Below are 105,999 nucleotides of genomic sequence, written 5' to 3'. Positions count from 1 at the left end.
CCGGGGGACTGAGGGGGCTGAGGGGGGCTTTGGTGGGGGGCGGGGGTTGGGGGTGTGAGGGGTCCGCACGCCCCCAACCCCCGCCCCCCACCGCGGCGTTCCGGCACAGACCGGGACACGTCCGCGAAACAATTCTGCAATCCCTTGCGCAAGGTCTTGCAGGGGTTCGGCCTGGCACCTACCGTCGCTGCAATCCCCACCTCTTCCGCCAGGAGGCCCCCGCATGCCTGCCAGAGCTGTCAGTGCTGCAAGAACCACCAGAGCCACAACCCTGTTCGCCGCCACCGCACTTGTCGCCGCGTCCTTCACCGTTCAGGCCCCCCGGGCGGTCGCTGCCACTCCCGGCGTCAAGGACGTCACGGCCGTGTTGTTCGAGTGGCGCTTCGACTCCGTCGCGCGGGCCTGCACCGACAGCCTGGGGCCCGCCGGGTACGGGTACGTCCAGGTGTCGCCTCCGCAGGAGCACATCCAGGGCGACCAGTGGTGGACCTCGTACCAGCCCGTCAGCTACAAGATCGCCGGGCGGCTCGGTGACCGGACGGCCTTCAAGGCGATGGTCGACACCTGTCACGCCGCCGGCGTGAAGGTGGTCGTCGACTCCGTCATCAACCACATGGCCGCCGCCGACGGCACCGGGACGGGCGGCTCTTCGTACACGAAGTACGGCTACCCCGGCCTCTACTCCGGCGCCGACATGGACGACTGTCGGGCGACGATCTCGAACTACCAGGACCGGGGCAACGTCCAGAACTGCGAACTGGTGCAGCTCGCCGACCTCGACACCGGCGAGGACTACGTGCGCGGCCGGATCGCCGGCTACCTCAACGACCTGCTCTCCCTCGGCGTCGACGGATTCCGGATCGACGCGGCCAAGCACATGCCGGCCGCCGACCTCGCCAACATCAAGTCACGGCTGAGCAACCCCTCCGCCTACTGGAAGCAGGAGGCGATCTTCGGTGCGGGCGAGGCCGTGTCGCCGTCCGAGTACCTGGGCAACGGGGACGTGCAGGAGTTCCGCTACGCCCGCGATCTGAAGCGGGTCTTCCAGGGCGAGAGCCTCGCCCACCTGAAGAACTTCGGCGAGGCGTGGGGATACATGCCCTCCGGCCAGTCCGCCGTCTTCGTCGACAACCACGACACCGAGCGCGGTGGTGACACCCTCAGCTACAAGGACGGTTCCGCCTACACCCTCGCCAACGTCTTCATGCTGGCCTGGCCGTACGGATCGCCGGACGTGCACTCCGGCTACGAGTGGAGCCAGAAGGACGCCGGTCCGCCCAACGGCGGCTCGGTGAACGCCTGTTACGTCGACGGCTGGAAGTGCCAGCACGCGTGGCGGGAGATCTCCTCCATGGTGGGCTTCCGCAACGCCGCGCGCGGCCAGTCCGTCACCGACTGGTGGGACAACGGCGGTGACCAGATCGCGTTCGGGCGCGGCGCCAAGGCGTACGCGGCGCTCAACCACGAGGGCTCGGCGCTGACCCGGACCTTCCAGACGTCCCTGCCGGCGGGTGGCTACTGCGACGTCCAGAGCGGGCGTACGGTCACGGTCGACTCGGCCGGCCGGTTCACGGCCACGCTCGGCGCCGGCAGCGCGGTGGCCCTGCACGTGAACGCCCGTACCTGCGCGGGCGGCAGCACCCCGCCGCCCGCCTCGGACGCCGGGGCCTCGTTCGGCGTGAACGCCTCCACGGTCCTCGGCCAGAACATCCACGTGACGGGCGACCGGGCCGAGCTCGGGAACTGGAACGCCTCCGTCGCCCCGAAGTTGGACCCGGCGGCCTACCCGGTGTGGAAGCTCGACGTCTCGCTCCCGCCCGGCACGTCCTTCTCGTACAAGTACGTGCGCAAGGACGCCTCCGGGAACGTCACCTGGGAGAGCGGCGCCAACCGCTCCGCCACCGTTCCCGCGAGCGGTCGGGTCACGTTGACCGACACCTGGCGCAACTGACCTCCGCCCCCCTGAACCAGGGCCGCCCGGCACCTCACTCCCCGCCACCGCCGGGCGGTCCTCGTCCCACGCAGACACGTGACCGAGGAGTCCTTGCCTTGATACGCCCCGCCGCGGGAGTGATCGCCGCCAGCCTGGCCGTGACGCTCCTGCCCGCCCTCCCGGCGTCGGCCGCCTCCCGGCCGCCGGCCCCGCCCTCGGACGCCGCGCTGGCGGCCGAACCGGCCCGCCACGACCTGACCCGGGAGCAGTTCTACTTCGTCCTCCCGGACCGGTTCGCGAACGGCGATCCGCGCAACGACCGGGGCGGGCTGACCGGCTCCCGGTTGGAAACCGGCCTGGACCCGACGGACAAGGGCTTCTACCAGGGCGGTGACCTCAAGGGGCTGACGGACCGGCTCGACTACATCAAGGGGCTCGGCACGACGGCCATCTGGATGGCGCCGATCTTCAAGAGCCAGCCGGTGCAGGGCGCGGGCGCCGACGTCTCGGCCGGCTACCACGGCTACTGGATCACCGACTTCACGCAGGTGGACCCGCACTTCGGGACCAACGCCGACCTGGAGCGGCTGATCGACAAGGCGCACCGGAAGGGGATGAAGGTCTTCTTCGACGTCATCACCAACCACACCGCCGATGTCATCGACCACCGCGAGGCCTCCCGCGGCTACCTCTCCAAGGGCGCGTTCCCGTACCTGACCAAGGACGGGGTTCCCTTCGACGACTCCGACCACGCCGACGGGAAGCGGAAGTTCCCGGCGACGGACGCCGATTCCTTCCCCCTCACCCCCGTCGTGCCCGCGGCGAAGAAGAACGTCAAGGTCCCGTCCTGGCTCAACGACCCGTCGATGTACCACAACCGGGGCGACTCCACCTTCGCCGGCGAGTCCTCCGAGCAGGGTGACTTCTCCGGCCTCGACGACCTGTGGACCGAGCGTCCCGAGGTGGTCGACGGGATGGAGAAGATCTACGAGAAGTGGGTCCGGGACTTCGACATCGACGGTTTCCGGATCGACACGGTCAAGCACGTCAACACCGGGTTCTGGACGCAGTGGGCCACGGCCCTGGACGCGTACGCGGCCAAGCGGGGCCGCGAGGACTTCTTCATGTTCGGCGAGGTGTACTCCGCCGACACCGCCGTCACCTCCCCGTACGTGACCCGGGGCCGGCTCGACGCCACCCTCGACTTCCCGCTCCAGGACGCGATCCGCGCGTACGCCTCCCAGGGCGCGGGTGCCTCGCGGCTGGGCTCGGTGCTGGCCGACGACCACCGGTACACCACCGACAAGGCGAACGCCTACGAGCAGGTCACCTTCCTCGGCAACCACGACATGGGCCGCTTCGGGACCTTCCTGAAGCAGGACCGGCCGCAGGCGGGGGAGCGGGAGCTGCTGGACCGCTACCGGCTGGCCAACGAGTTGATGTTCCTCTCACGGGGCAATCCGGTGATCTACTCGGGTGACGAGCAGGGCTTCACGGGCGCCGGCGGTGACAAGGACGCCCGGCAGCCCCTCTTCGCCTCGCGGACCGCCGACTACCTGGACGACGACCAGCTCGGCACGGCGCGCACCCACGCGAGCGACGCCTACGATCCGCAGCACCCGCTCTACCGGCAGATCAGTGCTCTCGCGAAGCTGACCCGGGACCACCCGGCGCTGCGGGACGGCGTCCAGAGCGCGCGCCTGGACACCGACTCCGTCCACGCGGTCGCCCGGACCGACGCCCGTACCCGTACCGAGTACCTGGTGGCGTCGAACAACGCGACCGGGCCCCGCACCGTGGAGCTCGACGCGCCGGCCGGCGCCGGCTACCGCACCCTGTACGGCGGCACCTCCCCGTACGCCGGAACCATCCGCGCCTCCGCCGCCGGCAAGCTCACCGTCACCGTCCCCGCGCTGGGCTCGGTGGTCCTGCGGGCCACCGCCCCCCTCGCCCCGCCCGCGACCCGGCCGTCCCTGACCTTGAAGGCCCCGGCCGCCGGCGCCACCGGTACCGTCGAGCTGTCCGCCGAGGTCACCGGGGGCTCCCTGAACCGGGTCGTGTTCGCGGCCCAGGCCGGCGCCGGGAAGTGGCAGGTCCTCGGCTCGGCCGACCACGCCCCGTACCGGGTCACCCAGCACGTCACGGCCGCGCTCGGCACCCCGCTGCGCTACAAGGCGGTCGTCGTGGACTCCGCCGGTCGTACGGCGAGCGCCCTCGCCGGGTCCGTCGCCGGCCAGGCCCCGCCCGCCCCGGCCCCGGGCGCGACGCAGCGCGAGTACGCGGTGGTGCACTACAACCGGCCCGACGGCGACTACGCGGACCGGCGGCTGTACGCCTGGGGCGACATCGCCGAGGGCGAGGCCAGGCCCTGGCCCGAGGGGCACGCGTTCAGCGGCCGTGACGCGTACGGGGCCTTCGCCTACGTCCGGCTGAAGCCCGGGGCCTCCTCGGTGAACTACCTGGTCATCGACAAGGACGGCAACAAGGACGTCGCCGCGGACAGAACCGTCGACGTGACGAGGACCGGCGAGATCTGGCTCGAACAGGGCAAGGAGGCGGCCCGCACCGAACGCCCCGCCCAACCGCCGCAGGACACCACCAAAGCCGTCCTGCACCACCAGCGCCCCGACGGCGCGTACGACGGCTGGGGCCTGCACGTCTGGGCCGGCGCCGCGAACCCCACCGACTGGTCGAAGCCCCTCCGGCCCACCCGCATCGACTCGTTCGGCGCGGTCTACGAGGTTCCGCTCGCCGAAGGCGCCCAGAGCCTCAGCTACATCCTCCACAAGGGCGACGAGAAGGACCTGCCCACCGACCAGTCGCTGGACCTGAAGGCCACCGGCCACGAGGTGTGGATGCTCGGCGGCAAGGAGCGCTACCTCCTCCCGCAGCCCGCCGGTTCGGCCGCCGCCCTGGACCTCACCAAGGCCGAGGCCGTCTGGATCGACCGCGACACCGTCGCCTGGAAGGCCCCCGAGGCCGCCGCCTCCCTCCAGCTCCTCGCCTCCCGCGAGGGCCGCATCACCGTCGACGACGGAGCCCTGAAGGAGGAGGGCGCCGCCTGGCTGCGCCTGAACCGTTCCGAACTCACCGCCGCCCAGAAGAAGAAGTTCCCGCACCTGGCCTCGTACGCCGCCTTCACCGTCGACGCCCGCGACCGCGACCGGGTCCGCGAGGCCCTGCGCGGCCAGCTCGTCGCGAGCGCCCGCGCCGCGAACGGCGCCGTCCTCGCGGCCACCGGCGTGCAACTCGCCGGCGTCCTCGACGACCTGTACGCCACCACGGCCGCGCTCGGCCCCGTCTTCAAGGACGGCCGCCCCACCCTCTCCGTCTGGGCGCCCACCGCCCGGAAGGTCTCCCTCGAACTCGACGGCCGTACCGTCGCCATGCGACGCGACGACGCCACCGGCGTCTGGTCCGTGCGCGGCGAGCGGAGCTGGACCGGCAAGCCGTACCGCTACGACGTCACCGTGTGGGCGCCGAGCACCCGCCGGATGGTCCGCAACCTGGTCACCGACCCGTACTCCACCGCCCTGACCACCGACTCCGCCCGCAGTCTGGCCGTGGACCTGGCCGACCCGAAGCTCGCCCCGGCGGGCTGGCGGAACCTCAAGAAGCCCGCACCGGTCCCCTTCACCTCCGCGCAGATCCAGGAACTCCACGTCCGGGACTTCTCCGTCGCGGACCGCACCACCACCCACCCCGGCCAGTACCTGGCCTTCACCGACACCGGCTCGGCCGGCATGCGGCACCTGCGCGACCTCGCCGCCGCCGGCACCTCCTACGTCCACCTGCTGCCGGCCTTCGACATCGGCACCATCCCGGAGAAGCCCGCCGACCGCACCGAACCCGCCTGCGACCTGAAGGCGTACGCCCCCGACAGCGACCAGCAGCAGGCCTGCGTGAGCGCCGCCGCCGCGAAGGACGCCTACAACTGGGGCTACGACCCGCAGCACTACACCGTGCCGGAGGGCTCCTACGCGAGCGACCCGAACGGCACCGCCCGCACGGTCGAGTTCCGCAGGATGGTCCAGTCGCTGAACGGCGCCGGACTGCGCACGGTCATGGACGTGGTCTACAACCACACCGTGGCCGCCGGGCAGTCCGACAAGTCGGTCCTCGACCGGATCGTGCCCGGCTACTACCAGCGCCTGCTGCCCGACGGCGCCGTGGCCACCTCCACCTGCTGCGCCAACACCGCCCCCGAGAACACCATGATGGGCCGGCTCGTCGTCGACTCGATCGTCACCTGGGCCAAGGAGTACAAGGTCGACGGCTTCCGCTTCGACCTCATGGGCCACCACCCGAAGGACAACATCCTGGCCGTGCGCAAGGCCCTCGACGGGCTGACCCTCGCCAAGGACGGGGTCGACGGCAAGCGGATCGTCCTCTACGGCGAGGGCTGGAACTTCGGCGAGGTCGCCGACGACGCCCGGTTCGTGCAGGCCACGCAGAAGAACATGGCCGGCACCGGCATCGCCACCTTCTCCGACCGCTCGCGCGACGCGGTCCGCGGCGGCGGCCCCTTCGACGAGGACCCCGGGGTCCAGGGCTTCGCCTCCGGACTGTTCACCGCGCCCAACTCCTCGCCCGCGAACGGCACTCCCGAGCAGCAGCGGGCCCGGCTGCTGCACGCCCAGGACCTGATCAAGGTCGGGCTGACCGGCAACCTCGCCTCGTACGCCTTCACCGACACCACCGGCCGTCGGATCAAGGGCTCCGAGCTGGACTACAACGGCGCCCCGGCCGGGTACGCCGCCGCTCCCGGCGACGCCCTGGCCTACGCCGACGCGCACGACAACGAGTCCCTGTACGACGCCCTGACCTTCAAGCTCCCGAAGGGCACCCCGGAGGCGGACAAGGCCCGCATGCAGGTCCTCGCCATGGCCACCGCGACCCTCTCGCAGGGCCCCGCCCTCTCCCAGGCGGGCACGGACCTGCTGCGTTCGAAGTCGCTGGACCGCAACTCCTTCGACAGCGGCGACTGGTTCAACGCCATCCACTGGGACTGCCGTGACGGCAACGGCTTCGGCCGAGGCCTTCCGCCGGCCGCCGACAACCAGCCCAAGTGGCCCTACGCGAAGCCCCTCCTGACCGGCCCGGCCCCCGGCTGCCCCGAGATCACCGGGACCTCCGCCGCCCACCGCGACCTGCTCAGGATCCGTACGACGGAACCGGCCTTCGCCCTCACCACGGCCGACGCCGTCCAGCGGACCATAGGCTTCCCGCTCTCCGGGACCGAGGAGACCCCCGGAGTGATCACCATGACCGCCGGCGACCTGGTGGTGGTCTTCAACGCCACCCCGGGCGTCCGGTCCCAGCGGGTGGCCGACCTCGCCGGCCGCGGCTACGCGCTGCACCCGATCCAGGCCGCGGGTTCCGACGCGACCGTGAAGGGGTCGACGTACGACACGGGGACGGGGCAGTTCACCGTCCCGGCCCGCACGGTCGCGGTCTTCAAGCGCGGCTGACCGCTCCTTCCCCTTCCCCTGCGACGCGGCGGTGCCGGACCCGGTCCGGCACCGCCGCCGCACGTGGTGCGGGTGTCAGGCATCAGACGTCAGGCGTCCTACACCGGGCGCCGGGCGTCGCACACCGGGCGCCCGGTATCGGGTGCCGGACGTCAGACCCAGATGCGGACGGCTTCCATCCGCAGCGCCTGCCCGGTGGTCCCGGCGTACACCGGGTTCCCCGCCACCGTGTTCAGCCAGCCGTGGTTCGCGACGTGCGCCTGCGCCCCCACACCGCCGGAGCCGACCTGCACGCCGAGGGCCTCCATCCGGCGTGCCTGCCCGGTGGTGCCCACCGTCACGGCCGCGCCCTCCCCGGCACAGGCCCAGCCCTGCCAGCCGACGTCGGCGAGGTGCGCGTTGGCGCAGACCCCGCCGACCCCGCGCGTGGCGATCACCACGGCCTCCATGCGGCGGCCCTGCCCGGTCGTCCCGGCCACCTGGCCGTCGCACACCGCCGCCTGCCAGCCCACGTCCTGCACGTGCGCGGCGTAACAGACCGTGCGGGCGTTCGGCGCCAACGACCGCTGCCTGGCCGTCGCGGCCTCCACCTCCGCGATCACCGCGGCGGGCGCCTGTACGGCGCCGCTCGCGACCGCCCTGCCGCTCGCCGGGGCCGGCGCCGACGGCCGGCCCTGGGCCTGCGCCACGCCCGTGGCACCCAGTACTCCCGCCAACGCCATGCCCAACACGGCGCCCGCGACCCTGCTCATGGAACTCTTCACGGCTTTCCCCTCCTGGTACCGACTGGTCGGGTCCATCGGTACCGGGGCGCCGTCGGGGACGGCAACCGGTTGCGGGCGCCACGGCCGAGAGAGGGCGCGACTTGGCGCGCGCCGGGGACTTGCGTCGGCCGCCCGCCCCGTGCGTCGAGGCGCCGGACCGGCGTCGGACCGACGGGTCAGACGTCGAGGCGCCGCTCCATCAGGATCACCCCGTACACCCGGCCGTCCTTGCCCTGCTTCGAGGGGCACTCGCCGACCACCCGGTAGCCCGCGCCCTGGTAGTACGCGAGCAGCCGCGGGTTGGTGGACACGCAGTCCAGCCGGGCCCGCTCCCGACCGGTCCGGGCGATCCGGTACTCGGCGTGTTCGAGTATCCGCATGCCGGCTCCGGCGGGCGCGGCGCTCCGCTCGATCATCAGCCGGTGGATGTAGCCGGCCACCGGAGGCTGGACTCCCCACGCCTCCTCGTCGGACCACCACAACTCGTAGGCGCCCACGACCCGTCCGTCGGCGTCCTCGGCGATCCACACCTCGCCCTCGCGGATCCTGGCCCGGAAGTGCTCGGCGTCCTTGTCACCCGGTTTCCACTGGTCGATCCCGTTGGCGCGCATCCACCGGGCGGCCTGGTCGTGCAGCTTCACCAGCGTGCCGGCGTCCTTCTCCACGGCCTGCCGGAACAACATTCCGTCGTCAATGATCACTCGGGCATTATTCCGCCACCGGGCCGCCGCGTCATGATCGGTGTGGTCATGATCAGCGTGAGCGCGGAACCGTGGTCGGCACGATCGCCGCCAGCCGCCCGACCAACACCCCGAACGGCCCGTCGGCCGGCTCGTCGGCCAGGATGCGCACCAGGATCCCCGCCATCTCCTCGTCGTACGCGGCGCTCACGGCGGCCAGCGCCGCGAAGTCGTGCACCAACTGGAGTTCCAGCTCGTTGCGGGGGATCTTCCGCCCGTCGAGCCAGATCAACGCCGTGGACTCGGCGAGCGACACCCACGTGCGGACCACGAGCTCCATCCGCGCGGGCGGCTTCTCGATCCGCAGGTGCGTGATGATCTGCTCGTACGCGGCCTGCCTGACCTCGTCGATCATCGCGTTGGCCCGGCTGCTCCCGGCCGCCGGCCCGCCCCGCATCAGGGCCGAGAACCCGGGCCCGTGGTCGTCGACGAACGCGAAGAACCGGCCCATGACCCGCAACAGCCGTGCCCCGAGCGGACCCTCCTGCGGCTCGACGAACCGTTGCGCGAGTTCATCCGCGGCCCGCCGCAACGCGGCCTCGTACAGGCTGAGCTTGCCCGGAAAGTAGTGGTAGACGAGCGGCCTCGATATCCCGGCCGCCGCCGCGATCTCGTCGATCGACACATCGTCGGGCGACCGGTGGCTGAACAGCTCCAGAGCCACCCCGATCAGCTGCTGCCGCCGCTCCTCGACACCCATCCTGCGTCGCACCCCGGTTGTCATGCGGACACCATACTTCGCCCGCCACATCCCCTGACCAGAGCACCTTCCCCCGCGTCCGCCCGCTTCGCCGGACCGCGCGCACCCGCTCCGCCGGCCCCCGTCGGGTCGCCCCGCCGGATTCCTCCGCGAGGCGCCGAACAGCTCGTTTCTCGTCAATCACATATGCGCCAACTGCTCTGTCTTGTAAGGCAGTTGAGCGTCGGCGTACATTCGCGATCGCGATGTGCGGCTGAGCGCGTCGCCTGGAGTCAGGGGAGGCTCCGTTGTCATCGGGGGATGGGAAAAATGCCTTCACGAAGAATCCCGCGGCTTCGCCATGCCATGGCGGCCGCACTCGGTGCGGTGGTCATGGCGGGTTTCCTGCCCGGGCACGTGCCGATGGCCGCGGCCCTGGCCGCCGCCGCGAGTCCCACGCCGACCGAGGGGCAGAATGCGCTCCGTGTGGCGGGGGACGGGTGAGCCGGTTGAGGTTGTCGGTCAGAGGACCGAGTTCACCACCACGTACGCAAATCCGGACGGGAAATCGTTCCGGTTGGACCAGTCCGTGGTCCCCGTCCGGGTCAAGGGGGAGGCCGGCGCCTGGGTCGAGCCGGACGCCACCCTGCGATTGCGCGCCGACGGCACGGTGGGCCCGAAGGCGGCCGCCGCCGGCGTGACCTTCTCGGGCGGCGGGGAGCGGGACAGCCTCGTCACCATCGACCGCGGGGGCCGATCGCTGTCCTTCGGCTGAAGAAGTGGGCCACCCGCTCCTACACCCTGGGCGGCACCAAGGTCGCGGTCCGCACCAACGAGTCGGGCACCTCGCGACTCTCCTTCACCGCCGGCGACCGCAACGGCACGATGAGCCTCTCGGTGGCCGACGACGACAACCAGACGCTGTCCAAGCGGTACACGACCCCCTTCGGCGCCGCCCGCGGCACCAACCCGACGACGTGGCCGGACGACAAGCGCTTCCTGGACAAGCCGGTCGACGCCAACACCGGCCTCACCCACATCGGCGTCCGCGAGTACGACCCCCTGACGGGACGCTTCCTTAGAGTCGACCCGGTCCTCGTGACGGACTCGGCCCAGTCCCTGGGCGGGTACGGCTACGCCAACAACAACCCCGTCACCACCTCCGACCCCTCGGGCGCCTGCTCCGACATCGACTGCCCCACCCGCGGCCCGAACGGCCACAACGACACCCCGCTTCCCGCGGACTCCCCGGCCCAGCAGCACAACACCGGCGCGCAGAGCGGGAGTAATGGCGGCGGCGGTGGCGGTGGCGGCGGTGGCCGGGGCTCCGGCAAGCGGGGAACCGCGACCGGCATGGGCAACGGATGCCCCCAGGGGATGTCCCGCTTCTGCGGCCCGCTCTATGGTGGCCCTCCGATTGTGCCGGCTCCGCACTTCCGTACGCACTTCCGCTGTCGCAGCTGGAGCCCGAATGCCCGAAGGGCATGATGACGACTCGCTGCCTGACCGACGTTTCGCCGGGGAAGATCCTCCTGGATCCCTTCAACGATGGGAACGATGAAAACGGAGCCAATGATCTGGCCTTCGGCTATGCGTCCCTCACGAGCGGATGTGCTGCACGATCCGCACAGTATGTGCGCTTCGAGCACTCCCCTGGAGGCAATCAACCCATGACGGTGGGGGACGTGCTGTTCTATCCGGGCAATCGGCATGATTTCACGACTCAACTCAACCGTGAATGGAACAAGAGGGAGGAAATCAAGAAGGATTGGGGTCAGGGGAAGGCGGCAGAATTTGGCCCTGATTTGGAGAAGCATGAGGCGATTCATTCACATCAGTGGGCTTCCTTCAGCAGTGCCTCCTTCTTCGTGACGGCCTATGCGGTGGAATCCGGTAGGTCGGTGGTTCGTGTCGGTGGTCCGTGGCCTGCGCATGCGAACAAGTATGAGCTTTGAAGCCAACCTTTGGTGGGGTGGATACCTGAAGTTCCACAATCTGCGGGCCGATCCCGTCGGCGGAACTCGATGAGAATCTCACTCCTTGAAGGGGGTTTCGGAATGGCGCCGATTCGACGGGGTCTGTTTGGGTTGACGGTCGCGTCGACAGCGGCTTGTCTCGTGCTCGTGGGCTGCTCGCCGGCGCCCAAGCCGATCGTGGGGGTGGAAAGGACGGCCGGCGGGTCAGCGAAGGTGCTCATCGTCCCGTGCCCTGGATATGTCCCGGATCTGGTTGACGTCGCCGCCGCGGAGGGGATGCCGCGGTGGTCGATATCGAACGTGGCGGGGAAGGGTGCGAGCGAGATCGAGTTCTTCAAGGTTCCCGAAGGGTGGAGGATCTCGACCGATGCGGTGTTCGACCTGAAGACCACCGGCGCGAGCTACATCGTGGGCGTCATGGGGGGTGTCGGGGCGCGTGCGGTGAATGCCCGGTTGGCATTCGACCTCGACCGGCTGGAGGCGCTTGAGGAGGGAGAAGTCCTCGTGCGCGGCGGCAAGACGGTCAAGCGGGAGGACTTCCTGAAGCCCGACGCGGACCGCTGCGAACCGTAGGAGCGCACCTGGGCCCCGGAGGTGAAAACCCGCCTCCGGGGCCCTCGGCATGTTCGACCTACAGCTGCCTACACGTGCCTACAGACGTCTACAGGTCCAGGACCAGGCGGTCCGAGGCCGCGCGGGAGACGCACAGGAGCATCGAGTCCTCGCGTTCGCCGTCCGTGAGGAGCTCGTCGCGGTGGTCGATCTCACCGGTCAGCACGCGGTGTTGGCAGGTTCCGCAGAAGCCCTGCTCGCAGGAGTACGGGGTGTTCGGCAGTTCCCGTCGGACCGCCGCCAGGGTGGTCTCGTTCGCGGCGACCTCGACGGTGCGGCCCGAGCGGCTCAGCTCCACCGTGAACGGGTGCGTGGCGCCGCCCGTGGTCGCGGTCGGGGCGAAGCGCTCCAGGTGGACCGGTACGGCGGCCGGGGCCGCGGCCCGTACCGCCTCCATCAGCGGTTCGGGCCCGCAGCAGTAGACCAGCGTGCCCGGGGCGGCGGCGGTGACCGGGCCCAGGTCGGGCAGGCCGCTCTCGTCCTGCGCGAGGACCGTGACCCGGTCCCCGTACGCGGCGAGTTCCGCGAGGAACGGCATCGTGGCCCGGCTGCGGCCCCCGTACAGCAGGGTCCAGTCGGCGCCCGCCGCCTCGGCCGCCCGGAGCATCGGCAGGATCGGGGTGATGCCGATGCCGCCGGCCACGAAGACGTACGAAGGCGCCGGCGCGAGCGGGAAGCGGTTGCGGGGCGGGCGCAGTTCCAGCTCCGCGCCCTCCACGAGCTGCGCGTGGGCCTCGCGGGAGCCGCCCCGGCCGTCCTCGACGAGCCGGATCGCGATCGTGTAGCGGCCCCGGTCGGTGGGATCCCCGCACAGGGAGTACTGCCGCACCAGACCCGAGGGCAGCGTCACGTCCACGTGCGCCCCCGGGGTCCACGCGGGGAGCTCCGCGGATTCCAGGGTCAGTCGCAGGACCCCGTCCGCCGGTTCGGTACGGGCGACGATCAGAGCGCGCAGGGTCCGGCGCGGCGAGTACCCCGATATGGGGGTTTCCAGGGCGGGCAGCGGCCACAGCGGCGAGCGGCCGATGCGCCCCCGCAGGGCGCGCCGGGTCAGCAGGGCGGCGCCCGCGACGGCGGTGAGGGTCAGGGCGCGCCTCACGGCCGCACCCCGCCGTTGGCGCCCGGCGAGGACGCCAGGTAGGCCTCCGCCTGGGCGGTGGAACCTTCCTGCGAGGGGTGGTACGTCCGGGAGAGGTACGTCGGGATCGATTTCAGCATGGCTCCCGTCGAGGGGAGCACACCCTGTTGTCCGGACCGGAAGAACTGCCCCAACGACGCCTTGGCCAGAGGTAGTTGGGGGTCGTTCTCCATGAAGAAGCGCGCCCCGCGCTGCCACAGGAACGCGAGCGCCGCGAAGGCGGTGGCCCAGGTCCTGGCCCGGCGTCGGTAGCCGCCGTCGACGTGCATGAACAGGTCGAAGGCCACCGAGCGGTGCTCCACCTCCTCCGCACCGTGCCAGCGCAGCAAGTCGAGCATCATCGGGTCGGCGCCCCGCCGGTCCAATTCCTCGGCGTTGAGGACCCAGTCGCCCAGGAACGCCGTGTAGTGCTCGATGGCCGCGATCATCGCGACCCGCTCCATGAGCCACCAGTCGCGGGCCTTGCCGGGCGGCAGCGTACGGTCGCCCAGCAGCTTCTCGAAGAGCCAGTCGACCTGGGCCGTGTACGGCGTCGGGTCCAGACCCAGCCGCTTGAGGTGGGGGAGCACGTCGTCGTGCGCGGCGGCGTGCATGGCCTCCTGGCCGATGAAGCCGACGACGTCCGCGCGCAGCCGCTCGTCCGTGATGAGGGGGAGCACCTGCTTGTAGACGTGCACGAACCAGCGTTCACCGGCGGGGAGCAGGAGGTGCAGCACGTTGATGGTGTGCCCGGCGAAGGGATCGCCGGGCAGCCAGTGGAGCGGGGTCGCGTCCCAGGAGAAGGAGACGTTCCGCGCCCGGAGGTCCATGTGTTCCGACGCCACGGGGGCGGGCGCGAGCGGCGTATTAGACATGGCGTCAATGTACTGAGGGGTAGCGAGATGGAAAACCCCTCTGCGCCGACTTCCTGCCGACCTCGACTTCCCGCCCACCTCGACTTCCTGCCGACCTCGACGACCGACCCGTGCCCGCGACCCTCCGCGGCGCCGGTCCGACGACAGGACCAACCGCAGCGCCTACCGCAGCACCTACCGCAGCACCCCCGCCTTCGTCCCGTCGGTCAGCTTGCCCGACAGGTCCACCTGGGCGCCCGCCGGAGCCTTGACCGCCAGTCGATTCCCGGTCGCGGCCCCGTTCACCCCGGCGCCCTTCACCGACAGCGAGGCGAACTGGGCGCTGCCCGCAGCCACCACGTACCACTGGCCCGCTCGGGACTTCCACAGGACGCCCGCCAGCACCCTCGGCTCCCGGGGCCCGCACGCCGGCGAGCCCTCGGCCTTGGCGGCCTGCGCCGCCGGCGGCGCGCCCGGCGCCAGGAACTGGGCCTGTACCCGGTCCGCCGTGCCCTGCCAGGTTTCCGCCCGGGTGCACAGCCAGGTCGCCGTGCCCTCGCGCTCCGGCATCGGCTGCTTCGCGTACGTCCACGCGTTGACGCTGCGCACCCCGTGCGAGCGGACCGAGGGCAACAGGCAGGCGGTCCTCGACCATTCGCCGAGTTCGGCTGCCTCCGTCACGTTCCGCTCGGCGCCCGGGGCGCCGGAGGTGAGCCGGGCCGGGGTCAGCTCGCCCAGGTCGGTGACCAGCCGCGTTGCGCCGTCACCGGTCAGCGCCAGCGCGTTCCAGCTCGTGCAGTTGCCCCCCGGTGCCGGGCCCACGACGGGCGGGGTGACCCCGTCCGGGGTGAGCTTCAGTGCCGTCGGGGCCTCGCCGGGCTTGAGGAGGTCCCGCAGCGCGGCGGCGCGCACCCAGGGCGCCGTGAGGTAGCGGACGTTGCCGTCGACCCGGCTGAGGACCAGGCCGGTCGCGGTGTCCGCCGAGGCGCCGTCGGTCCGGGCGAAGTCCAAGGCGGCTCCGGTGGTCCCGGAGCGGGACTCCGCGTACCGGATCACGCGCAGCCCGTCGTACAGCAGCACCACGACGGCCTGGTCGACGGCGCCCGCGTACAGCAGCTGCGGCGGGCCCATCGGCGGGCCGGTCGGGCTGCCGGGAGTGGCCGAGACCACGACGGAGGAGCCGGGCCTGGCCCAGACGGCGAGCGCCCGGCGCAGCAGCTCCGTGTCGTCGACGCGGTCACCGCGGGCGGGCCAGCCCGAGTAGTCCGTACGGGAGGACGTACGCCAGACCGTGGCCGAGGCCCGCACCAACTGCCCCGGATCCAGCGCCTGTTCGGCGGCGGCGTTGCGCGCGTACGACGGGGCGGCGGGCCCGTCCGAGCCCCAGCCGCCGCCCGGCAGCGCGAGGAGCGCCCCGCACACCGCGAGGGCGGCTGCCCCGGCCAGGGAGGCCCGGAAGAAGCGGCGCCGCCGCAGCAGGTCGGTGGGTCGCGCCTGGAGCACGCACGGGTCGAACTCGGGGGAGGCGAACAGGCCGTCGTGCACCGGATCCCCGGACTCCGCGACCGCCGCCGCCGGGTTCGCTACCCCGGCCTCGGTCAGCACCCGCAGCACCTCCGGCTCGGGCAGCCCCTCCAGCGCCCGCAGGACGCAGGCCGCGCGACCGGGACCGTTCAGGGTCGCCAGCCACTGGTCCAGCGCCAGTTCCTCGGCCCCGCCCGAGCGGGGGAACAGCCGCAGCCCCCACACCTGCGGGAGCACCGGCGGCAGTTGTCCGCGCAGCGGCAGCGACCGGAACGTCAGGGGGATCCCCGCCTCCAGCGCGGAGCGCAGCACGCGCAGCCGGACGTACGCGTACCCGGACTCGGGGCCGCCCTCGCCCCGCTGCGCCGGCACCCCGCCGCGCACCGTGCCGGGGTCGGTGCCCCGGCGGCCGCGCGGGAGCGCCCGCTGGGTCAGGGAGTGGGCGGTGAGCACCCGCCGGTTGCGGCCGAGGGCGGGCGGCAGCACCAGGTAGGCGAGCCGCACCAGCCGCGGGTAGTGCTCGACGATGGCGGCCTCGGCCAGTTCGACGTCGGGGGTCACGGGGGGCAGGGGGCGGGTGGCGGTATCCGGCGCAGTCACGTTCAGCAGAACGAGCGAATCGTCCGATGGTCACCCGTCGCCGGGGCACCCGTTCGGGCCCGCGCGCCGGGGTGCGCGAGGCCCTGCCGGGCGCCCCCGACGAATCGTTCCCGCCGAGTGTCGGCCGAGGCGGCCCAGGCGATGAGGCGGGCCCTCGGCGTCGCGGCGGCTCAGGCGATGAGGCGGGCCCGCAACGCCTCGACGGTCTCGTCGGGGACGCCGAGGCCCTCGCGCACGTACTTCTCCATCGAGCCGTACCGCGTCCCGACCTCCCGCAGGGCCGTCTCCAGGTAGGAGGGGAACACCCCGATCAGGGCCAGCGCGATGTCCGGGTCCCCGCCGGCCGCCGTGAAGCCCTCGATCATCCGCGCGAAGGCCCGCTTCACCGCGGGATTGACCGAGAGGTACTCCTCCATCAAGGTCTCCTCGTCGGCGCCGAGCAGCGACAGGATGACGGTCGCGCCCCAGCCCGTACGGTCCTTGCCGGCCGTGCAGTGGAACAGCAGCGGGCCCGCCTGCGGGTCGGCGGCCTCGGTGAGCAGCAGCCGGTACGCCGCCTGCGCGGACGCGGAGACCACGAACGACCGGTACACCTCGGCGAAGATGGCCTGCGCCTTGCCCCCGCCGAGGTGCTCCTCGGCCACGGCCGGATCGGACAGCAGGTCCTTGAGCTGCGCGGCGGCGGGCACGCCGCCCACCCCGGCCCGCATCTTGTCCGCCAGTACGTCGCTGACCAGCAGGCGCGCCCCGGCCGGCAGCCGGTCGGGGTGGTCGGCCCGCTCGGCGTCGCTGCGGAAGTCGATGACCGTACGGATTCCCAGCGCGGCCACCGTCGGGTCGGCGTCGAGGTCGAGCCGGTCGAGCTGACCCGAGCGCAGGACGAGCCCGCGGCGTACGGTGCGGCCGCCTGAGAGCGGGGTGCCGCCGAGGTCGCGCAGGTTGGCGACGGTGGTGGACGGAGTGGCGGTCATCGTGGCGGCTCCAGCACTGTGCGGATCGGACGGGTCGGACGGATGGGACGGGTCGGGTGGGGGCGAGAGGAGGGGGCGGGGCGGGTCACCCGGTTCGCGCGAGGACGTTCCCGCGCGGCCTCGCCCCGGAGAGACGATCGGCCGCCAGCGAGAGGCCGACCCCCACGCCCAGGGCCACCAGGTGACCGACATCGGTGAACGTCCGCCCGCGCCTCAGCACCGGCGCCGCGGCGAGCGCCAACAGGCCGACCCGGGCCACGCCCCGCACCGTCCCGCGCGGCAGCGCGGAGGTCAGGACGCCGAGCACCGTGTTCAGCCCGTAGCTCGTGCCCACGTCCAGCGCCCGCCGGGTCTCGGTGTCCGCGGTGCGCCGCAGCACGGTGTGGACGAGCAGCGTGGCGCAGGCGTGCCCGAAGAGGAAGGCCGCGGCCGTCCACCACGCCCCGTACGCGTACTCCGTGTAGCCGAGCGCGGCCACCAGCAGGAGCGCGTAGGGCAGCGGCATCGGCTCCTCGACGACGAGGGCACTGCTCAGCAACGTCCCCCAGTGGCCGGCGTCGAGGTTGTCGACGTTGGTCGAGCAGCCGCGCAGCACCCGTTCCCGCTCGTACGGCGCCAGGCGTTCCATGACGTGGGCCCCGAGCTGGACCCCGCCGGTGTAGGCGACGGCGACGGAGCCGGGAGGAAGCGGCCGGGACCAGGGCAGTGGATTCACTCGAACATGATCGGACACGGCCCCGTCGAGGCCGGCACCGGGCCTCGTGGGAGCATGACCAGGACATGTCCGAAACTCGCGCGCCGATGCGCGCCACACGGGCCGCGTTGTTCGCGGCGGTGTGTGTCGCCTTGGGTGCGGTGGGGCATTCGTACATGTCGGGTATGGATGTTCCCCTTTGCGGCCTTCTTGGTGCTTTCGGGGTGATCTGCTCACTCGCGTGGCTCGCCGCCGGGCGACGGCGGGGCCCCGTGGGCATCACCGCCGGGCTCCTCGCCGCGCAGGGCATGTTGCACCTCGCTTTCTCCGGAAGCCAGGGAGCCCACCCCGCGTCGATGCCGATGCACGCGCCGAGGGTCGCCGACCCGGCCGGAACTTCCCCCGCCCATCACCACACCACCGGCATGGACATGGGCGCGGCGGGTGCGGGAGGCGGCACCACCGCACCTCACGAGATGGCCGACATGGCCGGCATGGCCGACCTCGCCGACCTGGCGGGGACGGCCGGGCACGGACACGGCGGCCTCGGGATGATCGCCGCCCACGTGCTGGCCGGGCTCTTCTGCGCCGCGTGGCTCGCGTGGGGCGAGGCCGCCGTGTTCCGGCTCGCCGGCGCCCTCGGGGCCGCCGCGCTGCTCGCCGCCCGGCCGCTGTCCCGCGCGCTCGCCCTGGTCCGCACGCGCGTGGCCCTCGTACCGGCGCCGCCCGCGCACTGTCCTCCGTACGAACGGCCGCGCTTCCTGCGCGGGGCCCTGCACGCCCACGCCGTGGTGCGCCGCGGCCCGCCGCGCCGGCGAGACACCCGAGCCACGGCCCCCGGCCGTCCTGCCCGCGCCTGACCGGCGCACCCTCCCCGGCCCCGTCGGTGAGGGGCGAGACCTGGGGGTCATCACCCATGTCTTCGCCAACACCTAGGACCGACATGTCCCTTGACGAGCTTCAGGACGCCCCCGCCCGGGGCGCCGAGGTGCCACCCCGACACACCGCCGGAGGCTGGGCCGCGTTGCGGCCGCTGCTCCTGCGGACGCACTTCTACGCCGGGCTGCTGATCGCCCCGCTGCTGTTCATCGCCGCCGCCACCGGGCTGCTCTACGCCGCCTCCTGGCAGGCCGAGAAGATCGTCTACGCCGACGAACTGAGCGTCCCCCGCGTGGGCGAGCGCGCCCTGCCGCTGAGCGCCCAGGTCCGGGCCGCCCGGGAGGCGGAGCCCGGAGGCGAGGTCACCGCCGTCTGGCCCGCACCCGACGCCGACGACACCACCCGGGTGATCATGGAGAAGAAGGGGCTCGCGGAGGGCGAGACCCTGACCGTGTTCGTCGACCCGTACACCGCCGACGTGCGCGGGCAGCTCACCACCGCCGGCGACGCGCTGCCGCTGCGGGCCTGGCTGAGCGAGTTCCACTCCAGCCTCCAGCTGGGCGAGTTCGGCCGGAACTACAGCGAGCTGGCCGCCAGCTGGCTCTGGGTGGTCGCCCTGGGCGGGCTCGCCCTGTGGATCGGTCGCCGGCGCACCCGCCCGGCACGGCTCGTCCTCCCGGACCGGACCGCCACCGGCCGTCGCCGGACCCTGTCCTGGCACGGCACGGTGGGCCTGTGGGCCGCGGCCGGCCTCGTCGTCCTCTCCGCGACCGGCCTGACCTGGTCGAAGTACGCCGGTGAGAACATCGGGCAGCTCCAGGACCGGCTGGGCGGGGCCACCCCGTCCGTCACCGCCACGCTGGACGGCGCCGGGGCCGCCGGCGGGGCGGACGAACACGCCGGGCACGTCATGACCGACGGCATGGAGATGCCCCTGCCCGCGCCGACCGCGGACGTGGGCATCGACAAGGCCGTCGCCGCGGCCAGGGCCGCCGGCGTGACCGAGGACCTGCGCGTGACCCTGCCCGCCCGGGGCAAGGGCTACGTGGTCAAGGAGACGGACAAGCAGGTGCCGGTGCACCTGGACGCCGTCGCCGTGGACCCGGCCGACGGCACGGTCATGGACGAACTGCGCTTCGCGGACCACCCCCTGCTCGCGAAGATGACCCGCTTCGGCATCGACCTGCACATGGGTCTGACCTTCGGCCTCGCCAACCAGGTCGCGCTGGCGGCGCTCGCCGTCGCGGTGATGTTCCTCGTGTTCTGGGGCTACCGCATGTGGTGGATGCGCCGACCCACCAAGGATCGCCGGCTGTCGGTCGGCCGCGCGCAGCCGCGCGGTGCCTGGCGACGGTTGCCCGCGACGACGCTGCTGCCGCTCGCCGCGGTGACGGCGCTGGTGGGCTGGTTCGTGCCGATGCTCGGGATCAGCCTGCTGGTGTTCCTGCTGCTCGACGTCGCGCTGGGATTCCTGGCGCGCCGCCGGGCGGCATTGGCGACGGGGGCGTAGCCCAGCCCGGTCCGGGCCCCGACGCCACGACGGGTCGGGGCCCCGGACCGGGACGTGCGACGACCGCGGGCCCGTACTCCCCCTCGCGCGTACGGGCCCGCGGTCGGGCGGCGGGTCTCCGCCGTGCGGCTCAGGGGGCGTACTTGTAGCCCACGCGGCGCACGGTCTGGATCGCGCCCCGGTGGGCCGTGCCCAGCTTGCGGCGCAGTCGGGCGATGTGGACGTCGACGGTGCGACCGTCGCCCACGTGCCCGTAACCCCAGACGGTGGTGACCAACTGGTCCCGGCTGTGCACCCGGTGCGGGTGCGCCACCAGGTGGGCCAGCAGCTCGAACTCCAGGTACGTGAGGTCCAGCACCGTGCCGTCGACCTCGGCGGTGCGCTGCGCCGGGTCGATCCGGACCAGCTCGTCACCGGTGGCGGCGGGCGCCGCGGTCGGGCCGGCCGAGGGCGCTCCGGCGCGGGTCGGGGCGGGGACGGAGTGCGGGGCGAAGGCGATCGGCTGCTGGTCGGCCGGTACGAGGACCAGGTAGCCGACCATCGGCGGCTGCCCCGGCAGGGTCGGCAGGGTGTGCTGGGGCGCGGGCAGCCAGGTGGCGCCCGGCGGGAGCAGGTCCACCACCCGGGCCACCTCGTCCCGGTCCACGGCCCGCAGTCGGTGGCGCGGACTGGGCGGGAAGGTCAGGGGAGCGGCGGAAGAGGCGGACGTGAGGGTACGGGGGTTCGTCATGAGTGGTCAGCTCTTTCACGCGGAGTGGTCGGCAGGAGACGTGCGTACGTCGTCGATGTCGTACCGCGCAGACCGAAGGCCTCGGGGAGGTCGTCTGTGAGAGGTCCCGGGAGGCTTTAGAGGGCCGGCGCGTTCTTCGCGCGGCAACACACCCGGTCGAAATCATGATCCTGACGGGAAGGCCAGAACGGCTCGAGGTCGCTGCGACCTGACGAGGTGTACGAGACGTACGAGTGGCTGGCCATGACCTCATTCAAGCAGATGTACGGGGCCCCGGGCAGACCCCGTCTCACTCTATGGATCGGAATCTCATATTCCGTGACGTCGGCGTGAATGAGGTGTCACCATCGCGACAAATCGTCAGCCGGTGAGGCGCTTTCGCCAGTCCGTGCCGGTCACGCGGATCGCGTCCCCGGCCGACCCGTCCCAGGCCCACCGGAGCCCCGCCGCGTCCAACGCGGCCACCACCTCCCGGCCCACCGAGACCGTCTCCTCGTCGCCCGCGTCGAAGGCCCCGTAATACAGGTGCAGATCGTGGCCGACCGCGACGCTCTCCGTGCACTGGGTGTGGAAGAACACGAACCCGCGCGCGTCCCCCTCGCGTTCCTCCCAGATCTCCCCCTGGCCGCAGTTGCGGCAACAGGTGAAGTTCTCCCGGGCGGTGATGCCGCCGGAGTCCAGGGCCGCGAAGGCGCGGGTCAGTCGGTCCGGATCCGTCTCGCCGGTCCAGGTGGCCTGCTCCGCGACCCGCTCCCGCCAGAGCCGGTACACCAGCACGCGGGCCTGCGGCCCGGACACCGGCCGGACGCCGTCCTTCACCAGGTAGTCCTCGGCGTGCTCGATCAGCTCCGGTATCCCGTCGTAGCCGCACCGCAGGACGAGCCGGATCCGTTCCTCCAACTGCTCGCGCACGGAGTCCTCCAGCGCCGGCGGCTCCGGCTCGACGGGGAGGTCCAGCCGCTCCCAGGCCGGGCCGAGCTCCCAGCCCTTCTCCTGCCGGGCCCAGCCGGTCATCACCCGACCGACCTCCTGCGGCGCTGACAGGTACGCCTGGAAGTGCCGGTCGGCGGAGCCCTCGCGGTACTCCAACTGGTAGGAGCGGGCACCGGAGTCGCCCGCCTCGTGCCACACCTGGATGAACACCTCCGGGTCGGAGGTGCGCCGCTCGACGATGAGGAAGCGGTCGCCCGGGGCGCCGATGCGTCCCAGTAGTTCGGTCAGGGTGCGTGAGGAGGGGCGGTCGTGGGTGTCGCCGCGCTCGGTCCTGATTCTGATCGGGAGCATGGGCACACCGTGCCAGAGGGCACCGACAGCGACGCCCGCCGGGCCTGGTGGCCGGCGGGCGCCGTCGTGCGTGCGGTGGTCCGACCCGGAGCCGGGCCGGGGGCGGATCGGGCCGGGTCAGGGCCTCAGAGCAGGCCGTCCTTCTCCAGCGCGGTGCAGCAGGTGTCCGTGATGAGGCGGGTCACCACGTACGGGTCCACGTTGGCGTTCGGCCGGCGGTCCTCGATGTAGCCCTTGCCGTCCTTCTCGACCTGCCACGGGATGCGCACCGAGGCGCCGCGGTCGGAGACGCCGTAGCTGAACTCGTTCCACGGGGCGGTCTCGTGCAGACCCGTCAGGCGCTCGTCGATGCCGGCGCCGTAGTTCTTGACGTGGTCGAGCGGCTTGCTGCCCTCGCCCAGGGACTCGCACGCGGAGATGATCGCGCGGTAGTCCTCGCGCATCGCCTTCGTGGAGAAGTTGGTGTGGGCGCCCGCGCCGTTCCAGTCGCCCTTGACCGGCTTCGGGTTCAGCGTCGCGGAGACGTTGAAGTCCTCGGCCGTGCGGTAGAGCAGCCAGCGCGCGATCCACAGCTGGTCGGAGACCTCCAGCGGGCCGACGGGGCCGACCTGGAACTCCCACTGGCCGGGCATGACCTCGGCGTTGATGCCGGAGATGCTCAGGCCGGCCACGAGGCAGTGGTCGAGGTGCTTCTCGACGATGTCGCGGCCGAAGATCTCGTCCGAGCCGACGCCGCAGTAGTAGCCGCCCTGGGCGGCGGGGAAGCCGTTGACCGGGAAGCCGAGCGGGCGGGCGCCGTCGAAGAAGGTGTACTCCTGCTCGATGCCGAAGATCGGCTCCTGGCCCGCGAACTTCTCGGCGATCGGACGGAGCAGTGCGCGCGTGTTCGACTCGTGGGGGGTCATGTCGATGTTCATGACCTCGCACAGGACGAGGACGTTGTCCCCGCCGCGGATCGGGTCCGGGCAGGAGAACACCGGCTGCAGCACACGGTCGGAGGCGTGTCCCTCGGCCTGGTTGGTGCTCGATCCGTCGAAGCCCCAGATCGGCAGCGCGTCGCCGTCGGCGAGGATCCGCGTCTTGGAGCGAAGCTTGGCCGTCGGCTCCGTGCCGTCGATCCAGATGTACTCAGCCTTGTAGCTCACGGGCCCCATCCTTCGGTGCGTCGCTCCGGCGCGGACTCTGCGGGTGTTGCGTTCGCGGCGCTGCGTGTGCGGTGCCGCGGTTTCGGCCGCCGGCTCGCCGGTCGCGGCGCTGCGATCGCGTGCTGCGGTGATGACCGCAGCGTGCCCCCACGCGATTTCTCTTCCGTTGCCCGTGTGTGAACCCCGTGTTACCGAGATGTGCGCCGCAGGTGGGAACGGTCGTGCGGGTCGGCGATGGCACACCCGTCCGGGTGCGGCACACTGAGCGGGTGAGCATTTCGTATGATTTGAACTCCGCCGGTGGCTCCTCCGTGGACGCCGCCGAGAGCCCCCGACCCCGGGTCGGCCTGCTGGGCACCGGCCCCTGGGCCCAACGCACGCACGCCCCCGCCCTCGCCGCGCACGCCGGCTCCGACTTCGTCGGGGTGTGGGGCAGGCGCCCCGAGGCGGCGGCCGAACTCGCCCGCGCCCACGGCGTGAAGGTGTACGAAGACCCCGACGAACTGTTCGCCGACTGTGACGTCGTGGCGTTCGCCCTGCCGCCCGACGTACAGGCTCCGCTCGCGGTCCGCGCGGCCGCCGCCGGATGCCATCTGCTGCTCGACAAGCCCGTCGCGACGACGGTGGAGGACGCCTCGGCCGTGGCCGCCGCCGCGGCGGAGCACGAGGTCGCCTCCGTCGTCTTCCTGACCCTCCGGTTCGCCCAGCCGACCGCCGGGTGGGTCGAGGAGCAGACCGGGCGCTCCGGCTGGTTCACCGCGTCCGCCCACTGGCTCGGCGCCCTCTACCCGCCCGACGGGACCCCCGGCGGTCACCCCGACTCGCCCTGGCGCAAGGCCAAGGGCGGGCTGTGGGACGTCGGCCCGCACGCCCTGTCCGTCCTGATCCCGGTGCTCGGCGACGTCACCGCAGTGTCCGCCACCCGGGGCCCCTCCGACGTGGTGCAACTGGCCCTGCGTCACGCCTCGGGCGCCGCCAGCACCGCCGTGCTCAGCCTGGGCGCGCCGCGGGCGGCCGCCGGGGTGGGGCTGGAACTGCGCGGGACCGAGGGGATCTTCGAGCTGCCCGAGTGGAGCGACGTGCCCGGCGCCTACGGTCGGGCGCTGGACGCGCTGCTCGCGGCGGCCCGCACGGGCGAGCCGGACGCGCGGGACGCGGGGTTCGGGCTCCGGCTGACGGAGATCCTGGCCGAGGCGGAGCGCCAGTTGGGCGCGTGAGGGGTGGGGCGGGGGGCTTGGTCCCGTCCATCCCCCCCCGCCCCTCTGCGGGATTCGCCTTCGCGGCGGGGCGTCGATCGCGGCCCGGGCGGCTCCTGCGCGCGCGTGCGGGCGGACTCCCGTGCGGGCGGACTCCACCGTCCACCGTCACCCTGGTCCGCGAGGCCCGCACGACCTCGTTTCAGGCGCAGAAGCTGCTGGTCGAGGCACCCCCGAGTGCCGCAGCCTGGTTTGGAAGCGGCGGACGGCCTCCCGCCCGGTCGGGTCGACGTGCTCCCCGGGGGTCACGCACCACGCGATGCCGCTCACGGCGGCCGACGCGATCACCCGGCTGCTGACGGAGGCTTGAGTCGGCCCGTCGGATCGAGCCGACCGGCCGGCTCAGGGCTTGCGGGACATGGCCTCGCGCACGGCCTCGTCGGTACGGGCGATCACGGCCGTGCCGTCCTCGGCGGTGATGATCGGGCGCTGGATCAGCTTGGGGTGCGCCGCCAGATGGGCGATCCAGCGGCCCCGCGCGGCGTCCGTCCCCTCGCGCGGCAGCTCCCGTACCCCACTCTCGCGGGCCAGCGGGTCGGAGGTGCGCGTGATGTCCCAGGGCTCCAGCCCGAGGCGGTCCAGCACCTCGCGGATCTCGGCCTCGGACGGCACGTCCTCCAGGTACCGGCGCACCGTGTAGTCGGCGCCCTCCGCGTCCAGCAGGGTCAGCGCGGCACGGCACTTGGAACAGGCGGGATTGATCCAGATCTCCATGCGCCCAAGCCTAACGAGGCGTCGTGCCGGGCCGGTCTGGCCAGGGGCTTTTGTCAGTGCCCCCCGGTAAAATCGAAGGAGCACGACAGGAAGCCAACTACCGTTTGGGAGGCTGTAGATGGCCGCTGCCGCGATCATTTCGATGCCCAAGAAGAAGCCACTGCCGGCGGGGCTGCCCCGCGAGTGGTACGAGAGCCACAACCGCCGTCTGAAGGCGATGCGGCTGGCGATATCGCTGCTCGACACCGGGACCTACGACGCTCGACGCGCCACCAACCGCAAGATCCGGACGATGGCGGTGCGGGTGGGGATCCACCGGCCGTCCAACGTGACCTGCAAGATGGTGCGCGCCTTCATCCGCGACGTCGGCTGACGTTCGACGCGGGCTCCGGGGGCCGCGGCACGGCGACGCCGCGCCCCCCGGGGCCGTCCCGGCCCGGGCGCCCGCGCCGCTCGCGGCCGGTCGGACCCTCGGCAGGCAGGCAGGCAGGCAGCAGGCAGGCCCGGCCACGGCACGCCCGGTCACGGCACGCCCGGTCACGGCACGCCCGGTCACGTCACGCCCGGTCGCGTTTCCATGGCCGGCAGGGACAGGAGCAGGACCGCCACGTCGTCGCTCGGGCCGCCCGCGGTGAAGGCCTCCAGGTCCCGCCACACCGCCCGCACCAGGCCCTCGGAGTCGTCGGCCAGCACCGGGATCCGGGAGGCCAGCGGGTAGAAGCCGCCGTCCGCGTCGCGGGCCTCGGTCACCCCGTCCGTGTGCGCGAGCAGCCGGTCGCCCGGCAGCAGCGGAACCTCGGCGACCTTCGGCAGCTCGGGCACGGTCAGGCCCAGGCCCAGCGGGGGCCCCGGCTCCACGTCCAGTTCCGCGGTCGTCGAGCCGCGGAGCAACAGCACGGGCGGATGCCCGCACGACACGATCCGTACGAGATCCAGTCCGGGCGGGAACTCCAGCAGCACCGCCGTCGCGAACAGCTCCGGGTGCCGGATCGAGGCGGCCGCCGCGTCGGCCACCAGCCGCCGGTCCAGCCGGGCCGCGACCGCCGCCAGCTCGGGATCGTCCAGGACCGCCTCCCGGAAGGCGCCGAGCAGCGCGGCCACCGTCCCGACCGCCGCCAGACCGTGCCCCTGGACGTCGGCCACCACCGCCCGGACCCCGTACGGCCCGGCCCGCACGTCGTACAGGTCGCCGCCGACCAGCGTGCCGCGCTGCGCCGCCCGGTACAGACCGGAGCAGTGCACCGGACCCACCCGGTCCGGTACCGGTGGCAGCACCGCGAGCTGGGCCGCCTCGGCGACGGTCCGGACGCTGACCAGCTGGTCGTCGCGACGGCGCCGCACGAAGGAGATCACCACGCTGAGCAGGCCGACGAAGGCCACGGTGGCCAGGTCCGTGCCCCGGGCGTTGGCCACGCCGAGCTGGGGGACGCCGAGCAGCACGAGGACCAGTACGGCGAACGCGCAGGTTCCCAGGGGGCCGTACGAGAACGCGGCCACCGCGGGCAGGGCCGCGAGGAAGTACCCCAGCTCCGCGCCGGGGGTCAGCCACTGCGCGCAGCACAGCACCACCACGGCCACGACGGGCGCAAGCCGGGCCCAGCGGGGCGGGGGCGTCCCGTGCAGCCGGCCGGAGTCCTCGAGTCCGCGTCTCACTCCTCCACCCTGATCCCGGCCGGCCGGGGGCGCACCCCGGGTGAGCGTCGGGTGGCCTCGCGCGGTCCGCCCCGCGACAGTGGTGCGGTGACCGAATCGGCGGGCGCGCGGAGCGCGGAGATCAGCACCCGGCTCAACTGGCTCAGGGCGGGGGTCCTGGGCGCCAACGACGGGATCATCTCCACGGCGGGCCTGGTGGTGGGCGTCGCCGGGGCGACGACCTCGCGCGCGGCGATCCTGACGGCGGGAGTGGCCGGGCTGCTGGCGGGGGCGCTGTCGATGGCGGCGGGGGAGTACGTGTCGGTCAGTTCGCAGCGGGACTCGGAACGCGCCGCCCTGGCCGTGGAGCGGCGGGAGCTGGCCGACGAGCCGGAGGAGGAGCTCGCGGAGCTGACGGACATGCTGGCGGCGCGCGGCCTGAGCCGGGAACTCGCCCGGGAGGCCGCCGAACAGCTGACGGCACGCGACGCCCTGCGAGCCCACGCCCAAGTGGAACTGGGGATCAACCCGGACGAGCTGGTGAACCCCTGGCACGCGGCCCTCGCGAGCCTGCTCTCCTTCACGGTGGGGGCGCTGCTCCCGCTCCTGGCGATCGTCCTGCCGCAGCCGTCGGCACGGGTGCCGGTGACGGTGGCGGCCGTGCTGGCGGCGCTGACCCTGTGCGGGCTGGCCGGCGCCCGCCTGGGCGGCGCCCCCGCCGCGCGGGCGGTGCTGCGGAACGTGGCGGGCGGCGCGGTCGCGATGGCCGTCACCTACGCCGTGGGCACCTGGATCGGCGGCACCTGACCCGATGGATCGGCGGCACCTGACCCGACCGGGACCGCCAGTCCGATCCGTCCCCGGACCACCCCGGCGCGGCCCGCCCGGTGGATCCCCGGGCGCCACGCCCCGGGTCGCCCGTGCACGGGCGCGACCTGCGGGCAGACTGGCGCCATGCGCATCGCGGTCACCGGAGCATCCGGCCTCATCGGCAAGGTCCTCGTACGGTCCCTCCAAGTGGACGGCCACGAGGTGGTGCGCTTCGTGCGCCGCCCCGCCGCCGCCCCGGACGAGGCGACCTGGGACCCGCGGCGCGGGTACGTGGACCCCGCCGGACTGGTCGGCTGCGGCGCCGTCGTCCACCTGGCCGGAGCCGGGGTCGGCGACCACCGCTGGACGGCCGCGTACAAGAGGGAGATCCGCGACAGCCGTGTCCTCGGCACCGCCGCCATCGCCCGGGCCGTCGCGGACATGGCCGAGCCGCCGCCGGTCCTCGTCAGTGGGAGCGCCGTCGGCTACTACGGGGACACCGGCGACCGCGTCGTCGACGAGGACGCCCCGGCGGGGGAGGGCTTCCTGCCCTCCGTCTGCGTCGAGTGGGAGGCGGCCGCCGCGCCGGCCGGGGACGCCGGGATCCGTACGGTCTTCGCCCGCACCGGCCTGGTCGTCGCCGCCGACGGCGGGGCGTGGGGCCGGCTGTTCCCCGTCTTCCGGGCCGGCGTCGGCGGTCGGCTCGGCAACGGCCGCCAGTACTGGTCGCACATCTCGATGCACGACGAGGTCGCCGCCCTGCGCCACCTGATCACCGCGTCCGGGCTGTCCGGTCCGGTGAACCTGACGGCCCCCGAGCCGCGGACCAACCGTGAGGTGACGGCGGCGATGGGGCGGGTGCTGCACCGTCCGACGGTGTGCGCCGTGCCGGCGCCCGTCATGCGCGTCGTCCTCGGCGAGTTCGCCGAGGACGTGCTGGGAAGTCAGCGGGTGCGTCCCACGAAGCTGTTGGAGTCCGGCTTCGTGTTCCGCCACCCGGGGATCGACGAGTCGATCAGGGCCGCGCTGGCCTAGGGGCGGCGGCCCGGTGGCCCGGTGGCCCGGCGGCTCGGGGGAGCATCGTCCGCTCACGTGCGACCGTTTGTGACCCGAATGCGACCGCTGTGCGACCGGAGTTGTGCGCAATACCGCACCGGACTCGGGTTCTGCCGGAGGCCGTTGGGGGAAGGAGGAACCCCACACAGCCGCGCCGACCTCGGGGAGGGGCACGTGCTCAGCAGCGCACACCATGCAGACGTCGTCATCGTGGGAGCCGGAGTCTCAGGACTCGCGGCGGCACACCATCTGATCGCCGCGGGAGTCACGGTCACCGTCCTGGAGGCCGCGAACGACCCCGGCGGTCGGATGGCCACCGAGTCGGTCGACGGCTTCCGGCTCGACCGGACCGGCCAGCTCCTCAACACCTCGTACACCGAACCGTCCCGCACCCCGGGCCTGGAGGCGCTCGTCCTGCGCCCCTTCGCGCCCGGGGTCCTCATCCGGGGAGCCGACGGCAAACAGCAGCGCGCCGGGGCCCTCACCCCCGCCCGCGCCCTGGCCGGCGGCTCCCTCGACCAGGCCCGGCTCAGCGCCGCGCTCGGCCGGCTCGCCGCCCTGCCCGTGGAGCGCCTGCTCGCCCGGCCCGAACGCACCGCGACGGCCGCCCTGCGCACCCGCGGCCTGCCGCCGCGCACGGTCAACGGCGTACTGCGCCCCCTGCTCGCCACCCTGCTCCGCGACCCGGAACTGACCACCTCCAGCCGGGTCGCCGACCTCGCCCTGCGCGGATTCGCCCGAGGCCGGCTCGCCGTGCCCGAGGGCGGCGCCGCGAGCCTGCCCGACCTGCTCGCCGCCGCCCTGCCGCCCGGCACCGTACGGACCGGGGTGCGGGTCCGCACGGTGGCGACGAACCTCGTCACCACCGAGGAGCACGGCGACTTCAGCTGCCGTTCCGTCGTGCTCGCCACCGGCGCCCGGGCCGCCGCCGACCTGCTGCCGGGGCTGCGGGTGCCGAACTTCCACGAGGTCACCGTCATCCACCACGGCACCGCCGTCCCGCTGCCGTGGGACGGTTCCCTGCTCCTGGACGCCGACCCGAAGTGGCCGCTCGCCCACACCACCGTGATGAGTGCGGTCGACCCGACGCGGGCTCCCGCCGGGCGGAGCCTGGTCACCACCACCGTGCACGGACCGCCGCCGCCCACCCGCACGGTCGCCTCCCGGCTCGCCCGGCTCTACGACACCTCCACCCGGGACTGGGAGCCACTCGCCGTCCACCACACCCCGGAGGCCGTCCCGGCCATGCCCCCGCCGTACGACCTGCGCCGCCCGGTACGGGTCGTGGCCGGGCTGTACGTGTGCGGCGACCACCGCGACGTCAACACCGTCCAGGGGGCCCTGCACTCCGCCCGACGCGCGAGCACGGCCGTCCTGCGCGACTTCGGCATCCCGGTGCCGGCCGCCCCGGAACGATCCGTTCCGGTGGCGGCCTGAGTCGGTCCCGCCCCGGCCGCGTACGCGTGAGGGCCCGGCCCCGTGACCGGGGCCGGGCCCTCACGCCCGCCCCCGTGACCGGGACGGGGCGCGGGCCCGCTCAGACCAGCGCGGCGACCCGGTCCCGGTAGGTCCGCACCGCCGAGGCGTCCCGGTACGGCTCCAGCCGCCGCTCGAAGTCCCGTACGTACTCCACCGCGCGCGCCGACCGCATCTCCATCGCCTGCTGCGCCGCCTCCGCGCCCAGCGCGCACGCCTGGTCCAGCTCGCCGAGCCCCAGCCGGGCCGTGGCCAGCACCACCCTGCAGAACAGCCGCGAGCGCGCGTGGCCGGGCGCCCGCAACTGGAGCGAGCGCTCCGCGTGCTGCGCCGAGGCCCGGTACTGCTGGAGATCCCGGTGGCAGTGGCCGAACTCGTCCGCCAACTGCGCCTCGTCGTAGAAGCGGGCCCAGTGCGGCACGTCGTCCCCCGGCCGGGCCGCGCCCAGCGCCCGCTCCGCCCGCACCAGCGAGGCCGTCGAGGCCCGCACCTCGCCCAACACCGCGTGCCCCCGCGCCTCCGCCGAGTGCAGCAACGCCTGCACCACCGGCGGCGGCCCGGAGCCCACGCCCTGCTGGGCGACCCGGGCGAGCTGCACCGCCTCCCGCCCGTGCCCCAGGTAGACGGCCTGCCGGCTCATCGTGACCAGCACGTACGACCCGTACGGCCGGTCGGCGGCGGCCTGCGAGAGCCGCAGCGCCTGCACGAAGTACCGCTGGGCCAGCCCGTGCGCGGCGATGTCGTACGAGGTCCAACCCGCGAGCCGGGTCAGGTCGGCGGCGGCCGCGAACAGCCTGCGCCCGGTGGTCTCCCCGTACGTGCCCCGCAGCATCGGCTCCGCCTCGTGCTCCAGGTACCGCACCAGCGCCTGCCGGGCGTGCCCGCCGCCGTAGGTGTCGTCCAGGGTCCGGAACAGTTCGCTCACCGACCGCAGCGCCGCGATGTCCCCGCCCGTCACCCGCTGGCCGGGCGCCCGGTCGATCTGCCGCTGGCGGGGCACGGCCGTCCGCCCCTGCGTCGGGACCCGCGAGCCGGCGGGCTCCGCGCCCCGCCCGACCCGTTCGTCGGCCCGGCCGATCAGCCAGTCCCGGCTGGGCACCACCAGACCGGCCGGGGTGAAGGCGATCTTGCGCAGCTCGGCGTGCGAGCCGGAGTCCTTGCGCCACAGTCCGCTCGCGATGTCCACGGCCTCCTCGGGGGTGGCCGCGAACTCCAGCCCCGCGTAGACGGGCGCGCACGCGTCGAGCCCCAGGTCCTGGGCCGACAGCCGCCGCCCGAGGCGCCGGGTGAAGACCTCCGCGATCAGCGCGGGGGTCGTCCCGCGGGGTTGCTGGCCGCGCAGCCACCGGGTCACGGACGTCTTGTCGTACCGCAGATCGAGACCGTGTTCCAGGCCGAGCTGGTCGACGCGGCGGGCGAGACCGGCGTTGGAGAACCCGGCTTCCGCGATCAGCGCCGAGAGTTGCCGGTTGGGGACGCGCTGGGCTGGTCGTTCCGTCATCGGCTCCACGGTTTCCTGACGTGAAAGACCGGAGTCCCGGCCCTGTGAACGGCGTGAATGTAGCGGCGAACTTCGCCCGCACCGCCCCCTCTGTCCCACATTCATCCGATCGTGTGCAGAACCTGCGGGGTCCTTTACGGATGGGCACGCTCCGCCCGTATGGGCGACGACCGAGGCGACCGTCGGGGCCCTGAGGAGCCGCTTTCGGCCGGCCGTACCCTTGGCTGGTGCGATGCGTGCACACAGCAGGTTCAACGAGGAGGCGCTGCGGTGACTGAGCTTCGGTTTGTCCATCTGGGCTTCGGGCCGGAATTCGTCGAGTACACCGAGGCCTGGGACGAGCAGCGCCGGGTGCACGCCGCCCGCTTCGCGGACGAGATCGAGGACACCTGCCTGCTGGTCGAGCACCGACCCGTCTACACGGCCGGTCGGCGCACCGCAGACAACGAGCGGCCGTTGGACGGCACGCCGGTCGTGGACGTGGACCGGGGCGGAAAGATCACCTGGCACGGGCCGGGCCAGCTCGTCGGCTACCCGATCATGAAGCTGCCGCGCCCCGTGGACGTGGTCGCCCACGTCCGCCGGCTGGAGGACGCGCTGATCAGGACCGCAGCCGAGTTCGGGCTGGAGACCACCCGGATCGAGGGGCGCAGCGGTGTCTGGGTGCTCGGCGACCCCGTCGAGGACCGGCCGGGCATCGGCGGACTCTCGCTGGACCTCGATCCCCGGATGCACGACGACGAGTTCGACGCCCGGCTGAACGGCCCCGAGTACGCCCCGTCCAACGCCGGCCAGCGCCGCGAGGACCGCAAGCTCGCCGCCATCGGCATCCGGGTCGCCAAGGGCGTCACCATGCACGGGTTCTCGATCAACGTGAATCCGGACAACACCTGGTTCGACCGGATCATCCCCTGCGGCATCCGGGACGCCGGTGTGACCTCGCTCTCGTACGAACTGGGCCGGGAGATCACCATCGCCCAGGTGCTGCCCGTCATCGAGCGGCACCTCAAGGACGTCCTGGAGCAGGCGGAGCTCCGACCGAGGGAGATCGAGCCCGCCGCCGGCTGAGGCCCGGGGAATGCGTCCGGCCGCCCCCAGGTTGGCGGACGTAAGAACGTATGAAATTACGGGCGTACCCTGGTGGGCGCCGAAGAATCGAAGTCACAGGGAGCCGGTCGTGTCCGCAGTCGCACCCGACGGACGCAAGATGCTGCGCCTCGAGGTCCGTAACGCCCAGACCCCCATCGAGCGCAAGCCCGAGTGGATCAAGACCCGGGCGAAGATGGGCCCCGAGTACACCAAGATGCAGGCCCTGGTGAAGGGCGAAGGACTGCACACGGTGTGCCAGGAAGCCGGCTGTCCGAACATCTACGAATGCTGGGAAGACCGCGAGGCCACCTTCCTCATCGGTGGCGACCAGTGCACCCGGCGCTGTGACTTCTGCCAGATCGACACGGGCAAGCCCGAGGCCCTCGACCGGGACGAGCCGCGTCGTGTCGGCGAGTCCGTGGTCACCATGGACCTGAACTACGCGACGATCACCGGCGTGGCCCGCGACGACCTGCCCGACGGCGGCGCCTGGCTGTACGCGGAGACCGTGCGCCAGATCCACCAGCAGACGGCGGGCCGTGAGACCGGCCACACCAAGGTCGAGCTGCTGGCCCCCGACTTCAACGCGGTGCCGGAACTCCTGGAGGAGGTCTTCGCCTCCCGCCCCGAGGTCTTCGCGCACAACGTCGAGACGGTCCCCCGGATCTTCAAGCGGATCCGCCCCGGCTTCCGCTACGAGCGCTCCCTCGACGTGATCACCAAGGCACGCGCCTACGGCCTGATCACGAAGTCGAACCTGATCCTCGGCATGGGCGAGGAGCGCGAGGAGGTCACGCAGGCCCTCAAGGACCTGCACGAGGCCGGCTGCGAGCTCATCACCATCACCCAGTACCTGCGCCCCTCGCCGCGCCACCACCCCGTCGAGCGGTGGGTCAAGCCGGCCGAGTTCGTCGAGCTGGCGAAGGAGGCCGAGGAGATCGGCTTCTCCGGTGTGATGTCCGGTCCGCTGGTGCGTTCCTCGTACCGCGCCGGGCGCCTCTACCAGCAGGCGATGGAGAAGCGCGCCACCGTCTGACGTGGGCGTGTGAAGTCCCGCACAATAACTTACTGAACAGTAACACCGCGCCGACGCGGCCCCTAGGCTCATTCCAGGATGAGTCGGGTGGGCCGCGTCAGTGTTTTCGCGCCCAACATGTTCATCGCATTTGACCGACCGGTCACGCCCTGGTAACACCAGTCAGTGACGATTGCTGCACGCACCGCACATCGCGCAGCGCGCACCACCGCTTCGCTCCACGTACCACCGCTTCACTCCCAGCCGTCGTGAGCACCGTGAGAGGGATCGACATCATGCAGGCCGCGCCCGTACGCGCCATCGCCATCCCGTCCTTCACAGACGCCTTCCGGGGCATCGAGTCGCTGCTCATGAGCGGCGCCCGCCGCAACGCCTGGAGCGCGGTCCTGGAGGACCGCCGCAGGGCCAAGGATCGGGTCGAAACCGAGCACGTACTCGAGGCCGCGGCGACCCGCCGTCCGCAGGCCACGTAAACTCGCCTTATGGCGAGGAAGTCAAACGCAGAGACTGCTGCGAACCCCGGGCGACTGAAGCAGATCGCCCTGACGTACAAGATGACGCGCAAGGCCGACCCGAAGGTCGGTCTGATCGTCGCGGGCGTGGGAATCGTCACCTTCGGTGTCTTTCTTGCGATCGGCTTCCTGATCGGCCACCCGGTCTACCTGGGCATCCTGGGTTTCCTGGTGGCGTTCCTCGCGATGGCGATCGTCTTCGGGCGACGGGCCGAGCGGGCTGCCTTCGGGCAGATGGAGGGACAGCCGGGCGCTGCCGCGGCCGTACTGGACAACGTGGGACGGGGTTGGACCACCACCCCGGCCGTCGCGATGAACCGGAACCAGGACATCGTCCACCGGGCCGTCGGCAAGGCGGGCGTCGTCCTGATCGCGGAGGGCAACCCGAACCGGGTCAAGGTCCTGCTCGCGGCCGAGAAGAAGAAGCTGGCCCGGATCATGCCCGACGTCCCGGTGCACGACTTCATCGTGGGCACCGGCGAGGGCGAGGTCCCGCTCAAGAAGGTCCGTACGACGCTGCTCAAGCTGCCGCGCGTGCTGGCCGGCCCGCAGATCACGCAGGTGAACGACAAGCTCCGGGCCATGGGTGACCTCATGAGCAACATGCCGGTCCCGAAGGGCCCCATGCCGAAGGGCACGCGCATGCCGCGCGGCGGCAAGATGCGCTGACAATGCGCTGACCTGCTTTTCGTATACGACACGGGGGTGCCCCCGGAGCCGATGGCTCCGGGGGCACCCCCGTCTCGTCGTGCTCTGGGCGCGCTGTCGTCGTGTTCTCCGCGACGCGCGCCGTTCCTCAGATGCGGACCTGGACCGCGCCGGCGAGCCGGTCGTGCAGGCCCCGGCCGTCCCGGTCCGAGATCAGGGCGGGTACGAAGAGGGCCAGCAGCAGGGTGCGCAGCGCCACCCGGCCGAGGCCCAGGCGCGAGCCGTCCAGCGCGATGACCCGGAGTCCCAGGATCCGCTTGCCGGGGGTGAAGCCCACCGTGCCCACCGTCAGGAACGTGAGGCTCAGGAAGAGCGCCAGCGTCCACGGGCTGGAAGCGTCCAGGTCACCGCCCGTGATCAGGGCGTAGGCGATCAGCTGACAACCGACCCAGTCGATGACGACGGCGCCGAGTCGACGCCCGAAACGGGCCACCGAGCCGGGCCCCGAACGGGGAAGGCCCAGGCGCTCGCCCGGATGGCCGAAGTCGACGCCCATCTCCTCGGCGGCCGCGCGGGGGCCGGAAAGCCAGGATCCGATTGCTTGCCTGTTGTCCACCCGACCACGGTACCGGTGCGCTCTCCGGCGCCCCGGACGGGACCCTGGTTAACTTGTGCGAAACAAATGGGTCATGCTTGAGAAATCCCGTCTGCTTATGGTCGGGTCAGCGTGCGGCACCGCACTGACGCACCACGAGCTATAAAGCCCGCCCCTGCCCCGGGGTCGGGAGTAGGAGGAGTTGGATGTTCCAGAACGCCGACGAAGTGAAGCAGTACATCGAGGAGAACGACGTCAAGTTCGTCGACGTCCGCTTCTGTGACCTGCCTGGTGTGATGCAGCACTTCACCATCCCGGCGCGGGCGTTCGACCCGGCGGAGGAGCTCGCCTTCGACGGATCCTCCATCCGCGGCTTCCAGGCGATCCACGAGTCCGACATGGCGCTGCGCGCCGACATCACCACCGCGCGCCTGGACCCGTTCCGCAAGGACAAGACGCTCAACATCAACTTCTTCATCCACGACCCGATCACGGGCGAGGCCTACAGCCGCGACCCGCGCAACATCGCGAAGAAGGCCGAGGCGTACCTCGCCTCCACCGGCATCGCCGACACCGCGTACTTCGGCCCCGAGGCCGAGTTCTACGTGTTCGACAGCGTGCGCTTCGCGACGACCGCGAACGAGAGCTTCTACCACATCGACTCCGAGGCCGGCGCCTGGAACACCGGCTCCGAGGAGAACAACCGCGGCTACAAGGTCCGCTACAAGGGCGGCTACTTCCCCGTCGCCCCGGTCGACCACTTCGCCGACCTGCGCGCCGAGATCTCGCTGGAACTGGACGCCCAGGGCCTCCAGGTCGAGCGCCAGCACCACGAGGTCGGCACCGGCGGCCAGGCCGAGATCAACTACAAGTTCAACACGCTGCTCGCCGCGGCCGACGACCTGATGCTCTTCAAGTACATCGTGAAGAACGTCGCCTGGCGCAACGGCAAGACCGCGACCTTCATGCCGAAGCCGATCTTCGGTGACAACGGCTCGGGCATGCACGTCCACCAGTCGCTGTGGGCGAACGGCGACCCGCTGTTCTACGACGAGGCCGGCTACGCGGGCCTCTCGGACACCGCCCGCTACTACATCGGCGGCATCCTCAAGCACGCCCCGTCGCTGCTGGCCTTCACCAACCCGACGGTGAACTCCTACCACCGCCTGGTGCCGGGCTTCGAGGCGCCGGTCAACATGGTGTACTCGCAGCGCAACCGCTCCGCCGCGATGCGCATCCCGATCACCGGCTCGAACCCGAAGGCCAAGCGCGTCGAGTTCCGCGCCCCGGACCCGTCGTCCAACCCGTACCTCGCCTTCGCGGCGCTGCTGCTCGCGGGCCTCGACGGCGTCAAGAACAAGATCGAGCCGATGGAGCCGATCGACAAGGACCTCTACGAGCTCTCCCCCGACGAGCACGCGAGCGTCCCGCAAGTCCCGACCAGCCTGGAGGACGTCCTCAAGGCCCTGGAGGAGGACCACGAGTACCTCCTCGCCGGCGGTGTCTTCACCCCGGACCTGATCGAGACCTGGATCGACTACAAGCGCACCAACGAGATCGCCCCGATCGCGCTGCGCCCGCACCCGCACGAGTTCGAGATGTACTTCGACATCTAGTCGCCCCGAGCGTCCACCGGCGGAACCCGCACGACGGGCCGCCGGACGGCCGCTCCGCGACCTTGCCACAGGCGCCCGCGCCCGTGGCCGTGCCGCCCTCCACTCCTCACGGAGCGGAGGGCGGCACTTCGTCGTTTCCGGGGCGCTTCGCCGCCCCGGACCGCTTCGCCGCTTCCGGGAAGCGGGCCCTCAGGCCGGGCGGTGCAACAGGGCCATCGCGCCCGTCAGCTCGCGCAGGCAGCGGACCGCGAGTTCGGCCGGGGAGCCGGGGCCCGCGACCGGGGCGTCGGTGGCCGACCAGAGTTCCAGGGCGATGCGGATCGCGTCCGTGGCGGCCGCCGCCAGGAGACGGACGCCGAGGGCGTCGGCGTCCGGTCCGGCGAGCCGGGCGATCACCGGGACCAGGCGTTCCTCGGAGTCCTGGTTCACGCGGTACCAGACGGCCCGCAGGGCCTCGTCGCCGGTGGCCGCCCGCAGCAGCCCGCGCGTCACCTTCAGGCCTTCCTCGACGGCCCGGGAGTCGCCGAGGGAGCGGGTGACGGCGCGCTCCAGCGCCTCGGCCAGGGGGGTGCCGGGATCCTCCTCGGCGAGCAACGCGCGCCAGGCGTCACCGCCGCCGGCGAGCAGGGGGGCAACGGCCTCCTGCTTGTTGCGGAAGTAGCGGTAGAACGTGCGCAGGGCCACGCCGGCGCGGTGGGCGATGTCCTCGGCGGTGGTGCCGTCGGGGCCGTGCTCGGCGAAGAGTTCGCAGGCGGCGCGGGCGATGTCGAGCTGGGTGGCGGCCTTGCGGCGCTCGGTTAGCGACTGGGCTCCGGGGCCGGCCTGGGGAGAGTACGGACGAGGGGATCTCACGTATGAAGCCTACCGTCCGACAGGCTCGGCCGATGCATGCATTGACACTCTGGCAAAACGTGTCACTTGGTCGTACGCTCGCCCCCATGAACCGTTACGAAGGACGTCGCGTCCTCATCACCGGCGGCGGCTCCGGCATCGGCCGGGCCACCGTCCACCGCATCCTCGCCGAGGGCGGCCGCGTACACACCGTGGACGTCGACGAAGCCGGGCTCAAGAACACGGCGGACCGGGCCGGCGCCGACGGTCGCGGGGACCGCCTCACCACCGCCGTCCTCGACATAGCCGACGAGGCGGCCGTACGGGCCGGGATCGCCGGCGCCGTCGCGAGCCTCGGCGGGCTCGACGTGCTGGTGAACGCCGCCGGCATCCTGCGCTCCTCGCACACCCACCAGACCACGCTCGACTTCTGGAACAAGGTCATCGCGGTCAACCTCACCGGCACCTTCCTGGTGATCCGCGAGTCGATCCCGGCGCTGCTGGCGGGCGACCAACCGGTCGTCGTGAACTTCAGCTCCACCTCGGCGTCCTTCGCGCACCCCTACATGTCCGCCTACGCGGCCAGCAAGGGCGGCATCCAGTCCATGACCCACGCCCTGGCCGCCGAGTACAGCAAGCAGGGCCTGCGGTTCGTCGCCGTGGCCCCCGGCTCCATCGAGTCCGGCATGACCACCGGCAACGGCCCGGGCCTGCCCGAGGACACCGACTGGAGCCTGTTCACCAAGCTCGCCCCGGCCCTCGGCCAGGGCTTCGCGGGCCCGGAGACGGTGGCCGGCGTCGTCGCGATGCTCGGGTCCGAGGACGGCGCGTTCATCACCGGCACGGAGATCCGCATCGACGGCGGCACGCACTACTGAGGCGCGCCGGCCACGACTGACCCGCGCCGCCCGCACGCGCCACCGACCGGGGTCAGCCCCTGAACCGGTCCCAGAGCCGGGGGAAGCGTTCCGCGAGCACGGCTTCGTTCTCGAAGTCGAGGGGAGCGCCCTCCGGCTCGGCCGCCTGGAGCGGGACCCCGAGGTCCGGCGCCACCGAACCGGTCAGCTGCTCGTACGCCTCGTCCGCCGCGTACCCCAGCTCCTCGCCGTCGCCGTCGATCTCCTCGTCGAAGTCGCCCAGCAGCTCCGCCAGGTGGTCGGGATCGTGCACCCCGCCCTCGAAGACCTCCCGCCCCTGGCCGATCAGCCAGCACCGGAAGTAGTCGAACGCGTCGTCGCTCGCCCCGTCGAGCAGCACCCAGGCCGCGCCCCAGAGGTCCCAGGTGTACGCGCGGTTGTACCGCGACTCGAAGTGCCGGGCGAAGTCCAGCACGGAGTCCGGGTCGAGCTGCGCCAGCCGCTCCACGAGCAGCTCGGCGTGCTCCTCGGGGTCGCCCTCGGCGGCCTCGCGGGTACGGTCGACGATCTCCCAGAACTCCGTCTCGTCCATCACCGCTCCAGCATCACGGGTCCACCCCCGTGCCGCCACCGCTCATACGGCCAAAGGCCGGTGTCCGCCCCCCATTGGCGGGGCGGACACCGGCCTTCGGCCGTAGGGTGGCGCGTCGGACTCGGCGCGACGGGGCGCCCGGGTCCTACAGGCCGTAGCGCTCGCGGGCCTCCTTGATGGCGGACGCCGGCACCTCGCCGCGGCGGGCGAGCTGGGCCAGCGCGGCCACCACGATGGACTGGGCGTCGACACCGAAGTGCCGGCGGGCGCCCTCGCGGGTGTCGGAGAGGCCGAAGCCGTCCGTGCCCAGCGAGGTGTAGTCCTGCTCCACCCACTGGCTGATCTGGTCCGGGACCTGACGCATCCAGTCGGACACGGCCAGCACCGGGCTCGTGACGCCCTCCAGCGCGCGGGTGACGTACGGGGTGCGCACCTCGCCGCGCAGCAGCGCCTCGTCGCACTCCAGCGCGTCGCGGCGCAGCTCGCCCCAGGAGGTGGCGGACCAGACGTCGGCGGCCACGTTCCAGTCGGCGGCGAGGAGCTTCTGGGCGTCCAGGGCCCAGTGGATCGCCGTGCCGGAGGCCATGAGCTGGACCTTCGGGGCGTCGGCGGCGGGGGCCGCCTCGGCGAGGTCGGCCGCGGTGTTGAAGCGGTACAGGCCCTTGAGGATGCCTTCCTCGACGCCCTCCGGGATGGCGGGCTGGACCTTCGGCTCGTTGTAGACCGTCAGGTAGTAGAAGACGTCTTCCGGCTTCTCGCCGTACATGCGGCGCAGACCGTCCTTGACGATCACCGCGATCTCGTACGCGAAGGCCGGGTCGTAGTTGAGCGACGCCGGGTTCGTGGACGCGATCAGGTGCGAGTGGCCGTCGGCGTGCTGGAGGCCCTCACCGGTCAGCGTGGTGCGACCGGCGGTGGCGCCGACGATGAAGCCCTTGCCGAGCTGGTCGGCGAGCTGCCACATCTGGTCGGCGGTGCGCTGCCAGCCGAACATCGAGTAGAAGATGTAGAACGGGATCATCGGCTCGCCGTGCGTCGCGTACGACGTGCAGGCGGCGATGAAGTCGGCCATGGCGCCGGCCTCGGTGATCCCCTCGTTGAGGATCTGGCCGTCCTTGGCTTCCTTGTAGTACATGAGCTGGTCGCGGTCGACCGGCTCGTACGTCTGGCCCAGCGGTGAGTAGATGCCGGCCGACGGGAAGAGGGACTCCATGCCGAAGGTACGGGCCTCGTCGGGGACGATCGGCACCCAGCGCTTGCCGGTCTCCTTGTCCCGCATCAGGTCCTTGACGAGCCGGACGAAGGCCATGGTGGTGGCCATCTCCTGCTTGCCGGAGCCCTTGAGGAGCGGGGCGAAGGAGCGGTCGGCCGGGGCCGGCAGGGCCACGGGCTTGACCTTGCGGGCCGGGGCCGGGCCGCCGAGGGCCGCGCGGCGCTCGTTGAGGTACCGCACCTCGGGGCTGTCCGCGCCCGGGTGGCCGTAGGGGACCTGGCCGTCGACGAAGGCGCTGTCCGGGATCGGGAGGTCGAGCTTGTCGCGCATGCTCTTGAACTCGTCGATCGTGAGCTTCTTCATCTGGTGGTTCGCGTTCTTCGACTCGAACCCGGCGCCCAGCGTGTAGCCCTTGACGGTCTGCGCGAGGATGACCGTCGGCGCGCCCTTGTGCTCCAGGGCGGCCTTGTACGCGGCGTACACCTTGCGGGGCTCGTGGCCGCCGCGGGAGGTGTGGAAGCACTCGGCGATCTTCGCGTCGGACAGCACGGCCGCGAGCTGCACGAGTTCGGCGTTGGCGCCGAAGAAGTGCTCGCGGATGTAGGCCGCGTCGCGGGTCGCGTACGTCTGGAACTGCGCGTCCGGCACCTCGCGCAGGCGGCGCACGAGGGCGCCGGTGGTGTCGAGCTGGAACAGCTCGTCCCAGGCGGAGCCCCACAGGGACTTGATGACGTTCCAGCCGGCGCCGCGGAACTGGGCCTCCAGCTCCTGGACCACGCGGAAGTTTGCGCGGACCGGACCGTCGAGACGCTGCAGGTTGCAGTTGATGACGAAGGTCAGGTTGTCGAGCTGCTCGCGGGAGGCGAGGGCCAGGGCGGCGGTCGACTCGGGCTCGTCCATCTCGCCGTCGCCCAGGAAGGCCCAGACGTGCGAGTTCGCGGTGTCCTTGATGCTGCGGTTGTGCAGGTAGCGGTTGAACCGCGCCTGGTAGATCGCGGACAGCGGGCCGAGGCCCATGGACACCGTCGGGAACTCCCACAGCCACGGCAGGCGCCGCGGGTGCGGGTAGGACGGCAGGCCGTTGCCGCCGGACTCCTGGCGGAAGTTGTCGAGCTGCTGCTCGGAGACGCGGCCGTCGAGGAAGGCGCGCGCGTAGATGCCGGGGGAGGCGTGGCCCTGGATGTAGAGCTGGTCGCCCGATCCGTCGGCCTCCTTCCCGCGGAAGAAGTGCTGGAAGCCGGTCTCGTAGAGCCAGGCCGCCGAGGCGAAGGTGGCGATGTGGCCGCCGACGCCGTACTTGGAGCCGCGGGTCACCATGGCGGCCGCGTTCCAGCGGTTCCACGCGGTGATCCTGGCTTCCATCGCCTCGTCGCCGGGGAACTCCGGCTCCGCGGCGGTGGGGATGGTGTTGACGTAGTCCGTCTCAAGGAGCTTCGGCAGCGCGAGACCGGCGGCCTCGGCGTGCTGGAGGGTACGACGGAGCAGGTACTCGGCGCGGCGCGTACCGGCGGCCTTGGCGACGGCGTCGAGGGAGGCCGCCCATTCGGCGGTCTCCTCGGTGTCGCGGTCCGGGAGCTGGTCGAGCTCGCTCGGAAGCTTTCCTACGGGGTCGGACATCGGTGTGCGCCGCCTTCCGGACAAAGGAGAGGTGGTGAAGAAAATCCCTGACGGGCAGGACAGGGTCGATGGACCCGGGTGGGGTCCGCGTTGACTGTAAAGCGCTGATCGATGATCGATCAAATAAAAGTGACAATTAAATGTCCAAGGGGCGAAAGTCGGCACCGGGTGCCATGGCTCAAGGCACCCGGTGCCGGTGGTCTCGCGTCGTGGAACCAGTACAGGTCGACGCGCCGGCGGCTCCCTGGAGAGCCGCTCGAAACCCCAGGTCGGAAGCGGTTTCAGCAGTCTTGCCGAAGGCGCGGGGGCGTTCGTCAGGCGCGCGGCGCGCAGCCCAGGACATGCCGCTTCACGAGCAGCCCGATGTCCGGATCCTGACCGCGGAACGCCGCCACGAGCGCCTCGTGTTCCTCCGCGTACGACTTCTGGACGGTACCGAGCCAGCGGATGGACAGGGCCGTGAACACCTCGATGCCCAGGCTCTCCCAGGTGTGCAGCAGCACGCTGTTCCCGGCCGCCCGCACCATCTCGCGGTGGAAGCCCACCGTGTGCCGCACCTGCGCCGTGCCGTCCTCGGTGCGGTCCGCCTCCCACAGGGCCGCCACGTGCGGCTCCAGCGCCGTGCAGTCGGCCGCCAGCCGGGGCGCGGCCAGCTCGGCGGCGATCTGCTCCAGACCGGCCCGGACCGGGTAGATCTCCTCCAGGTCGGCCGCGGAGAGGTTCCGTACGCGGACGCCCTTGTTCGGCGCGGACTCGATCAGCCGCAGCGTCTCCAGCTCGCGCAACGCCTCCCGTACGGGCGTCTGGCTGACCTCCAGCTCGACGGCGATCCGGCGCTCGACGATCCGCTCGCCGGGCTTCCAACGGCCGCTGACGATCCCCTCCACGATGTGCTCGCGGATCTGCTCGCGCAGCGAGTGCACGACGGGTGGGGTGATCATCGGCGCTTCATCTCCTGAGGGGCACGCAGGGCTCTGATGCGTAGACAATACGGCGGAGTAGCCCTGAGCGAGGTGTTCCGGGGCGGGGACCCCGGGTGAGGCTGGTTACAAGACCGTTCCGGCCGGCCCGCCCCACCCGGCGGGGACGCCGCCCGGACACGACGACGGCGCCCCCGCCCGGAGTGGTTCCGGACGGGGGCGCCGTATCGAGCGGATGCCGCGGGGGCGTGAGCCCTACAGGCCGAGCTCGACCTCGAACTCGCCGGCTTCCAGGATGGCCTTGACGGCCGAGAGGTACCGGGCCGCGTCCGCGCCGTCCACCAGGCGGTGGTCGTAGGACAGGGTCAGGTACGTCATGTCGCGGATGCCGATGTTCGTGCCCTCGGCGGTCTCGATGACCACCGGGCGCTTGACCGTGGCACCGATGCCCAGGATGGCGACCTGGTTCGGCGGCACGATGACCGTGTCGAACAGGGCGCCGCGCGAGCCGGTGTTGCTGATGGTGAAGGTCGCGCCCGACAGCTCGTCCGGCGTGATCTTGTTGCCGCGGACCTTGGCGGCCAGGTCGGCGGTCGCCTTGGAGATGCCCGCCAGGTTGAGGTCACCGGCACCCTTGATGACCGGGGTCATCAGGCCCTTCTCGGAGTCCACGGCGATGCCGATGTTCTCCGAGTCGAAGTAGGTGATGGTGCCCTCGTCCTCGTTGATCCGGGCGTTGACGACCGCGTGGGCCTTCAGCGCCTGGGCCGCGGCCTTGACGAAGAACGGCATCGGCGAGAGCTTGACGCCCTCACGGGCCAGGAACGCGCCCTTGGCCTTCTCGCGCAGCTTCATGATCTTGGTGATGTCCACCTCGACCACGGAGCTGAGCTGCGCCTGCGAGTGCAGGGCCTTCATCATGTTGTCGCCGATGACCTTGCGCATGCGGGTCATCTTGACGGTCTGGCCACGCAGCTCGGACACCGCGGCCGGAGCCTTGGCGGCCGGAGCGGCAGCGGCGGCTGCCGGCGCCGGAGCGGCGGCGGCGGCCTTGGCGGCCTCGGCGGCGGCCAGGACGTCCTGCTTGCGGATACGGCCACCGACACCGGAGCCCGAGACCGAGGACAGGTCGACGCCGGACTCCGAGGCGAGCTTGCGCACCAGCGGGGTCACGTACGCGCCCTCGTCACCGGCCGAGGCCGGGGCGGCGGGAGCGGCCGGGGCCACGGGAGCCGCGGCGGCCGGAGCCTGAGCGGCCGGAGCGGCCTGCGCCGGAGCGGCGGCCGGAGCCGCCACGGGAGCCGGAGCGGCAGCCGCGGGAGCGGCCTGGACCGGAGCCGGGGCGGCGGCCGGAGCGGCAGCCTCCACCGGAGCCGGGGCTGCGGCGGGAGCGGGAGCGGCGGCCTCGGCCGGAGCCGGGGCGGCCTCGGCCGGAGCAGCCGCGCCGGCGACACCGATGACGGCCAGGCGAGCGCCGACCTCGGCGGTCTCGTCCTCGCCGACCAGGATCTCCAGCAGGGTGCCGGCGACCGGGGCGGGGATCTCGGTGTCGACCTTGTCGGTCGAGACCTCCAGCAGCGGCTCGTCGGCCTCGACCGACTCGCCGACCTGCTTCAGCCAGCGGGTGACGGTGCCCTCGGTGACGCTCTCGCCCAGGGCGGGGAGGGTGACGTCCGTGCCGGCCGCGGCAGGCGCGGCGGCGGGTGCCTCGGCGGCCGGGGCCTCGGCGGCGGGTGCCTCGGCAGCCGGAGCCGCCTCGGCGGGGGCCTCGGCCGGAGCCTCGGCGGTGACCGTCTCGGCCTCGGCCGGGGCCGGGGCGCCCGAGCCGTCGTCGATGACGGCCAGCTCGGCGCCGACCTCGACGGTCTCGTCCTCGGCGACCTTGATGGAGGCCAGGATGCCGGACACGGGCGACGGGATCTCGGTGTCGACCTTGTCGGTCGATACCTCGAGCAACGGCTCGTCGGCCTCGACGCGCTCGCCCTCGGCCTTCAGCCAACGGGTGACAGTGCCCTCGGTGACGCTCTCACCGAGCGCCGGAAGGGTTACGGAAACCGACATGGTTTCAGTTGCTCCTAACGGTGGGGTCTCCCCCAGCTCGAGCGGAGTCGAGAGCTTGGGGAAGTACGGAAGTGGTCGTCGCGCCCGTGACGATTAGTCGTGGGAGTGAAGCGGCTTGCCGGCAAGGGCCAGGTGGGCCTCGCCGAGCGCTTCGTTCTGGGTCGGGTGCGCGTGGATGAGCTGCGCGACCTCGGCCGGCAGAGCTTCCCAGTTGTAGATCAACTGGGCTTCGCCGACCTGCTCGCCCATCCGGTCACCGACCATGTGGACGCCGACCACGGCACCGTCCTTGACCTGGACGAGCTTGATCTCGCCCGCGGTCTTGAGGATCTTGCTCTTGCCGTTGCCCGCCAGGTTGTACTTCAGGGCCACGACCTTGTCCGCCCCGTAGATCTCCTTGGCCTTGGCCTCGGTGATGCCGACGGAGGCGACCTCGGGGTGGCAGTACGTGACGCGCGGCACACCGTCGTAGTCGATCGGGACGGCCTTGAGGCCGGCCAGACGCTCGGCGACGAGGATGCCCTCGGCGAAGCCGACGTGTGCGAGCTGCAGGGTCGGGACGAGGTCACCGACGGCCGAGATGCTCGGCACGTTGGTCTGCATGTACTCGTCGACCAGGACGTAGCCGCGGTCCATCGCGACGCCCTGCTCCTCGTAACCCAGACCCTGCGAGACCGGGCCGCGGCCGATCGCGACCAGCAGCACCTCCGCCTCGAAGGTCTTGCCGTCGGCGAGGGTGACGCGGACACCGTTCTCGGTGTACTCGGCCTTCTCGAAGAAGGTGCCGAGGTTGAACTTGATGCCGCGCTTGCGGAACGCGCGCTCAAGAAGCTTGGAGCTGTTCTCGTCCTCGACCGGCACGAGGTGCTTGAGACCCTCGATGACGGTGACGTCGGTGCCGAAGGACTTCCACGCCGAGGCGAACTCGACGCCGATGACGCCGCCGCCCAGGATGATCGCGGACTCGGGCACGCGGTCCAGGACGAGCGCGTGGTCCGAGGAGATGATGCGGTTTCCGTCGATGTCCAGGCCCGGCAGCGACTTCGGCACGGAGCCGGTCGCCAGCAGGACGTGGCGGCCCTGGATGGTGCGGCCGTCGACGTCGACGGAGGTCGGCGAGGAGAGGCGGCCCTCACCCTCGATGTAGGTCACCTTGCGCGAGGCGACGAGACCCTGGAGACCCTTGTACAGGCCCGAGATGACGTCGTCCTTGTACTTGTGCACACCCGCGATGTCGATGCCCTCGAAGGAGGCCTTGACACCGAACTGGGCGGCTTCGCGCGCCTGGTCCGCGATCTCACCGGCGTGCAGCAGTGCCTTCGTGGGGATGCAGCCGTTGTGCAGGCAGGTGCCGCCGAGCTTGTTCTTCTCGATCAGCGCAACGTCGAGACCCAGCTGGGATGCGCGCAGCGCCGCGGCGTAACCGCCACTGCCACCGCCGAGGATCACTAGGTCGAAAACGGTGCTGGCGTCGTTCGCCACGTCACGTCCTCCATGCATGTGCGCCGGGCACCGGTCCTCTGTGACCGGGGCGGCGGCTGGTAATCGGCCGCTTGTTTCTTCGGCCCTGTGGTGGGGGCCCTGTCCTGCCGAGAACCCATCTTCGCATTTGTCGGGGGAACGCGGGACGCCGGGCCCCGGCTCTGGACCGTCGTTCCGCCCGAACCGGGGGTTACCACTGCGTAGAAACCTACTGATCCTCGAGGTTTCGTCCAGGGCGAACGCGCCCCGGGACCCCGACCGGGGTCCCGGGGCGCGTTCCGTCCCACCTGGCGAGACGGATCGCGGTCGCGTCAGCCCAGGTCGCCCGTGGCGGTGCGCTCGGCCAGCCGCACCAGGGTGCGCACGGCCGAGCCGGTGCCGCCCTTGGGGGTGTAGCCGTACGGGGCGCCCTCGTGGAAGGCGGGGCCCGCGATGTCGAGGTGGGCCCAGGTGATGCCCTCGCCGACGAACTCCTGGAGGAAGAGGCCGGCCACCAGGCCGCCGCCCATGCGGACACCCATGTTGGCGATGTCGGCGGTGGGGGAGTCCATGGTCTTGCGCAGGTCCGCGGGGAGCGGCATCGGCCAGGAGGCCTCGCCGACCTCCTCGGCGATCTCGTGGATCGAGGTGCGGAAGGCGTCGTCGTTGGCCATCACGGCGAAGGTCCGGTCACCCAGGGCCAGCACCATGGCGCCGGTCAGGGTGGCGACGTCGACGATCGCGTCCGGGTTCTCCTCGGAGGCCTTGGTCAGCGCGTCGCCCAGGACGAGACGGCCCTCGGCGTCGGTGTTGAGGACCTCGACGGTCTTGCCGCTGTACATGCGCAGCACGTCGCCGGGCTTGGTGGCGGAGCCGGACGGCATGTTCTCGGCGAGCGCGAGCCAGCCGGTGACGTTGACCTGGAGGCCCAGCTTGGCGGCCGCGACGACGGCGGCGAACACGGCGGCGGCGCCGGCCATGTCGCACTTCATCGTCTCGTTGTGACCGGCCGGCTTCAGGGAGATGCCGCCCGAGTCGTAGGTGATGCCCTTGCCGACGAAGGCGAGGGTCTTCGCCGCCTTGGAGTGGGTGTAGCTGAGCTTCACCAGGCGCGGCGGGTTCTCGGAGCCCTTGCCGACGCCCATGATGCCGCCGAAGCCACCCTTGACGAGGGCCTTCTCGTCCAGCACCTGGACCTTGATGCCGTTCTCCTTCGCGGCCGCGGACGCGACGGCGGCGAAGGCCTCGGGGGTGAGGTCGTTCGGCGGGGTGTTGACCAGGTCACGCGCGATGTTGACCTCGGTCGCGACGACGATGGCGCGCTCGGCCGCGGCCTTGTGCTCCTTGTCGCGCGGCTTGGCGCCGAGCAGGGCGATCTCGGCGAGGGGCTGCTTGGGGCCCTCGCCCTTGGCGGCCTTCTTCTCGCCGCCCTGGTAGACGGTGAAGGCGTACGCGCCGAGCAGCGCGCCCTCGGCGACCGCGGTGACGGCGGAGGCGTCGTCGAGGGGAAGCGCGAAGGCGGCCTTCTTCACGCCGTGCAGGGCGCGGGCGGCGGATCCGGCGGCGCGGCGCAGCGCCTCCTCGTCGTAGGACTCGTCCTGCTCCGGTACGGAGCCCAGACCGACCGCCAGCACGACCGGGACCTTGAGGCCGGTGGGCGCGGGCAGCTTGGTGATCTCGCCTTCCGCGCCCGAGGCGCCGAGCGCGTCAAGCACGGTGGCGAGCTTTCCGCCGAACGCCTTGTCCACGGCCTCGGCGCCTGCGGCGACCACGGGGCCCTTGGCGCCCTTCGCCACGCCGACCACGAGGGCGTCGGCGCGCAACGTCGCGGCGCCGGCAGTGCTGAGAGTCAGAGCAGTCACGGTGGTGAAGTCTCGCTTCCGTTTGTGTATGTGGGCGCTGCGGTCGCGTCGGGGTCGCCGGCCGCTCCGCAGCGATCGTATTCCGGCTCGACGGCCGCCGGAAACGAGCCTACGCCGACGCGCTCGTCGTACGTCACTCGAAGGTTTGGCAAGTTGTTCGATCAGGACGCCGACAGGTTCACCCATCTGTGGCCTCTGTTCCAGGTTTGCCCTTTAGACCTGACGGGGTCCGAGAGAGTGATGCCGCTCTCGCAAGGGGACGCGGGGTCCCTTTGCATGATTTCCACAGAGCCTCCCCGGCGCGGCCGAACGCCATGCGGCCCAAGTCGTCGGGAGGCCTGCGGGGGGAAGGCCGAAATGGTCAACAAGAACCGGATGAACAGGGTCGCCGCGGCGATGGCCGCCGCGACCCTGATGTCCGTGGCAGTACCCGCGGCGTCCGCCGAGGCGGCCGCCGTGACACCGCGCATCGACCTCAGGGTGCTGGTCGTCGACGACGGCGGCAGCTCGGTCGAGGCGATCACCGCCGAACTCCGCGACACCGGAGTCCCGTACACCCGTGTCGACCTGGGCAGCGGCAGCCGCCCGGTGATCAACGCCGCCTACCTGAGCGACACGGTCGACGGCCGTCCGCGCGCCAAGTTCCAGGGCGTGGTGCTGCCCAACGAGAACCCCTTCGGCGCGGGTTCGGCCGAGATGACGGCGCTCGCCGCGTACGAGACGACGTACGGGATCCGCCAGGTCGACGCCTACACCTGGTCGCACCCGGGCGTCGGACTGGAGTACACCGACAACGGCGGTTACAGCGGCACGCTCGACGGCACCCAGGCCGCCGTCACCGCCGCCGGCAAGACGGGCCCCTTCGGCTACCTCGGCGGTCAGGTCACCTTCGAGGACAACTCGCCGCTGGTACCCGAGAGCTACGGGTTCATGGGCAAGCCGCGCACCGGCTACACCAGCTACCTCGACGCGCCCGTCGGCTCCGGGCGGGCCTCGCTCGTCGGCGAGTACGCCCACGACGGGCGCAGCGAACTGGTCGTCACCTTCGGCTACAACCAGTACCAGCAGCAGTTCCGGCTGCTGGCCCGGGGCATCGTCGAATGGCTCACCCAGGGCGTCCACCTCGGCCAGGAGCGCAACTACTTCGCGGTCCACGTCGACGACGTCTTCGCCCCGGACGCCCGCTGGAGCAAGGAGCTCAACTGCACGCCCGGCGACTACGCCTGCGCGGGCGGCGAGGGCCAGGAGAGCACCATCCGGATGACCGCCGCCGACGCCCAGTACGCGGCGCAGTGGCAGACCTCCAAGAACTTCAAGCTCGACATGCTCTTCAACGCGGGCGCGGGCGAGGAGTGGAAGACCGAACACGGCGGCGTCGACGCCATGACCGCCCAACTGGTGGCGGACCGGGCCAAGTACCGCTGGATGAACCACACGTACACGCACCCGTTCCTCGGCTGTGTGCAGGACACCACCACCTCCCCCTGGACCTGCAAGAAGAACGCCCAGGGCGTGATCCAGTACATGAGCCGCGCCGAGATCTCGGCGCAGATCCGCGACAACAACAACTGGGCGGCCGCCAAGGGCATCACCACCGACCGCACCGAGCTCGTCACCGGCGAGCACTCCGGCCTCAAGACGGCCCCGCAGCAGCCCGTGGACAACCCCAACCTGGCGGGCGCGCTCGCCGACAACGGGGTCAAGTGGGCGGGCAGCGACAACTCCCGCGAGCCGGCGCAGCGCGCGGTCGGCGCCGCCCTGACCGTCCCGCGCCACCCGATGAACGTGTACTACAACACGGGCACCAACGCGGAGATGGCCGACGAGTACAACTGGATCTACACCAGTCGTGCCGACGGCGGCAGCGGCGCCTGCGAGGACAACCCGGCGACCTCCACCTGTCTGCCGGCCCCGCTCGACGTCACCACCGGCTACACGAACCACATCGTCCCGCAGGAGGCCCGGACGGCCCTGCGCCACGTGCTGGCCAACGATCCCCGGCCGCACTACGTCCACCAGTCCAACCTGGCCGAGGACCGCACCCTGTACCCGGTGCTCAACCAGGTCCTCGACACCTACCGCACGCTGTACGCGCCCAGCGCGCCCATCGTGAACCAGACCATGAAGGACACCGGCGTCGAGATGACCCGTCGCGCCGCCTGGGACAAGGCCGTCGCGAACAACCAGGTCACCGCCTACCGCATCGGCAAGGACGTCACCGTCAAGGCGCCCTCCGGAGTGGTCGCCCCGATCACCGCGCCGAACGGGACCAAGAAGCAGCTGCTGCTCGGCACCGCCGACTTCGGCACCGCGTACGCCGGCACCCGCTCGGCGTGGACGGGCCCGGAGCTGCTCCAGTCCGCGGTCACGCTGAAGCTGCTCTGACCTCCCCCCGGCCTCCGTCAGGCCGGCCGTTCCACCGCACGCGCACACGCATCACCCAGCGCCGGCGCTCCGCGAACCACGGGCGCCGGCCCCTTTTCCGTCCTGGGGGGACACACCGCATGAGCCATGGGCGTCATGTCACCATGCTCACCGAAGGCACCTATCCATACGTCCACGGGGGCGTCAGCACCTGGTGCGACCAACTGGTCCGCGGCATGCCGGAGGTCGACTTCAACGTCATAGCCCTGACCGGCTCCGGACGCGAGCCGGTCACCTGGGAACTGCCGCGCAACGTCTACCGGCACACCGCCGTACCGCTCTGGGGTCCTCCGTCGGCCCGGCGACTGCGGTCGACACTGCGCGGCAGGGCTCTTCGAGGTTTCACCGAGACGTACGAGACGTTCCTGCTCTCCCTGCTCGACCCGCGGCACGGCGGATTCTCGCGATCCCTGCGCGAACTGGCCCTGCTGGCCCGCGCCGGCAAGCTCGCGCCGGCCTTGCGCTCCGAGTCCGTACTGCGCCTGCTGATGACCGTCTGGACCCGCCCCGGCCTCGTCACCGCCGAGGCCGCGCCCACCATCCACGACGCGCTCACCGCCACCGACCTGCTGGAACACGCGCTGCGCCCGCTGTCCGTGCGGATCCCGCCCGACAGCGTCGCCCACGCCGTCAGCAGCGGCCTCGCCACCCTTCCGGCCCTCGCCGCCAAATACCTCGACCAGGTGCCCTTCCTCCTCACCGAGCACGGCATCTACCTGCGCGAGCGCTACCTGGGCTACCGCACCGCCGAACAGCGCTGGCCCGTGAAGGCGTTGATGCTCGGCTTCTACCGCGAGCTCAACACCGAGGGCTACCGGCAGGCCGACCTGATCACCCCCTGCAACCAGTACAACCGTCGCTGGGAGGAGCGCGGCGGCGCCGCCTCCGACCGCATCCGCACCGTCTACAACGGCGTCGACCCGCACGCCTTCCCCGAGGCCGGCCCCGAACCCGAGGTCCCCACCCTCAGCTGGTGCGGCCGCATCGACCCGATCAAGGACCTCGAAACCCTCATCCGCGCGTACGCGTTCATGCGCGAGGAACTCCCCGCCCTGCGGCTGCGCCTCTTCGGGCCGGTCCCGGCGGGCTGCGAGGACTACAAGCTCCGCCTGGAGAAGCTCGCCGCCGAACTCGGCGTCGGCGACGGCATCACCTACGAGGGCCGGATCGACCAGGTCGCGAAGGCCTACGCCGCCGGCAGCGTCGTGATGCTCTCCTCCATCAGCGAGGGCTTCCCCTTCAGCATCATCGAGGCCATGTCCTGCGGCCGCACCACGGTCTCCACCGACGTGGGAGGCGTACGCGAGGCCGTCGGGGACACCGGTCTCGTCGTCCCGCCCCGCGAGCCCGAGACCATGGCCCGCGCCACCCTCGCCCTGCTCCGCGACGACGAACGGCGCGCCGAACTCGGCCGGATGTCGCGCAGGCGGGTGGTCGAGAAGTTCACCCTCCACCAGTCCGTCGACGGCTTCCGGCACATCTACCGGGAACTCGCCGGCCAACCCCTGCTGCCCGTCCACCCGGGCGACGACTGGACCCAGCGGCTCGCGGACCCCTGGTACAAGGAGCTCGCCGCCGACGGGAGCCTGTGGTGAGCGGTTCCCTCTGGCTGAAGGTCCCGGGCGGCAACACGCTGCCCGCCGTCCCGCGCCCCCGGCGGACGGTCCCCCCGGCCGCCGACCCGATGGACGAACTCACCGAGCGCCTCGACGTGTTCATCGCCGCCGCCGTCCACCCGGACGAGATAGCGGCCATCCTCGAATCCGACGGGATGACCGACGAGTACATCCGGCTCACCTACGGCCGCCACGACTCCTTCGCGCTCGCCGAGGAGCTGTACACCCGGGTGCCCCGCTCCTTCCCGGAGCCCGAGGGCGCCCCCGACCCCTGGAAGGTCTCGCTCACCGCCTGCCTGCTCCGCGGTGTGATCTTCGCCCTGCCCGGCCTGGCCTACCTGCTCGGCGCACCCCTGCTGGAGGGCCCCCAGGACCGGCTGGGGCTGCCCGCCGGGACGCTGACCCTGCTCGCCGGGGCACTGATCGGGTGGGTCTGGGACCAGACCCTGTCCCACCGGGCCTACTCCTGGCTCGGCCTCGGCGACCGTGCCGCCGCCGGGCGGACCCTGCTCGCCGGGGCCCCCGCCGGGGCGCTGCTGGGCACCGCCGCCGCGCTGGCGGTGCCCGGCGGCCCGCCGTTCTCGTACGCGTTCGCCGCCGGACAGGCCCTGTACGTCGGAGCCGCCACCGTCCTGCTGGTCCTCGGCCGGGAGCGGATGCTGATCGCCGCGCTCGCGCCGATGGCCGCGGGCGCGGTGCTGTCCCTCTTCGTGGACCTGCCCGTACCCGTGCGCGTCACCCTGCTCGTGGTGTCGCTGCTGGCCGCCTGCGCCCTCGCCGTCCGGGAACTCCCGCTGGCCGAGGGCGTGCGGACCACCGTGCGCCGCGTCCGGGGCTGGTCCCGGCGCGGCCCGGGGGAGGGCCCGGTGCGCTGGCGGATGCTGCGCGGGGCCGAGGAGGAGTACCGGCCGCGCGGACCCCGGCTCGGGGACTCCGTGCCGTACGGGGTGTTCGGCCTCGGCACCGGCCTGCTCGTGCTGTACGCCGCCCTCGGCGAGGTGCTGGCCGGAGGCCCCGCCGAGGCCGTCGCCGCGCCCTCCGCGGTGGCCCTCACCCTCAGCATGGGCCCCGCCGAATGGCTGCTCCACCGGTTCCGCAGCGGCAGCCTCGCCGGGCTGCGGGCCGCCCGCTCGCCCCGGGCGTTCCGACACCGGATGCTCGGCACGCTGACCCGGTGCCTCGCCTCCTACCTGGTGGTGCTGCTCGCCCTGGGCGTCGTCGGGACCCTGCTGTGGCCCGGAGCCCCCGCGCCGACCGGCCTGCGCGTCGCGACGCTGCTGCTGCTCGGCGCCGTGATGTGGACCGGGCTGCTGCTCCAGTCGTTCGGCGCGGTCCGCCCCGCCGCGATGGTCTGCGCCTCGGCCGCCGTCGCCCAGAGCCTGGCCCTGCTCCTCGGGACCGGGCAGCCGCGGCTCGTCCAACTGGTCGTGGCGGGCACGGCGGCCGCCGCCCTGGCCGCCATGGTCTGCCTGTTCCTGGGTCGGGCCACGGCCCACCGCTGACGCACGTGCCCCCGTACCCGACGGACATGAAGAAGGACCACATGCTGCTGGTGCCCCTCTACGAGCACCCCGCCGACCAGCCCGAGGCCTGGGAGCTGCTGATCCGCTCCGCGGGCCGCCTGCACTCGGTGGTGCTCAACCCCGACAGCGGGCCGGGCGACGCCCCCGACGAACGGTTCGCCGCCGTCGCCGCACGGCTGCGCGAAGCCGGGGTGCCCGTCCTGGGTTACGCCGACACCGACTACGGGCGGCGCCCGCACGCGGCCGTCGTCCAGGACCTGTTGCGCCACCGCGACTGGTACGACACCGACGGGGCCTTCCTCGACCAGGCCTCCGCCGACCCCGAACTGCTGGCGCACTACGGTCGGCTCGGGGTCGCCGCCCGGGCCGCGGGCGCCCGCACGGTCGTCCTCAACCACGGCGTCCACCCGCACCCCGGGTACGCCGAACTCGCGGACCTGCTGGTCACCTTCGAGGGGCCCTGGGACGCCTACCGGGACGCGGCGGCCGTGCCCGCCTGGACCGCCGACCACCCCGCGGGACGGTTCTGCCACCTGGTGTACGCCGTCCCGCCGGGCGCGCCCACCGCCGAACTCGCCCGGGAGCGGGGGGCCGCCGTGCACTGCGCGGTCCCCGGAACCGGCGCGCACCCGTGGGGCACCCTCCCGTACGCCCTGGAGGCCACCGCGTGAACCGCCGTCCGCCGCGGTGGTCCCTGCCGGTCCTCGTCCCCCTGCTGCTGATCGCCGCGTGCACCACCGTGCCGGAGCCGGACGACGTCTCGCCCGACCCGGCGCCGGGGCAGCGCTGGCAGCCCGAGCCGGGGGTCAGCTGGCAGTGGCAGCTCTCGGGCAGGCTCGACACCTCGGTGAAGGCGGCCGTGTACGACGTCGACGGGTTCACCACGACCAAGGAGCAGGTCGCCGTCCTGAAGAAGGCCGGACGCAAGACGATCTGCTACCTCTCCACCGGGGCCTGGGAGGACTTCCGCCCGGACGCCGACGACTTCCCGAAGTCGATGCTCGGCAAGGGCAACGGCTGGGAGGGCGAACGCTGGTTGGACATCCGGCGCCTCAAGGAGCTGGAACCGCTGATGGCCAAGCGCGTCGACATGTGCCGGGGCAAGGGCTTCGACGCGGTGGAGCCCGACAACATGGACGGCTACGCCAACACCTCGGGCTTCCCGCTGACCGGCGACGACCAGTTGAGGTACAACCGGCTGATCGCCCGGCTGGCCCACGACCGGGGCCTGTCGGTCGGCCTGAAGAACGACCTGGACCAGATCCCCCAACTCGTCGGGAACTTCGACTTCGCGGTCAACGAGCAGTGCGTGGAACACGACGAGTGCGACCGGTACGCGCCGTTCACCGACGCGGGCAAGGCCGTCTTCCACGTCGAGTACGAGGGTCGGGTGGGCGACTGGTGCGCCCGCTCGCAGGAGGCCAAGCTCAGCTCGCTCCAGAAGAAGTACGACCTGGGTGCCTGGCGCAGGGTCTGCCCCCGCTCCGGCACCCCCTGAGGGAACCGGAGCGGGCTAGGAGACCGGCAGGATGGCGTGGACCCGGTATCCGCCGCCGTACCGGGGGCCCGCGAAGCAGGACCCGCCCAGCGCGCCCGCCCGCTCGCGCATCCCGAGCAGCCCGTGGCCGCCACCCGGATCGGCCGGTTCCGGGGCCGGGTCGGCGGAGGTGCCCCCGTCGTCGAGGACGGTCACCTCCACCGAGGCCCCGACCCGGACCACGCTCACCTCGGCGCTGGCTCCCGGGCCCGCGTGCTTGCGCACGTTGGTCAGCGCCTCCTGGATCACCCGGTACGCGGCCAGGTCCACGGCGGCCGGCAGCGCGGAATCGTCCCGCCCCAACTGCACGATGACCTCGACCGGCAGCCCGGCGTGCCGGAAGGTGTCCGTCAGCTCGTCCAGCACGGCCAGCCCCGGCGCGGGCTCGGTCGGCGCCTCCGGGTCGCCGGACTGGCGCAGCAGCCCGACCGTGGCACGGAGCTCGTTCAACGCCGAGCGGCTGGCGTCCCGTACGTGGGCCAGCGCCTCCTTGGCCTGGTCGGGGCGCTTGTCCATCACGTGCGCGGCCACCCCCGCCTGCACGTTGACGAGGGCGATGTGGTGGGCGACCACGTCGTGCAGGTCCCGGGCGATCCGCAGCCGCTCCTCGGCGACCCGGCGCCTGGCCTCCTCGTCACGGGTCCGCTCGGCTCGCTCGGCCCGTTCCCGGATGGCGTCGACGAAGGCGCGTCGACTGCGCACGGCGTCGCCGGCGGCGGCGGCCATGCCGGTCCAGGCGAAGATCCCGAGGTTCTCCTGCGCGTACCAGGGCAGTGGTCCCGCCAGCATGGCGACGCCGGTCAGCCCCGTCATGGTGAGCAGCCCGATCCGCCAGGTGGTGGGCCGGTCGGTGCGGGCGGCCAGCGTGTACAGGGCGATCACCGCGCACATCACGACGGGTGCCCGGGGCTCCCCGGTGGTCAGCTCCAGCAGGGACAGCGCGCAGGTCACGGCGAGCACGGCACGGGTGTGCCGGCGCCGGAACACGAGGGCGGCGGCGCCCAGGAGCATCAGCAGGAGCGAGAAGGGGTCGGGGGTGCGGGTGCCGAAGGTGGGCCCGTGCGGCCCGCGGGGATCGGCGAACGATCCGACGACCATGGAGACGAGCGCCCCGAGCGCGAGCACGGCGTCGGTGGCGAGCGGATGGGCCCGCATCCACTGCCGGGTGGGGGCGAAGGGCCCGAGGTGTGTCGTCACCCCGTTACGGTACGGCCTGCCCGCGAGGCGCAGGACGGAGGCGGAGGCGTCACGCCCCCGGCGGTGCGCTCGACGCGGGCGGCGGGCGTTGCCCCAGCGGGGCCCGGGAGCGCCGCGGCCCCCACTTCGCGCGCAGCACGCACACCACCATGACGGCGGCGATGGCGGCCAGGTGCTCCTTGCCCGCCAGATTGTCCTTGATCAGCACCTCGCCGATCATCACCAGGATCACCAGGGCGCCGGTGAGGTGGGCGCGGTAGCGCCAGCAGACGTAGATCGCGAGTCCCACGACCGCCGCCGACGGCCCGGTGTCGTTGACGACGCGGTCGGACACCGGCAGACCGAAGGGGTGGTCGGGGCCCAGCGAGAGACCGATCCGGGCGTACGTGGTGCCGGCGAGGGTGGCCACGTAGCCGACCACCAGGGTGCGCCACCAGCCGACGCAGATCTCCGAGATCCCGAAGACCAGCAGGATCTGCGCGAGCGCCCCCCACACCGGCAGGTCGAGCGCCGGTACGAACAGGGACAGGGGCGTGCGCAACAGCGCCAGCCAGAGCGGGTCGACGGCCTTGACCGAACCGAGGTCCTGCACCGGCTGGAAGCCCCATGAGGTGTTCTGGACGATCTGGAAGACCGAGGTCAGACAGACCGCGCCGAGGGTCATCGGGATCGCCCGCCACTTCTCGCGGGCGAGCGAGTCCCGGATCGTCCAGAACAGGGGCCCCCACTCGCGGCGGGCGAACCGCCGCAGTGAGGAGTTCGTCAACGCTTGGTCTCCAGGTGTCTGCGGTGCATCCACTTCGGCAGGCCGGGAGCTTCGAGGAAGCCCTCCGCCCGGCCCGCCGCGACACCGATCCGCAGCAGGTCCGAACTCTTCTCGAAGAGCATGAACCGCGGTTCCCAGATCGGCCGGTATTTGGCGTTGGCCCGGTAGAGGGACTCGATCTGCCACCAGCGCGAGAAGAAGCTCAGCAACGAGCGCCACATCCGCAGCACCGGACCGGCGCCGAGCTTCGATCCCCGCTCGAAGACGGAGCGGAACATCGCGAAGTTCAGTGAGACCTGTGTGACGCCGATCTCCTTTGACCGCTCCAGGAGTTCGATGACCATGAACTCCATCAGACCGTTCTCCGAGTCCCGGTCGCGGCGCATCAGGTCGAGCGACAGACCCTTGGGTCCCCACGGCACGAAGGACAGCACGGCACGCAGTTCACCGTTGCCGTCGAAGCACTCCAGCATCACGCACTGGCCGTCGTCGGGATCGCCCAACCGGCCCAGTGCCATCGAGAAGCCGCGCTCGGTCGCCCCGTCGCGCCAGTCGTCGGCGCGGACGAGGAGTACGTCCATCTCCTCGGTCGGGATGTCGGAGTGCCGGCGGATCCGCACCGTGTACCCGGCGCGCTTGACCCGGTTGTAGGCCTGCCGGACGGTCCGCATGGCGCGGCCCTCCAGCGTGAACTCGGCGGTCTCGACGATGGCCTCGTCGCCCAGTTCCAGCGCGTCCAGGCCGTGCCGGGCGTAGATCTGCCCGGCCTCCTCGCTCGCGCCCATGACGGCCGGCACCCAGCCGTGCTCGCGGGCCTCGGCCAGCCAGGGCTCGATGGCGCCGGGCCAGGCCTCGGGGTCGCCGATCGGGTCGCCGGAGGCCAGGGACACGCCGCCGACGACGCGGTAGGTGACGGCGGCCTTGCCGGTGGGGGACCAGATGACGGACTTCTCGCGGCGCAGCGCGAAGTAGCCGAGCGAGTCACGGTCGCCCTGCTTGGCGAGCAGGGCCCGCAGCCGGTCCTCGTCCTCGGGGGTGAGCGGGTCCACGGCGCGGCGCGAGCGGAACGCGGCGAACAGCACGGCGAGGAGCAGCAGCATCGACATGACGTTGACGAAGACGTCCACCCACGCCGGCGTGGCGATCCCGTCGTAGGCCCGGTCGTTCGGCTCCAGGGTGATCAGCCGCATCGCGCCGTACTTCCAGCGGGCGAGGAAGGTGGCGTCGGCCCGGTCCGGGTCGGTGTTGGTGGCGCCGACGAGCAGGGCCGCGACCAGCGAGGTCAGCAGCAGCCCGACGGCGGCCACGGCGGTGGCCAGCTTGGGGTTGGACCGGTCGCCCTTGGCGTAGAACTCGTGGCGGCCCAGCAGCAGGGCGCCGACGAAGGCCGCGGTCAAGGCGAGCGAGACCCAGTTCTGCGCGTGGTCGCGGAACTCCGGGTAGCAGAAGTCGTAGTCCCCGCCGACGCACGGGGCGAAGGCGGCCGTGGCGAAGGCGAACAGCAGCATGCCGCTGATCACCAGGTTCAGGATCCAGGCGGCCCGTTTGCGGCGGCCCATGGTGACGGCGAGGATCAGCGAGAACAGCCCCGAGGCGAAGCCCGCCGTGAGCAGGTACGGGGTGTAGAAGTCGGCGGTGTTGTGCCGGCGCAGGTCCTGCCCCAGCGAAAGCCACACCGCGCTGAGGAAGTTCACGAAGGTGACGACGCGCAGGTACCAGATCGCGAAGGCGGCGCCGCGCCGTGACGGTTTGCTGCCCCTGCGGGCCTCCGCCTTGGCCGCGGGATCCCCCTTGCCTGTTTCCCCCCTGCCGGCGGGATCGCCGCCGGACTCTTTTCTTCCGTTTACTGCCGTTGTGGTATCTGCGCTGGTCAAGCGGACCTCTCCCATGGAAAGCGATGATATGGGGCGTCACCGTCCACGGGCGGATCGAGCGCCCCGGACTGGTCAGGCCCGTGGCGCCCGGTGAATTCAGTCCGTCGGCTCCTCCACCGCTCGTTCCGGCAGCTCCGCAGCGAGTGCGGCGGCCGCCTGGACGAGGGGGAGGGCCAGCAAGGCCCCTGTTCCCTCGCCCACAGTGACGCCGTGGTCGAGCACGGGGTTGAGCGCCATCCTGTCCAAGGCCTTCGCCTGGCCGGGTTCGCCGCTCGCCTGGCCGGCCAACCACCAGTCCGGGGCCCGGAACGCGGCCCTCTGGGCCACCAACCCGCAGGCCGCCGAGACCAGCCCGTCGAGGATGACCGGTGTACGGCGCACCGCGCACTGGAGCAGGAAGCCGGTGATCGCGGCGACGTCCGTGCCGCCGACCTTCGCCAGCAGGGCCACCTGGTCGCCCAGGACCGGACGGGCCCGGCGCAGGGCGTCGCGGATGGCCGCGCACTTGCGCATCCAGGCCAGGTCGTCGATCGGGGCGCCCCCGCGACCGGTGACGACCGAGGCGTCCGTCCCGCACAGTGCGGCGACCAGCGTCGCGGCCACCGTGGTGCCACCGACACTGAGGTCCCCGAGCACGACGAGATCGGTTCCCGAGTCGGCCTCCTCGTCGGCGACCCGCATCCCGAGCCGCAGCGCGGCCTCGGCCTCCTCGACCGTCAACGCGTCCTCGACGTCGATCCGCCCGCTGCCGCGCCGCACCCGGTGCCGCACGATCTCCTCGGGGAGCAGCCCCGGATCGCAGTCCAGGCCGGTGTCGACGATCCGTACGCCCGCGCCGAACCGGGCCGCCAGGACGGCCACCGGGCTGGTCCCGTCGAGCACGCCCCGCACCAGCTCGTGCGCGGTGCCCGCGGTCCGCGCGGAGACCCCCTCGGCGGCGATCCCGTGGTCGGCCGCGAACAGCACGACGCGGGGCCGTTCGATCTGCCCGACCGGAACCCGCCCCTGCGCGGCGGCGAGCCACTCGCCGAGCTCGTCGAGCCGGCCCAGCGCGCCGGGCGGCACCGCCAGCCGCTCACGGCGATCCTCGGCGTCACGCCGGACGCCCCCGTCGGGGCGTTCGATCAGATCGGAGAAGTCGTCGAGATTCAGCGTGGTCATCTGCCAGAGCGTACAGCCGGTGAGGCCCTCCCCAAGCCCCTCCCGGAGCCTCGCCGTCGGTGCGCCGGGCGCGATTTCGACGCCGCGGCGACCCGGCGCCGGCGACGTCAGTCCTTCAGTACCACCGCCTGTCCGGCCACGACCAGCAGGACGTGCTCGCACTGCGCCGCCACCGCGTTGTTGAGCCGCCCCAACTCGTCACGGAAACGTCGCCCGGAGGACGTCGCGGGGACCACTCCCGAGCCGACCTCGTTGCTGACGAGCACCACCGGACGACGGGTCGCGCGGACCGCCGCCACCAACTCCTCGGTCGACTCGCGCAGTTTCCGCTGCCCGCCGCCCGCCCACGCCTCGTCGTCCCAGGCCCCGGCCCGGTCCATCGCGTCGGTCAGCCACAGCGCCAGGCAGTCGATCAACAGCGGCGGGCCGCCGTCGTTCTCCAACAGCGGGACCAGCGCGCAGGTTTCCACCGTCCGCCAGCTCGACGGCCGCCGCTCCCGGTGCAGACCCACCCGCTGCGCCCACTCCGCGTCCCCGTCGCGGGAACCGCCCGTGGCCACGTAGACCACCTCGGGGAAGCCCGCCAACCGGCGTTCCGCCTCGTACGACTTGCCGGACCGGGCGCCGCCCAGGACCAGCGTGCGCCGCGGCAGTTCCGGCGCCGCGTGGTACTCGCCGACCGCCACCGTCGTGCCGTCCGGCACCAGCCGCGCCCCGGCCGCCGCACACCGCCGCTCCGCCTCCCGCCCGGGCGGGGTGTCGTGGTCCAGGTGCACGGCGATCAGGTCCGTCGCCGGCCCCAGCGCGCCGCTCGCCCGCAGCCGCGCCACCGCCTCCGGCCGGCCGAGCACGTCCGCGAGGACCACGTCGTAGGGACGCTGCCCGGCCGAGCCCCCCGACTCCGGGCGCCCGGACCCCAGACCGGCCGGCGCCCCGCCCGGCGGGAGGTACAGCAGCCGGCTGCCGTCCGGCCCGGTCACCTCGTAGCCGGTGCCGGGCGTGTCCATCGGCACCGCCCGCACCCGGTGACCACTGATCACCGACAGTTCCTGCCCGTCCGGCACCCGCCCCGCCGCCGGCAGACCCGGCGGCAGCTCGACGGGGGGCCCGTCGTGCGGGTGGGTGAGCAGCACCTGCCGCACACCGGCCAGCGAATGCCCCGCGCGGGCCCCGGCCAACACCGCCCCGGGGGTCAGGTCGAGCAGCAGCGCGCCGTCCACGAGCACGGCCGTCGCCGCCCTGGAGAGGGGGCCGACGGAGACCGCGCAGGCGGCGCAGGGACAGCCGGGTCGGGGCAGTCCTTCGGGGGTACCGGTACCGAGCAGAGTGAGTTCCACCCGATGATCCTCCCGCGTCCGCGGGAGTGGTGCTCGCCCGGCTACTCTGCGGGCAGACTCAAGGCGAACAACGCGGGTGCGCGAAGGACGATCGACGCGCGAACAGCGGACGAGCAACGGAGGCGGACATGGCGTGGACGTGGCGGTTCGAGACGGCCGAGGGCAGCGAGACGACCCCGTCGGTGGTGCCGGAGGAGTTCACCACGCAGGGGGACGCGGAGTCCTGGATCGGTGAGTACTGGAAGGACCTGCTGGAGGGCGGCACCGAGAAGGTGAAGCTGTCCGACGACACGGGCACCGAGCTGTACACGATGAGCCTGCGCGAGGCCCTGGACGCCTGACCGGCGCCCGCCGCCGCGGTGTGCGGGCTCAGCCCCGCACACCGCACAGGTGCAACAGCGCCGCCACCGCGCGGTACGGGTCGGTGCGTCCGGCCCGGTCCTCGGCGGCGAGCAACCGTTCCATCTCCGCCTCGTTCGGCAGGTGGTTCCCGGCCTCGGTGCCGTCGGTGAAGACCCGCACCCCGTACCAGGCCTGGAGCGGAGCCCCGATCCCCGAGAGCGTGGCCGTCAGACCCGCCAGTCGGTCGGCGCGTACGTCCAGGCCCAACCGGTTCGTGTAGTCGACGGTGTCGAACGCCCGCAGAGCGGCGTTCCAATCGCCACCGAGCCCCGGTCGCATGGCGAGCGCGTCGCCGTTGCGGACCAGCAGGGACAGCAGCCCGCCCGGAGCGAGCATCCGGGCCAGCCCCGCCAGCATGGCGTCCGGCTCCGGTACGTACATCAGGACGCCGTGGCACAGCACCACGTCGAAGCTGCCCGGCACGAAGTGCGCGCCGGTCTCCCGGCCGTCGCCCTCCATCAGCCGGACCCGGTCGCGAATGCCCGCCGGCTCGCCGGCCAGCGCCTCACGGGCGACCGCCAGCATGTCGGGGTCCTGCTCCAGGCCGGTCACCTTGTGCCCTGCGCGCGCCAGGCGCAGGGCCTGGGTGCCCTGGCCCATGCCCACGTCGAGGACGCGCAGCCGCTGCCCGACCGGGAAGCGGTGCGCGATCTGTTCGTCGACCTGGCGGCCCACGAGTTCCTGCCGGACCGCGTTGCGCAGTCCGCCCAGGCCCTCCAGCCACAGTCGGGATCCCCCGGAGAAGTCGGCCACGTCGCCCCCCGACGCCCCGGATGCGGGCGTCGCTGTGCTCAGGGCCGTTCCCCGCGCTTGACCTGCGGCTTCGGCAGGCGCAGCCGGCGCATCTGAAGCGTGCGCATCAGGCCGTACGCGACGGCGCCACGCTTGGGCTCGTCCGGGAACCGCTCGTTGACGGCCTTGCGCAGACGGATGAACATGCCGATGGAGTCGAGGAGGATCAGCGCGATCACACCCATCCACAGCACCAGCGCGATGCTCTGGAGCCGCTCGACCCGCACCATGCTCAGCACGAGGATGATCACCGCCAGCGGCAGGAACATCTCGGCGACCGAGAAGCGAGAGTCCACGAAGTCGCGGACGAAGCGGCGGACGGGGCCCTTGTCGCGGGCGGGCAGGTAGCGCTCGTCGCCGTTGGCGAGGGCCTCGCGCTGCTTCGCCATCTCCACGCGACGGCGCTCACGGGCCCGCTTGGCGTCCTCCTTCCGATTGCCGGTCGAGGCCACCACTGCCTTGCGCTGCGACTGGGCCACAGCACGCTTCGGCGTCGGGCGGCCCTTCGGGGCCTGGGGGTCACGGGGCTGCGAAAGGTCGGCGCTCACCTTGTCGGTGGCGGGGGCCTTTTCTTCCTTGGAGGAACGGCTACCAAACACGAAACCAAGCCTACGTGGTCAAGGGCACGCTCCCCACCTCGGTGGGGAACGATCCGGCAACGGCGGGCGTCTTCACTTGTGCAGGGTTCTTGTGACGGGCGGGCCCCTCCGGGGATCTCCTGGGACCACCTACTCCTTACGCCTGACACGGCGGCGGCGTAGTCGTCCTGGAGGAGGAGCGCATTCGTTCTCGAACAGTGCGGTAATGGAGACAGGGCCCGTACTGTGGGTTCTGTTGGTGACCTTGAGCGAGGTCCGTCTAGAAGGGGGCGCGCGAAGCCCATGAGCGGTGTCATGAAGCGTATGGGGATGATCTTCCGCGCGAAGGCGAACAAGGCCCTTGACCGGGCCGAGGACCCGCGCGAAACCCTCGACTACTCGTACCAGAAGCAGCTGGAACTGCTGCAGAAGGTACGCCGCGGTGTCGCCGACGTCGCGACCTCCCGCAAGCGCCTGGAACTGCAGCTGAACCAGCTCCAGGGCCAGTCCACCAAGCTGGAGGACCAGGGCCGCAAGGCGCTGGCCCTCGGCCGCGAGGACCTGGCCCGCGAGGCCCTGTCCCGGCGCGCGTCGCTCCAGCAGCAGGTCAGCGACCTGGAGGTGCAGCACCAGACCCTCCAGGGCGAGGAGGAGAAGCTGACCCTCGCCGCCCAGCGCCTCCAGGCCAAGGTGGACGCCTTCCGCACGAAGAAGGAGACCATCAAGGCCACCTACACCGCGGCCCAGGCGCAGACCCGGATCGCGGAGTCCTTCTCCGGCATCTCGGAGGAGATGAGCGACGTCGGCCTCGCCATCCAGCGGGCCGAGGACAAGACGGCCCAGCTCCAGGCCCGCGCCGGCGCGATCGACGAGCTGCTGGCCTCCGGCGCCCTGGACGACCGCAGTGGCCTCGGCTCCAAGGACGACATCCAGGCCGAGCTGGACCGCCTCTCCGGCGGCTCGGACGTGGAGCTGGAGCTCCAGCGGATGAAGGCCGAACTGGCGGGCGGCCCGGCCGACCGGCAGCAGGCCATCGAGGGCGGCGCCCCGGGCGCCACCCAGCCCACCCAGACCCCGCACCGGTTCGACAAGCAGTAGGACGGGCCCGTCATGATTGTTCGCATCATGGGGGAGGGCCAGTGGGAACTGGCCGACAGCCACTTCGTCGAGCTGAACAAGCTCGACGACGAACTGCTCGCCGAGATGGAGTCCGGTGACGGCGAGGGGTTCCGGCGCACGCTGGCCGCGCTCCTCGACGCGGTCCGCAGACTCGGCGAGCCCCTGCCGGACGAGGCCCTGGAGCCGTCCGAGCTGATCCTCCCGGCGCCCGGCGCGAGCCTGGACGAGGTCAGGGAGATGCTCAGCGACGACGGCCTGATCCCGGGCTGATCCCCGGGGGCACCGGCGGTCCGCCCGTCAGTCCGGGCCCTTCTCCAGCGAGACCCGCTCCGGGTCCGGCGTTCCGCCGATGAAGTTCTCGAACCTGCGGCGCGGCGAGGCCCAGCGCCGGTCGTGATGGAAGGCGCGCAGCCCCGCCTTGGCGCGCGCCTTCGGACGGTTCGCGTAGAAGCGCTTCGCATAGGGGGAACCGGGCCGGGCGAGGCGGACCGCGCCGATCAGCGCGACGAACGGCACGACCGTGCCGAAGATCGCCGTGCGCGCCTTGCCCTTCCACAGCGCGACCAACGCCAGGCAGAAGTTGCCGGCCATGTTCATCATGACCACTCCGCGGCTCTGCCGTTCCTCGGGGGTGAGGTCGTTGACCCCGAACGGCAGGAACCCGCCGAGCATCAGCGCCACCAGCGCGGCGGTCAGGACCACGATCTCCACGCTCTTGCGGCCGTCCTCGCTCCAGTACACGTCGTCCAGGTGCAGGATCAGCGCGAACTCGTCCAGCACCAGCCCGGCGCCGATCCCGAAGAGCACGGCGGAGAGCAGCGATCCGAAGCCCTCCCGACCGCTGCTGATCGCACCGAAACCACCGATGATCACCAGGATCACGCCCGGTACGACGTGATGGATGTGCATGCCGCCCGGCGTGACGTTCTTGAACGGCCCCCGCCCCGCCCGGATCAGGCGGGTGATCACCCGGGTGATCAGGAACGACAGGACGAACGACAGCAGGGCGAGCAGCAGCGGGAGCTTGCCCGGCTCCAGGATGTTGCGGTACCACCAGTGACCCATGACACCACCTTCCACCGTGGCGGGTAATGCGCAATTCAACCCCGGCGGTGGCGGGGTAGCGTTCGCGCCGATGAAAGATTCGTTCGAAGATCCGCCGCAGTCGCCGCCGCCCGAGCGCGCCCCGCTCGTCGACGGGGTCCGCTTCGCGTTCGGCACCCTCACCGTGCTGCCCGCCCGCATCACCCGGTGGGACCGGCCGGCCGCCCGTACCGGGATGGCCTGCGCGCCGCTCGCCGGACTCGCCGTGGGTCTGCTCGCGGCCGTCCCCGGAGTGCTTCTGCTGGTCCTCGGCGGTGGGCCGCTGCTGGCCGCCGCCGTCACCGTCGCCGTGCCGGCCGCGCTGACCCGGGGGCTGCACCTCGACGGACTCGCCGACACGGTCGACGGGCTGGGGAGCGCCAAGCCCGCCGAAGAGGCGCTGCGGATCATGAAGCAGTCCGACATCGGTCCCTTCGGGGTGATCGCCCTGCTGGTGGTCTTCCTGGTGCAGGTGGCGGCGCTGGCGAACGTGTACGCCGACAGTTGGGTACGGGGCGCCCTCGCCACCGTCCTCGCCGCCGTCACCGCGCGACTCGCCATGACCCTGGCCGCCCGCGACGGCGTACCGGCCGCCCGACCCGGAGGCCTGGGCGCGGCGGTCGCGAGCGTGGTCCCCATCCGCTCGGCCGTCCTCGTCACCGCCCTCACCGTGACGGCCTGCACGGCCGCGGCCCTCCCGCTGGGGCTGCCCGCCGCGGTTCAGCACGCGGCGGCGGTACTCGTCGCCCTGCCCGTCGCCGAACTGCTCCTGCGCCGCTGCGTGAGCCGCTTCGACGGGGTCACCGGTGACGTCTTCGGCGCCCTGTCCGAGGTCTCGGCCACCGTGGTCCTCGTGGTCCTGGCCCTGGGCTGACCCCCGCGGAGCACCGTGCGGGGGACGCACGCGGCGCCGCCCCGCCACCGGGCCGGGATCTTGGGGACGTACCCTCGGGGGGTGGACGACACGGTGACAGGGATGCCGGGCGGCGGGCCCATCAGGGTGCTGCTCGCCGACGATCAGGCGCTGCTGCGCAGCGCGTTCAAGGTGCTCGTCGACTCCGAGGCAGACATGGAGGTCGTCGGCGAGGCCTCCGACGGGGCCCAGGCCTACGCCCTCGCCGGCGAACGACGGGCCGACGTGGTCCTGATGGACATCCGGATGCCGGGCACCGACGGGCTGGCCGCCACCCGCATGATCAGCGCCGACCCGGAACTGCGCGACGTGCGCGTCGTCATGTTGACCACCTTCGAGGTGGACGAGTACGTGGTCCAGGCCCTGCGCGCCGGTGCCTCCGGCTTCCTCGGCAAGGGCGCCGAACCGGACGAGCTGCTCAACGCGATCCGGGTCGCCGCCGCCGGCGAGGCCCTGCTCTCCCCGGCCGCCACCAAGGGGCTCATCGCCACCTTCCTCGCGCAGGGCGGCCACCCGGACGTCCCCGCCGACGGCTCCGCGCACGCCGCCCGCCTCGCCACGCTGACCGTGCGCGAGCGCGAGGTCCTCGTACTCGTCGCGGCGGGCCTGTCCAACGACGGCATCGCCGGCCGCCTGGAGGTCAGCCCGCTCACCGTCAAGACCCACGTCAACCGGGCCATGGCCAAGCTGGGCGCCCGCGACCGGGCCCAACTGGTGGTCGTCGCGTACGAATCGGGCCTGGTGCGGCCCCGCGCCGACGGCGCGCGGTAGTTCGGGGCGGCGCAGTAGTGCGGCGTACTGCGGGCGCGGTATGCCGCGCGTAAGTACGGCACCTGGGGGCGACGAAGCGGCGCCCCCGGGTGCGAAAGGCTGAGGGGCCCTCGCTTGTCCCTGACGGTGTCACCTCGCCGCCGTCACCGAATGAGAGATCATCCACCATGTCGTGGCTGTCCCGCTTCAGCCTGGCCCAGAGAGCACTGATCGGCCTCGTGTCGATCATCGCGCTCCTCTTCGGCGCCATAGCCGTCCCGCAGCTCAAGCAGCAACTGCTGCCGTCCATCGAACTGCCGATGGTGTCCGTGCTCGCGCCCTACCAGGGCGCCTCGCCCGACGTGGTGGAGAAGCAGGTCATCGAGCCGATCGAAAGCACCCTCAAGGGCGTCGACGGCATCACCGGCATCACCTCCACCGCCAGTGAGGGCAACGCCCTCGTCATGGCGACCTTCGACTACGGCGACAGCGGCACCAAGCAGCTCGTCGCCGACGTCCAGCAGGCCGTCAACCGGGCCCGCGTCCGGCTGCCCGCCGAGGTGGACCCGCAGGTGGTGGCCGGTTCCACCGACGACATCCCGACCGTCATCCTCGCCGTCACCTCGGACAAGGACCAGCAGGCCCTCGCGGACCAGCTGGAGGCCTCGGTGGTCCCCGTCCTCTCGGACATCGAGGGCGTCGGCCAGGTCACCGTGGACGGGGTACGGGACCTCCAGGTCACCGTCACCCCCGACAACGCGAAGCTCGCGGCCGCCGGCCTCGACGCGGCCGCGCTGAACAAGGGCCTCCAGGCCGGCGGCGCCACGATGCCGGCCGGCTCCTTCGACGAGGAGGGCAAGAACCGCACCGTCCGCGTGGGCGCCGGCTACACCTCCCTCGCCCAGTTGGAGGACCTGCGACTGAGCCCCGGCCCCGGCAAGCCGGCCGCCCGTCTCGGCGACGTGGCCGCGGTGAAGCAGGAACCCGCCCAGGCCGTCTCCATCACCCGTACCAACGGCAAGCCCAGCCTCGCCCTCGTCCTGACCATGGACAAGGACGGCAGCGCCGTCGCGATCTCCGACGCCGTCAAGGACAAACTGCCCGAGCTGCGTTCCACCCTCGGCTCCGGTGCCGCCCTCGCCGTGGTCACCGACCAAGGCCCGGCCGTCGCCAAGTCCATCTCCAGCCTCACCACCGAGGGCCTGCTCGGCCTGCTCTTCGCGGTGATCGTGATCCTGGTCTTCCTCGGCTCCCTGCGCTCGACCCTGGTCACCGCGGTCTCCATTCCGCTGTCCGTGGTCCTCGCGCTGATCGTGCTGTGGACCCGCGACCTGTCGCTCAACATGCTGACCCTGGGCGCCCTCACCATCGCCATCGGCCGCGTCGTCGACGACTCGATCGTGGTCCTGGAGAACATCAAGCGGCACCTCGGCTACGGCGAGGAGCGCGAGGCAGCGATCATCACCGCCGTCAAGGAGGTGGCCGGCGCGGTCACCTCGTCCACGCTGACCACCGTCGCCGTCTTCCTGCCGATCGGCCTCGTCGGCGGAATGATCGGCGAACTCTTCGGTTCCTTCTCACTCACCGTCACCGCGGCCCTGCTGGCCTCGCTGCTCGTCTCGCTGACGGTGGTCCCGGTCCTGTCGTACTGGTTCCTGCGCGCCCCCAAGGGCACCTCGCAGGACCCGGACAAGGCCCGCCGCGACGCCGAGGAGAAGGAGGCCCGCAGCCGGCTCCAGCGCCTCTACGTGCGCGTCCTGGGCTTCGCGACCCGCCGCAGGCTGACGAGCGTGGCCATCGCCGTCGTGGTCCTCGTCGCCACCTTCGCCATGTCCCCGCTGCTGAAGACCAACTTCTTCGACCAGGGCGAGCAGGACACCCTGACGGTCAAGCAGGAGCTGGCCCCCGGCACCTCGCTGGCCGCCGCGGACGCGTCGAGCCGCAAGGTCGAGCAGGTCCTCGCCTCGGTCGACGGCGTCAAGGACTACCAGGTCACCGTCGGCTCCTCCGGCTTCATGGCGGCCTTCGGCGGCGGCACGGGCTCCAACCAGGCCTCGTACCAGGTCACGCTGGAGGACTCCGGCAAGGCGGAGTCCGTCAAGAAGAGCATCGAGACCGAGCTCGCCGCGCTCGACGGCGTCGGCGACACCCGCATCATCGCGGGCGGCTTCGGGAGCTCCAACCTGAGCGTGGTCGTCAAGGCCGGCGACGCCGACGTGCTGGCCAAGGCCGCCGCGCAGGTCCAGGCCGAGGTGGCGAAGCTCAAGGACGTCACCGACGTGCAGAGCGACCTCTCGCAGTCGGTGCCCCGGATCTCGGTGGTCGCCGGCCCCAAGGCCGCCGAGGCGGGCCTGGACCAGGCCGCGCTGGGCGCGATCGTCGCGCAGTCCGTCCGGGGCACCCCGGCGGGCAAGGCCGTCCTGGACGACACCGAGCGGGACATCCTCGTGCGGTCGGCGCAGCCGGCCACCACCCTGGCCCAGCTCCAGGCCCTTCCCGTCGGCCCGGTCAAGCTCGGTGACATCGCCGAGGTCAAGGTGGTCCCCGGCCCGGTCGCGATGACCCGGATCGACGGCGCCCGCGCCGCCACCATCACGGCCAAGCCGGTCGGCGACAACACCGGCGCCGTCAGCACGGAGCTCCAGAGCAGGATCAAGGCGCTGGACCTGCCCGCGGGCGCCACGGCCTCGATCGGCGGCGTCTCCGAGGACCAGGACGACGCCTTCGCCTCCCTGGCCCTGGCCATGCTCGCCGCCATCGCGATCGTCTTCATGCTGCTGGTCGCGACCTTCCGCTCGCTGGTCCAGCCGCTGATCCTGCTGGTGTCCGTGCCGTTCGCGGCGACCGGCGCGCTCGGCCTGCTCATCGTCACCGGCACCCCCATGGGCGTCCCGGCGATGATCGGCATGCTGATGCTCATCGGCATCGTGGTGACCAACGCGATCGTCCTGATCGACCTGGTCAACCAGTACCGCGCCCAGGGCCTCGGCGTCGTCGAGGCCGTCATCGAGGGCGGCCGCCACCGGCTCCGCCCGATCCTGATGACCGCCCTCGCGACGATCTTCGCGCTGCTCCCGATGGCGCTCGGCGTCACCGGCGAGGGCGGCTTCATCTCGCAGCCGCTCGCGGTCGTGGTGATCGGCGGCCTGGTCAGCTCGACGTTGCTGACCCTGCTGCTCGTGCCGACCCTCTACACGATGGTCGAGCTGTTCAAGGAGCGCCGCCGGGCGAAGAAGCGGGCCCGCCTTTCGGTGGTCCCGAGCCCCGCCCCGACCGAGGACGACGCCCCGGTCAAGGTCTGACGCCACCGCGTCCCAGGGCCCCGGTCCCCGTACGCGTACGGGGACCGCGGCCGCCCCGGGAACGGCGAAGGGGCGCCCGGCGGCAAGCCGGGCGCCCCTTCCTGGTGCTCGAACGACGTGTACGAAACGACGCGTACGAAACGACCCGCGTTCGAGCGGACCGCTACGGAAGCGCGAGCATGCGCTCCAGGGCGAGCTTCGCGAAGCTCTCGGTCTCCTTGTCGACCTCGATCCGGTTGACCAGGTTGCCCTCGGCGAGGGATTCCAGGGTCCAGACCAGGTGCGGCAGGTCGATGCGGTTCATCGTCGAGCAGAAGCAGACCGTCTTGTCGAGGAAGACGACCTCCTTGTCCTCGGCGGCGAAACGGTTCGCCAGACGGCGGACCAGGTTCAGTTCGGTGCCGATGGCCCACTTGGAGCCGGCCGGGGCCGCCTCCAGCGCCTTGATGATGTACTCGGTGGAACCGACGTAGTCCGCGGCCGCCACCACCTCGTGCCTGCACTCGGGGTGGACCAGGACGTTCACGCCGGGTATGCGGGCACGGACGTCGTTGACGGAGTCCACCGAGAACCGGCCGTGCACCGAGCAGTGCCCGCGCCACAGGATCATCTTGGCGTCGCGCAGCTGCTCGACGGTCAGGCCGCCGTTGGGCTTGTGCGGGTTGTAGAGCACGCAGTCGTCCAACGACATGCCCATGTCGCGGACCGCGGTGTTGCGCCCGAGGTGCTGGTCGGGCAGGAAGAGCACCTTCTCGCCTTGCTCGAAGGCCCAGTCCAGGGCCTTCTTGGCGTTGGACGACGTGCAGATCGTGCCGCCGTGCTTGCCGGTGAAGGCCTTGATGTCGGCCGAGGAGTTCATGTAGGAGACCGGCACGGTGTCGCCCGCGATCCCGGCCTCGGTCAGCACGTCCCAGCACTCCGCGACCTGCTCGGCGGTGGCCATGTCGGCCATCGAGCAGCCGGCCGCGAGGTCGGGAAGGACGACCTTCTGGTCGTCGGAGGTGAGGATGTCCGCGGACTCGGCCATGAAGTGGACGCCGCAGAAGACGATGTACTCGGCCTCCGGCTTGGCGGCCGCGTCCTTCGCCAGCTTGAACGAGTCGCCGGTCACGTCCGCGAACTCGATGACCTCGTCGCGCTGGTAGTGGTGGCCGAGGATGAAGACCTTGTCCCCGAGCTTCTCCTTGGCCGCGCGGGCGCGGGCCACCAGGTTCGGGTCCGACGGCGAGGGCAGGTCGCCGGGGCACTCCACCCCGCGCTCGCTCTTGGGGTCGGCTTCGCGGCCGAGCAGCAGCAGGGCAAGGGGCGTCGGCTGGACGTCCAAAGGCTGGGCGGTGGTCACGACACGCACCCTTTCTGTTCTGCGACTAGGTACTTCCGAGGAAGCGCTTCGACTTCTCGTCTATTTGACGTTATCTATCATAACCGCTTCACGTCAGTTTGACGATGCCCGATAGCGTCGATGTGACGAATTCGCCCCGCCCCGCAACTCTCCCGTCCGTCAGGTTCGTCCCCCCGTGCCGGTGTGCGAGCATGAATATCGAGACAAGGTGCGGGACCCGGAATGAATCCGCCATCGCGCTGGTTGCCACCGACGGCAAGAGTCCGACGTTTCCCCAGCCTCCGGCGGGGAGCCGCCCACTTCGGGAGTGAATGCAGATGTCCGTACAGGACGACAAGACCACTGTGAGCGACGGCATCCTCCTGTCCGACGCCGCCGCCGTGAAGGTCAAGACCCTGCTGGAGCAGGAAGGCCGTGAGGACCTGGCGCTGCGCGTGGCCGTCCAGCCCGGTGGCTGCTCGGGCCTGCGCTACCAGCTCTTCTTCGACGAGCGCTCCCTCGACGGCGACGTCGTCAAGGACTTCGACGGCGTCAAGGTCGTCACGGACCGGATGAGCTCGCCCTACCTCCACGGGGCCTCCATCGACTTCGTCGACACCATCGAGAAGCAGGGCTTCACCATCGACAACCCGAACGCCACCGGCTCCTGCGCCTGCGGCGACTCGTTCAGCTAAGCCTGTACGACGAGGGCCCGCGCACCGGTCGAGTACGACTGGTGCGCGGGCCCTCTCGCATGTCGGGGCTCGCCTGTCGGGATCCCGCCGCGGCGGGATCCCTCCGGCTCAGCCGCGGGGGAGCGGCTTGCCCGTGGTCGCGTCGACCACCTTCCGGTCGCCGAGCGGCTCCTTGAGGGTCACCGTCCGGGACATCTCCTCCGCGATCATGATGCAGTTCTGGCCCGGCTTGTTCGGGGTGTCGGTGATCTTCACCAGTACCGACCCGCCCTCCTCGCGCGCCTCCACGGCGTACGCGCTGCACACCCCGCCCCAGAAGTTCACGGTCAGCTTCCGGTCGGCCTCGGCGTACGAGAACCCGGGCACGGTGCGTCCACCCGTCGGAGGGACCGGCGCCGGAGCGGTGCTCTCCTCGGCCGAGGCCGGCTGGACCACCGTGTGGCCCGCCGCGCCGTCCTTGCCGGCCACCTCGAAGTGCCAGGCCGGGACCAGGCCCCGCGTACCGTCGACGGTCCCGGGCGCCAACCCGAGCACGGCGCCCCGTACGGTCTCCGTCCGCGGCGGCTTCATCGGGCGCGGCTCCGGGTTGCAGGGCAGCGTGTCGGTCGCCCCGACCGGGGTGTCCGGAGTCAGCGGCACCGAGGTAGCGCAGCCGCTCGGGCCCGTAACCGCGCCGTTCGACCCCGACTTCCCGGCGTTCAGCCGGGCCAGCGCCTCGACGGCCCCGACCACCGACTGCTCGGCGGCCCGGACCGGCGTCTTCAGCTCGCCGCTCGCCGTCACCACCCGGGAGTCCGGACCCACGCTCACCTTGCTGGACCAGCCCTGCGTCGGCAGGTCCCCGATCACCGGGTCCGCCGTCACCACCCGGGCCGAGCCCTGCGCGAGGCGGGCGTCCAGCTTCGCGCCGGCCTGACCCGCGGCGGCCAGCACCGGGGTCGCGGCGGCCTTGGCGGCCTCCTCGGAGACCGGCTTCGCGTCGGCGGAGCCCTGCGGCTCCTGCGGGTCCTTCGGGAGGGTGGCCGGCCCGCAGGTGTCCTGACCGCGCTTGCAGTCGTCCCCACCCGCGCCGTTGTCGCCGCCCGGCTGGAAGCGGTTGAACGTCCAGGTGCCGGGAGCCTTGAGGGCGACCGTCAGCCGGGGCCCGGAACCGTCGGCGCCCTCGCCGGCCAGCCACTGCCCGCCCGACAGCCGGGGCGCGCCGGTCACTCCCAACGCGCTCGCCAGCCGCGCCACTTCCTCGGAGGTCACCTCGCCCGACGCGGCGAACGTCGGCGCCTTCGCCGGGGCCTCGGGCAACTTCACGTCCGCGCGGTACGTCACCCCGCCGCCGGACGGGTCCGGCTCGCCGGGGGCGATCCCCGGCCCCGACGGGGTCCCGCCCTCGCGGGCCGCCGCGGCCGTGCGCTCGTTCGTCCGCCCGGCGCCGGATCCGTCGCCGTGGGCCGTCGACGCCCAGTAGGCCGTACCGCCACCCGCGAGCAGGACGGCGGCCGCGATCGAGCCGATGGCCCAGGCCGGCCGCCGTCGTGTGGCGCGTGCTGTGTCGGGTTCTTCGCTGGTCACCGAATCGCTCCTTCACTCGTCCCGTCGTACGTGATGCGGGTGTGACGGGACAGGGGCGGAACCGGTTCCCCCCGGGGAGCGGCCGGGGCCGGACGAGCCGAAAGGGATCCCCTAGTCGCCGTACTCCGCGGTGGACGCGATCAGTCGGGCCGAGGAGGGCGGGACGCTGATGCCGTGGATCTGGGACGGTGCCACCCGGTCCGGACGCGGGCCCACCGGGACCGCCCAGTGCGGGGCCATCCGGGCGCAGTCGCCCAGCAGTCGTGCGAAACCGGGACGGATCTCGGCGTTGTGGTCGGCGTACCCGAAGCCATCGCTGTAGGTCATGAGGGCACCGTAGGCCCGGCCCGGCGGGCGAAGAAAGGCCTACTACGGGGTAGTTTCGTACGGTCGGCCTGGCGCCGGGGACCGGGTAGTTTTGAATGTCCCCCTTGCCGCCCTCCGCAGGAGCATCCACGCCGTGCGCATCGCAGTCACCGGCTCCATCGCCACCGACCACCTCATGACCTTCCCCGGCCGTTTCGCCGATCAGCTGGTCGCGGACCAGTTGCACACGGTCTCCCTCTCCTTCCTCGTGGACAACCTCGACGTACGGCGGGGCGGTGTCGGCCCGAACATCTGCTTCGGAATGGGTCAGCTCGGCAGCCGTCCCGTCCTGGTCGGCGCGGCCGGCTCGGACTTCGACGAGTACCGCGCGTGGCTGGACCGCAACGGGGTCGACACCGAGTCCGTGCGGATCTCCGAGGTGCTGCACACCGCGCGCTTCGTCTGCACGACGGACGCCGACCACAACCAGATCGGCTCCTTCTACACGGGCGCGATGAGCGAGGCCCGGCTGATCGAGCTGAAGGCCGTCGCCGACCGGGTGGGCGGGCTGGACCTCGTCCTCATCGGCGCCGACGACCCCGAGGCGATGCTGCGCCACACCGAGGAGTGCCGCACGCGCGGGATCCCCTTCGCCGCCGACTTCTCGCAGCAGATCGCCCGCATGGACGGCGACAACATCCGCACCCTGATGGAGGGCGCGACGTACCTCTTCTCGAACGAGTACGAGAAGGGCCTCATCGAGTCGAAGTCCGGCTGGACCGACGCGGAGATCCTGGCCAAGGTCGGCACCCGGGTGACGACGCTGGGCTCCCAGGGCGTGCGGATCGACCGGGTCGGCGAGGAGCCGATCGTCGTCGGCTGCCCCGAGGAGACCGCCAAGGTGGACCCGACGGGCGTCGGCGACGCCTTCCGCGCCGGTTTCCTGACGGGCCTGGGCTGGGGCGTCGGCCTGGAGCGGGCGGCGCAGGTGGGCTGCATGCTCGCCACGCTGGTCATCGAGACGCTGGGCACGCAGGAGTACACGCTGGCGCGGGCGCACTTCATGGAGCGCTTCACCAAGGCGTACGGCGACGAGGCCGCGGCCGAGGTCCGGTCCCACCTCTCGGCGTAAGGCAGCCCGACGGCGCGGCGGGAGCACTCCCGCCGCGCTCCCGGCCGTACGTCCCCGGCCGCACGGGTCAGCGCAGCCGGCGGACCGCGTACGCCACGCCCACCTCGGCCGCCGTCTCGCCCAGGTAGGCGTGGCCGCGCATCGCGCACCACGCCGGGATGTCCAGGCGGGCGACCTCGTCGTCCGACACGACCGTCACCGTGCCGCCCACCGGCACCGTCACGATCGCCCGGGCCAGTTCGATCACCGGCTGGGGGCAGCGCAGCCCCAGGGCGTCGAGGCGCACCGCGTCCGCGACCGGCGCGCACGGCTCCGGCTCGCTCACCCCGAGCTTCTCCCGGACGTCGGCCACCGCGCGCGGCAGGACCTCCAGGAAGCCGTTCACGTCGTCGGCGGTGGTCCCGGGCGGCAGGGACACCCGTACGTTCCCCTCCGACAGCACCCCCATGGCCCGCAGCACGTGCGAAGGCGTCAGGGTCGAACTGGTGCAGGAAGAGCCGGAGGACACCGAGTAGCCCGCCCGGTCCAGCTCGTGCAGCAGGGTCTCCCCGTCGACGTACAGGCAGGAGAACGTGACCAGGTGCGGCAACCGCCGGTCCGGGTCGCCGACCACCTCCACGTCCGGCACCAACCGGGCCACCCGCCTTCGGATCCGGTCCACCAGGACCCGCAGTCGGGCCGCCTCCACATCGGCCTCGGCGCGCACCGCCCGCAGCGAGGCGGCCGCCGCCACGATCGCGGGCAGATTGACGAAACCGGGGGAGCGGCCCGACTCCCTTTCGTCCGAAGGCCCTTGGGGGGAGAAACGGACCCCCTTGCGGACGGCCAACAGCCCGACCCCGGGCGGACCACCCCACTTGTGGGCGCTCGCGGTGAGCAGCGACCACCCGCCCTCCACCCGGCCCCACGCCAGCGACTGCGCCGCGTCCACCAGCAACGGCACCCCGGCCGCGCCGCACACCTCGGCGACCTCCGCCACCGGCTGGACGGTGCCCACCTCGTGATTGGCCGACTGGAGACAGGCCAGCGCCGTGGTCGGGCCGAGCACGGCGGCGTACTCCGCCGGGTTGACCGCGCCGAAGCGGTCGACCGGCACCTCGGTGACCGTGCCGCCGCCGGCCGCGTGCACCTCGGCGGCGTGCAGTACCGAACTGTGTTCGACCGCCGACACCACCAGGTGCCCGCCGACCCGCCGGCGTCCGGCCAGGGCTCCGGCGAGGCCCGTGTGAACCGCGTGCGTCCCCGAAGGAGTGAACACCAGCTCGTCGGGGCGACAGCCCACCGCCTCGGCGGCGGCCTCGCGCGCCGCGTCCAACAGCAACCGGGCGCGGCGGCCCTCCCGGTACAGCCGGGCCGGGTCGGCCCAGCCCTCGTCCAGGGCGGCCAGCAGCGCCTGACGGGCCACAGGGTGCAGCGGGGCGGCTGAGGCGGTGTCGAAGTACGGCATCCGGCCACGCTAACCGGCGGCCGGGGACGCCCGAGGTCAGGGGCCGTCAGTTGTCCGCCGGAGTGCGCCATTCAGGGCCGGATGGCCCGTCCCCCGGACGGCGGATCCATCCCTTCGGGGTCAGTAGCGGCGCGTTGGGCACCCTCCCCGCGCGACCCCAAATAGCGTCCAGTAGGGTTTGGTCCGCATAAACATCCAAACCCCTGCCTGCGTCAGGGCCGGCGACCGACCCGAATACGGCCGCGGCCAGCCACGCGGGCCGAGACTCTCGGGAAGGCGCTACGTGAGTCCCTACGGCTCCGACCGCTCGCCGCGGCGCCCGATGCGGCGGAAGCTGCTCCAGGCGCTGACTGCGGGCGTGGTCCTGGCGACCGCCACTGGTTGCTCGTATACATGGAAAGACTTCCCTCGCCTCGGAATGCCGACTCCGGTAACTGAGGAGGCGCCGCGCATTCTCTCCCTCTGGCAGGGATCCTGGGCTGCCGCGCTGATCACGGGCATCCTGGTGTGGGGCCTGATCCTGTGGAGCGTCATCTTCCACCGGCGCAGCCGCACGAAGATCGAGGTTCCGGCGCAGACCCGGTACAACATGCCCATCGAGGCGCTGTACACCGTGGTCCCGCTCATCATCGTCTCGGTGCTCTTCTACTTCACCGCGCGTGACGAGTCGAAGTTGCTCGCCCTCTCCAAGCCCGCCCACACCATCAACGTGGTCGGCTACCAGTGGAGCTGGGGCTTCAACTACATCGAGGACGTCGACGGCGACCCCGCGACCCCGAAGCTGCCGGCCCCGTCGGTCGGCGAGGAGAAGAAGGAGGGGGCCGTCCCGGTCCCCAAGGAGCTCGCCTCCATCCCGGACCGCTTCGCCAAGGACTTCCCCAAGGGCGCCGAAGGCGTCTACACCCAGGGCGTCCCCGGTGACCGGAACCCGCAGACGGGCAACCCGGGTCCGACCCTCTGGCTCCCCAAGGGCGAGAAGGTCCGCTTCATCCTCTCGTCCAATGACGTCATCCACTCGTTCTGGGTGGTTCCCTTCCTGTTCAAGCAGGACGTCATCCCCGGCCACACCAACGTCTTCGAGGTGACCCCCTCCCAGGAGGGCACCTTCATGGGCAAGTGCGCCGAGCTCTGTGGTGTCGACCACTCCCGGATGCTCTTCAACGTGAAGGTCGTCTCGCCGGAGAAGTACCAGGCGCACCTGAAGGAACTGGCCGAGAAGGGGCAGACCGGCTTCCTGCCGGCCGGCATCAAGCAGACCGACCCGGCCCGGAACTCGGAGACGAACAAACTGTGAGCATCCTCAACGAATCTCAGGGTGCCGCCGCCGACTCGTATGAGAACGAGCTGCCGGTACGGCGCAAGCAGCCGGGCAATGTCGTCGTGAAGTGGTTGACCACCACCGACCACAAGACCATCGGCACGATGTACCTGATCACGTCGTTCGTGTTCTTCATCATCGGCGGGATCATGGCGCTCTTCATGCGCGCCGAGCTGGCCCGTCCGGGTACGCAGATCATGTCGAACGAGCAGTTCAACCAGGCGTTCACCATGCATGGCACGATCATGCTGCTGATGTTCGCCACCCCGCTCTTCGCGGGCTTCGCGAACTGGATCATGCCGCTGCAGATCGGCGCGCCCGACGTGGCGTTCCCGCGGCTGAACATGTTCGCGTACTGGCTGTACCTCTTCGGCTCGACCATCGCGGTCGCCGGCTTCGTGACGCCGAACGGCGCGGCCGACTTCGGTTGGTTCGCCTACTCGCCCCTGTCGGACGCGGTGCGTTCGCCGGGCATCGGCGCCGACATGTGGATCATGGGTCTGGCCTTCTCCGGCTTCGGCACGATCCTCGGCTCGGTCAACTTCATCACCACGATCATCTGCATGCGCGCGCCCGGCATGACGATGTTCCGCATGCCGATCTTCACCTGGAACGTGCTGCTGACCGGTGTTCTGGTCCTGCTCGCCTTCCCGGTCCTCGCCGCCGCGCTCTTCGCGCTGGAGGCCGACCGGAAGTTCGGTGCGCACGTCTTCGACGCGGCCAACGGCGGTGCCTTGCTGTGGCAACACCTCTTCTGGTTCTTCGGACACCCAGAGGTGTACATCATCGCCTTGCCCTTCTTCGGCATCATCTCCGAGGTCATCCCGGTCTTCTCGCGCAAGCCGATGTTCGGTTACATCGGCCTGATCGCCGCGACGATCGCCATCGCCGGCCTCTCGGTGACGGTGTGGGCCCACCACATGTACGTCACCGGCGGTGTGCTGCTGCCGTTCTTCTCCTTCATGACCTTCCTGATCGCGGTACCGACCGGTGTGAAGTTCTTCAACTGGATCGGCACCATGTGGAAGGGCTCGTTGTCCTTCGAGACCCCGATGCTCTGGGCCGTCGGCTTCCTGATCACCTTCACCTTCGGTGGTCTGACCGGCGTCATCCTGGCCTCGCCCCCGATGGACTTCCACGTCTCGGACTCGTACTTCGTCGTCGCGCACTTCCACTACGTGATCTTCGGCACCGTGGTGTTCGCGATGTTCTCCGGCTTCCACTTCTGGTGGCCGAAGTTCACGGGCAAGATGCTGGACGAGCGCCTCGGCAAGATCACGTTCTGGACGCTGTTCGTCGGCTTCCACGGCACCTTCCTGGTGCAGCACTGGCTGGGCGCCGAGGGCATGGCGCGTCGTTACGCCGACTACCTCGAGGCCGACGGCTTCACCGCGCTGAACACGATCTCCACGATCAGCTCGTTCCTGCTCGGCCTGTCGATGCTGCCCTTCATGTACAACGTCTGGAAGACGGCGAAGTACGGGAAGAAGGTCGAGGTCGACGACCCGTGGGGCTACGGCCGTTCGCTCGAATGGGCGACTTCCTGCCCGCCGCCGCGGCACAACTTCCTCACCCTTCCGCGGATTCGTTCCGAGTCCCCGGCGTTCGACCTGCACCACCCGGAGATCGCGGCCCTCGACCACCTTGAGGACCACGGCGCCGGCACCAAGGCCGTCACCGGTGGCAAGGAGGCCGGCAAGTGAAGATCCAGGGCAAGATGTTCCTCTGGCTCTCCTTCTTCATCCTGATCATGGCCGTCGTGTACGGCGTGTGGTCGAAGGAGCCCGTAGGCACCACCGCGCTCTTCCTGGCCTTCGGCCTGAGCGTCATGATCGGCTACTACCTGGCCTTCACGGCCAAGCGCGTCGACGAGATGGCCCAGGACAACCTGGAGGCCGACGTCGCCGACGAGGCGGGCGAGCTGGGGTTCTTCTCCCCGCACAGCTGGCAGCCGCTCTCGCTGGCCATCGGTGGCGCGCTCGCCTTCATGGGCGTCATCTTCGGCTGGTGGCTCATGTACTTCTCGGCCCCGATCATCGTGATCGGCCTGTGGGGCTGGGTGTACGAGTACTACCGCGGTGAGAACCAGAACCAGTAGCCAAAGCGGCACCCACGCACGACACCAGGGGCCCGGACACCTCGAACAGAGGAGTCCGGGCCCCTCGTTTGCAGTCACCCCGCGCGCCGTAATTGTCATATCTTCATAGCGTTAGTCCCATGAACCACTCACCGCGTCTTTGGACGGTAATCGGCTGCTCCCTGCTGGTCGCGTCCCTCGGGGCCGGCGCCACCGCCTGTGGGTCCGAAGAGGAGAACCCGCTGTCCGCCCGCCCGTTTGACGCGGGCGAGCAGGTCGCCTTCAACCAGAAAGCCGGCGGACGACCGGTGGACCACAACCGGCCGCTGGAGATCACCGCGAAGAGCGGCGGCGGCCGGATCACCGACGTCACCGTCGTGGACACCCACGGCCGCCGCCTGGCCGGCGAACTCACCGCCACCGGCGAGCGCTGGCACAGCACGGTCCCGCTGGCAGCCGGCGTCCGCTACACCGTCACCGTCAACACGGAGGACGAGAGGGGCGCTCCGGGGCAGCGCACGATGGCGTTCGACACCACACCCTCCAAAGGGGTCCTCCAGGTCGAATTCGGGCCCGAGGAGGGCAAGTACGGCGTCGGGCAGCCCATCACGGCCGAACTCAACGAGCCCGTCAAGGACAAGGCCGCCCGCGCGCTGGTCGAGCGCGGCCTGGTCGTCGACACACCGGAGGGCGTCGAGGGCGCCTGGCACTGGGTCGACGACAAGAACCTGCACTTCAGACCCAAGGAGTACTGGCCGGCCAACACCACCGTGTCCGTACGGAGCAACCTGGAGGGCGTCCGGATCACCGACGACCTCTACGGCGCCGCGGCCAAGCCGCTGAAGCTGGAGATCGGCGACCGCGTCGAGGTCACCACCGACGCCTCCTCGCACTACCTGACCTTCCGGCGCAACGGAGAAGTGATCAACACCATTCCGGTGACCACCGGAAAGCCGGGCTTCTCCACCCGAAACGGGATCAAAGTGGTCCTGGGCAAGCAGTACTTCGTCCAGATGCGCGGCGACACCGTCGGCATCGGCGGCAGCGAGTACTACAACCTGCCCGTCTACTACGCGACGCGCGTCACCTGGAGTGGTGAATACGTGCACGCGGCCCCGTGGTCCGTCGGCTCCCAGGGCTACGAGAACGTCAGCCACGGCTGCACCGGCATGAGCACGGGCAACGCCGCCTGGTTCTACGAGAACATCACCGAGGGCGACGTCGTCAAGGTGATCAACAGCATCGGCGACGACATGGACACCTTCGGGAACGGCTTCGGCGACTGGAACATGGAGTGGAAGGAGTGGCGCGAGGGCAGCGCCCTCCTCAAGGGCACGCAGGACGGTCGCAGCCCCGTCGACCAGGCCCGACTCCGCCCGCAGGTCTGAACCGGCGCGCGCGGGCGCGCGGAACCCCCCGAAAGAGGCCCTCGATCGGCCCACGGGAGCCCGTACGGGCTCCCGTGGGCCGCTTCTCCTTCGTCCCGCACCTTTACGCGTCCAGGGCCAGCCGAGGCCGCAGCAGGCCCGCCAGGACCTCCGGGAAGTCCACCGGGTCCACCGGGAGGGTCACTGCGGCGTCCGCGCGGCTCCAGGTGGCCAGCCAGGCGTCCTGGGGGCGCCCCATGAGCAGCAGGACCGGCGGGCAGCGGAAGATCTCGTCCTTGATCTGCCGGCACACACCCATGCCCCCGGCGGGGACGGCCTCCCCGTCCAGCACGCACACGTCGATGCCGCCCGCGTCCAGGGCGGACAGGACCGCCGGAAGGGTCGCGCACTCCAGGAACTCCACCGGCGGCAGGTCCGCGGCCGGCCTGCGTCCGGCGGCCAGCCGCACCTGCTCCCGGGTGCCCGCGTCGTCGCTGTAGACCAGAACTCGCGCAGTCGCCCGCATTTCGTTCCTCCACGTGTCCCGTGAATCACGTTGATGTTGCGCGGGATGCTACTCCGTCCGACCCGGTGTCAACATCGGTTCGCACAGCCTCGCGAGTACCCGTCCACCACCCGATCTGATGGGCCGTTCGGGCCTTGCACACGCCCCTGACACTCCGAACGGCACCCCCCGGGGTGAGGGCGGGATAAGCGACCGACATAATGTCGGTCGTGGCGACAGCAACGACAGTAGATACCGGGCACGCGCACCCGACGGTCAACCGGCCGAACCTCGTCAGCGTCGGAACCATCATCTGGTTGAGTTCCGAGCTGATGTTCTTCGCGGCCCTCTTCGCGATGTACTTCACCCTGCGATCAGTGACGGGTGCCGAGTACTGGACAGAACAGGCCTCGGCCTTGAATCTGCCCTTCTCGGCGACGAACACAACGATCCTGGTGCTCTCCTCGCTCACCTGCCAGCTCGGCGTGTTCGCAGCCGAGCGCGGTGACGTGAAGAAGCTCCGGACGTGGTTCATCATCACGTTCGTCATGGGTGCGATCTTCATTGGCGGCCAGGTGTTCGAGTACACCGAGCTGGTCAAGCACGAGGGCATGTCTCTCTCGTCCGGCCCGTACGGATCGGTGTTCTACCTGACCACCGGCTTCCACGGCATGCACGTGACGGGCGGTCTCATCGCCTTCCTGCTGGTCCTCGGCCGGACGTACGCGGCCAAGAGGTTCACCCACGAACAGGCCACGTCGGCCATCGTCGTGTCCTACTACTGGCACTTCGTCGATGTCGTCTGGATCGGCCTCTTCGCGACGATCTACCTGATCAAGTAGCGAACACGTCGCCGGGCCCGACCCGGCACTCCATCCAGAAACACCGACGCAGAAGATCCTGACACCGGGGTAATCCGTGAAAAAGCTCTCCGCACGACGACGCCATCCGCTGGCGGCGGTCGTCGTTCTACTCTTCGCGCTGGCGGCCACTGGGGGGCTTTACGCCGCCTTTGCCCCCGCGGGCAAGGCGCAGGCCGATGAAACCGCCCAGTCCCTCGCCATCGAGGAGGGCAAGAAGCTCTACGCCGTGGGCTGCGCAAGCTGCCACGGAACCGGCGGTCAGGGTTCCTCTGACGGCCCGAGCCTGGTCGGCGTCGGCTCCGCGGCCGTCGACTTCCAGGTGAGCACGGGCCGCATGCCCGCCCAGCAGCCCGGCGCCCAGGTGCCGAAGAAGCCCGTGATCTACTCGCAGGCCCAGATCGACCAGCTGGCCGCGTACATCTCGTCTCTCGGCGCCGGCCCGATCACGCCGACCGAGAAGCAGTACGACCCGGCAGGGGCCGACATCGCCAAGGGTGGTGAACTGTTCCGCAACAACTGCGCGCAGTGCCACAACTTCACCGGCGAGGGCGGCGCCCTGACGCACGGCAAGTACGCCCCCAACCTTGAGGGCGTCGAGCCGAAGCACATCTACGAGGCCATGCTCACCGGCCCGCAGAACATGCCCTCCTTCCCGGACAGCACCATGCCGGAGAAGCAGAAGAAGGACATCATCGCGTACCTCCAGAACGTGAACGGCGAGAAGTCGAACAGCCCCGGTGGTCTCAAGCTCGGTGGCCTCGGCCCCGTGTCCGAGGGTCTGTTCGGCTGGATCTTCGGTCTGGGTGCGTTGATCGCTGTCGCCGTCTGGGTCGCGGCCCACACCGCTAAGGCCAAGAAGTCATGAGTAGCCAAGACATTCCCGAAGAGAAGCACCTGCCGAGCGAGCAGGGCGACGCGCACCACGGTGGCGTAGCGGTCGCGGACGATCCGTTCGCCGACCCGGGCCTTCCGGTCCACAAGCCGCGCATCCAGGACATCGACGAGCGGGCCGCCAAGCGGTCCGAGCGTACGGTCGCGATGCTGTTCACGCTGTCGATGCTGGCCACGATCGGCTTCATCGCCTCGTACGTGGCCATCCCGATCGACAAGATCGTCTACATCTTCCCCGTCGGGAAGGTGAGCGGCCTGAACTTCGCCCTGGGTCTGACCCTGGGCGTGGCCCTCTTCTGCATCGGCGCGGGCGCGGTCCACTGGGCCCGCACCCTGATGTCCGACGTCGAGGTCGCCGACGAGCGGCACGCCATCGCCTCCCCGCCGGAGGTCAAGGCGAAGGTCCTCGCGGACTTCGCCGACGGCGCGCGCGAGTCCGACATCGGTCGACGCAAGCTGATCCGCAACACGATGTTCGGCGCGCTGGCCCTGCTGCCGCTCTCCGGCGTCATCCTGATGCGCGACCTGGGCCCGCTGCCCGAGGACAAGCTCCGCAAGACCATGTGGGCCAAGGGCAAGCTGCTCATCAACGACAACACGAACGAGCCGCTGCGTCCCGAGGACGTCATCGTCGGTTCGCTCACCTTCGCCCGGCCGGAAGGCCTGGAGGAGGAGCAGCACGACTTCCAGACCCAGATCGCCAAGGCCGCCCTGATGATCGTCCGCATCCAGCCGGACGACATCAAGGACAAGCAGGAGCTGGAGTGGTCCCACGACGGGATCGTCGCCTACTCCAAGATCTGCACCCACGTCGGCTGCCCGATCAGCCTGTACGAGCAGCAGACGCACCACGTGCTCTGCCCGTGCCACCAGTCCACCTTCGACCTCTCCGACGGCGCCCGAGTCATCTTCGGCCCGGCTGGTCACGCGCTTCCGCAGCTGCGGATCGGCGTCAATGACGAAGGTTTCCTCGAGGCGCTCGGCGACTTCGAAGAGCCCGTCGGTCCTGCTTTCTGGGAGCGCGGATGAGCACTGCCACCACTGACACCAGCGCGCGCAAAGCGCCCGCCGGCGAGCGCGTAGCGGACTGGGCGGACGGTCGCCTGGGCATCTACGGCCTCGCCAAGGCGAACATGCGCAAGATCTTCCCGGACCACTGGTCCTTCATGCTGGGTGAGATCTGCCTCTACGCCTTCGTCATCATCATCCTCACGGGTGTGTACCTGACGCTGTTCTTCCACCCGAGCATGAACGAGGTCGTGTACCACGGCTCGTACGTGCCGATGCAGGGCGTCCAGATGTCCGAGGCCTTCGCCTCGACCCTGGACATCAGCTTCGACGTCCGCGGCGGTCTGCTCATCCGGCAGATCCACCACTGGGCGGCGCTGATCTTCGTCGCGGCCATGGTCGTGCACATGATGCGCGTCTTCTTCACGGGTGCGTTCCGCAAGCCCCGCGAGGTCAACTGGATCTTCGGCTTCCTGCTGCTGGTCCTCGGCATGTTCACCGGTTTCACCGGTTACTCGCTGCCGGACGACCTGCTCTCGGGTACCGGTGTCCGCTTCATGCAGGGCGCCATCCTGTCGGTCCCGGTCGTGGGCACCTACCTGTCGATGTTCCTCTTCGGCGGGGAGTTCCCGGGCGGCGACTTCGTCGCGCGGTTCTACTCGGTCCACATCCTGCTGCTGCCCGGCATCATGATGGGCCTGTTGGTGGCCCACCTGATCCTGGTCGTGTTCCACAAGCACACCCAGTACGCCGGCCCCGGCAAGACGAACAAGAACGTCGTCGGCATGCCGCTGCTGCCGGTCTACATGGCCAAGGCCGGAGGCTTCTTCTTCCTGGTCTTCGGTGTCATCGCGGCCATCGCGGCGCTCGCCTCGATCAACCCGATCTGGGCGCTCGGCCCGTACCGCCCGGACCACGTGTCCACCGGCGCGCAGCCCGACTGGTACATGGGCATGCCGGAAGGCCTGATCCGAGCCATGCCGGGCTGGGAGATCAACCTGTGGGGCCACACCCTCGTCCTGGGCGTGTTCATCCCGCTGCTGCTCTTCCCGCTGGTGCTGGGCGCCATCGCCGTCTGGCCGTTCATCGAGTCCTGGGTCACCGGGGACAAGCGCGAGCACCACATCCTGGACCGCCCGCGCAACGTCCCGACCCGTACGGGCTTCGGTGTCGCCTGGATCGCGGAGTACATCGTGCTCCTCATCGGCGGCGGCAACGACATGTTCGCCCAGTACTTCCACCTGTCGATCAACTCGATCACCTGGTTCGTCCGGATCGGCTTCTTCGTCGTCCCGGTCCTCGCCTTCATCGTCACCAAGCGGATCTGCCTCGGCCTTCAGCGCCGGGACCACGACAAGGTGCTGCACGGTCGCGAGACCGGTGTCATCAAGCGCCTGCCGCACGGTGAGTTCGTCGAGGTCCACGAGCCGCTCCCGCAGTCCCAGCTGCACACGCTCACCGCGCACGAGCAGTACCGGCCGATCGAGCTGGGCCCGACGGTCGACGAGAACGGTGTCGAGCGCAAGCTCACGGCCGCGGAGAAGCTCCGCGCGAAGCTCAGCAAGGGCTTCTACGCGGAGAACAACCAGATTCCGAAGCCCACGGTGGAGGAGTACAAGGAGATCCAGAGTGGCCACGGCCACCACTGATCCCGCGTGAGCGTTTGACCGCACCCGCATGAGGGATTGATTTCGGTCAATCCTGGTGTCGCCACGGCGAGAGCCCCGTCCAGACCCTGGACGGGGCTCTTTGCCGTCCTGCGCGGCTGGATAGGCTGAGACCCTTCCCATCAGACGTGGGCGGCGAGCACGGGGCGGCCCACTAGCGCAGGAGCGGACCATGGACGTTGTGACCCCGGCAGGCGGCGACAGCGTGGCGGCCCGCGGTTGGCCGGGCGTGCTCGACGCCCTGCTGACCGGCCGGGACCTGCGCGCCGAGGACACCGCCTGGGCCATGGACACGATCATGCGCGGCGAGGCCACCGACGCCCAGATCGCCGGGTTCGTGGTGGCGCTGCGGGCCAAGGGCGAGACCGTCGAGGAGATCGCCGGGCTCGTCGGGAGCATGTACGAGCACGCCAACCTGATCGAGGTGCCCGGCCGGACGGTGGACATCGTCGGAACCGGCGGCGACGGGGCCAAGACGGTGAACATCTCCACGATGTCGGCGATCGTGGTGGCCGGCGCCGGCGCCAAGGTCGTCAAGCACGGCAACCGGGCCGCCTCCTCCGCGAGCGGCTCCTCGGACGTCCTGGAGAAGCTCGGCGTCAACCTCGACCTCACCCCCGCGCGCGTGGTGCAGGTCGCCGAGGAGGCCGGCATCACCTTCTGCTTCGCCGTGAAGTTCCACCCCGCGCTGCGGCACGTGGCGGCGGCGCGCAAGGAGCTGGGCATCCGGACCCTGTTCAACTTCCTCGGCCCGCTGACCAACCCGGCCCGCGTCCGCGCCCAGGCGACCGGCGTGGCCGACCCCCGGGTGGCGCCCATCGTCGCGGGCGTCCTCGCCGAACGCGGCTCCTCGGCGCTCGTGTTCCGGGGCGACGACGGCCTCGACGAGCTGACCACCACCGGCACCTCCCGGGTGTGGTGGGTGCGGGACGGATCGGTCACCGAGCTGCCCTTCGACCCGCGCGACGTGGGGATCGACGTGGTCGACGTGTCCGCGCTGCGGGGCGAGGACCCCTCGTACAACGCCGACGTCGCCCGGCGCCTGCTCGCGGGTGAGACCGGCCCCGTGCGCGACGCCGTCCTGCTGAACTCGGCCGCCGCCCTGGTGGCGCTGGACCCGGGCACCGGCTCGCTGGAGGAGCAGATCGCGGCCGGCATCACCCGGGCGGCGCAGTCCATCGACTCGGGATCGGCGCGCGCCGCGCTGGAGCGTTGGGTGACGGCCAGCAACGCGTAGTGCGGCTCGTCCGAAAGGCGTGAAACAGCCGACCCCGGTCCACGATGCGGACCGGGGTCTTGCGCACGACGCATCGTGTGGCAGGATTCTGCCCAGGTCACGAGTGACAGCGTTTAGGCCCCGGCTTGCTGTCCGGCAACCCTCCTTCCGTGGCGGGGTGCCCCGGGTGATGACCAGGCCGTAGGCAGTGAGGTCTACGGCAAGCGCGGATCCCTCGACACCAGGGATCCTGGTCTCTCGAGGAGCGTTTCCGTGAGCAAGCGAATGCGATAGGGCGGCTCCGCCCCTTCTTCACCCCTCGGAACAGGGTCTTCTTTCGCGTACCCGTGTACGCCCTCCCCGTGCTCCGAGGTCATCCCCGTACCCCTCCGGTCGGCCGCCGAGCCGTACCCGCGTACGGGCACACCGAAGCCATTCAGCCCTGCCTGCCGGGAGATTCCGCCATGTCCGCATCCCTGAACACCGCCGTCACCGCCGCCGACGTCGCCGTCGACCCCGCCTGTGTCGAGCCGCTGCCCGTCCTCGGCCGCGACGTCACCGTGCCGCTCGTCACCGGCGGCGAGGTCACCTACGCCGCCCTCGACTACGCGGCCAGCGCCCCCGCCCTCCAGCGCGTCTGGGACGACGTGGCGGCCTACGCCCCCTACTACGGCAGCGTGCACCGGGGCGCCGGCTACCTCTCGCAGCTCTCCACCGACCTGTTCGAGCAGAGCCGGGTCACCGTCGCGGAGTTCCTCGACTGCCGCGCCGAGGACCAGGTGATCTTCACGCGGTCCACCACCGACTCCCTGAACCTGCTCGCCGCCGCGCTCCCGGCCGACTGCCAGGTCTTCGTCTTCGAGACCGAGCACCACGCCTCCCTGCTGCCCTGGGGGGACGCGCGGGTCACCTACCTCAACGCGCCGCGCACCCCGGCCCAGGCCGTCGAGACCCTGGAGCGGGCGCTGGCCGGGCGCGACCCGTACGGTCCCGCGCTGGTGTGCGTGACCGGCGCGTCCAACGTCACCGGTGAGCTGTGGCCCGTACGGGAACTCGCCGCGGCGGCGCACGCCCACGGAGCGCGGATCGTGCTGGACGCCGCCCAGTTGGCCCCGCACCACCCCGTCTCCGTGCGGGAACTCGACGTGGACTGGGTGGCCTTCTCCGGACACAAGCTGTACGCGCCCTTCGGCTCGGGCGTGCTCGCCGGCCGCGCGGACTGGCTCCAGGCCGCCGAGCCGTACCTGGCCGGCGGTGGCGCCTCCCGCAAGGTGGCCCGCCGGGAGGACGGCGGCGTGGACGTCGAGTGGCACACCACGGCCGCCCGCCACGAGGCCGGTTCCCCGAACGTCATCGGCGTCTACTCCATCGCCTCCGCCTGCCGCGCCCTGAAGGAGGCCGGGTTCGAGAACCTGGTCGCCCGCGAGAACCACCTCATCGCGAAGGTCCGCGAGGGCCTGGCCGACGTCCCGGCGGTCCGCGTGCTGTCCCTCTTCGGCGACGACGCCCCGCGCGTCGGCGTCATCTCCTTCGTCGTCGACGGATGGAACAGCTCGCACTTCGCCGCCGCCCTCTCCGCGGAGTACGGCATCGGCGTCCGCGACGGGCTGTTCTGCGCCCACCCGCTGGTCCGCACCCTGCTCGGCAGCGAGCCGCAGGAGCCGGGCGAGTGCGGGGCGCCGGAGGCCGGCCCGGGGGAGCGCTCGCTCAACGCGATCCGCGTCAGCTTCGGCGCCGGTACCCCCGACGAGCACGTCGAGCGGTTCGTCGGCGCGGTCAGGGAACTCGTCACCGACGGGGCCAAGTGGCGGTACCACACCGAAGAGGGCCGCTGCGTCCCGGCCGTCTGAGCCCGTCCCGGCCGTCCGACCCGGTGTTGTCGTCCGCCTGAGCCCGTGCCCACCGCCCGAACCCCCTGCCGACCGTCCGCGTCGGCCCCTGAACGCCGCGCGCCCCGGTCGGGAGGACTCCCGCCGGGGCCTTCGGTCGTCGCGAGGGCTGCCGGGCCTCGACACGCCCGGGCCGGAAACTACGCGTCGAGGCCGATCGCGAAGGCGGCTTCCAGGTCGTGCTGGGAGTACGTGCGGAACGCCACGTGCGTGTCCGTGGCCTCGACGCCCGGGATCTTGCTGATGCTGCCCGGGATGATGTCCGCGAGGTTCTCGTGGCGGGCCACCCGGACCAGGGCGATCAGGTCGTAGGTGCCGGTGACGGAGTAGACCTCGCTGACGCTGTCCAGCGCGGCGATGGCCTCGGCGATCTCGGGGATCCGGTCCACGCTGGTCTTGATGAGCACGATCGCGGTGATCACGGTTGGCTGTCTCCCTCGCCGGCAGTCACTGGTCGCCTCACTCTAGTCGTACGCCGGTAGCGCACCCACGCGTAGCCGAAGCCCAGGGAGAAGCCCACCACGTGGGCCAGATAGGCGACCCCCGGACCGCTTTCCGCCCGGTGCGCCGCCACCCACTGCAACGCGAACCAGAACACCAGCACGATCCAGGCGGGGAAGCGCAGCGGCAGGAAGAACAGGAACGGGAACAGGCTCGTGACCCGGGCGCGGGGGAACAGGCACAGGAACGCCCCGAGCACCGCGGAGATCGCGCCGGACGCCCCGACCAGGGTCTGGTCGGAGGAGGCGTTGGCCGCCGCGTAGGCGCCCAGGGCGAGGTAGCCCGTACAGACGTAGAAGACGAGGAAGGCCGGGCGGCCCATCCGGGCCTCCGTCATCGCGCCGAAGACGTACAGGAAGAGCATGTTGCCCAGCAGGTGCAGCCAGCTGCCGTGGACGAACAGCGCAGTCAGCGGGGTGAGCAGCGCCCTGGCCGATCCGGAGAGGAGTTGATCGGGGACCACACCCCAGCGCCGGAAGTAGTCGGTGCCCCGCGCGAGCAGCTCGTCGCCGGTCCCGTAGACCGGATTCATGCCCGAGGCGGGACCGAGGAGGAACACCACGCAGCAGCCGGCGATCAGCGCATGGGTGATCACCGGGCCCCTGGAGGCCTCGCGGACGGCCTGCCACCTTACGATCATGCGACCGAGCATGACCCAACCGGACCCCCTCGGAGCGGTGGCAGGCCGTAGGGTTACAAGCTGCGGTCCGCCGTACGGCTCAGCGGGCCGCTTTAATTGAAACTGAAAGAGCCACGAAGGAGAGAGCGGCCTGATGACGGTTCCCCAGCCGACCGACACCACCCGGTGGCGCTGCACCCTGTGCGGCAACCTCACGCGTTTCGACGTGACCCGTTCGTCGAAGGTCGTGGAGTACATCCACCTGGACCTCGCCGGGGAGCCCAAGGTCGAGGAGCGAGAGGTGGTCAATGAGACCATCGAGTCGGTTCGCTGTCGCTGGTGCAACGCGGTGGACCAGATCGAGCTCGTGGACAGGCCGGGCGCGGACTCCTGAAGGAGCCGGGCCCACAGGTAGATCACGGTAGGGGTGACGGATTGTGGAGCCAGCAAGCGGCGCTGAGCCGGCCGACGCGGCCGGCGACGCCGCCGAGGTGCTCGACCGCCCGCTGCCGGAAGGCGTGCGGCGCAGGGTCGTCGCCCTCGTCTCGGACGCCTTCGGCGGACTGACGGTCGGGGACCTCCCGGCGCAGCTGCGCCAGTACGCCCGGTTCACCCCGACCCGGCGTGCCAAGTTCGCGGGCAACGCGATGGCCGCGGCGGTGGAGACGGACGCCGTCTTCCGCGGCCGGGTCGCCGAGAAGCTCCGCGAGGCCCAGGCCGAGCTGGCCGGGGCCCTGGAGTCCGGGGCCCCGCCCGCCGCCGCCGATCCGCTGGACGTGGCGGCCGCCGCGTACGTGCTGCGGCCGGCCGGCTGGGTCAAGCTGGTGGCCGCCGCCGGCGAGGAGGCGCAGCGCGCCGACGCCGAGCGGGTCGGCGACGAGACCCGGCGCGAACTGGAGCGGCTCCGCGAGGAGCTGGCGCACGTACGCGAACTGCAGCGCAGCGGCGGTGAGCAGGTGCGCGGCGAGCTGGACGCGGCGCGCAAGGAAGCGGAATCGCTTCAGCGCAAACTGCGCAGCGCCCTCAGCGACGTCAAGCGAGGCGAGGCCGCGCTGCGCAAGATCAACGCCGAGATCGACGGGATCCGCGGTGAGGCGGCGGCGCAGGTGACGGCCGCCGAGAGCGAGACGCGGCGGCTCAAGTCCCGCCTCGCGGAGGTGGAATCGGCGCTGGAGACCTCGCGCCGGGCCACCCGCGAGGGACGCAGCATCGAGGACATGCGGCTGCGGCTGCTCCTGGACACCGTGTTGGACGCGGCGGCCGGACTGCGCCGCGAGCTGGCGCTGCCGCCCGTGTCCACCCGGCCCGCGGACACCGTGGAGGCGGTGGAGCCGGGCCGGATGACCCCGAAGGACATCGCGGCGCGGGCCTTGTCGGAGACCGATCCGGCGCTGCTGGACCAGTTGTTGGCGCTGCCCCAGGCGCATCTGGTGATCGACGGCTACAACGTGACCAAGACCGGCTATCCGACGATGCCGCTGGAGAAGCAGCGGCTCCGGCTGCTCGGCGGCCTCTCGATGCTGGCCGCGCAGACGGGTGCGGAGATGACGTGTGTCTTCGACGGCGCGGAACTGGCGGCGCCGGTGCTGCTCGCCCCGCCGCGCGGGGTGCGGGTGCTGTTCTCCAAGGCGGGGGTGACGGCGGACGAGCTGATCCGCCAGTTGGTGCGGGCCGAGCCCGCCGGCCGGCCCGTGGTCGTGGTCTCCACGGACCGGGAGGTCGCGGACGGGGTGGCGAAGGCGGGTGCCCGGCCGGTGACGTCCGCGCTGCTGCTGAAGCGGCTCGCCCGAGTTTCGTAGTACCTGCGGCTTCTGTCCCTTCCTGCAACGGCTGTGCGCAATGCCGGTATTGGTGGGCCAGTGAAGGGAACGTACCGTCAACTGACCGGTACGGAGCGTGCGAAGACGGTAAAGAAGCCGGTCGGCGACCGGAATTTTGCCTTCGGGGATTTGAACTGATCACAGCCGGGTCACTAGGGTCTGTTCAAACCTTCGTGCGGTCGTTCACTCATTCGGGGTGTCGGCGAAGGCGCGCTGCCGAGTGTGTGACCCTCTTCGGCGGCTCCAGGATGAAGGAGCTCGCGTTCGTGGCGTCCCACCGTCGACCCAAGCCGCCGACCCGCACGCGCGTGAGCGTCCTCACCGCCCTCGCCACCGCGGCCGTCGCCCTCTCCGCCCAGTCGGCCCACGCCGCCCCGGACAAGCCGAAGAAGGACGAGGTCAAGGAACAGGTCGACGCCCTCTACGAGGAGTCCGAGCAGGCCGGCGAGAAGGCCAACGCGGCCAAGGACCGCCAGGACAAGCTGGAGAAGGAGATCGGCCGGCTCCAGGACCAGGTCGCGCGCGGCCAGGCGGAGCTCAACGACCTGCGCAGCACGCTCGGTTCGATGGCCACGGCCCAGTACCGCGGCGGCGGCCTCGACCAGTCGCTGCAACTGTTCCTCTCCGAGAACCCCCAGGACTACCTCGACAAGTCCTCCATGCTCCAGCAGATGAGCGGCAAGCAGGTCGAGGCGATATCCCAGATCCAGACCAAGCAGAGGACCCTGGCGCAGCAGCGCGCGGAGGCCGGGACCAAGCTCGCCGACCTCGACGCCACCCGCAAGGAACTGGCCGAGAAGAAGACCACCGCCCAGCGCAAGCTCGCCGAGGCCCAGGCCCACCTCAACTCGCTGACGGAGCAGGAGCGTTCGCAGCTGAAGGCCGCGGAGGCCAAGGCGGGCGAGGAGGCCGCCAAGGCCGCCGGCGGGGGCGCCAAGCCCGGTGCGGTGAAGGGCTCCGGGCGGGCCGCGCAGGCGCTCGCCGCCGCCCTGACCCAGGAGGGCAAGGGCTACAACCTGGGCTCCACCGGCATGGCGTACTGGGACTGCTCCAGCCTGGCGCAGTGGGCCTACGGACAGGCCGGCGTCCAGATCAGCCGCACCACCTTCACGCAGGTCAACGACGGCACGCGCATCGGCGAGAGCCAGCTCCAGCCCGGTGACCTGGTCTTCTTCTACGACGACCTGCACCACGTCGGCCTCTACGCGGGCAACGGCCAGGTCTTCCACGCCTCCAACCCCAGGGGCGGCGTCAAGTACGAAGCCATGAGGAACATGCCCTTCCAGTTCGGCGTCCGCGTCGGCTGACCCCGCCCGGCGCCTCCCCGCACCGGGGAGGCGTGCCGGACACCGCCCATCCGGGCGAATTGCGCGGCCCCGCCGTGACCGCACGCCCCGCCGGTGACCTGCGTCTCCTGCGGGGCGCCCGTGTGTCCGGCCCCCGACGGTCGTTGGTCGGCGCCCCGTCGCGCCGCTACTGTCTGCCAGCGCGGAACCCGGCACACGGCCGTCCACGGAGGGCGGACCCGGGCCCCGCGCAAGCGGAAGGGAGCGGTTCCACGTGGCGTCCCATCGCCGGTCCGGCCTCACCGGCCTCGACCGGAACACGAAGATCTCCGTCCTCACCGCCGCAGCGGCCACCGTCGCGGTCGCCCTGACGGGAGCACCCGCCGGCGCGGCCCCCGGTCTCCCGCAGGACCCCTCGGCGGGCGCCCGCGCCCGGGTCGACCGGCTCTTCGAGGAAGCCGAACAGGCCACCGAGCGGTTCAACGAGGCCGGCGAGAAGGCCGACCGGCTCCGCGCCGAGATCAGCCGTGCCCAGGACTCCGTCGCCCGGGGCCAGGACCGCATCAACACCATGCGCGGGGTCCTCGGCGCCTTCGCCGGAGCCCAGTACCGCTCGGACGGCATGGACCCCACCCTCTCGCTGATGCTGTCGGACAACCCCGACGACTACCTCGACAAGGCGGCCGTCCTCGGCCGGCTCGGCGACCGCCAGGCCGACCAACTCGACGAACTCCGCGACGAGCAGCGCCGGATCGCCGTGCAACGCCGGGAGGCCTCCCACAAGCTCGCCGAGCTGGACGCCCTGCGCGCCGACGTCGCCCGACACAAGAGGTCCGTCACCGCCAAGCTCGCCGCCGCCCGCCGGCTGCTGAACGCGATGCCCTCGCGGGAACGGGCCGACTTCGAGCGCGCCTCGCGCTCCGGCGACCGGCCCGGCCCGTTCCCCGAGATCACCTCCGCCGGCGCGTCCTCGGGCCGGGCCGCGACCGCCGTGATGGCGGCCCGGGCCGCCGTGGGTCGCCCGTACGTGTGGGGTTCCACCGGCCCCTCCGGCTTCGACTGTTCCGGGCTGATGGTGTGGTCCTACCGCCAGGCCGGCGTCTCGCTGCCGCGCACCTCGCAGGCGCAGCGGCACGCGGGCCGGCAGGTGCCGCTGTCGCAGGCCCGGCCCGGCGACCTGGTGACGTACCGCTCGGACGCCAGCCACGTCGGCATGTACGTCGGCAACGGCCAGGTGGTCCACGCCCCCTACCCGGGCGCGCGGGTGCGCTACGACCCCGTCGGCATGATGCCGGTGTCCTCGGTGACACGGCCCTAGGCGGACGCTGCGTACGATCGACCGATGCTCCCGCGTCATCGGCCGGTCGTACGAGTCCTGCCCCTGCTGCTGTGCGCGCTCCTGGTCGGATGCGGCCTGTCCGGCGCCGCACCCCTGGACCCCGGCGTCCGGCGTGCCGTGGCCGACTGGTCCTCGGCCCCGCCCGCGCGCCTCGCCGGGATCCCGCTGGAGGGCTGGTCGTACGAGGTCACCTCGGTCCGCCGGGACGGTGACCGTGCACTCGCGCGGGCCCGGCTCCACTACCGGCTGACCGGCCACGACGCGGCCCCCGCCGAGTCGGCGCGCGAGGTCGACCTGACCCGGGACGACGGGACCTGGCGGGTGACCGGCGACCGGCCCGCCCCCGGAGCCCCGCCGCAACTGTGGGACCAGGGCGACCCGACCGTGGTCCGGGGCGCGCACGCGCTGGTGCTCGGCGTGGGACAGACCCGGCAGACCCTGTCCGGGATCGCCGCCGAGGCCGACCGGGCGGTGCCCGCCGTCGACTCCGCCTGGCCGGGACCCTGGGCGGGGCGGGTGGTGGTGCTGGTCCCGGGCACGCTGGACGCCATGGCCGCACTGCTGGGGCAGCCCGCCGCCGCGTACCGGGGCATGGGGGCCGTCACCACCGGCAAGGCGGGCGCCGGGCCCGCGCCGGCCGACCGGGTGGTCGTCAACCCCGAGGGGTACGCCCAGTTGTCGGGGGCGGGCCGCCGGATCGTGCTCACCCACGAGGTCACCCACGTGGCCACCCGCGCCGCGACCACCGCCGGGACCCCCCTGTGGCTGTCCGAGGGCTTCGCGGACTGGGTGGCCTACCGGGACACCCCGAGCACGCCGGCCGAGGCGGCGCCCGCGCTGGGGCGGGCGGTGCGGCGCGGCGAACTGCCGGCCGCGCTGCCCTCGAACGAGGCCTTCGCGTTCGGCGGGGACCCGGACGCGCTGGCGCGCGCGTACGAGGGCTCCTGGCTGGCCTGCCGGCTGATCGCGGCCAAGTGGGGCGACGCCACGCTGGTCCGGCTCTACGAGTCGGCGGGCCGCGAGCCGCTGCCCACGGCGCTGGCGGACACGATCGGCGGCGACCTGGCGGGCCTGACGACGGCCTGGCAGGCGGCCCTGAGCGGGGAACTGGGAGCCCGGTAGCCCCCGGCCGCGGGGATACCCCGCCAGGCCTGGGCAGGGGGCGTGCCGGCGCGGGCGGACAGGCTCGGCGGGGACCGCGCGGGTGCGCGCCGGACCGTCCGGTACTTTGGCTGACGATGCACAAGACGCTGATCGTGACCAACGACTTCCCGCCGCGACCCGGCGGCATCCAGGCCTTCCTGCACAACATGGCGCTGCGCCTGGATCCCGACCGGATCGTCGTCTACACCTCCACCTGGAAGCACGGCGCCGAGGGCCGCGAGGCCACCGAGGCCTTCGACGCGGAGCAGCCCTTCCAGGTGGTGCGCGACCGCACGACGATGCTGCTGCCGACCCCGCGGGTGACCCGGCGGGCCGTCGGCCTGCTGCGCGAACACGGCTGCGAGTCGGTGTGGTTCGGCGCGGCCGCGCCGCTCGGGCTGATGGGGCCCGCGCTGCGCCGGGCGGGCGCGCGCCGGCTGGTCGCGACCACGCACGGGCACGAGGCCGGCTGGGCCCAGTTGCCGGCCGCGCGGCAGTTGCTGCGGCGGATCGGCGAGGGCACCGACACCCTGACCTACCTGGGGGAGTACACCCGCGCGCGGATCGCCTCGGCGGTCACGGACCGGGCGGCCGCCCGGATGGTCCAACTCCCGCCGGGCGTCGACGAGAAGACCTTCCACCCGGGGTCGGGCGGGGCCGAGGTCCGGGCGCGGCTCGGGCTCGCCGAGCGGCCCGTGGTGGTGTGCGTGTCCCGGCTGGTCCCGCGCAAGGGACAGGACACCCTCATCGAGGCCATGCCCCGGATCCTGGCCGCGGTGCCCGACGCCGTGCTGCTGATCGTGGGCGGCGGCCCGTACGAGGCCGACCTGCGCCGGCTCGCGGCCGACACGGGCGTGGCCGACTCCGTGGTCTTCACCGGGGCGGTCCCGTGGTCGGAGCTGCCCGCGCACTACGGCGCCGGTGACGTCTTCGCGATGCCGTGCCGGACCCGGCGCGGGGGACTGGACGTCGAGGGGCTCGGGATCGTGTACCTGGAGGCCTCCGCGACGGGGCTCCCGGTGGTCGCGGGCGACTCGGGCGGCGCCCCCGACGCGGTGCTGGACGGGGAGACCGGCTGGGTGGTCCGGGGCGGCTCCCCGGAGGAGGCGGCCGACCGGATCGCCACCCTGCTGCTGGACCCGGAGCTGCGCCGCGGCATGGGCGAGCGGGGCCGCGCGTGGGTCGAGGAGAAGTGGCGCTGGGACCTGCTCGCCGAGCGCCTGCGCGAGCTGCTCTGAGGTTCCGCCCCCAAGGGGGACCTTCCGGCCGTCGGGCGGTGCGTCGTGGCCGGTTCGCCATGCCTGACTGTCACTCAGATGTGTGTCAGCGCCTGCTATGGGGGGATGTGCGGATTCCGCTCATCATGCGGCCATGACACCTCAGCTGACGCGCCGTCAAATGCTTGGCATCGGCGCCCTCCAGACCGCGGCCGTGCTCGGATTCACCCGGATCGGGCCGGCCTCCGCGGCGGCCGTCGAACCCGCCGCGGCGACCTACGCCCCCGCCATCGTCGTGGGCTCCGGATACGGCTCAGCCGTCGCCGCGCTCCGGCTCGGCCAGGCCGGCGTCCGTACCGTCGTCCTCGAAATGGGCCGGCTCTGGGACACCCCCGGGTCCGACGGCAGGATCTTCCCGTCCACCTCCGCGCCCGACCAGCGCTCCATGTGGTTCCGCACCCGCACCGAGGCCCCGCTCGCCCAGTTCCTCTGGCTGGACGTGGTCAACCGGAACATCAGCCCCTACCCCGGCGTCCTCGACCGGGTGAACTTCGGCGACATGTCCGTGTACGTGGGCCGCGGGGTGGGCGGCGGATCCCTCGTCAACGGCGGCATGGCGCCGACGCCCCGACGCTCGTACTTCTCCGAGGTGCTGCCCCGGGTCGACGCCGACGAGATGTACGGCACCTACTACCCGCGCGCCCGGGCCATGCTCGGCGTCAACGACATCGACCCGGCCTGGTTCGAGTCCACGGAGTGGTACCGCTTCGCCCGCGTCTCCCGCAAGCACGCCCAGAACACCGGCCTGAGGACCACCTTCGTCCCCAACGTCTACGACTTCGAGTACATGAAGCGCGAGGCCGCCGGCACCGCCACCCGGTCCGCGCTCGCGGGCGAGGTCATCTACGGCAACAACCACGGCAAGAAGAGCGTCGACAAGACCTACCTCGCCGCCGCCCTCGGCACCGGCAACGTCACCATCGAGACGATGCAACGCGTCGTCGGCGTACGGACCGACCCGGCCGGGGGCTACGTGCTGACGGTGCGCACCAGCGACGTCACCGGCAAGGTCACCCAGACGCGCGAACTCGGTTGCCGACAGCTCTTCCTGGGCGCCGGCAGCCTCGGCACCACCGAGATCCTCGTCCGTGCCCGCGAGACCGGCACCCTGCCCGCGCTGACGGAACAGGTCGGCCGGGGCTGGGGGCCCAACGGCAACGTCATGACCGCGCGGGCCAACCACCTCTGGGACACGGTCGGTGCGAACCAGTCCACCATGCCCGCTCTCGGCATCGACGACTGGGACAACGCCGCCAACCCGGTCTTCGCGGAGATCGCCCCGCTCCCGATGGGGATCGAGCACTGGATCTCGATGTACCTGGCCATCACCAAGAACCCCGAGCGCGGCCACTTCACCTACGACGCCGCCACCGACTCGGCACGCCTGCAGTGGAGCCGGGACCAGAACGCCCCGTCGGTGCGGGCGGCGAAACAGCTCTTCGACCGGATCAACCGGCGCAACTTCACGATCTACCGGTACGACCTGTTCGGCGACAACAAGGCCTTCGCCGACAACTTCACCTACCACCCGCTCGGCGGTTGCGTCCTCGGCGAGGCCACCGACGACCACGGCCGGGTCAAGGGTTACCAGGGGCTGTACGTGGTCGACGGCTCACTGGTCCCGGGGTCCCTCGGCGTGAACCCGTTCGTGACCATCACCGCGCTCGCCGAGCGGAACATGGAACGGATCCTCACCGACCCGCGCTGACCCCGCCCGGCGAACGAACTCCGGTCCGGGGAACGAACCCCGCCCGTCGTACGCACTCCGGTCGGGGCTCCGGGAACGAGGGGGATCAGCCCCGGTACAGCGCCTCGATCTCGTCCGCGTAGTCCTTCGCCACCACGTTCCGCTTGAGCTTCAGCGACGGCGTGATGTGGCCCGACTCCTCCGTGAACTGGGAGGGCAGAATGCGGAATTTCCGCACCGATTCCGCCTTGGAGACCGCCGCGTTGCCGTCGTCCACTGCCTTCTGGACGGCTGCGATCAGATCCGCGTCCTCGCGCAGCTCCGCCGCCGTCACACCGGCCGGCTTGCCGTTCTCGGCGGCCCAGCGGCCCAGGAACTCCTCGTCGATGGTGACCAGCGCGGCCACGAACGGCCGCGCGTCGCCCACCACCATGCACTCCGCGACCAGCGCGTGGGCACGGATGCGGTCCTCGATCACCGCGGGCGCCACGTTCTTGCCGCCCGCCGTGACGATGAGTTCCTTCTTGCGTCCGGTGATCGCGAGGTAGCCGTCCTCGTCGAGGGTGCCGACGTCGCCGGTGTGGAACCAGCCGTCGGTGAGCGCCTCGGCGGTCGCCGTCTCGTTCTTCCAGTACTCCTTGAAGATGTGCTCGCCGTGCAGCAGCACCTCGCCGTCGTCGGCGATGCGCACCACGGAGCCCGGCAGCGGCTGACCGACCGAACCGATCTTCTGGCGGTCCCACGGGTTGAAGGCCGTGGCCGCGCAGGACTCGGTCAGGCCGTAGCCCTCCAGCACCGTGAAGCCGATGCCGCGGAAGAAGTGACCGAGCCGCTCGCCCAGGGGGGCGCCGCCGGAGATCGCGTACTCGCCGCGCCCGCCGAGGACCGTGTGCAGCTTGCTGTAGACCAGCTTCGAGAACAGCTTGTGCTTGAGCCGCAGCCCGAGGCCGGGGCCGCCCGGGGCGTCCAGCGCACGGCTGTACGCGATGGCCGTCTCGGCCGCGGCGTCGAAGATCCGGCCCTTGCCGTCGGCCTGGGCCTTGGCGCGGGCCGAGTTGTAGACCTTCTCGAAGACGCGCGGCACGCCGAGGATCAGCGTGGGCCGGAACGACTGGAGTTCGTCGGTGAGGTTCTTGATGTCCGGTACGCAGCCCAGCCGGATCGGCGCCAGGACGGCCGCCACCTCCACCAGACGCCCGAAGACGTGCGCGGCCGGCAGGAAGAGCAGCACGGAACACTCGCCGGTGCGGAAGAGCGGGCCGAGCCGCTCGACGACGTTGCCGCACTCCGCGAAGAAGTTGCGGTGCGTCAGCACGCAGCCCTTGGGGCGGCCCGTGGTGCCCGAGGTGTAGACGATGGTCGCCGGGTCGTCGGCGTTCGCCAGGGCCGTGCGCTCGTCGACCTCGGCGTCCGTGACCCCGGCGCCGGCGGCGCGGAGCGCGGCGGGGGCGCCCTGCTCGATCTCCCAGACCTCGCGCAGCTCCGGCAGCCTGTCGCGCAGACCGGCCACCGTCGCACTGTGGCCGGGGCTCTCGACGACGACGGCGCTCGCGCCGGAGTCGCCGAGGATCCACTGGATCTGCTCGGGGGAGCTGGTCTCGTAGACCGGCACCGTGACGCCGCCCGCGGTCCAGATGGCGAAGTCGAACAGCACCCACTCGTACCGGGTGCGGGAGATCAGGGCCACCCGCTCACCGGGGCGGATGCCGGACGCGATCAGACCCTTGGCCGTGGCCCGGACCTCGGCCAGGAACTCGGTCGCGCTCACGTCCTGCCATCTGCCGTCCACCTTGCGGCTCATGACGGCGACGTCGGGATGCTGAGCGGCGTTGCGGCGGATGAGATCCGTCAGGTTCCCGTCCGACGGGACCTCGTACAGGGCCGGAAGGCTGAACTCGCGCAAGACTGCTGCTCCTCTGGGCGCCATCGCCACCATGTGGACCGACCGGACGTTACCCACCGGTAGTGGGTTCCGGATAGAGGGAACCGGCCAGATGTTCCATGCGTCACACGACACGGACGTGCCGAGCCGACACTAGTCGACCCCGTTCACGACTCGGAAGTAACCGCAGGTCCGCCGACCGCGGGGCTGCCCCTACCCGTCGAGCCCGGGCGCCCCTAGGGTGGCGGCATGGTGGGCAGGGAGAGTCGTACGCGGGTTCATGTCGTCAGTGACGTCCACGGCAACGCCGAGGCGCTCGCACGGGCCGGAGAGGGTGCCGACGCCCTGATCTGCCTCGGTGACCTGGTGCTCTTCCTCGACTACGCGGACCACTCGCGCGGCATCTTCCCCGATCTGTTCGGCGTCGAGAACGCCGACCGCATCGTGGAACTGCGCACCGCCCGCCGTTACGGGGAAGCGCGCGATCTCGGCCGGCGGCTGTGGGCCGGCCTCGATCGGGAGACGCTGATCGAGGGAGCGGTGCGACGCCAGTACGCCGAGATGTTCGCCGCGTTCCCGAATCCCACGTACGCCACCTACGGCAACGTCGACATGCCGGGCCTGTGGCCGCAGTACGCGGGACCGGGCACGACCGTGCTCGACGGGCAGCGGGTGGAGATCGGCGGCCGGGTCTTCGGCTTCGTGGGCGGCGGGCTGCCCTCGCCCATGCGGACCCCGTACGAGGTGGACCCCGAGGAGTACGCGGCCAAGGTGGAGGCCCTGGGCGAGGTGGACGTGCTCTGCTCGCACATCCCGCCGGAGGTGCCGGAGCTCTGCTACGACACGGTGGCCAGGCGGTTCGAGCGGGGCAGCGAGGCCCTGTTGGACGCGATCCGGAGGACCCGCCCGAGGTACGCGCTGTTCGGGCACGTGCACCAGCCGATGGCCCGGCGGATGCGGATCGGGGCGACGGAGTGCGTGAACGTCGGACACTTCGCCTCCACGGGGCGGCCGTGGGCGATGGAGTGGTGAGCAGAGCCGTCCGGTCCCGCGCCTTCCGCACCGCCCGCGCCGACGGCCGGCACGGCCGTCATCGCGGGACCGGGGAGGCACTGGAGTGGCCGGCCCCGCACGCGCGGTAGCCTTCACGCGGCGGCCGGAGGCCCCCGCACACTTGTCGAATACTCCCCGGAGGAGCGACCGCGATGGCGGAACACACCAGCTCGAGCATCACGATCGAGGCGGCCCCGGCCGACGTCATGGCCGTGATCGCCGACTTCGCCCGCTACCCCGAGTGGACCGGCGAGGTGAAGGAGGCCGAGGTACTGGCCACCGACGCCGCCGGTCGCGCCGAGAAGGTCCGCCTGCTGCTCGACGCCGGCGCGATCAAGGACGACCACACGCTCGCCTACTCCTGGACGGGCGCCGACGAGGTCAGCTGGACGCTGGACAAGTCGCAGATGCTCCGCCAGCTGGACGGCTCCTACCGGCTCGCCCCGCTGGACGGCGGCAAGCGCACCGAGGTCACCTACCAGCTGACCGTGGACGTCAAGATCCCGATGCTCGGCATGATCAAGCGCAAGGCCGAGAAGGTCATCATCGACCGCGCCCTCGCGGGCCTGAAGAAGCGCGTCGAATCCGCCTGAGCGCACGCCGGAGTCGGCCGACTCCGGCCTCGCCGCCGTTCGAGGCGCGGGGCCCTGGACGGAGCCCCGCCGGAGGGCGCACCCCGGGCGGAGCCCGGCCCGCACCCCCTCACAGGAGCACCGCACCATGCACACCCTGCTGATCACCGGCCCCGGTGGAGCCGGTCGGACCACCGTGGCCGCGGCCACCGCCCTCGCCGCCGCGCGGCAGGGGCGCCGCGTACTGCTGCTGTCCGGTGACCCCGGCGCCCCCGACGACCGCCTGGTCGAGCTGCTGGGGCCCACCACCGGCCCCGTCGCGGAGGTCGCGCCCGGACTGAGGGCCGTCCCCGTCGCCCACGGGATCCGGGCCGCGCGCATCGACTCCGGCGAGGAGTTCCGGGCCGAACTCGTCACCCTCCAGGAGCGGGGCGCCTCCCTGCTCGGGATGCTCGGCGGACGGCCGCTCGGGTCGGAGGAACTCACCGAACTCCCCGGCGCCGAACAGTTCGCCCTGCTCAGGGCCCTGCGCCGAGCCGCCTCGGCCCCCGGCGTCGATCTCCTGATCGTGGACATGCCCCCGCTGCACCAGGCGATTGCCACCCTCGCGCTCCCCGCCCAACTGCGCCGCTACCTGGCCCGACTGCTGCCCGCGCAGCGGCAGGCGGCCCGAGCCCTGCGCCCCGTCCTCGCCCAGCTCGCCGGGGTACCCATGCCCGCCCAGTGGCTGTACGACGCCGCTGCCCGCTGGGACGAGGAACTGGCCGCCGTCGAGGCCGTCGTCGAGTCGCCCGCGACCGAGCTGCGCCTGGTGGCCGAGCCCGGACCCGCCTCCGACGACGCGCTGCGCACCGGCCGGCTCGGGCTCGCCCTGCACCGGCTCCCGGTCGCCTCCCTCGTCGCGAACCGGACGGTCCCGCGGGACTCCGCCGACCCGTGGGTCGCCGACCTCGCCGCCCGACAGCGGAAGTACACCGACCAGTGGGCCGCCGAGCTGACCGTGGCCCCGCTCGCGCACCTCGGTCGGGACCCCCGTGATCTGCGGGACCTGACCCTGCTCGCGGACACCGAGGGCATCGCCCCCCGGGAGGCCGCCGTGTACCGCCGCGCCTGGGCCGTCGAGGACCGACTCGCCGAGGACGGGGTACTGGTCTGGGCCGTGCCGCTCCCCGGCGCCCGCAAGTCCGACCTGGACCTGATCCGGCGCGGCGACGAACTGCTGCTCACGGCCGGCCCGTACCGCAGGATCGTTTCGCTGCCGTCGGCGCTCCGGCGCTGCACCGTCTCCGGCGCGGCCCTGACCGACGGCGAGCTGCGCGTCCGCTTCACCCCGGATCCACAGCTGTGGCCCCGCGAGCGCTGAGGCCCGTACCCCCGTTCGGGTACCGTCGAAGGTAGTCCGTCCCGTACGTCCCGCATCCGCCGCAGGAGTCCGCCATGAGCGAGGCCACCGACCGCCCCATCGACGACGACGCCTGGGCCAAGGCCTGCGCCGAGGACCTCGCAGCGGAGAAGGAGCGCCGCAGGGCGGGGCAGGGCCAGGCGGGCACCGGCACCGGCAGTGCCTCCGAGGAACTGTTCAAGCTCTTCGAAGCCGTCGCCGACAAGGTCTCCGCCCTGAACAACCCGCTGCTCGGCGCCGCCGCCCAGGGCGCCGTGCGCCAGTTCGTCACCCAGGCCAAGACCGCCGCCAAGCCCGTCATCGAACGCAACCCCGAGGTCTTCGACCACCTCGCGGCGGCCGGCTCCGAGCTGCTCGCCGCCTACCGGTCGGCCGTCGAGGGCCACGAGCGCCGCTGGACCCGCGACGAGGCCGCGCCGTCCGCTCCGGGCCCCCGCGCGGAAAGCGCCCCCCACAGCCCCGGCACCGGGCGCGACGACCGGGAGGAAGGTCCCGATTCCGGCCCTTCCGAGCGGATCGATCTCGACTGATCCTCCGTCGCGCTCGGGTACGGTGGGCCGTGGCGGGGTTTGACCGGAAACCGAGGGACTAATGGGACTCACCATCGGCGTCGACATCGGCGGCACGAAGATCGCGGCCGGCGTGGTCGACGAAGAGGGCACCATCCTTGAGACGTACAAGGTGCCCACCCCGCCGACCGCGGACGGGGTGACGGACGCGATCTGCGCCGCCGTGTCCGAGGTCAGCAGCAACCACACCATCGACGCCGTCGGCATCGGCGCCGCCGGATACGTGGACGACAAGCGCGCCACCGTGCTCTTCGCGCCGAACATCAACTGGCGCCACGAGCCGCTCAAGGACAAGGTCGAGCAGCGCATCGGCCTGCCGGTCGTCGTCGAGAACGACGCGAACTGCGCGGCCTGGGGCGAGTACCGCTT

At 71.7% G+C, this 105,999-nt stretch carries 92 protein-coding genes and 1 riboswitch (1 of these 93 only partly in view); of the genes, 54 read left to right on the top strand and 38 right to left on the bottom strand.

All coding sequences use genetic code 11. The annotated features are described in order from the left end of the window. Positions 1-223: 223 nt before the first annotated feature. Together ADK55_RS04505 and pulA are read left to right on the top strand one after the other, a co-directional pair. Complete coding sequence (locus ADK55_RS04505; RefSeq protein ID WP_053676128.1) at positions 224-1,951, top strand: carbohydrate-binding module family 20 domain-containing protein; 1,728 nt, start codon at positions 224-226, stop codon at positions 1,949-1,951. Between the two features lie 98 nt (positions 1,952-2,049). Next, complete coding sequence (pulA, locus tag ADK55_RS04500; protein ID WP_053676127.1) at positions 2,050-7,404, top strand: pullulanase-type alpha-1,6-glucosidase; 5,355 nt, start codon at positions 2,050-2,052, stop codon at positions 7,402-7,404. A gap of 152 nt (positions 7,405-7,556) precedes the next feature. Here pulA and ADK55_RS04495 read toward each other — a convergent pair whose 3' ends face one another. From ADK55_RS04495 to ADK55_RS04485, 3 genes are all read right to left on the bottom strand, one after another. After that, positions 7,557-8,168 carry a hypothetical protein gene (locus tag ADK55_RS04495; RefSeq protein ID WP_053676126.1) on the bottom strand — a complete coding sequence of 204 codons (612 nt, stop codon included), beginning with the start codon at positions 8,166-8,168 and terminating at the stop codon, positions 7,557-7,559. 176 nt (positions 8,169-8,344) lie between these two features. After that, complete coding sequence (locus ADK55_RS04490) at positions 8,345-8,869, bottom strand: GNAT family N-acetyltransferase (RefSeq protein WP_053676125.1); 525 nt, start codon at positions 8,867-8,869, stop codon at positions 8,345-8,347. 52 nt (positions 8,870-8,921) lie between these two features. Continuing rightward, positions 8,922-9,632 carry a TetR/AcrR family transcriptional regulator gene (locus tag ADK55_RS04485; RefSeq protein WP_053676124.1) on the bottom strand — a complete coding sequence of 237 codons (711 nt, stop codon included), beginning with the start codon at positions 9,630-9,632 and terminating at the stop codon, positions 8,922-8,924. A gap of 532 nt (positions 9,633-10,164) precedes the next feature. On the opposite strand from ADK55_RS04485, the gene ADK55_RS04480 reads away from it, so the two are divergent. From ADK55_RS04480 to ADK55_RS04470, 4 genes are all read left to right on the top strand, one after another. Then, positions 10,165-10,362, top strand: coding sequence for a hypothetical protein (locus ADK55_RS04480; protein WP_053676123.1), 198 nt, complete (start codon positions 10,165-10,167; stop codon positions 10,360-10,362). A 110-nt stretch (positions 10,363-10,472) separates the two neighbouring features. Further along, the gene (locus tag ADK55_RS40650) at positions 10,473-11,075 is read left to right on the top strand and encodes an RHS repeat-associated core domain-containing protein (RefSeq protein WP_199826440.1); all 603 of its coding nucleotides are present in this window, start codon (positions 10,473-10,475) and stop codon (positions 11,073-11,075) included. Continuing rightward, positions 11,072-11,542: a hypothetical protein gene (locus ADK55_RS38315; protein WP_159041277.1), complete on the top strand. Its 471-nt coding sequence runs from the start codon at positions 11,072-11,074 to the stop codon at positions 11,540-11,542. Before ADK55_RS40650 ends, ADK55_RS38315 begins: the two co-directional genes overlap by 4 nt. A 69-nt stretch (positions 11,543-11,611) precedes the next feature. Beyond that, entirely contained in the window at positions 11,612-12,136 is a 525-nt protein-coding gene (locus tag ADK55_RS04470) for a hypothetical protein (protein WP_159041276.1), read from the top strand. A gap of 88 nt (positions 12,137-12,224) precedes the next feature. Here ADK55_RS04470 and ADK55_RS04465 read toward each other — a convergent pair whose 3' ends face one another. The 5 genes from ADK55_RS04465 to ADK55_RS04445 form a co-directional block, all read right to left on the bottom strand. Continuing rightward, positions 12,225-13,274: a PDR/VanB family oxidoreductase gene (locus ADK55_RS04465; RefSeq protein WP_053676120.1), complete on the bottom strand. Its 1,050-nt coding sequence runs from the start codon at positions 13,272-13,274 to the stop codon at positions 12,225-12,227. Then, a complete protein-coding gene (locus tag ADK55_RS04460; protein ID WP_053676119.1) occupies positions 13,271-14,167 on the bottom strand; it encodes a metal-dependent hydrolase in 897 nt (298 codons plus the stop codon). Before ADK55_RS04460 ends, ADK55_RS04465 begins: the two co-directional genes overlap by 4 nt. Positions 14,168-14,341: 174 nt before the next feature. Continuing rightward, positions 14,342-16,270: a hypothetical protein gene (locus tag ADK55_RS04455; RefSeq protein ID WP_420713592.1), complete on the bottom strand. Its 1,929-nt coding sequence runs from the start codon at positions 16,268-16,270 to the stop codon at positions 14,342-14,344. 170 nt (positions 16,271-16,440) lie between these two features. Further along, a complete protein-coding gene (locus ADK55_RS04450; protein WP_053676117.1) occupies positions 16,441-17,241 on the bottom strand; it encodes a tyrosine-protein phosphatase in 801 nt (266 codons plus the stop codon). An 85-nt stretch (positions 17,242-17,326) separates the two neighbouring features. After that, complete coding sequence (locus tag ADK55_RS04445; protein WP_063839436.1) at positions 17,327-17,956, bottom strand: rhomboid-like protein; 630 nt, start codon at positions 17,954-17,956, stop codon at positions 17,327-17,329. Positions 17,957-18,159: 203 nt separating this feature from the next. On the opposite strand from ADK55_RS04445, the gene ADK55_RS37425 reads away from it, so the two are divergent. Next, positions 18,160-18,795, top strand: a complete 636-nt coding sequence (locus tag ADK55_RS37425) for a hypothetical protein (RefSeq protein WP_053676116.1) — start codon at positions 18,160-18,162, stop codon at positions 18,793-18,795. Positions 18,796-18,878: 83 nt separating this feature from the next. After that, positions 18,879-20,324 (top strand): PepSY-associated TM helix domain-containing protein, encoded by a 1,446-nt coding sequence (locus ADK55_RS04435; RefSeq protein ID WP_078998460.1) that lies wholly within the window; start codon positions 18,879-18,881, stop codon positions 20,322-20,324. Between the two features lie 130 nt (positions 20,325-20,454). Here ADK55_RS04435 and ADK55_RS04430 read toward each other — a convergent pair whose 3' ends face one another. From ADK55_RS04430 to glnII, 3 genes are all read right to left on the bottom strand, one after another. Then, complete coding sequence (locus tag ADK55_RS04430; protein WP_053676114.1) at positions 20,455-21,054, bottom strand: winged helix-turn-helix domain-containing protein; 600 nt, start codon at positions 21,052-21,054, stop codon at positions 20,455-20,457. 360 nt (positions 21,055-21,414) lie between these two features. Next, a complete protein-coding gene (locus ADK55_RS04425) occupies positions 21,415-22,338 on the bottom strand; it encodes a DUF6891 domain-containing protein (protein ID WP_053676113.1) in 924 nt (307 codons plus the stop codon). A gap of 125 nt (positions 22,339-22,463) precedes the next feature. Further along, positions 22,464-23,483, bottom strand: coding sequence for a glutamine synthetase (gene glnII, locus ADK55_RS04420; RefSeq protein WP_053676112.1), 1,020 nt, complete (start codon positions 23,481-23,483; stop codon positions 22,464-22,466). A gap of 287 nt (positions 23,484-23,770) precedes the next feature. Here glnII and ADK55_RS04415 point away from each other — a divergent pair, with 287 nt between their 5' ends. Next, the gene (locus ADK55_RS04415; RefSeq protein WP_053676111.1) at positions 23,771-24,700 is read left to right on the top strand and encodes a Gfo/Idh/MocA family protein; all 930 of its coding nucleotides are present in this window, start codon (positions 23,771-23,773) and stop codon (positions 24,698-24,700) included. A 381-nt stretch (positions 24,701-25,081) separates the two neighbouring features. Here the strand turns inward: ADK55_RS04415 and ADK55_RS04410 are convergent, their stop codons facing one another. Then, positions 25,082-25,453, bottom strand: coding sequence for an ArsC/Spx/MgsR family protein (locus tag ADK55_RS04410; RefSeq protein ID WP_053676110.1), 372 nt, complete (start codon positions 25,451-25,453; stop codon positions 25,082-25,084). Between the two features lie 118 nt (positions 25,454-25,571). Between ADK55_RS04410 and ADK55_RS04405 the strand changes: the two genes are divergently transcribed. Beyond that, the gene (locus ADK55_RS04405) at positions 25,572-25,826 is read left to right on the top strand and encodes a hypothetical protein (protein ID WP_053676109.1); all 255 of its coding nucleotides are present in this window, start codon (positions 25,572-25,574) and stop codon (positions 25,824-25,826) included. Between the two features lie 179 nt (positions 25,827-26,005). On the opposite strand, the gene ADK55_RS04400 is transcribed toward ADK55_RS04405, so the two are convergent. Next, complete coding sequence (locus ADK55_RS04400; RefSeq protein WP_053676108.1) at positions 26,006-27,106, bottom strand: PP2C family protein-serine/threonine phosphatase; 1,101 nt, start codon at positions 27,104-27,106, stop codon at positions 26,006-26,008. A gap of 87 nt (positions 27,107-27,193) precedes the next feature. Between ADK55_RS04400 and ADK55_RS04395 the strand changes: the two genes are divergently transcribed. The 3 genes from ADK55_RS04395 (at position 27,194) to ADK55_RS04385 (ending at position 30,388) form a co-directional block, all read left to right on the top strand. Next, positions 27,194-27,892 carry a VIT1/CCC1 transporter family protein gene (locus ADK55_RS04395; RefSeq protein WP_063839435.1) on the top strand — a complete coding sequence of 233 codons (699 nt, stop codon included), beginning with the start codon at positions 27,194-27,196 and terminating at the stop codon, positions 27,890-27,892. Positions 27,893-28,039: 147 nt separating this feature from the next. Next, positions 28,040-28,930, top strand: coding sequence for a TIGR01777 family oxidoreductase (locus tag ADK55_RS04390; RefSeq protein ID WP_053676107.1), 891 nt, complete (start codon positions 28,040-28,042; stop codon positions 28,928-28,930). Positions 28,931-29,125: 195 nt separating this feature from the next. Further along, entirely contained in the window at positions 29,126-30,388 is a 1,263-nt protein-coding gene (locus ADK55_RS04385) for an FAD-dependent oxidoreductase (RefSeq protein WP_053676106.1), read from the top strand. Between the two features lie 100 nt (positions 30,389-30,488). Here ADK55_RS04385 and ADK55_RS04380 read toward each other — a convergent pair whose 3' ends face one another. After that, complete coding sequence (locus ADK55_RS04380; protein ID WP_053676105.1) at positions 30,489-31,928, bottom strand: hypothetical protein; 1,440 nt, start codon at positions 31,926-31,928, stop codon at positions 30,489-30,491. Positions 31,929-32,198: 270 nt separating this feature from the next. Between ADK55_RS04380 and lipB the strand changes: the two genes are divergently transcribed. The 4 genes from lipB to ADK55_RS04360 all read left to right on the top strand — a co-directional run bounded on the left by lipB (position 32,199) and on the right by ADK55_RS04360 (position 35,234). Beyond that, entirely contained in the window at positions 32,199-32,996 is a 798-nt protein-coding gene (gene lipB, locus ADK55_RS04375) for a lipoyl(octanoyl) transferase LipB (protein WP_053676104.1), read from the top strand. 109 nt (positions 32,997-33,105) lie between these two features. After that, positions 33,106-34,053: a lipoyl synthase gene (lipA, locus tag ADK55_RS04370; protein WP_053676103.1), complete on the top strand. Its 948-nt coding sequence runs from the start codon at positions 33,106-33,108 to the stop codon at positions 34,051-34,053. A gap of 275 nt (positions 34,054-34,328) precedes the next feature. Continuing rightward, complete coding sequence (locus ADK55_RS04365; protein ID WP_053676102.1) at positions 34,329-34,526, top strand: hypothetical protein; 198 nt, start codon at positions 34,329-34,331, stop codon at positions 34,524-34,526. Between the two features lie 9 nt (positions 34,527-34,535). Next, positions 34,536-35,234 (top strand): DUF4191 domain-containing protein, encoded by a 699-nt coding sequence (locus ADK55_RS04360; protein ID WP_053676101.1) that lies wholly within the window; start codon positions 34,536-34,538, stop codon positions 35,232-35,234. A gap of 127 nt (positions 35,235-35,361) precedes the next feature. On the opposite strand, the gene ADK55_RS04355 is transcribed toward ADK55_RS04360, so the two are convergent. After that, entirely contained in the window at positions 35,362-35,829 is a 468-nt protein-coding gene (locus ADK55_RS04355) for an RDD family protein (protein ID WP_053676100.1), read from the bottom strand. 185 nt (positions 35,830-36,014) lie between these two features. Between ADK55_RS04355 and glnA the strand changes: the two genes are divergently transcribed. Continuing rightward, positions 36,015-37,424, top strand: coding sequence for a type I glutamate--ammonia ligase (gene glnA, locus ADK55_RS04350; protein WP_053676099.1), 1,410 nt, complete (start codon positions 36,015-36,017; stop codon positions 37,422-37,424). 189 nt (positions 37,425-37,613) lie between these two features. Here glnA and ADK55_RS04345 read toward each other — a convergent pair whose 3' ends face one another. Next, complete coding sequence (locus ADK55_RS04345; RefSeq protein WP_053676098.1) at positions 37,614-38,276, bottom strand: TetR family transcriptional regulator; 663 nt, start codon at positions 38,274-38,276, stop codon at positions 37,614-37,616. Between the two features lie 86 nt (positions 38,277-38,362). On the opposite strand from ADK55_RS04345, the gene ADK55_RS04340 reads away from it, so the two are divergent. Continuing rightward, positions 38,363-39,133, top strand: a complete 771-nt coding sequence (locus ADK55_RS04340) for an SDR family NAD(P)-dependent oxidoreductase (protein WP_053676097.1) — start codon at positions 38,363-38,365, stop codon at positions 39,131-39,133. 52 nt (positions 39,134-39,185) lie between these two features. Here the strand turns inward: ADK55_RS04340 and ADK55_RS04335 are convergent, their stop codons facing one another. The 6 genes from ADK55_RS04335 to ADK55_RS04310 all read right to left on the bottom strand — a co-directional run bounded on the left by ADK55_RS04335 (position 39,186) and on the right by ADK55_RS04310 (position 48,838). Next, positions 39,186-39,704, bottom strand: coding sequence for a DUF4240 domain-containing protein (locus ADK55_RS04335; RefSeq protein ID WP_053676096.1), 519 nt, complete (start codon positions 39,702-39,704; stop codon positions 39,186-39,188). A gap of 145 nt (positions 39,705-39,849) precedes the next feature. Then, complete coding sequence (aceE, locus tag ADK55_RS04330) at positions 39,850-42,534, bottom strand: pyruvate dehydrogenase (acetyl-transferring), homodimeric type (protein ID WP_053676095.1); 2,685 nt, start codon at positions 42,532-42,534, stop codon at positions 39,850-39,852. A gap of 314 nt (positions 42,535-42,848) precedes the next feature. Next, positions 42,849-43,472 (bottom strand): GntR family transcriptional regulator, encoded by a 624-nt coding sequence (locus ADK55_RS04325; RefSeq protein WP_053676140.1) that lies wholly within the window; start codon positions 43,470-43,472, stop codon positions 42,849-42,851. Positions 43,473-43,709: 237 nt separating this feature from the next. Then, positions 43,710-45,515, bottom strand: a complete 1,806-nt coding sequence (sucB, locus tag ADK55_RS04320) for a 2-oxoglutarate dehydrogenase, E2 component, dihydrolipoamide succinyltransferase (protein ID WP_053676094.1) — start codon at positions 45,513-45,515, stop codon at positions 43,710-43,712. Positions 45,516-45,608: 93 nt separating this feature from the next. Continuing rightward, entirely contained in the window at positions 45,609-46,997 is a 1,389-nt protein-coding gene (lpdA, locus tag ADK55_RS04315) for a dihydrolipoyl dehydrogenase (RefSeq protein ID WP_053676093.1), read from the bottom strand. Positions 46,998-47,308: 311 nt separating this feature from the next. Beyond that, positions 47,309-48,838 (bottom strand): leucyl aminopeptidase, encoded by a 1,530-nt coding sequence (locus tag ADK55_RS04310; RefSeq protein WP_053676092.1) that lies wholly within the window; start codon positions 48,836-48,838, stop codon positions 47,309-47,311. A 357-nt stretch (positions 48,839-49,195) separates the two neighbouring features. Here ADK55_RS04310 and ADK55_RS04305 point away from each other — a divergent pair, with 357 nt between their 5' ends. The 5 genes from ADK55_RS04305 (at position 49,196) to ADK55_RS04285 (ending at position 55,899) form a co-directional block, all read left to right on the top strand. Then, positions 49,196-51,223 (top strand): hypothetical protein, encoded by a 2,028-nt coding sequence (locus ADK55_RS04305; RefSeq protein ID WP_053676091.1) that lies wholly within the window; start codon positions 49,196-49,198, stop codon positions 51,221-51,223. 119 nt (positions 51,224-51,342) lie between these two features. Next, positions 51,343-52,857, top strand: coding sequence for a GT4 family glycosyltransferase PelF (gene pelF, locus ADK55_RS04300; RefSeq protein WP_053676090.1), 1,515 nt, complete (start codon positions 51,343-51,345; stop codon positions 52,855-52,857). Further along, positions 52,854-54,380 carry a hypothetical protein gene (locus ADK55_RS04295; protein WP_053676139.1) on the top strand — a complete coding sequence of 509 codons (1,527 nt, stop codon included), beginning with the start codon at positions 52,854-52,856 and terminating at the stop codon, positions 54,378-54,380. The genes pelF and ADK55_RS04295 overlap by 4 nt, the downstream gene beginning before the upstream one ends. 26 nt (positions 54,381-54,406) lie before the next feature. Continuing rightward, positions 54,407-55,072, top strand: a complete 666-nt coding sequence (locus tag ADK55_RS04290) for a spherulation-specific family 4 protein (RefSeq protein WP_234349889.1) — start codon at positions 54,407-54,409, stop codon at positions 55,070-55,072. Further along, positions 55,069-55,899 carry an endo alpha-1,4 polygalactosaminidase gene (locus ADK55_RS04285; RefSeq protein ID WP_053676089.1) on the top strand — a complete coding sequence of 277 codons (831 nt, stop codon included), beginning with the start codon at positions 55,069-55,071 and terminating at the stop codon, positions 55,897-55,899. The genes ADK55_RS04290 and ADK55_RS04285 overlap by 4 nt, the downstream gene beginning before the upstream one ends. A gap of 15 nt (positions 55,900-55,914) precedes the next feature. Here ADK55_RS04285 and ADK55_RS04280 read toward each other — a convergent pair whose 3' ends face one another. The 5 genes from ADK55_RS04280 to ADK55_RS04260 form a co-directional block, all read right to left on the bottom strand. Continuing rightward, positions 55,915-57,093: a sensor histidine kinase gene (locus ADK55_RS04280; protein WP_053676088.1), complete on the bottom strand. Its 1,179-nt coding sequence runs from the start codon at positions 57,091-57,093 to the stop codon at positions 55,915-55,917. Between the two features lie 91 nt (positions 57,094-57,184). After that, the gene (locus ADK55_RS38310) at positions 57,185-57,901 is read right to left on the bottom strand and encodes a hypothetical protein (protein ID WP_053676087.1); all 717 of its coding nucleotides are present in this window, start codon (positions 57,899-57,901) and stop codon (positions 57,185-57,187) included. Next, entirely contained in the window at positions 57,898-59,790 is a 1,893-nt protein-coding gene (locus tag ADK55_RS04270; RefSeq protein WP_053676086.1) for a phosphatidylglycerol lysyltransferase domain-containing protein, read from the bottom strand. The genes ADK55_RS38310 and ADK55_RS04270 overlap by 4 nt, the downstream gene beginning before the upstream one ends. 81 nt (positions 59,791-59,871) lie before the next feature. After that, a complete protein-coding gene (gene cobT / locus ADK55_RS04265; protein WP_199826441.1) occupies positions 59,872-60,927 on the bottom strand; it encodes a nicotinate-nucleotide--dimethylbenzimidazole phosphoribosyltransferase in 1,056 nt (351 codons plus the stop codon). A gap of 116 nt (positions 60,928-61,043) precedes the next feature. Beyond that, on the bottom strand, positions 61,044-62,273 hold the full coding sequence (locus ADK55_RS04260; RefSeq protein WP_053676084.1) for a bifunctional adenosylcobinamide kinase/adenosylcobinamide-phosphate guanylyltransferase: 1,230 nt from the start codon (positions 62,271-62,273) through the stop codon (positions 61,044-61,046). Positions 62,274-62,401: 128 nt separating this feature from the next. On the opposite strand from ADK55_RS04260, the gene ADK55_RS04255 reads away from it, so the two are divergent. Further along, positions 62,402-62,614, top strand: coding sequence for a hypothetical protein (locus tag ADK55_RS04255; RefSeq protein ID WP_053676083.1), 213 nt, complete (start codon positions 62,402-62,404; stop codon positions 62,612-62,614). 28 nt (positions 62,615-62,642) lie between these two features. On the opposite strand, the gene ADK55_RS04250 is transcribed toward ADK55_RS04255, so the two are convergent. Both ADK55_RS04250 and ADK55_RS04245 read right to left on the bottom strand, forming a co-directional pair. Beyond that, the gene (locus ADK55_RS04250) at positions 62,643-63,386 is read right to left on the bottom strand and encodes a class I SAM-dependent methyltransferase (protein ID WP_107089097.1); all 744 of its coding nucleotides are present in this window, start codon (positions 63,384-63,386) and stop codon (positions 62,643-62,645) included. A gap of 80 nt (positions 63,387-63,466) precedes the next feature. After that, entirely contained in the window at positions 63,467-64,066 is a 600-nt protein-coding gene (locus ADK55_RS04245; RefSeq protein WP_078998457.1) for a DUF3043 domain-containing protein, read from the bottom strand. 282 nt (positions 64,067-64,348) lie between these two features. Between ADK55_RS04245 and ADK55_RS04240 the strand changes: the two genes are divergently transcribed. Both ADK55_RS04240 and pspAA read left to right on the top strand, forming a co-directional pair. Further along, the gene (locus ADK55_RS04240) at positions 64,349-65,143 is read left to right on the top strand and encodes a PspA/IM30 family protein (RefSeq protein ID WP_078998455.1); all 795 of its coding nucleotides are present in this window, start codon (positions 64,349-64,351) and stop codon (positions 65,141-65,143) included. 12 nt (positions 65,144-65,155) lie between these two features. Then, positions 65,156-65,434, top strand: a complete 279-nt coding sequence (pspAA, locus tag ADK55_RS04235) for a PspA-associated protein PspAA (protein ID WP_053676080.1) — start codon at positions 65,156-65,158, stop codon at positions 65,432-65,434. 27 nt (positions 65,435-65,461) lie between these two features. Here pspAA and ADK55_RS04230 read toward each other — a convergent pair whose 3' ends face one another. Beyond that, positions 65,462-66,229, bottom strand: coding sequence for a hypothetical protein (locus ADK55_RS04230; RefSeq protein WP_053676079.1), 768 nt, complete (start codon positions 66,227-66,229; stop codon positions 65,462-65,464). A 70-nt stretch (positions 66,230-66,299) separates the two neighbouring features. Between ADK55_RS04230 and ADK55_RS04225 the strand changes: the two genes are divergently transcribed. The 3 genes from ADK55_RS04225 (at position 66,300) to ADK55_RS04215 (ending at position 71,212) form a co-directional block, all read left to right on the top strand. Continuing rightward, positions 66,300-67,121 (top strand): adenosylcobinamide-GDP ribazoletransferase, encoded by an 822-nt coding sequence (locus ADK55_RS04225; RefSeq protein WP_053676078.1) that lies wholly within the window; start codon positions 66,300-66,302, stop codon positions 67,119-67,121. A gap of 102 nt (positions 67,122-67,223) precedes the next feature. Beyond that, positions 67,224-67,931 carry a response regulator gene (locus ADK55_RS04220; protein ID WP_053676077.1) on the top strand — a complete coding sequence of 236 codons (708 nt, stop codon included), beginning with the start codon at positions 67,224-67,226 and terminating at the stop codon, positions 67,929-67,931. A 167-nt stretch (positions 67,932-68,098) separates the two neighbouring features. After that, entirely contained in the window at positions 68,099-71,212 is a 3,114-nt protein-coding gene (locus ADK55_RS04215) for an efflux RND transporter permease subunit (RefSeq protein ID WP_053676076.1), read from the top strand. A 163-nt stretch (positions 71,213-71,375) separates the two neighbouring features. Here ADK55_RS04215 and nadA read toward each other — a convergent pair whose 3' ends face one another. After that, positions 71,376-72,563, bottom strand: a complete 1,188-nt coding sequence (gene nadA / locus ADK55_RS04210; protein ID WP_053676075.1) for a quinolinate synthase NadA — start codon at positions 72,561-72,563, stop codon at positions 71,376-71,378. A 308-nt stretch (positions 72,564-72,871) separates the two neighbouring features. Here nadA and erpA point away from each other — a divergent pair, with 308 nt between their 5' ends. Continuing rightward, positions 72,872-73,228, top strand: coding sequence for an iron-sulfur cluster insertion protein ErpA (gene erpA / locus ADK55_RS04205; RefSeq protein WP_053676136.1), 357 nt, complete (start codon positions 72,872-72,874; stop codon positions 73,226-73,228). Positions 73,229-73,336: 108 nt separating this feature from the next. Here erpA and ADK55_RS04200 read toward each other — a convergent pair whose 3' ends face one another. Continuing rightward, entirely contained in the window at positions 73,337-74,794 is a 1,458-nt protein-coding gene (locus ADK55_RS04200) for a hypothetical protein (protein ID WP_053676074.1), read from the bottom strand. Between the two features lie 111 nt (positions 74,795-74,905). Then, positions 74,906-75,121 (bottom strand): hypothetical protein, encoded by a 216-nt coding sequence (locus tag ADK55_RS04195; protein ID WP_053676073.1) that lies wholly within the window; start codon positions 75,119-75,121, stop codon positions 74,906-74,908. A gap of 133 nt (positions 75,122-75,254) precedes the next feature. Here ADK55_RS04195 and ADK55_RS04190 point away from each other — a divergent pair, with 133 nt between their 5' ends. Beyond that, on the top strand, positions 75,255-76,232 hold the full coding sequence (locus tag ADK55_RS04190; RefSeq protein ID WP_053676072.1) for a carbohydrate kinase family protein: 978 nt from the start codon (positions 75,255-75,257) through the stop codon (positions 76,230-76,232). A gap of 67 nt (positions 76,233-76,299) precedes the next feature. Here ADK55_RS04190 and ADK55_RS04185 read toward each other — a convergent pair whose 3' ends face one another. Beyond that, positions 76,300-77,679 (bottom strand): cysteine desulfurase/sulfurtransferase TusA family protein, encoded by a 1,380-nt coding sequence (locus tag ADK55_RS04185; protein ID WP_053676071.1) that lies wholly within the window; start codon positions 77,677-77,679, stop codon positions 76,300-76,302. A gap of 283 nt (positions 77,680-77,962) precedes the next feature. Here ADK55_RS04185 and ADK55_RS04180 point away from each other — a divergent pair, with 283 nt between their 5' ends. From ADK55_RS04180 to ADK55_RS04165, 4 genes are all read left to right on the top strand, one after another. Continuing rightward, the gene (locus ADK55_RS04180) at positions 77,963-78,973 is read left to right on the top strand and encodes a cytochrome c oxidase subunit II (protein WP_053676070.1); all 1,011 of its coding nucleotides are present in this window, start codon (positions 77,963-77,965) and stop codon (positions 78,971-78,973) included. After that, positions 78,970-80,700 carry a cytochrome c oxidase subunit I gene (gene ctaD, locus ADK55_RS04175; RefSeq protein WP_053676069.1) on the top strand — a complete coding sequence of 577 codons (1,731 nt, stop codon included), beginning with the start codon at positions 78,970-78,972 and terminating at the stop codon, positions 80,698-80,700. The genes ADK55_RS04180 and ctaD overlap by 4 nt, the downstream gene beginning before the upstream one ends. Then, positions 80,697-81,095: a cytochrome c oxidase subunit 4 gene (locus ADK55_RS04170; RefSeq protein WP_053676068.1), complete on the top strand. Its 399-nt coding sequence runs from the start codon at positions 80,697-80,699 to the stop codon at positions 81,093-81,095. Before ctaD ends, ADK55_RS04170 begins: the two co-directional genes overlap by 4 nt. A 119-nt stretch (positions 81,096-81,214) precedes the next feature. Further along, positions 81,215-82,462, top strand: a complete 1,248-nt coding sequence (locus tag ADK55_RS04165; protein ID WP_053676067.1) for a L,D-transpeptidase — start codon at positions 81,215-81,217, stop codon at positions 82,460-82,462. A gap of 103 nt (positions 82,463-82,565) precedes the next feature. Here ADK55_RS04165 and ADK55_RS04160 read toward each other — a convergent pair whose 3' ends face one another. Continuing rightward, a complete protein-coding gene (locus tag ADK55_RS04160) occupies positions 82,566-82,967 on the bottom strand; it encodes a hypothetical protein (protein WP_053676066.1) in 402 nt (133 codons plus the stop codon). A 200-nt stretch (positions 82,968-83,167) separates the two neighbouring features. Between ADK55_RS04160 and ADK55_RS04155 the strand changes: the two genes are divergently transcribed. The 6 genes from ADK55_RS04155 (at position 83,168) to ADK55_RS04130 (ending at position 90,441) form a co-directional block, all read left to right on the top strand. Next, a complete protein-coding gene (locus tag ADK55_RS04155; RefSeq protein ID WP_053676065.1) occupies positions 83,168-83,788 on the top strand; it encodes a cytochrome c oxidase subunit 3 in 621 nt (206 codons plus the stop codon). Between the two features lie 76 nt (positions 83,789-83,864). Further along, positions 83,865-84,674, top strand: a complete 810-nt coding sequence (locus ADK55_RS04150) for a c-type cytochrome (RefSeq protein WP_053676064.1) — start codon at positions 83,865-83,867, stop codon at positions 84,672-84,674. Then, the gene (locus ADK55_RS04145) at positions 84,671-85,729 is read left to right on the top strand and encodes a ubiquinol-cytochrome c reductase iron-sulfur subunit (protein WP_053676063.1); all 1,059 of its coding nucleotides are present in this window, start codon (positions 84,671-84,673) and stop codon (positions 85,727-85,729) included. Before ADK55_RS04150 ends, ADK55_RS04145 begins: the two co-directional genes overlap by 4 nt. After that, on the top strand, positions 85,726-87,357 hold the full coding sequence (locus tag ADK55_RS04140) for a cytochrome b (protein ID WP_053676062.1): 1,632 nt from the start codon (positions 85,726-85,728) through the stop codon (positions 87,355-87,357). Before ADK55_RS04145 ends, ADK55_RS04140 begins: the two co-directional genes overlap by 4 nt. 190 nt (positions 87,358-87,547) lie before the next feature. Next, positions 87,548-88,612, top strand: coding sequence for an anthranilate phosphoribosyltransferase (trpD, locus tag ADK55_RS04135; protein ID WP_053676061.1), 1,065 nt, complete (start codon positions 87,548-87,550; stop codon positions 88,610-88,612). Positions 88,613-88,707: 95 nt separating this feature from the next. Next, positions 88,708-88,824: riboswitch (SAM riboswitch) on the top strand. A gap of 231 nt (positions 88,825-89,055) precedes the next feature. Then, positions 89,056-90,441, top strand: coding sequence for an aminotransferase class V-fold PLP-dependent enzyme (locus ADK55_RS04130; RefSeq protein WP_053676060.1), 1,386 nt, complete (start codon positions 89,056-89,058; stop codon positions 90,439-90,441). A gap of 179 nt (positions 90,442-90,620) precedes the next feature. On the opposite strand, the gene ADK55_RS04125 is transcribed toward ADK55_RS04130, so the two are convergent. Together ADK55_RS04125 and ADK55_RS04120 are read right to left on the bottom strand one after the other, a co-directional pair. Further along, positions 90,621-90,902, bottom strand: a complete 282-nt coding sequence (locus ADK55_RS04125) for an Lrp/AsnC ligand binding domain-containing protein (protein WP_053676059.1) — start codon at positions 90,900-90,902, stop codon at positions 90,621-90,623. Further along, positions 90,899-91,621, bottom strand: coding sequence for a rhomboid family intramembrane serine protease (locus ADK55_RS04120; protein ID WP_053676135.1), 723 nt, complete (start codon positions 91,619-91,621; stop codon positions 90,899-90,901). The genes ADK55_RS04125 and ADK55_RS04120 overlap by 4 nt, the downstream gene beginning before the upstream one ends. 133 nt (positions 91,622-91,754) lie before the next feature. Between ADK55_RS04120 and ADK55_RS04115 the strand changes: the two genes are divergently transcribed. From ADK55_RS04115 to ADK55_RS04085, 7 genes are all read left to right on the top strand, one after another. Next, positions 91,755-91,994 (top strand): hypothetical protein, encoded by a 240-nt coding sequence (locus ADK55_RS04115; protein WP_053676058.1) that lies wholly within the window; start codon positions 91,755-91,757, stop codon positions 91,992-91,994. A gap of 40 nt (positions 91,995-92,034) precedes the next feature. Beyond that, a complete protein-coding gene (locus ADK55_RS04110) occupies positions 92,035-93,399 on the top strand; it encodes an NYN domain-containing protein (protein ID WP_053676057.1) in 1,365 nt (454 codons plus the stop codon). Positions 93,400-93,686: 287 nt separating this feature from the next. Further along, positions 93,687-94,727, top strand: coding sequence for a C40 family peptidase (locus ADK55_RS04105; protein WP_053676134.1), 1,041 nt, complete (start codon positions 93,687-93,689; stop codon positions 94,725-94,727). Positions 94,728-94,980: 253 nt separating this feature from the next. Then, positions 94,981-96,024, top strand: a complete 1,044-nt coding sequence (locus ADK55_RS04100; protein WP_053676056.1) for an NlpC/P60 family protein — start codon at positions 94,981-94,983, stop codon at positions 96,022-96,024. A gap of 24 nt (positions 96,025-96,048) precedes the next feature. Continuing rightward, on the top strand, positions 96,049-97,167 hold the full coding sequence (locus tag ADK55_RS04095) for a hypothetical protein (protein ID WP_063839434.1): 1,119 nt from the start codon (positions 96,049-96,051) through the stop codon (positions 97,165-97,167). 116 nt (positions 97,168-97,283) lie between these two features. After that, complete coding sequence (locus tag ADK55_RS04090; RefSeq protein WP_053676055.1) at positions 97,284-98,426, top strand: glycosyltransferase family 4 protein; 1,143 nt, start codon at positions 97,284-97,286, stop codon at positions 98,424-98,426. Between the two features lie 133 nt (positions 98,427-98,559). Further along, complete coding sequence (locus ADK55_RS04085) at positions 98,560-100,173, top strand: GMC oxidoreductase (protein WP_053676054.1); 1,614 nt, start codon at positions 98,560-98,562, stop codon at positions 100,171-100,173. An 85-nt stretch (positions 100,174-100,258) separates the two neighbouring features. Here the strand turns inward: ADK55_RS04085 and ADK55_RS04080 are convergent, their stop codons facing one another. Further along, entirely contained in the window at positions 100,259-102,055 is a 1,797-nt protein-coding gene (locus tag ADK55_RS04080; protein ID WP_053676053.1) for an AMP-dependent synthetase/ligase, read from the bottom strand. A 228-nt stretch (positions 102,056-102,283) separates the two neighbouring features. On the opposite strand from ADK55_RS04080, the gene ADK55_RS04075 reads away from it, so the two are divergent. From ADK55_RS04075 to ADK55_RS04055, 5 genes are all read left to right on the top strand, one after another. After that, a complete protein-coding gene (locus ADK55_RS04075; RefSeq protein WP_053676052.1) occupies positions 102,284-103,066 on the top strand; it encodes a metallophosphoesterase family protein in 783 nt (260 codons plus the stop codon). A gap of 173 nt (positions 103,067-103,239) precedes the next feature. Further along, complete coding sequence (locus ADK55_RS04070; RefSeq protein WP_053676051.1) at positions 103,240-103,680, top strand: SRPBCC family protein; 441 nt, start codon at positions 103,240-103,242, stop codon at positions 103,678-103,680. Positions 103,681-103,807: 127 nt separating this feature from the next. After that, positions 103,808-105,022: an ArsA family ATPase gene (locus tag ADK55_RS04065; RefSeq protein ID WP_053676050.1), complete on the top strand. Its 1,215-nt coding sequence runs from the start codon at positions 103,808-103,810 to the stop codon at positions 105,020-105,022. Between the two features lie 74 nt (positions 105,023-105,096). Then, positions 105,097-105,591 carry a DUF5304 domain-containing protein gene (locus ADK55_RS04060; RefSeq protein ID WP_053676049.1) on the top strand — a complete coding sequence of 165 codons (495 nt, stop codon included), beginning with the start codon at positions 105,097-105,099 and terminating at the stop codon, positions 105,589-105,591. 61 nt (positions 105,592-105,652) lie between these two features. After that, positions 105,653-105,999, top strand: the 5' end (the start) of a protein-coding gene (locus ADK55_RS04055) for an ROK family glucokinase (protein WP_053676048.1). The gene runs 595 nt beyond the window's last position; the window shows 347 of its 942 coding nt (coding positions 1-347); it begins with the start codon at positions 105,653-105,655; the stop codon falls past the right edge of the window.

This window comes from Streptomyces sp. WM4235 (genome assembly GCF_001279725.1).
In the GTDB taxonomy this organism is placed as follows: domain Bacteria; phylum Actinomycetota; class Actinomycetes; order Streptomycetales; family Streptomycetaceae; genus Streptomyces.
This window is presented reverse-complemented; position numbering and strand designations above follow the sequence as displayed.

Bases quoted from the DNA above. Each gene is read 5' to 3' on its own strand.
- ADK55_RS04115 (WP_053676058.1), top strand. From the start codon at position 91,755: ATGACGGTTCCCCAGCCGACCGACACCACCCGGTGGCGCTGCACCCTG.
- ADK55_RS04065 (WP_053676050.1), top strand. From the start codon at position 103,808: ATGCACACCCTGCTGATCACCGGCCCCGGTGGAGCCGGTCGGACCACC.
- ADK55_RS04230 (WP_053676079.1), bottom strand. From the start codon at position 66,229: ATGGGTCACTGGTGGTACCGCAACATCCTGGAGCCGGGCAAGCTCCCG.
- ADK55_RS04340 (WP_053676097.1), top strand. From the start codon at position 38,363: ATGAACCGTTACGAAGGACGTCGCGTCCTCATCACCGGCGGCGGCTCC.
- ADK55_RS04085 (WP_053676054.1), top strand. From the start codon at position 98,560: ATGACACCTCAGCTGACGCGCCGTCAAATGCTTGGCATCGGCGCCCTC.
- ADK55_RS04270 (WP_053676086.1), bottom strand. From the start codon at position 59,790: ATGGGAGAGGTCCGCTTGACCAGCGCAGATACCACAACGGCAGTAAAC.
- ADK55_RS04280 (WP_053676088.1), bottom strand. From the start codon at position 57,093: ATGCGGGCCCATCCGCTCGCCACCGACGCCGTGCTCGCGCTCGGGGCG.
- trpD (WP_053676061.1), top strand. From the start codon at position 87,548: ATGGACGTTGTGACCCCGGCAGGCGGCGACAGCGTGGCGGCCCGCGGT.
- ADK55_RS04255 (WP_053676083.1), top strand. From the start codon at position 62,402: ATGGCGTGGACGTGGCGGTTCGAGACGGCCGAGGGCAGCGAGACGACC.
- ADK55_RS04060 (WP_053676049.1), top strand. From the start codon at position 105,097: ATGAGCGAGGCCACCGACCGCCCCATCGACGACGACGCCTGGGCCAAG.
- ADK55_RS04360 (WP_053676101.1), top strand. From the start codon at position 34,536: ATGGCGAGGAAGTCAAACGCAGAGACTGCTGCGAACCCCGGGCGACTG.
- aceE (WP_053676095.1), bottom strand. From the start codon at position 42,534: ATGTCCGACCCCGTAGGAAAGCTTCCGAGCGAGCTCGACCAGCTCCCG.
- ADK55_RS04120 (WP_053676135.1), bottom strand. From the start codon at position 91,621: ATGATCGTAAGGTGGCAGGCCGTCCGCGAGGCCTCCAGGGGCCCGGTG.
- ADK55_RS04160 (WP_053676066.1), bottom strand. From the start codon at position 82,967: ATGCGGGCGACTGCGCGAGTTCTGGTCTACAGCGACGACGCGGGCACC.
- ADK55_RS04240 (WP_078998455.1), top strand. From the start codon at position 64,349: ATGAGCGGTGTCATGAAGCGTATGGGGATGATCTTCCGCGCGAAGGCG.
- ADK55_RS04095 (WP_063839434.1), top strand. From the start codon at position 96,049: ATGCTCCCGCGTCATCGGCCGGTCGTACGAGTCCTGCCCCTGCTGCTG.
- pelF (WP_053676090.1), top strand. From the start codon at position 51,343: ATGAGCCATGGGCGTCATGTCACCATGCTCACCGAAGGCACCTATCCA.
- ADK55_RS04425 (WP_053676113.1), bottom strand. From the start codon at position 22,338: ATGCTCCCGATCAGAATCAGGACCGAGCGCGGCGACACCCACGACCGC.
- ADK55_RS04220 (WP_053676077.1), top strand. From the start codon at position 67,224: ATGCCGGGCGGCGGGCCCATCAGGGTGCTGCTCGCCGACGATCAGGCG.
- ADK55_RS04485 (WP_053676124.1), bottom strand. From the start codon at position 9,632: ATGACAACCGGGGTGCGACGCAGGATGGGTGTCGAGGAGCGGCGGCAG.
- ADK55_RS04185 (WP_053676071.1), bottom strand. From the start codon at position 77,679: ATGCCGTACTTCGACACCGCCTCAGCCGCCCCGCTGCACCCTGTGGCC.
- ADK55_RS38315 (WP_159041277.1), top strand. From the start codon at position 11,072: ATGATGACGACTCGCTGCCTGACCGACGTTTCGCCGGGGAAGATCCTC.
- ADK55_RS04410 (WP_053676110.1), bottom strand. From the start codon at position 25,453: ATGGAGATCTGGATCAATCCCGCCTGTTCCAAGTGCCGTGCCGCGCTG.
- erpA (WP_053676136.1), top strand. From the start codon at position 72,872: ATGTCCGTACAGGACGACAAGACCACTGTGAGCGACGGCATCCTCCTG.
- ADK55_RS04140 (WP_053676062.1), top strand. From the start codon at position 85,726: ATGAGCACTGCCACCACTGACACCAGCGCGCGCAAAGCGCCCGCCGGC.
- ADK55_RS04215 (WP_053676076.1), top strand. From the start codon at position 68,099: ATGTCGTGGCTGTCCCGCTTCAGCCTGGCCCAGAGAGCACTGATCGGC.
- ADK55_RS04505 (WP_053676128.1), top strand. From the start codon at position 224: ATGCCTGCCAGAGCTGTCAGTGCTGCAAGAACCACCAGAGCCACAACC.
- ADK55_RS04155 (WP_053676065.1), top strand. From the start codon at position 83,168: ATGTCGGTCGTGGCGACAGCAACGACAGTAGATACCGGGCACGCGCAC.
- ADK55_RS04380 (WP_053676105.1), bottom strand. From the start codon at position 31,928: ATGACGGAACGACCAGCCCAGCGCGTCCCCAACCGGCAACTCTCGGCG.
- ADK55_RS04460 (WP_053676119.1), bottom strand. From the start codon at position 14,167: ATGTCTAATACGCCGCTCGCGCCCGCCCCCGTGGCGTCGGAACACATG.
- ADK55_RS04225 (WP_053676078.1), top strand. From the start codon at position 66,300: ATGAAAGATTCGTTCGAAGATCCGCCGCAGTCGCCGCCGCCCGAGCGC.
- ADK55_RS04075 (WP_053676052.1), top strand. From the start codon at position 102,284: ATGGTGGGCAGGGAGAGTCGTACGCGGGTTCATGTCGTCAGTGACGTC.
- sucB (WP_053676094.1), bottom strand. From the start codon at position 45,515: ATGTCGGTTTCCGTAACCCTTCCGGCGCTCGGTGAGAGCGTCACCGAG.
- ADK55_RS40650 (WP_199826440.1), top strand. From the start codon at position 10,473: ATGAGCCTCTCGGTGGCCGACGACGACAACCAGACGCTGTCCAAGCGG.
- ADK55_RS04290 (WP_234349889.1), top strand. From the start codon at position 54,407: ATGAAGAAGGACCACATGCTGCTGGTGCCCCTCTACGAGCACCCCGCC.
- pspAA (WP_053676080.1), top strand. From the start codon at position 65,156: ATGATTGTTCGCATCATGGGGGAGGGCCAGTGGGAACTGGCCGACAGC.
- ADK55_RS04305 (WP_053676091.1), top strand. From the start codon at position 49,196: ATGGTCAACAAGAACCGGATGAACAGGGTCGCCGCGGCGATGGCCGCC.
- ADK55_RS04430 (WP_053676114.1), bottom strand. From the start codon at position 21,054: ATGACGAACCCCCGTACCCTCACGTCCGCCTCTTCCGCCGCTCCCCTG.
- ADK55_RS04335 (WP_053676096.1), bottom strand. From the start codon at position 39,704: ATGGACGAGACGGAGTTCTGGGAGATCGTCGACCGTACCCGCGAGGCC.
- ADK55_RS04405 (WP_053676109.1), top strand. From the start codon at position 25,572: ATGGCCGCTGCCGCGATCATTTCGATGCCCAAGAAGAAGCCACTGCCG.
- ADK55_RS04470 (WP_159041276.1), top strand. From the start codon at position 11,612: ATGAGAATCTCACTCCTTGAAGGGGGTTTCGGAATGGCGCCGATTCGA.
- ADK55_RS04390 (WP_053676107.1), top strand. From the start codon at position 28,040: ATGCGCATCGCGGTCACCGGAGCATCCGGCCTCATCGGCAAGGTCCTC.
- glnA (WP_053676099.1), top strand. From the start codon at position 36,015: ATGTTCCAGAACGCCGACGAAGTGAAGCAGTACATCGAGGAGAACGAC.
- ADK55_RS04450 (WP_053676117.1), bottom strand. From the start codon at position 17,241: ATGACCGCCACTCCGTCCACCACCGTCGCCAACCTGCGCGACCTCGGC.
- ADK55_RS04130 (WP_053676060.1), top strand. From the start codon at position 89,056: ATGTCCGCATCCCTGAACACCGCCGTCACCGCCGCCGACGTCGCCGTC.
- ADK55_RS04070 (WP_053676051.1), top strand. From the start codon at position 103,240: ATGGCGGAACACACCAGCTCGAGCATCACGATCGAGGCGGCCCCGGCC.
- ADK55_RS04435 (WP_078998460.1), top strand. From the start codon at position 18,879: ATGTCCCTTGACGAGCTTCAGGACGCCCCCGCCCGGGGCGCCGAGGTG.
- ADK55_RS04090 (WP_053676055.1), top strand. From the start codon at position 97,284: ATGCACAAGACGCTGATCGTGACCAACGACTTCCCGCCGCGACCCGGC.
- ADK55_RS04145 (WP_053676063.1), top strand. From the start codon at position 84,671: ATGAGTAGCCAAGACATTCCCGAAGAGAAGCACCTGCCGAGCGAGCAG.
- ADK55_RS04365 (WP_053676102.1), top strand. From the start codon at position 34,329: ATGCAGGCCGCGCCCGTACGCGCCATCGCCATCCCGTCCTTCACAGAC.
- ADK55_RS04165 (WP_053676067.1), top strand. From the start codon at position 81,215: ATGAACCACTCACCGCGTCTTTGGACGGTAATCGGCTGCTCCCTGCTG.
- ADK55_RS04195 (WP_053676073.1), bottom strand. From the start codon at position 75,121: ATGACCTACAGCGATGGCTTCGGGTACGCCGACCACAACGCCGAGATC.